Source organism: Streptomyces sp. NPDC000345 (assembly GCF_042898825.1).
GTDB lineage: Bacteria > Actinomycetota > Actinomycetes > Streptomycetales > Streptomycetaceae > Streptomyces.
In genome coordinates this window covers 904,003-1,002,052 of record NZ_JBIAZE010000001.1, presented here as the reverse complement: position 1 = coordinate 1,002,052, position 98,050 = coordinate 904,003, and the positions used below count along the sequence as shown (strand labels likewise).

Annotated in this window: 94 protein-coding genes, 2 rRNA genes and 3 pseudogenes (1 of these 99 cut by a window edge); 67 read left to right on the top strand and 32 right to left on the bottom strand. The window is 71.4% G+C overall.

Annotated elements, in window-relative coordinates:
- The 11 genes from ACFY30_RS04665 to ACFY30_RS04615 form a co-directional block, all read left to right on the top strand.
- Positions 1–2,473, top strand: a 23S ribosomal RNA gene (locus ACFY30_RS04665); it begins 133 nt to the left of the window's first position.
- A gap of 91 nt (positions 2,474–2,564) precedes the next feature.
- Positions 2,565–2,681: ribosomal RNA gene (gene rrf, locus ACFY30_RS04660) — 5S ribosomal RNA — on the top strand.
- A gap of 63 nt (positions 2,682–2,744) precedes the next feature.
- Entirely contained in the window at positions 2,745–3,389 is a 645-nt protein-coding gene (locus tag ACFY30_RS04655) for an HAD family hydrolase (protein ID WP_390843660.1), read from the top strand.
- A 78-nt stretch (positions 3,390–3,467) separates the two neighbouring features.
- Positions 3,468–4,265 (top strand): VC0807 family protein, encoded by a 798-nt coding sequence (locus ACFY30_RS04650; RefSeq protein WP_390843659.1) that lies wholly within the window; start codon positions 3,468–3,470, stop codon positions 4,263–4,265.
- Positions 4,266–4,325: 60 nt separating this feature from the next.
- The gene (locus tag ACFY30_RS04645; protein ID WP_390843658.1) at positions 4,326–5,567 is read left to right on the top strand and encodes an MFS transporter; all 1,242 of its coding nucleotides are present in this window, start codon (positions 4,326–4,328) and stop codon (positions 5,565–5,567) included.
- Positions 5,518–6,690 (top strand): acetoin utilization protein AcuC, encoded by a 1,173-nt coding sequence (locus ACFY30_RS04640; protein WP_390843657.1) that lies wholly within the window; start codon positions 5,518–5,520, stop codon positions 6,688–6,690. Before ACFY30_RS04645 ends, ACFY30_RS04640 begins: the two co-directional genes overlap by 50 nt.
- Before the next feature lie 748 nt (positions 6,691–7,438).
- Positions 7,439–8,263: a phosphatase gene (locus tag ACFY30_RS04635; RefSeq protein ID WP_390843695.1), complete on the top strand. Its 825-nt coding sequence runs from the start codon at positions 7,439–7,441 to the stop codon at positions 8,261–8,263.
- 129 nt (positions 8,264–8,392) lie between these two features.
- A complete protein-coding gene (locus ACFY30_RS04630) occupies positions 8,393–8,605 on the top strand; it encodes a helix-turn-helix domain-containing protein (protein ID WP_004984898.1) in 213 nt (70 codons plus the stop codon).
- A gap of 168 nt (positions 8,606–8,773) precedes the next feature.
- Positions 8,774–8,872, top strand: a complete 99-nt coding sequence (locus ACFY30_RS04625) for a 30S ribosomal protein bS22 (RefSeq protein ID WP_003948845.1) — start codon at positions 8,774–8,776, stop codon at positions 8,870–8,872.
- Positions 8,873–9,186: 314 nt separating this feature from the next.
- On the top strand, positions 9,187–10,260 hold the full coding sequence (locus tag ACFY30_RS04620) for an NAD-dependent epimerase/dehydratase family protein (protein WP_390843656.1): 1,074 nt from the start codon (positions 9,187–9,189) through the stop codon (positions 10,258–10,260).
- 14 nt (positions 10,261–10,274) lie between these two features.
- On the top strand, positions 10,275–11,336 hold the full coding sequence (locus ACFY30_RS04615) for a lysophospholipid acyltransferase family protein (protein WP_390822804.1): 1,062 nt from the start codon (positions 10,275–10,277) through the stop codon (positions 11,334–11,336).
- A 77-nt stretch (positions 11,337–11,413) separates the two neighbouring features.
- Here ACFY30_RS04615 and ACFY30_RS04610 read toward each other — a convergent pair whose 3' ends face one another.
- The 3 genes from ACFY30_RS04610 to ACFY30_RS04600 form a co-directional block, all read right to left on the bottom strand.
- The gene (locus ACFY30_RS04610) at positions 11,414–12,640 is read right to left on the bottom strand and encodes a DUF5667 domain-containing protein (RefSeq protein ID WP_390843655.1); all 1,227 of its coding nucleotides are present in this window, start codon (positions 12,638–12,640) and stop codon (positions 11,414–11,416) included.
- A gap of 246 nt (positions 12,641–12,886) precedes the next feature.
- Positions 12,887–13,672 carry an ECF subfamily RNA polymerase sigma factor, BldN family gene (locus ACFY30_RS04605; protein ID WP_390657917.1) on the bottom strand — a complete coding sequence of 262 codons (786 nt, stop codon included), beginning with the start codon at positions 13,670–13,672 and terminating at the stop codon, positions 12,887–12,889.
- A 316-nt stretch (positions 13,673–13,988) separates the two neighbouring features.
- Complete coding sequence (locus ACFY30_RS04600; protein WP_390657918.1) at positions 13,989–14,918, bottom strand: HAD family hydrolase; 930 nt, start codon at positions 14,916–14,918, stop codon at positions 13,989–13,991.
- Positions 14,919–15,021: 103 nt separating this feature from the next.
- Between ACFY30_RS04600 and ACFY30_RS04595 the strand changes: the two genes are divergently transcribed.
- The 5 genes from ACFY30_RS04595 to ACFY30_RS04575 all read left to right on the top strand — a co-directional run bounded on the left by ACFY30_RS04595 (position 15,022) and on the right by ACFY30_RS04575 (position 20,689).
- Entirely contained in the window at positions 15,022–15,297 is a 276-nt protein-coding gene (locus tag ACFY30_RS04595; RefSeq protein ID WP_390843654.1) for a glutaredoxin family protein, read from the top strand.
- A 247-nt stretch (positions 15,298–15,544) separates the two neighbouring features.
- Positions 15,545–16,315, top strand: coding sequence for a redox-sensing transcriptional repressor Rex (locus ACFY30_RS04590; protein ID WP_390843653.1), 771 nt, complete (start codon positions 15,545–15,547; stop codon positions 16,313–16,315).
- A complete protein-coding gene (locus ACFY30_RS04585; protein WP_390843652.1) occupies positions 16,312–18,009 on the top strand; it encodes a glutamyl-tRNA reductase in 1,698 nt (565 codons plus the stop codon). The genes ACFY30_RS04590 and ACFY30_RS04585 overlap by 4 nt, the downstream gene beginning before the upstream one ends.
- Positions 18,010–18,014: 5 nt before the next feature.
- Complete coding sequence (gene hemC / locus ACFY30_RS04580) at positions 18,015–18,986, top strand: hydroxymethylbilane synthase (protein WP_390843694.1); 972 nt, start codon at positions 18,015–18,017, stop codon at positions 18,984–18,986.
- Entirely contained in the window at positions 18,983–20,689 is a 1,707-nt protein-coding gene (locus ACFY30_RS04575; RefSeq protein WP_390843651.1) for a uroporphyrinogen-III synthase, read from the top strand. Before hemC ends, ACFY30_RS04575 begins: the two co-directional genes overlap by 4 nt.
- A gap of 762 nt (positions 20,690–21,451) precedes the next feature.
- Here the strand turns inward: ACFY30_RS04575 and ACFY30_RS04570 are convergent.
- A complete protein-coding gene (locus tag ACFY30_RS04570; RefSeq protein ID WP_390843650.1) occupies positions 21,452–23,341 on the bottom strand; it encodes a DUF4157 domain-containing protein in 1,890 nt (629 codons plus the stop codon).
- Between the two features lie 373 nt (positions 23,342–23,714).
- On the opposite strand from ACFY30_RS04570, the gene hemB reads away from it, so the two are divergent.
- Positions 23,715–24,707, top strand: a complete 993-nt coding sequence (gene hemB, locus ACFY30_RS04565; RefSeq protein ID WP_390843649.1) for a porphobilinogen synthase — start codon at positions 23,715–23,717, stop codon at positions 24,705–24,707.
- A gap of 366 nt (positions 24,708–25,073) precedes the next feature.
- Positions 25,074–26,306, top strand: a complete 1,233-nt coding sequence (locus ACFY30_RS04560; RefSeq protein WP_390843648.1) for a PLP-dependent aminotransferase family protein — start codon at positions 25,074–25,076, stop codon at positions 26,304–26,306.
- Between the two features lie 86 nt (positions 26,307–26,392).
- Here ACFY30_RS04560 and ACFY30_RS04555 read toward each other — a convergent pair whose 3' ends face one another.
- Together ACFY30_RS04555 and argS are read right to left on the bottom strand one after the other, a co-directional pair.
- A complete protein-coding gene (locus ACFY30_RS04555) occupies positions 26,393–27,178 on the bottom strand; it encodes a DUF4253 domain-containing protein (RefSeq protein ID WP_390843647.1) in 786 nt (261 codons plus the stop codon).
- A 113-nt stretch (positions 27,179–27,291) separates the two neighbouring features.
- On the bottom strand, positions 27,292–29,046 hold the full coding sequence (gene argS, locus ACFY30_RS04550; protein ID WP_390843646.1) for an arginine--tRNA ligase: 1,755 nt from the start codon (positions 29,044–29,046) through the stop codon (positions 27,292–27,294).
- Between the two features lie 167 nt (positions 29,047–29,213).
- Between argS and lysS the strand changes: the two genes are divergently transcribed.
- On the top strand, positions 29,214–30,962 hold the full coding sequence (gene lysS / locus ACFY30_RS04545) for a lysine--tRNA ligase (RefSeq protein WP_390843645.1): 1,749 nt from the start codon (positions 29,214–29,216) through the stop codon (positions 30,960–30,962).
- A gap of 77 nt (positions 30,963–31,039) precedes the next feature.
- Here lysS and ACFY30_RS04540 read toward each other — a convergent pair whose 3' ends face one another.
- From ACFY30_RS04540 to ACFY30_RS04530, 3 genes are all read right to left on the bottom strand, one after another.
- Positions 31,040–32,368 (bottom strand): DUF2637 domain-containing protein, encoded by a 1,329-nt coding sequence (locus ACFY30_RS04540; protein WP_390843644.1) that lies wholly within the window; start codon positions 32,366–32,368, stop codon positions 31,040–31,042.
- A 101-nt stretch (positions 32,369–32,469) separates the two neighbouring features.
- Complete coding sequence (locus tag ACFY30_RS04535; RefSeq protein WP_390843643.1) at positions 32,470–33,414, bottom strand: DUF3558 domain-containing protein; 945 nt, start codon at positions 33,412–33,414, stop codon at positions 32,470–32,472.
- 121 nt (positions 33,415–33,535) lie between these two features.
- Positions 33,536–34,375 (bottom strand): DUF3558 domain-containing protein, encoded by an 840-nt coding sequence (locus ACFY30_RS04530; protein WP_390843641.1) that lies wholly within the window; start codon positions 34,373–34,375, stop codon positions 33,536–33,538.
- Positions 34,376–34,577: 202 nt separating this feature from the next.
- Here ACFY30_RS04530 and ACFY30_RS04525 point away from each other — a divergent pair, with 202 nt between their 5' ends.
- Positions 34,578–35,771 carry an RtcB family protein gene (locus ACFY30_RS04525; protein WP_390657933.1) on the top strand — a complete coding sequence of 398 codons (1,194 nt, stop codon included), beginning with the start codon at positions 34,578–34,580 and terminating at the stop codon, positions 35,769–35,771.
- Between the two features lie 35 nt (positions 35,772–35,806).
- On the opposite strand, the gene ACFY30_RS04520 is transcribed toward ACFY30_RS04525, so the two are convergent.
- Complete coding sequence (locus ACFY30_RS04520) at positions 35,807–37,063, bottom strand: GNAT family N-acetyltransferase (RefSeq protein ID WP_390843639.1); 1,257 nt, start codon at positions 37,061–37,063, stop codon at positions 35,807–35,809.
- A gap of 205 nt (positions 37,064–37,268) precedes the next feature.
- Between ACFY30_RS04520 and ACFY30_RS04515 the strand changes: the two genes are divergently transcribed.
- On the top strand, positions 37,269–37,577 hold the full coding sequence (locus ACFY30_RS04515) for a hypothetical protein (protein WP_390843638.1): 309 nt from the start codon (positions 37,269–37,271) through the stop codon (positions 37,575–37,577).
- Positions 37,578–37,697: 120 nt separating this feature from the next.
- Here ACFY30_RS04515 and ACFY30_RS04510 read toward each other — a convergent pair whose 3' ends face one another.
- Positions 37,698–38,474, bottom strand: a complete 777-nt coding sequence (locus tag ACFY30_RS04510; RefSeq protein ID WP_390843637.1) for an SDR family NAD(P)-dependent oxidoreductase — start codon at positions 38,472–38,474, stop codon at positions 37,698–37,700.
- A 98-nt stretch (positions 38,475–38,572) separates the two neighbouring features.
- Here ACFY30_RS04510 and ACFY30_RS04505 point away from each other — a divergent pair, with 98 nt between their 5' ends.
- A complete protein-coding gene (locus ACFY30_RS04505) occupies positions 38,573–39,022 on the top strand; it encodes an ester cyclase (RefSeq protein ID WP_390843636.1) in 450 nt (149 codons plus the stop codon).
- 27 nt (positions 39,023–39,049) lie between these two features.
- Here ACFY30_RS04505 and ACFY30_RS04500 read toward each other — a convergent pair whose 3' ends face one another.
- Complete coding sequence (locus tag ACFY30_RS04500) at positions 39,050–39,385, bottom strand: YnfA family protein (protein ID WP_390843635.1); 336 nt, start codon at positions 39,383–39,385, stop codon at positions 39,050–39,052.
- 156 nt (positions 39,386–39,541) lie between these two features.
- Between ACFY30_RS04500 and ACFY30_RS04495 the strand changes: the two genes are divergently transcribed.
- The 13 genes and pseudogenes from ACFY30_RS04495 to argG all read left to right on the top strand — a co-directional run bounded on the left by ACFY30_RS04495 (position 39,542) and on the right by argG (position 51,534).
- Positions 39,542–40,012: a hypothetical protein gene (locus ACFY30_RS04495; protein WP_390843634.1), complete on the top strand. Its 471-nt coding sequence runs from the start codon at positions 39,542–39,544 to the stop codon at positions 40,010–40,012.
- A gap of 115 nt (positions 40,013–40,127) precedes the next feature.
- Positions 40,128–40,601 (top strand): MarR family winged helix-turn-helix transcriptional regulator, encoded by a 474-nt coding sequence (locus tag ACFY30_RS04490; protein ID WP_390843633.1) that lies wholly within the window; start codon positions 40,128–40,130, stop codon positions 40,599–40,601.
- Between the two features lie 6 nt (positions 40,602–40,607).
- Positions 40,608–41,615, top strand: coding sequence for a permease (locus ACFY30_RS04485; RefSeq protein WP_390843632.1), 1,008 nt, complete (start codon positions 40,608–40,610; stop codon positions 41,613–41,615).
- Complete coding sequence (locus ACFY30_RS04480; RefSeq protein WP_390843631.1) at positions 41,612–42,397, top strand: TIGR03943 family putative permease subunit; 786 nt, start codon at positions 41,612–41,614, stop codon at positions 42,395–42,397. The genes ACFY30_RS04485 and ACFY30_RS04480 overlap by 4 nt, the downstream gene beginning before the upstream one ends.
- Before the next feature lie 89 nt (positions 42,398–42,486).
- A complete protein-coding gene (locus tag ACFY30_RS04475; protein ID WP_390843630.1) occupies positions 42,487–43,575 on the top strand; it encodes an LLM class flavin-dependent oxidoreductase in 1,089 nt (362 codons plus the stop codon).
- Positions 43,572–44,168 (top strand): FMN reductase, encoded by a 597-nt coding sequence (locus ACFY30_RS04470; protein WP_390843629.1) that lies wholly within the window; start codon positions 43,572–43,574, stop codon positions 44,166–44,168. Before ACFY30_RS04475 ends, ACFY30_RS04470 begins: the two co-directional genes overlap by 4 nt.
- 95 nt (positions 44,169–44,263) lie before the next feature.
- Positions 44,264–44,986: a response regulator transcription factor gene (locus ACFY30_RS04465; protein WP_390843628.1), complete on the top strand. Its 723-nt coding sequence runs from the start codon at positions 44,264–44,266 to the stop codon at positions 44,984–44,986.
- Positions 44,987–46,408 carry an ATP-binding protein gene (locus ACFY30_RS04460; RefSeq protein WP_390843627.1) on the top strand — a complete coding sequence of 474 codons (1,422 nt, stop codon included), beginning with the start codon at positions 44,987–44,989 and terminating at the stop codon, positions 46,406–46,408. It abuts the gene before it with no gap.
- A gap of 62 nt (positions 46,409–46,470) precedes the next feature.
- Positions 46,471–47,755: pseudogene (locus tag ACFY30_RS04455) on the top strand (ArgE/DapE family deacylase).
- A gap of 470 nt (positions 47,756–48,225) precedes the next feature.
- Positions 48,226–48,936, top strand: a complete 711-nt coding sequence (locus tag ACFY30_RS04450; RefSeq protein WP_390843626.1) for a hypothetical protein — start codon at positions 48,226–48,228, stop codon at positions 48,934–48,936.
- Positions 48,937–49,057: 121 nt separating this feature from the next.
- Entirely contained in the window at positions 49,058–49,681 is a 624-nt protein-coding gene (locus ACFY30_RS04445; RefSeq protein ID WP_390843625.1) for a sigma-70 family RNA polymerase sigma factor, read from the top strand.
- Positions 49,682–49,746: 65 nt separating this feature from the next.
- Positions 49,747–49,977: a hypothetical protein gene (locus tag ACFY30_RS04440; protein ID WP_390843624.1), complete on the top strand. Its 231-nt coding sequence runs from the start codon at positions 49,747–49,749 to the stop codon at positions 49,975–49,977.
- A gap of 108 nt (positions 49,978–50,085) precedes the next feature.
- Positions 50,086–51,534, top strand: coding sequence for an argininosuccinate synthase (gene argG, locus ACFY30_RS04435; RefSeq protein ID WP_390843623.1), 1,449 nt, complete (start codon positions 50,086–50,088; stop codon positions 51,532–51,534).
- Between the two features lie 87 nt (positions 51,535–51,621).
- Here argG and ACFY30_RS04430 read toward each other — a convergent pair whose 3' ends face one another.
- The 4 genes and pseudogenes from ACFY30_RS04430 to ACFY30_RS04415 form a co-directional block, all read right to left on the bottom strand.
- Positions 51,622–52,443: an SAM-dependent methyltransferase gene (locus ACFY30_RS04430; RefSeq protein ID WP_390843622.1), complete on the bottom strand. Its 822-nt coding sequence runs from the start codon at positions 52,441–52,443 to the stop codon at positions 51,622–51,624.
- A 237-nt stretch (positions 52,444–52,680) separates the two neighbouring features.
- Complete coding sequence (locus ACFY30_RS04425; RefSeq protein WP_390843621.1) at positions 52,681–53,634, bottom strand: DMT family transporter; 954 nt, start codon at positions 53,632–53,634, stop codon at positions 52,681–52,683.
- Between the two features lie 331 nt (positions 53,635–53,965).
- Positions 53,966–54,436: pseudogene (locus ACFY30_RS04420) on the bottom strand (MFS transporter); the annotation flags it as partial.
- 220 nt (positions 54,437–54,656) lie between these two features.
- Entirely contained in the window at positions 54,657–55,529 is an 873-nt protein-coding gene (locus ACFY30_RS04415; protein WP_390843620.1) for an aldo/keto reductase family oxidoreductase, read from the bottom strand.
- 130 nt (positions 55,530–55,659) lie between these two features.
- Here ACFY30_RS04415 and ACFY30_RS04410 point away from each other — a divergent pair, with 130 nt between their 5' ends.
- Positions 55,660–56,106, top strand: a complete 447-nt coding sequence (locus ACFY30_RS04410; protein WP_390843619.1) for a winged helix-turn-helix transcriptional regulator — start codon at positions 55,660–55,662, stop codon at positions 56,104–56,106.
- A 30-nt stretch (positions 56,107–56,136) separates the two neighbouring features.
- Here ACFY30_RS04410 and ACFY30_RS04405 read toward each other — a convergent pair.
- Positions 56,137–56,289, bottom strand: a pseudogene (locus ACFY30_RS04405) (DUF5131 family protein); the annotation flags it as partial.
- 223 nt (positions 56,290–56,512) lie between these two features.
- On the bottom strand, positions 56,513–57,163 hold the full coding sequence (locus ACFY30_RS04400; RefSeq protein WP_390843618.1) for a hypothetical protein: 651 nt from the start codon (positions 57,161–57,163) through the stop codon (positions 56,513–56,515).
- A 326-nt stretch (positions 57,164–57,489) separates the two neighbouring features.
- On the opposite strand from ACFY30_RS04400, the gene hemL reads away from it, so the two are divergent.
- From hemL to ACFY30_RS04350, 10 genes are all read left to right on the top strand, one after another.
- Complete coding sequence (hemL, locus tag ACFY30_RS04395; RefSeq protein ID WP_390843617.1) at positions 57,490–58,809, top strand: glutamate-1-semialdehyde 2,1-aminomutase; 1,320 nt, start codon at positions 57,490–57,492, stop codon at positions 58,807–58,809.
- Positions 58,806–59,510, top strand: coding sequence for a histidine phosphatase family protein (locus ACFY30_RS04390; protein WP_390843616.1), 705 nt, complete (start codon positions 58,806–58,808; stop codon positions 59,508–59,510). The genes hemL and ACFY30_RS04390 overlap by 4 nt, the downstream gene beginning before the upstream one ends.
- Before the next feature lie 153 nt (positions 59,511–59,663).
- Positions 59,664–60,950 (top strand): hypothetical protein, encoded by a 1,287-nt coding sequence (locus ACFY30_RS04385; protein ID WP_390843615.1) that lies wholly within the window; start codon positions 59,664–59,666, stop codon positions 60,948–60,950.
- A 66-nt stretch (positions 60,951–61,016) separates the two neighbouring features.
- Positions 61,017–61,607 (top strand): TlpA family protein disulfide reductase, encoded by a 591-nt coding sequence (locus ACFY30_RS04380; RefSeq protein WP_390657975.1) that lies wholly within the window; start codon positions 61,017–61,019, stop codon positions 61,605–61,607.
- A gap of 1 nt (position 61,608) precedes the next feature.
- A complete protein-coding gene (locus ACFY30_RS04375) occupies positions 61,609–62,382 on the top strand; it encodes a cytochrome c biogenesis CcdA family protein (RefSeq protein ID WP_390843614.1) in 774 nt (257 codons plus the stop codon).
- Positions 62,383–62,385: 3 nt separating this feature from the next.
- Positions 62,386–64,095 carry a cytochrome c biogenesis protein ResB gene (locus tag ACFY30_RS04370; RefSeq protein WP_390843613.1) on the top strand — a complete coding sequence of 570 codons (1,710 nt, stop codon included), beginning with the start codon at positions 62,386–62,388 and terminating at the stop codon, positions 64,093–64,095.
- Entirely contained in the window at positions 64,092–65,177 is a 1,086-nt protein-coding gene (gene ccsB, locus ACFY30_RS04365) for a c-type cytochrome biogenesis protein CcsB (RefSeq protein ID WP_390843612.1), read from the top strand. The genes ACFY30_RS04370 and ccsB overlap by 4 nt, the downstream gene beginning before the upstream one ends.
- 62 nt (positions 65,178–65,239) lie before the next feature.
- Complete coding sequence (locus ACFY30_RS04360; protein ID WP_390843611.1) at positions 65,240–65,659, top strand: SRPBCC domain-containing protein; 420 nt, start codon at positions 65,240–65,242, stop codon at positions 65,657–65,659.
- Between the two features lie 110 nt (positions 65,660–65,769).
- Positions 65,770–66,375: a DUF6232 family protein gene (locus ACFY30_RS04355; RefSeq protein ID WP_390843610.1), complete on the top strand. Its 606-nt coding sequence runs from the start codon at positions 65,770–65,772 to the stop codon at positions 66,373–66,375.
- On the top strand, positions 66,372–66,719 hold the full coding sequence (locus tag ACFY30_RS04350) for a hypothetical protein (RefSeq protein WP_390843609.1): 348 nt from the start codon (positions 66,372–66,374) through the stop codon (positions 66,717–66,719). The genes ACFY30_RS04355 and ACFY30_RS04350 overlap by 4 nt, the downstream gene beginning before the upstream one ends.
- A gap of 19 nt (positions 66,720–66,738) precedes the next feature.
- On the opposite strand, the gene ACFY30_RS04345 is transcribed toward ACFY30_RS04350, so the two are convergent.
- Together ACFY30_RS04345 and ACFY30_RS04340 are read right to left on the bottom strand one after the other, a co-directional pair.
- Positions 66,739–67,524, bottom strand: a complete 786-nt coding sequence (locus ACFY30_RS04345) for a CDP-alcohol phosphatidyltransferase family protein (protein WP_390843608.1) — start codon at positions 67,522–67,524, stop codon at positions 66,739–66,741.
- Positions 67,525–67,562: 38 nt separating this feature from the next.
- Positions 67,563–68,846 carry a PucR family transcriptional regulator gene (locus tag ACFY30_RS04340; RefSeq protein WP_390843607.1) on the bottom strand — a complete coding sequence of 428 codons (1,284 nt, stop codon included), beginning with the start codon at positions 68,844–68,846 and terminating at the stop codon, positions 67,563–67,565.
- Between the two features lie 123 nt (positions 68,847–68,969).
- Between ACFY30_RS04340 and ACFY30_RS04335 the strand changes: the two genes are divergently transcribed.
- The gene (locus ACFY30_RS04335; RefSeq protein WP_390843606.1) at positions 68,970–69,428 is read left to right on the top strand and encodes a nucleoside deaminase; all 459 of its coding nucleotides are present in this window, start codon (positions 68,970–68,972) and stop codon (positions 69,426–69,428) included.
- Positions 69,421–70,386 carry an isopenicillin N synthase family dioxygenase gene (locus ACFY30_RS04330; RefSeq protein WP_390843605.1) on the top strand — a complete coding sequence of 322 codons (966 nt, stop codon included), beginning with the start codon at positions 69,421–69,423 and terminating at the stop codon, positions 70,384–70,386. The genes ACFY30_RS04335 and ACFY30_RS04330 overlap by 8 nt, the downstream gene beginning before the upstream one ends.
- Here ACFY30_RS04330 and ACFY30_RS04325 read toward each other — a convergent pair.
- Positions 70,373–70,954: a hypothetical protein gene (locus tag ACFY30_RS04325; RefSeq protein WP_390843604.1), complete on the bottom strand. Its 582-nt coding sequence runs from the start codon at positions 70,952–70,954 to the stop codon at positions 70,373–70,375. The two genes, ACFY30_RS04330 and ACFY30_RS04325, sit on opposite strands and share 14 nt — an antisense overlap.
- Before the next feature lie 125 nt (positions 70,955–71,079).
- On the opposite strand from ACFY30_RS04325, the gene ACFY30_RS04320 reads away from it, so the two are divergent.
- Both ACFY30_RS04320 and ACFY30_RS04315 read left to right on the top strand, forming a co-directional pair.
- On the top strand, positions 71,080–71,994 hold the full coding sequence (locus ACFY30_RS04320) for a Scr1 family TA system antitoxin-like transcriptional regulator (RefSeq protein WP_390843603.1): 915 nt from the start codon (positions 71,080–71,082) through the stop codon (positions 71,992–71,994).
- Complete coding sequence (locus ACFY30_RS04315) at positions 71,957–72,079, top strand: DUF397 domain-containing protein (RefSeq protein WP_390843602.1); 123 nt, start codon at positions 71,957–71,959, stop codon at positions 72,077–72,079. The genes ACFY30_RS04320 and ACFY30_RS04315 overlap by 38 nt, the downstream gene beginning before the upstream one ends.
- Positions 72,080–72,151: 72 nt before the next feature.
- Here ACFY30_RS04315 and ACFY30_RS04310 read toward each other — a convergent pair whose 3' ends face one another.
- A complete protein-coding gene (locus ACFY30_RS04310) occupies positions 72,152–73,552 on the bottom strand; it encodes an MFS transporter (RefSeq protein ID WP_390843601.1) in 1,401 nt (466 codons plus the stop codon).
- 95 nt (positions 73,553–73,647) lie between these two features.
- Here ACFY30_RS04310 and ACFY30_RS04305 point away from each other — a divergent pair, with 95 nt between their 5' ends.
- Entirely contained in the window at positions 73,648–74,220 is a 573-nt protein-coding gene (locus tag ACFY30_RS04305; protein ID WP_390843600.1) for a helix-turn-helix domain-containing protein, read from the top strand.
- 31 nt (positions 74,221–74,251) lie between these two features.
- Here the strand turns inward: ACFY30_RS04305 and ACFY30_RS04300 are convergent, their stop codons facing one another.
- Complete coding sequence (locus tag ACFY30_RS04300) at positions 74,252–75,220, bottom strand: zinc-binding alcohol dehydrogenase family protein (RefSeq protein ID WP_390843599.1); 969 nt, start codon at positions 75,218–75,220, stop codon at positions 74,252–74,254.
- 58 nt (positions 75,221–75,278) lie between these two features.
- On the opposite strand from ACFY30_RS04300, the gene ACFY30_RS04295 reads away from it, so the two are divergent.
- Complete coding sequence (locus ACFY30_RS04295; protein ID WP_390843598.1) at positions 75,279–75,647, top strand: ArsR/SmtB family transcription factor; 369 nt, start codon at positions 75,279–75,281, stop codon at positions 75,645–75,647.
- Here ACFY30_RS04295 and ACFY30_RS04290 read toward each other — a convergent pair.
- Both ACFY30_RS04290 and ACFY30_RS04285 read right to left on the bottom strand, forming a co-directional pair.
- Entirely contained in the window at positions 75,637–75,807 is a 171-nt protein-coding gene (locus ACFY30_RS04290) for a hypothetical protein (protein ID WP_390843597.1), read from the bottom strand. The genes ACFY30_RS04295 and ACFY30_RS04290 overlap by 11 nt on opposite strands.
- A gap of 518 nt (positions 75,808–76,325) precedes the next feature.
- Positions 76,326–76,739, bottom strand: coding sequence for a PLD nuclease N-terminal domain-containing protein (locus ACFY30_RS04285; RefSeq protein ID WP_390843596.1), 414 nt, complete (start codon positions 76,737–76,739; stop codon positions 76,326–76,328).
- Positions 76,740–76,827: 88 nt separating this feature from the next.
- On the opposite strand from ACFY30_RS04285, the gene ACFY30_RS04280 reads away from it, so the two are divergent.
- The 10 genes from ACFY30_RS04280 (at position 76,828) to ACFY30_RS04235 (ending at position 84,969) form a co-directional block, all read left to right on the top strand.
- On the top strand, positions 76,828–78,279 hold the full coding sequence (locus tag ACFY30_RS04280; protein ID WP_390843595.1) for a menaquinone biosynthesis decarboxylase: 1,452 nt from the start codon (positions 76,828–76,830) through the stop codon (positions 78,277–78,279).
- Entirely contained in the window at positions 78,276–79,178 is a 903-nt protein-coding gene (gene mqnP, locus ACFY30_RS04275) for a menaquinone biosynthesis prenyltransferase MqnP (protein ID WP_390843594.1), read from the top strand. The genes ACFY30_RS04280 and mqnP overlap by 4 nt, the downstream gene beginning before the upstream one ends.
- Positions 79,179–79,224: 46 nt before the next feature.
- Entirely contained in the window at positions 79,225–79,797 is a 573-nt protein-coding gene (locus tag ACFY30_RS04270) for a Uma2 family endonuclease (protein WP_390657999.1), read from the top strand.
- Between the two features lie 55 nt (positions 79,798–79,852).
- Positions 79,853–80,515, top strand: a complete 663-nt coding sequence (locus ACFY30_RS04265; protein WP_390658484.1) for a UbiX family flavin prenyltransferase — start codon at positions 79,853–79,855, stop codon at positions 80,513–80,515.
- Positions 80,516–80,583: 68 nt separating this feature from the next.
- Positions 80,584–81,039: an Lrp/AsnC family transcriptional regulator gene (locus ACFY30_RS04260; protein WP_390843593.1), complete on the top strand. Its 456-nt coding sequence runs from the start codon at positions 80,584–80,586 to the stop codon at positions 81,037–81,039.
- 88 nt (positions 81,040–81,127) lie between these two features.
- On the top strand, positions 81,128–82,291 hold the full coding sequence (mqnE, locus tag ACFY30_RS04255; protein WP_390843592.1) for an aminofutalosine synthase MqnE: 1,164 nt from the start codon (positions 81,128–81,130) through the stop codon (positions 82,289–82,291).
- Positions 82,292–82,605: 314 nt separating this feature from the next.
- Positions 82,606–83,256, top strand: coding sequence for a UdgX family uracil-DNA binding protein (locus ACFY30_RS04250; RefSeq protein WP_390843591.1), 651 nt, complete (start codon positions 82,606–82,608; stop codon positions 83,254–83,256).
- 54 nt (positions 83,257–83,310) lie between these two features.
- On the top strand, positions 83,311–83,835 hold the full coding sequence (locus tag ACFY30_RS04245; protein WP_390843590.1) for a GNAT family N-acetyltransferase: 525 nt from the start codon (positions 83,311–83,313) through the stop codon (positions 83,833–83,835).
- Positions 83,836–83,923: 88 nt separating this feature from the next.
- The gene (locus ACFY30_RS04240; RefSeq protein WP_390843589.1) at positions 83,924–84,250 is read left to right on the top strand and encodes a DUF4229 domain-containing protein; all 327 of its coding nucleotides are present in this window, start codon (positions 83,924–83,926) and stop codon (positions 84,248–84,250) included.
- Between the two features lie 38 nt (positions 84,251–84,288).
- Positions 84,289–84,969, top strand: a complete 681-nt coding sequence (locus tag ACFY30_RS04235) for a TetR/AcrR family transcriptional regulator (RefSeq protein WP_390843588.1) — start codon at positions 84,289–84,291, stop codon at positions 84,967–84,969.
- A gap of 371 nt (positions 84,970–85,340) precedes the next feature.
- On the opposite strand, the gene ACFY30_RS04230 is transcribed toward ACFY30_RS04235, so the two are convergent.
- Together ACFY30_RS04230 and ACFY30_RS04225 are read right to left on the bottom strand one after the other, a co-directional pair.
- Positions 85,341–86,192, bottom strand: a complete 852-nt coding sequence (locus ACFY30_RS04230) for a MaoC family dehydratase (protein WP_390843587.1) — start codon at positions 86,190–86,192, stop codon at positions 85,341–85,343.
- Entirely contained in the window at positions 86,192–87,496 is a 1,305-nt protein-coding gene (locus ACFY30_RS04225; RefSeq protein ID WP_390843693.1) for a 3-oxoacyl-ACP reductase, read from the bottom strand. The genes ACFY30_RS04230 and ACFY30_RS04225 overlap by 1 nt, the downstream gene beginning before the upstream one ends.
- Positions 87,497–87,598: 102 nt before the next feature.
- On the opposite strand from ACFY30_RS04225, the gene ACFY30_RS04220 reads away from it, so the two are divergent.
- Positions 87,599–88,933: an acetyl-CoA C-acetyltransferase gene (locus tag ACFY30_RS04220; RefSeq protein ID WP_390843586.1), complete on the top strand. Its 1,335-nt coding sequence runs from the start codon at positions 87,599–87,601 to the stop codon at positions 88,931–88,933.
- A gap of 270 nt (positions 88,934–89,203) precedes the next feature.
- On the top strand, positions 89,204–91,117 hold the full coding sequence (locus tag ACFY30_RS04215; protein WP_390843585.1) for an AMP-dependent synthetase/ligase: 1,914 nt from the start codon (positions 89,204–89,206) through the stop codon (positions 91,115–91,117).
- A gap of 57 nt (positions 91,118–91,174) precedes the next feature.
- Here the strand turns inward: ACFY30_RS04215 and ACFY30_RS04210 are convergent, their stop codons facing one another.
- The gene (locus ACFY30_RS04210) at positions 91,175–92,857 is read right to left on the bottom strand and encodes a PE-PGRS family protein (protein ID WP_390843584.1); all 1,683 of its coding nucleotides are present in this window, start codon (positions 92,855–92,857) and stop codon (positions 91,175–91,177) included.
- 259 nt (positions 92,858–93,116) lie between these two features.
- Here ACFY30_RS04210 and ACFY30_RS04205 point away from each other — a divergent pair, with 259 nt between their 5' ends.
- A complete protein-coding gene (locus ACFY30_RS04205; protein ID WP_390843583.1) occupies positions 93,117–93,608 on the top strand; it encodes a peptidylprolyl isomerase in 492 nt (163 codons plus the stop codon).
- A gap of 155 nt (positions 93,609–93,763) precedes the next feature.
- On the opposite strand, the gene ACFY30_RS04200 is transcribed toward ACFY30_RS04205, so the two are convergent.
- From ACFY30_RS04200 to ACFY30_RS04190, 3 genes are read right to left on the bottom strand one after another with little or no spacing between them, the layout of a single operon-like run.
- The gene (locus tag ACFY30_RS04200; protein ID WP_390843582.1) at positions 93,764–94,408 is read right to left on the bottom strand and encodes a class I SAM-dependent methyltransferase; all 645 of its coding nucleotides are present in this window, start codon (positions 94,406–94,408) and stop codon (positions 93,764–93,766) included.
- Positions 94,409–94,450: 42 nt separating this feature from the next.
- The gene (locus tag ACFY30_RS04195) at positions 94,451–94,765 is read right to left on the bottom strand and encodes an AzlD domain-containing protein (RefSeq protein ID WP_390658012.1); all 315 of its coding nucleotides are present in this window, start codon (positions 94,763–94,765) and stop codon (positions 94,451–94,453) included.
- Positions 94,762–95,469 carry an AzlC family ABC transporter permease gene (locus tag ACFY30_RS04190; RefSeq protein ID WP_390843581.1) on the bottom strand — a complete coding sequence of 236 codons (708 nt, stop codon included), beginning with the start codon at positions 95,467–95,469 and terminating at the stop codon, positions 94,762–94,764. Before ACFY30_RS04190 ends, ACFY30_RS04195 begins: the two co-directional genes overlap by 4 nt.
- A 68-nt stretch (positions 95,470–95,537) precedes the next feature.
- Here ACFY30_RS04190 and ACFY30_RS04185 point away from each other — a divergent pair, with 68 nt between their 5' ends.
- The gene (locus ACFY30_RS04185) at positions 95,538–96,110 is read left to right on the top strand and encodes a helix-turn-helix domain-containing protein (RefSeq protein ID WP_390843580.1); all 573 of its coding nucleotides are present in this window, start codon (positions 95,538–95,540) and stop codon (positions 96,108–96,110) included.
- Between the two features lie 132 nt (positions 96,111–96,242).
- Here the strand turns inward: ACFY30_RS04185 and ACFY30_RS04180 are convergent, their stop codons facing one another.
- The gene (locus ACFY30_RS04180) at positions 96,243–96,446 is read right to left on the bottom strand and encodes a cold-shock protein (RefSeq protein WP_004984723.1); all 204 of its coding nucleotides are present in this window, start codon (positions 96,444–96,446) and stop codon (positions 96,243–96,245) included.
- A gap of 285 nt (positions 96,447–96,731) precedes the next feature.
- Between ACFY30_RS04180 and ACFY30_RS04175 the strand changes: the two genes are divergently transcribed.
- The gene (locus tag ACFY30_RS04175) at positions 96,732–97,580 is read left to right on the top strand and encodes a menaquinone biosynthetic enzyme MqnA/MqnD family protein (protein WP_390843579.1); all 849 of its coding nucleotides are present in this window, start codon (positions 96,732–96,734) and stop codon (positions 97,578–97,580) included.
- Positions 97,581–98,050 lie beyond the last annotated feature (470 nt).

Below are 98,050 nucleotides of genomic sequence, written 5' to 3'. Positions count from 1 at the left end.
CTCGTGACTGCGTGCCTTTTGAAGAATGAGCCTGCGAGTTTGCGGTGTGTTGCGAGGTTAACCCGTGTGGGGAAGCCGTAGCGAAAGCGAGTCCGAATAGGGCGTTTCAGTAGCACGCTCAAGACCCGAAGCGGAGTGATCTAGCCATGGGCAGGTTGAAGCGGAGGTAAGACTTCGTGGAGGACCGAACCCACCAGGGTTGAAAACCTGGGGGATGACCTGTGGTTAGGGGTGAAAGGCCAATCAAACTCCGTGATAGCTGGTTCTCCCCGAAATGCATTTAGGTGCAGCGTCGTGTGTTTCTTGCCGGAGGTAGAGCACTGGATAGGCGATGGGCCCTACCGGGTTACTGACCTTAGCCAAACTCCGAATGCCGGTAAGTGAGAGCGCGGCAGTGAGACTGTGGGGGATAAGCTCCATGGTCGAGAGGGAAACAGCCCAGAGCATCGACTAAGGCCCCTAAGCGTACGCTAAGTGGGAAAGGATGTGGAGTCGCAGAGACAACCAGGAGGTTGGCTTAGAAGCAGCCACCCTTGAAAGAGTGCGTAATAGCTCACTGGTCTAGTGATTCCGCGCCGACAATGTAGCGGGGCTCAAGCGTACCGCCGAAGTCGTGTCATTGCAGCATGTACTCCCAACGGAGGCTGTGATGGGTAGGGGAGCGTCGTGTGCCGGGTGAAGCCGCGCCGGAAGGCAGTGGTGGACGGTTCACGAGTGAGAATGCAGGCATGAGTAGCGATTCACACGTGAGAAACGTGTGCGCCGATTGACTAAGGGTTCCTGGGTCAAGCTGATCTGCCCAGGGTAAGTCGGGACCTAAGGCGAGGCCGACAGGCGTAGTCGATGGATAACCGGTTGATATTCCGGTACCCGCTGTGAAGCGTCAAACATCGAACCAGGCGATGCTAAGTCCGTGAAGCCGCCCCGGAGCCTTCGGGCAAAGGGGAGTGGTGGAGCCGACGGACCAGACTTGCAGTAGGTGAGTGATGGGGTGACGCAGGAAGGTAGTCCAGCCCGGGCGGTGGTTGTCCCGGGGTAAGGGTGTAGGCCGTGCGATAGGCAAATCCGTCGCACATCAAGGCTGAGACCTGATGCCGAGCCGATTGTGGTGAAGTGGATGATCCTATGCTGTCGAGAAAAGCCTCTAGCGAGTTTCATGGCGGCCCGTACCCTAAACCGACTCAGGTGGTCAGGTAGAGAATACCGAGGCGTTCGGGTGAACTATGGTTAAGGAACTCGGCAAAATGCCCCCGTAACTTCGGGAGAAGGGGGGCCACATCCGGTGAGAGCACTTGCTGCTCGAGCTGGGGGTGGCCGCAGAGACCAGCGAGAAGCGACTGTTTACTAAAAACACAGGTCCGTGCGAAGCCGTAAGGCGATGTATACGGACTGACGCCTGCCCGGTGCTGGAACGTTAAGGGGACCGGTTAGCTCACTTTCGGGTGGGCGAAGCTGAGAACTTAAGCGCCAGTAAACGGCGGTGGTAACTATAACCATCCTAAGGTAGCGAAATTCCTTGTCGGGTAAGTTCCGACCTGCACGAATGGCGTAACGACTTCTCGACTGTCTCAACCATAGGCCCGGTGAAATTGCACTACGAGTAAAGATGCTCGTTTCGCGCAGCAGGACGGAAAGACCCCGGGACCTTTACTACAGTTTGATATTGGTGTTCGGTTCGGCTTGTGTAGGATAGGTGGGAGACTGTGAAGCTTGGACGCCAGTTCAGGTGGAGTCGTCGTTGAAATACCACTCTGGTCGTGCTGGATGTCTAACCTGGGTCCGTGATCCGGATCAGGGACAGTGTCTGATGGGTAGTTTAACTGGGGCGGTTGCCTCCTAAAGAGTAACGGAGGCGCCCAAAGGTTCCCTCAGCCTGGTTGGCAATCAGGTGTTGAGTGTAAGTGCACAAGGGAGCTTGACTGTGAGACCGACGGGTCGAGCAGGGACGAAAGTCGGGACTAGTGATCCGGCGGTGGCTTGTGGAAGCGCCGTCGCTCAACGGATAAAAGGTACCCCGGGGATAACAGGCTGATCTTCCCCAAGAGTCCATATCGACGGGATGGTTTGGCACCTCGATGTCGGCTCGTCGCATCCTGGGGCTGGAGTCGGTCCCAAGGGTTGGGCTGTTCGCCCATTAAAGCGGTACGCGAGCTGGGTTTAGAACGTCGTGAGACAGTTCGGTCCCTATCCGCTGCGCGCGCAGGAATATTGAGAAGGGCTGTCCCTAGTACGAGAGGACCGGGACGGACGAACCTCTGGTGTGCCAGTTGTTCTGCCAAGGGCATGGCTGGTTGGCTACGTTCGGGAGGGATAACCGCTGAAAGCATCTAAGCGGGAAGCCTGCTTCGAGATGAGTATTCCCACCCACTTGATGGGGTAAGGCTCCCAGTAGACGACTGGGTTGATAGGCCGGATCTGGAAGCACGGTAACGTGTGGAGGTGACCGGTACTAATAGGCCGAGGGCTTGTCCTCAGTTGCTCGCGTCCACTGTGTTGGTTCTGAAACCACGAACAGCCCCATGCCCATGGTCACGGGTGTGGTGCGGCTGACAGTTTCATAGTGTTTCGGTGGTCATAGCGTGAGGGAAACGCCCGGTTACATTCCGAACCCGGAAGCTAAGCCTTACAGCGCCGATGGTACTGCAGGGGGGACCCTGTGGGAGAGTAGGACACCGCCGAACAATCATTCCGGGAGACCCCCGCACCGTATGGTGCGGGGGTTTTCTGCGTTTAGGGTTAATTGCATGCGCTACGACCTGGTGATCTTCGACAACGACGGGGTGCTCGTGGACAGCGAGCCCATCTCCAACCGGCTGCTGGCCGCCTATCTCACCGAGTTGGGCCATCCCACCTCCTACGAGGACTCCATACGGGACTACATGGGGTCGGCCATGCACCGCGTGCATGACCTGGTCGAGGCGCGGACGGGGGAGCGGCTGCCGGCCGAGTTCGACGACGTGTTCCACCGGCGGGTGTTCGCGGCCTTCGAGCAGGACCTGGAGGCAGTGGCCGGCGTCGTGGGCGTACTCGAGAAGCTGGCTGCGGACGACGTGCCGTACTGCGTGGCGTCCTCGGGAAGTCATGAGCGGATCCGGGTGGGGCATCGCACGACGGGGCTGGACCGGTGGTTCGACGAGGAGCGCATCTTCAGTTCGCAGGACGTGGGGAGGGGGAAGCCGGCGCCGGATCTGTTCCTGTACGCCGCCGAGCGGATGGGGGTCGCGCCGGGGCGGTGCGTCGTCGTGGAGGACTCCCCGCTGGGCGTGCAGGCCGCCGTCGCGGCCGGGATGGACGTGCTGGGCTTCACGGCCATGACGCCGGCGGACAGGCTCGGCGGTGCGACTCAACTGTTCTCCGACATGGGTGAGTTGGTGGACCTGCTGGCCTGACGGGCCTGACATTTGTCATGCGAAGCTGCTTACGATCGTTTCTACTGGCGGACCCCTGCCGGCGGCGAAGCTTGGGGCATGACGACGAACCAGCACGAGACGCAGCACAACAAGAAGAACGCCTTCGCCCCGCTCGTCGTGGACGTGGCGGTGCCGCTCGGGTCGTACTACGTCTTCAAGGACGCGTTCGGGATGAGCACCTTCGCGGCGCTCGCCTGGAGCAGCGTGGTGCCGGCCGCGCGGACCCTGTGGAGCCTGGTCAGGGAGCGCAGGGCCAACGGGCTCGCCGGGCTCATCCTCGTGGTGAACGTCGTCGGACTGCTGCTGAGCTTCGTGTCCGGTGACCCGCGGTTGATGCTCGCCAAGGACGGCGGGGTCAGCAGCGTGGTCGCGATAGGGATCCTGGTCTCCGTGGCGCTGGGGAAGCCGATGATGACCGCGGGGCTCAAGCCGTTCCTCGTGAAGGGCGACGCGGCCAGGGAGGCCGCCTGGGAGCGGCTGATGTCCGGCCGGGCGAAGGATTCCACGGCCTTTCTGCGGGCCGAGCGGGCCTTCTCCGTCGTGTGGGGTGCGGTGCTGCTCGCGGAGTGCGTCCTGCGGGTCGTGGGGGCGTACACGGTGCCGGTGGACACGATGGTGTGGCTGGGGTCCGTGGTGATGGTGGTGGCGATCGGGGCCGGGCTCGTCGTCAGCGGCGGGCTCGCCGCCGAGCCGATGGGGCGGATGATCTCGGCCGAGGTCGAGGTCGAGGTCGAGGTCGCAGTCGCGGTCGAGGTCGCGGCCGAAGTCGCTCGGGGCAGGACGCTGGACGCCGCGCGGGTGGGGGCCGAGGGGCGGAGCGCGGTCGCTCTGGCCGCCGCCGGACGGCAAAGCTGAGGGAAATTCATCTTTGGCTGGATCTACCCACGAGTACGCCGGGGCCCTACGCTCGCCGCCATGACAGAAGTGCTGCGGCGCGGTAGGGCCTCGTTGGCGTTCAGCTTCTTCGCGCAGGGCGCCGCGTTCGCCCTGCTCGTGACCCGGATTCCGGCGATCCAGGACCGGTACGGCGTCTCGGACGCGCTGCTGCCCGCCTTCCTCGCCGCCGTGCCCGTCCTCGCCGGGCTCGGGAGCGTGACGACCGAGCAGCTGGTGAAGCGGATACCGGCCAGCGGGCTGCTGCGCTGGTCCCAGCCGGTGGTGCTGCTGGCGCTGCTCGGGGTGGGCGCGGGGGACTCGACGGCGCTGCTGGGGCTCGCCCTGGCCGTCTTCGGGCTCGCCGTGGGGGCGCTGGACGCCTCGATGAACATGCTCGGGGTGAGTCTGCAGCGGACGTACGGGCGCAGCATCATGCTGAGCTTCCATGCCGCGTACAGCCTGGGTGGGATCGTGGGCGCCTCGCTGGCGTGGGCGGGGGCGCACTGGCATCTCGCGCTGTGGGTGTCGTATCTGCCCGTGGTGGCGGTGCTGCTGCCGGCGGCGCTGGTGGGGAGCCGGTGGTACGTCGACGGGGAGGGTGCGGGAGGCCGGGAGCGGGACGGCGGCGGATCCGAGGTGGCGGAGAAGCGAGGGGGCGGCGGCGGGCTTGTCTTCAGGATGCTCCTGCCGCTGTGTCTCGTGATGTGCTTCGCCTACATCGGGGACTCGACCGTCTCCAACTGGAGCGCGAAGTATCTGCAGGACGTGCTGGGGAGTTCGGAGCAGTTGGCGACGGTGCCGTACAACGTGTACATGGTGACCACGCTGGTCGGGCGGACCATCGGGGATCACGGGGTGCGGCGGTTCGGGGCCGCGGCGGTGGTGCGGCTGGGGGCGCTGGTGGCGGCGGTGGGGTTCGCGGTGGTGGCGGCGGCGCCGGGCGCCTGGGCGGGGATGGGTGGGTTCACTCTGGTGGGGCTGGGGCTGTGCGTGCTGGTGCCGCAGACCTTCGCCGCGGCGGGGCGGTTGTTTCCGGGTGACTCGGACGCGGCCATCGCTCGGCTCAACGTCTTCAACTACGTCGGGTTCCTGGTGGGGTCGCCGTTGGTGGGGGCGTTGGGGGACGCGTGGAGCTATCGGGGGGCGATGGTGGTGCCGATGGTGTTGGTGCTGGTGACGTTGGTGTACGCCAGGTCGTTCGCCGCTCAACCGGACCGATACGGTGGCGGGCATGAGCGGCCGCGCACAGCTGATGTGGGACGAGGCAGTAACGGGCTATGACTTCGGTCCGGAGCATCCGATGGATCCGGTCCGGCTGGAGCTGACCCGGAGGCTGGTGGGTGCCCTGGGACTCGACCGGGAGGTGGAGGTCGTAGGGGCCAAGCCGGCCGGGGAGTCGACGTTGCGGCTCGTGCACCGGGAGGACTACGTCGAGGCCGTGAAGGCGGCTTCGGCGGATCCGGCGGCGGCGGACGCGGGGTACGGGCTGGGGACCATGGACGATCCCGCGTTCGTGGGGATGCACGAGGTGTCGTCGGTCATCGCCGGGTTGTCCGTGGGGGCCGCGGAGGCGGTGTGGCGGGGGGACGCGCTGCACGCGGTGAACTTCGCGGGTGGGCTGCATCATGCGATGCCCGGGGGTGCGTCGGGGTTCTGCATCTACAACGACGCGTCGTTGGCGATTGCCCGGCTGCTGGAGCTGGGGGCCGAGCGGGTCGCCTATGTGGATGTGGACGTGCATCACGGGGACGGGGTGCAGGCCGCGTTCTGGGAGGACCCGCGGGTGCTGACGATCTCGTTGCACGAGCATCCTCGTACGTTGTTCCCGCAGACGGGGTGGCCGGAGGAGACCGGGGCGGGGGCGGGGGAGGGGGCGTCGGTGAACGTGGCGCTGCCGGCGGGGACCGGGGACGCGGGGTGGCTGCGGGCGTTCCACGCCGTGGTGCCGGAGCTGATCGCTGATTTCCGGCCGGATGTGCTGGTGACCCAGCATGGGGCCGATACGCATTTCGAGGATCCGCTGGCTCATCTCGCGGTGTCGTTGGATGCGCAGCGGGCGGTGCAGGTGGCGTGTCACGACCTGGCGCACGAGTACGCCGGGGGGAAGTGGATCGCGTTGGGTGGGGGTGGATACGCGGTGGTGGATGTGGTGCCGCGGTCCTGGGCGCATCTGGTGGGGATCGTGGCGGGGAAGGCGGTGGCGCCGGAGACGGTGATTCCGGAGAGCTGGCGGCAGGATGTGTTCGCTCGGACGCGGCAGTTGGCGCCGGTGCGGATGACGGATGGGCGGTGGCCGGTGGAGTGGGCCGGGTGGGAGGCGGGGTACGACCCTGCGGATCGGCTGGATCAGGCTGTGCTGGCTACTCGGCGGGCGGTGTTTCCGTTGCGGGGGTTGTTGGCGTAGGTGGGGGTTTTTCCCACCCGCCCGCCCGACTCGGTTACTTGAGGAGTGACCCTCGTTCGGGGCTCCGCCCCGGGCCCCGGCGGGGCTTCGCCCCCGCACCCCAGCGGGGACTGCGTCCCCTGCACCCCGGCGGGGACTGCGTCCCCTGCACCCCTGGCGGGGTTTGCCCACCCGCCCGCCCGTCTCGGTTGGTTGAGGAGTGACCCTCGTTCGGGGCTCCGCCCCGGGCCCCGGCGGGGCTTCGCCCCCGCACCCCCGCGGGGACTGCGTCCCCTGCACCCCGGCGGGGACTGCGTCCCCTACACCCTGGCGGGTTTTCCCACCCCACCGACCCACCGACCCGCCCGTCTCGGTTGCTGAGGAGTGGCCCTCGTTCGGGGCTCCGCCCCGCACCCCTCGCGGGGACTGCGCCCCCCGCACCCCAGTGGGGCTCCGCCCCGCACCCCAGTGGGGCTCCGCCCCGCACCCCAGTGGGGCTCCGCCCCGCACCCCGGCGGGGACTGCGCCCCCCGCACCCCAGTGGGGCTCCGCCCCGCACCCCGGCGGGGACTGCGCCCCCCGCACCCCAGTGGGGCTCCGCCCCGCACCCCAGCGGGGACTGCGTCCCCTGCACCCCTCGCGGGGACTGCGCCCCCCGCACCCCGGCGGGGGGCTCCGCCCCCGCACCCCTCTCGGGGCTCCGCCCCCTTACGCCAACCGTGCGCACTTCCGTCGTTCCCGGGGCCGGGGGGTTCGGGGGTGGGTCAGGATCGGGGGTGTGGTGAGTGATGGTGGGATCGGGGCTTATCTCGTGGGGGCGGGGTTGGCGGGGGTGGTGGGGACTTCTCGGGAGGTGAGTCTGCGGAGGTATCGGGCGTTCGCTGCTCGGGATCCTCGGGTTTTGATCGGGATTGATCCCGAAGGGGTCTGGGGGGAGCGGGAGTTGGTGGCGTTGATGGCCGATAGATGTGGGGTTTCGGCCGATCCTCGGTGTGTTTCCGGGCAGGATGTGATTGATCCCGGGCGGACCGTCGCCGCGCTCGATGCCTTTGCCGAGCGGGTGGGGGCGGTTGCCCAGCGTGGCGGGGCGGTGTTGTTCGGGACCGGGCATCCGCAGCGGCTCCTCGGGTTCTACGCCGGGCTTGCGGACGCTTTGTCGGCGGTGGGATGTACTGTCCTCACCCTCGCGCAGGGTCGCTGTGTCGACATAACGACCCGGTTCGGTCTACGCACGGCCGGTCTCGACTACGTACGGGGGGTCGGGGTCGTCCGGGAGGGGGCCGGTGAGCGCGCCGGTTGTGCGACCCCCCTGCACAGTCACTCGCCGCTGCCGGTTCGGGTGGCGCTGGGGGCGGCCGCCGAGGAGGGCCGGCCGCTGCCGGATCTTGTGATCGGCGATCATGGCTGGGTCTGCGGGGCAGGTCAGCTGGGGTTCGAGGCCATCGGGCTGGCCGACACCGACGACCCCGCGGTGTTCGTGGGCGAGGCCGAGGGGGCCGTGTCCGTCGCCGTTCCACTTGATGACGGCGTGCGGTCCGATTACTACCTGCCGCTGACCCGCTACGTACTCAATCGAGCGTGTCTGTCACAGTAGGCCTGCGATGGGTGCACCTCTTCCCCACTCGCATCACCCGCCCCTACATTGGGGAGTGAGCACGCAACGACGAAGAGTCACCGGAAGGGGAAGCCGGTGGCCGTCGAGTGCGGAAGGTTCAGGTGTGTCATGGCTGCAGCTGGCGAAAGGCCTCTGAACGAGGTTCAGTTCCTTACCGTGGCGGAAGTCGCCTCGGTGATGCGAGTGTCGAAGATGACCGTGTACCGCCTGGTGCACAGCGGTCATCTGCCCGCGATCCGGGTGGGGCGGTCCTTCCGCGTCCCCGAGCAAGCGGTGCACGAGTACCTCCGCGAGAGTTATGTGGGGGTGGAAACCGCCTGACACGGCGATGACGGAGGGGTTCGGCAACAGCGTCACAGGGCACCTCGGAACCCCTCCGGAGCCCTCGATTACGACCTCGGCGCTCGGGGCGGGTAGGCTGGCCCCTCGTAGGTCGTATGGGCCCATGGCGCCCAAACACCGAGTGATGAGAAGTGAGCGAGGGTAGTCGTGGGCTCTGTTATCAAGAAGCGGCGCAAGCGGATGGCCAAGAAGAAGCACCGCAAGCTGCTCAAGCGCACGCGCGTTCAGCGTCGTAACAAGAAGTAAGGCCAGTCCTTACGGGAAGCGGGGACGCGTCCCCGCTTCGCTCGACGTGAGCCGCGGAAGCGTGGTGTGGCCCCCCAGCCGGTTCTGCCGGCGGGGGGCCACACGCATGTCCGGGCGGCGTGCGGTGGGCTGAATTCCGCGCGTATGTCTGGACGAGCGCCCGGCTGATCTGGTCGTATGACCGATCTCCGCCGTCACGTCGGGCATCGGGTGGTCATCACAGCGCAACATCGACCCGATAGGTTGGCCCGCAGACGGGGAACGCGGCAGGGTACGAGCAGTGCATCAGTGCGGACGAGAGGAAGGCGCTGGTCTTGGGGAAGGTCGTGCTCGTGACCGGAGTGGCCCGTCAGCTGGGGGGCCGGTTCGTCCGACGGATTCTGCGTGACCCGGACGTCGAGCGCGTCGTCGGGGTGGACGCCGTACGGCCCGAGCACCATCTGGGCGGTGCCGAGTTCGTCCAGGCCGACATCCGCCAGCCCACCATCGCGCGCGTGCTGGCGGAGACCGGCGCCGACACGGTCGTACACCTGGACGTGACGGGTACCGCGCTGGCCAGCGGCAGCCGGACCATGGTCAAGGAGACCAACGTCATCGGGACCATGCAGCTGCTCGGCGCCTGTCAGAAGTCGCCCAGTGTGAAGCGGCTGGTCGTCAAGTCCTCCACCAACGTGTACGGGTCCGCGCCTCGCGATCCCGCCGTCTTCACCGAGACCACCGCCGCCAAGTCGCTGCCGAGCGGCGGCTTCGCCAAGGACACCGTCGAGGTCGAGGGATACGTGCGGGGATTCGCCCGGCGACGGCCCGACGTCGCCGTGTGCGTGCTGCGGTTCGCGAACATCCTCGGGCCCACCGCGGAGACCCCGCTCGCCTCGTACTTCGCGCTGCCCGTGCTGCCCACCGTGCTCGGGTACGACCCCCGGCTGCAGTTCGTGCACGAGGACGACGTGATCGAGGTGCTGCGGATCGCCTCGCACGAGCCGGAGCGGGGCACGCTCAACAGCGGCACCTTCAACATCGCCGGGGACGGTGTGCTGCTGCTGTCGCAGTGCTCGCGGCGGCTCGGACGGCCCACCGTGCCGCTGCTGCTGCCGGCCGTCACCTGGGCGGGGTCGCTGGTGCGGACGCTGGGGATGACGGACTTCTCGCCCGAGCAGATCCGGCTGCTGACCCATGGGCGGGTCGTGTCGACGACGCAGATGCGGGAGACGCTCGGGTTCACCCCGAAGTACACGACCGCCGAGGCGTTCGCGGACTTCGCGCGCAGCCAGCGGCCGGGGCTGCTGCCGCCGGAGGCCGTCGCGGAGGCCGTCGACCGGATCGCCGCGCTGCCCCTCGCCCGGAGCGGCCCCTTCGCGGCCCACCCCCCGACGCCGAGCGCCAACTGAGGAGCGCATCAACGATGGCGGACGCCAAGGTCATTCCGTTCGACGACGACCGGACCCGCGGGAGCGCCGCAGCGCGGTCGCCGCGGCGACGGAGCGGGGGGAGCCGGCGCAACAACGGCGAGCCCGCGCCGGTCCGTGAGATCGGCGAGGCGGGTGAGATCGGCGAGGTCCAGCCCCTGCCCACCAGGGCGATCGGGCAGGATGATGTTCCTGTGACCACGGATGCGCGGGACGAGGGGGGCCTGGAGCGGCGTATCGCGGGCGGGCTGTCCTTCCTGCGCCGCCGGCTCACGGGTGACTACGAGGTCGACGACTTCGGCTACGACGAGGAGCTCACCGACCAGGTCCTGATGTCGCTGCTGCGGCCGGTGTACGAGAAGTACTTCCGGGTCGAGGTGAAGGGCGTCGAGAACATCCCGGCCGAGGGCGGGGCGCTGATCGTCGCGAACCACTCCGGGACGCTGCCGCTGGACGGCCTGATGATGCAGGTCGCCGTGCACGACCACCATCCCGCGGGCCGTCATCTGCGGTTGCTCGCCGCCGACCTGGTCTTCGTGCTGCCGGTCGTGAACGAGCTGGCGCGCAAGCTCGGGCACACCCTCGCCTGCGCGGAGGACGCCGAACGGCTGCTCGGGGCGGGGGAACTGGTCGGGGTGATGCCGGAGGGCTTCAAGGGCATCGGGAAGCCCTTCAGCGAGCGCTACAAGCTCCAGCGGTTCGGCCGGGGCGGCTTCGTCTCCACGGCGCTGCGCCGGGGCGCCCCGATCGTTCCCTGCTCGATCGTCGGGGCGGAGGAGATCTATCCGATGATCGGCAACGCGAAGACGCTCGCCCGGGTGCTCGGCTTCCCGTACTTCCCGTTGACGCCGACCTTTCCCTGGCTGGGTCCGCTGGGGGCGATCCCGCTGCCGACCAAGTGGACGATCCAGTTCGGCGAGCCGATCCCGACGGACAGCTATCCGCCGGAGGCGGCGGAGGACCCGATGCTGATGTTCAACCTCACGGACCAGGTCCGCGAGCAGATCCAGCACACCCTCTACAAGCTGCTGGTGCAGCGGCGCTCGGTGTTCTTCTGACCCGGGCGGCAGGGGTTCGGGTACGGCGATGGGGGCGCCCCTCCTGAGAGGGGCGCCCCCATCGCCGTACCGCTGTGTCAGTCCGCTTCCTCGCTGTCGATGCCCAGGCCGGGCAGGAGGCCGGGGAGGAGGGGCGGGATGGTGACGTCGGGGTCGGTGGGCGGGGAGCTGGTGGAGGGGGACGTGGTGCCGGTGCCCTCCGGCTGGTCCAGGAGACCGCCCGTGCTGCCGCCCAGGAGGCCGTCGTCCGTGCTGCCGGAGCCGGACGACCTGCTGGGGCTGCTGCCCGTGCCGCCGCTCTGGGAGGGGTCGTCGGCGCTGGGGGGCGTCGGGTGGCCCGGTCCCGTCGAGGCGCCCGGGGAGGACGGGCCGGAGCCCTGTCTGCCGCTGCCGCCCTGGGCGGGGGGCCTGGGGAGCAGGGACTGCAGCGGGGCGACCTCTTCGTCTATGGCGTCGAAGACCGAGGAGACCTGCCGGCTCACGTCGCCCAGCTGGACGGGGAGCTTCTCGCGCAGGGCGCCCCAGGCGTCGCGGTGCGAGCGGGAGAAGGCTTCCAGGGCCTGGATCGGGCCCAGGGAGTCCGGGTCGCGCTCGTACGCCTCGTGCAGCAGGCGGTGGCCCTCGGAGGCGTCGTGCTGCACGCCGCTCAGCGCGCGGCGGATCTCGCCCAGGGACTCGTGGTCGAGATGGCCGCCGCGGCCGCGCTCCATGAGGCGGCGGGCCTCGCTGAGCCGGGTGGACGCCTGGTCGAGGTACGTCCGCCCGCGGTCGTCGTCGCCCTCGGCCAGGTAGTTGAGCTTGAAGTCCTCGATGCCGCGCTTGAGCCCGTAGAGCCCGTCACCGGGGAGGGCGTCGGAACTCGCGGCCGCTACTCCGCCGAAGGCCCCCGCTGCGACGCTCACGCTCAGGCCGCCCGCGGTGAGGCCCTTCGCGAGCCGGCCGCGGGGCCGGAGCTTTCCCAGGGGACCTGCCCGGTGTGTCCCTCTGGCCCGGTGGGATCGCTGCTCCGGTACCGGAGTGTCCGCTGCCTCGCCTCCCGCGGTGCCCGCCTGCAGCATGGCCTCCATCGCGGCCACCAACTGGGCCCGCTGGACGACCTTGACCTCGGGATCGAGCTCCGGTTTGGGCAGCTCGGCGAGACTCGTCGCGAGGGCCAGGAGATGGCCCTGCTCGGTCTGGTCCGCAGCGGCCGGTGCCGGCGGTGATCCTTCGGTCTGCTCGGCCGCCGTGTCCTGGTCGGACTGCTCCTCCAGGGCCTGGGCGAAGGCGTTCGCCCGCCGGTGCGCCGATACGTTCGCGATCACTGGCGGCACCTCCTCTCGTCATGACGGTCGACTCCCCGGGGGTCTCGAGGGTTGCACGTCCCGTTCCGCTTTCCCCCGATCGAGTGATCGGGGTGAATCGGGACGTGACCACAGGGAGCCTGTATCCCGCTCAACGACGGGCGCGGCACTTGGGTTACGGACGGAGGATGATCGGATCGGGAAGGCAACGGACTTTCACTGACCGTGAGTTGGGGATTGCCGACAGTCGTGCGGGGACCGGGTGGGTCAGCGGGCGTCGTCCGGGAGGAGGCGGGCCAGGGTGCGGACGGCGCGGTACTGGAGGGTCTTGATCGCCCCCTCGTTCTTGCCCATCACCCGTGCGGTCTCGGCGACGGACAGGCCCTGAAGGAAGCGGAGGGTCACGCACTCCTGCTGCTGGGGGTTGAGCCGGCGTACGGCGTCCAGCAGCGCGGCGTTGGAGAGGGACTCCAGGACGGAGTCCTCGGGGGAGCGCTCGACCTCGTTGGCGTCGAGCATCTCGCCGGTGGTGACCTCGAGGCGGAAGCGGCTCGACTTGAAGTGGTCGGCGACCAGGTTGCGGGCGATGGTGACGAGCCAGGCGCCGAAGTCGCGGCCCTGCCAGGTGAAGGTGCCGATGCGCCGCAGGGCGCGCAGGAACGTCTCACTGGTGAGGTCCTCGGCGGTCGCCTTGCCGCCCACGCGGTAGTAGATGTAGCGGTAGACGGTGTCGCTGTACTGGTCGTACAGCCGCCCGAAGGCGTCGGCCTCGCCGGCCTGCGCGCGCTCGACGAGGTCCATCATCCGGGCGCTGTCGCTGTCGGCGGCCGGCCGGCGGGCCGCGGTGGTGGCGCCGCCGGACGAGCGTCCCCTTCTGCCGACCGCGGCGCTGCCTTCCGCCAGTGCGTAGCACGGGCCCGCCGGAGCGGGGGTGGCGAAGGCGGGGACGGCGTACGCGGTGGGGACGAAGCCGCGCAACAGGTACTGGACCGTAGCGACCGTTGCGCGCAGCGTAGCCAGGCCCGAGGTGTCAACCCCGACGTGTGGGTACACGGGACTCCCAGAGGCAGAGCTTCCATCACGTGCAGTGCGGGACCTTTCACCCGTCGTAGCGACAGGGGGGTACCGGATTGCGTCTGAGGAGAATAACGCTTCGTGCAGGCGCTGCTACACCGAGTTGCTCAAAACTTCGATTACGTCGCGTCTGTGCCCGATTGACGCCCGATCAAGTTGCGCAGAGTGAGCGATTGTTGATCGGAAAGGTTCGAGTTTCCGGTCGGTCCGGGGCGTGTTGTGGCTGTGCGCGGACAACGACGAATAAAGGACGGCCGTAAGGGGTACGACCGTCCTTTGTGCGTGGGTTGACAGGTCACCTGCGCCGGCGATGCAGGGCGATGGCCGCGGCCGTGCCGCCCGCCACCGCGCCGACCCCCGCCGCGGCCGGGATGCCCACCTTCGCCGCCTTGCGGCCCGTGCGGTAGTCGCGCAGACGCCAGTCGAGGCTCGCGGCGTGCTTGCGCAGCTTGCTGTCGGGGTTGATGGCGTAGGGGTGGCCGACGAGGGAGAGCATCGGGATGTCGTTGTGGGAGTCGCTGTAGGCGGCGCAGCGGGAGAGGTCCAGGCCCTCCGCGGCGGCCAGGGCGCGCACCGCCTCCGCCTTGGCGGGCCCGTGCAGCGGCTCGCCGACGAGCTTGCCCGTGTAGACGCCGTCGACGGACTCCGCGACCGTGCCGAGCGCGCCGGTCAGGCCGAGGCGGCGGGCGATCACCTGGGCGATCTCCACCGGGGCGGCTGTGACCAACCACACCTTCTGGCCCGCGTCCAGGTGGGCCTGGGCGAGGGCCCGGGTGCCCGGCCAGATGCGCTCGGCCATGTACTCGTCGTAGATCTCCTCGCCGATCGACTGCAGCTCGGCGACGCGATGGCCCTTCACGATGGACAGCGCCGAGTCGCGGGCGTCCTGCATGTGTTCGGGGTCCTCGAGGCCGGCCATCCGGAACCACGCCTGCTGCCAGGCGAACCGGACCAGGTCGCGGGTCTCGAAGAATTTGCGTTTGTACAGGCCACGGCCGAAGTGGAACAGGGAGGCGCCCTGCATCACGGTGTTGTCCAGGTCGAAGAAGGCGGCGGCCAGCGCGTCGCCGTGCACCGGGAACTGCGGTTCGGCTCCTATGTCCGCAGCCGTGTGCTGATCTTCCTGTGTGGACTTGCGGGCGGCCTCAGCCGAGGCTTCGCCAGCCAACACGCTCCGCGCCGTGGCGGAGCGCCTACGGGGGGTGAGCCATCCGAGAGCGGCCATGGCGTGAGCATAGCCATTTTGTTCGGTGGTTCCGGAGCGGTGAGGTTCGGACGGTGTGAACTCTCCACGACCTCACCGTTGAAGAGGCGCGAGAATGGCCCGTATGAGTCCCCTCTTTCGACGGAAGGGGCCGGCCCCGCAGGACCGGCTCGTCACGCTCATCGGGAAACCCGACTGCCATCTGTGCGAGGACGCCGAGGCGGTCGTCGCGAAGGTCTGCGATGAACTCGGCGTGCCCTGGGAGCAGAAGGACATCACCCGGGACAGCGAGCTCCACGACGCGTACTGGGAGCAGATCCCCGTCGTCCTGGTGGACGGCAGGCAGCACACCTTCTGGCGGGTGGACGAGGAGCGCCTCCGCAAGGAACTGACCGGCTAGTACAAGACACGCCGGGTGTCGCTTAGGATCGATGGCGGTTTGGTCTCGGGGGGCGGGATTCACGAGGAGTGTGTCGGTTTTGCCCCCAGGGACGACCCCCGGAACGACGCGCGTGACCCCGGTCACGTTGGCCGGGCAAATCGGACACCATCTTTGTGCACGCGTTCACAAAGACATAGCCTGCTGTCGACGGGGCGGTCCGGTTACGTGTGGCCGCCTTCAGCCCCGCTCTACCCGCAGGAGCACCGTGGCAACTGGCCGAACTCACCGACCGGCGACCCGTAGCCGAGGGATTCCCGAGGCCACCGTCGCCAGGCTTCCGCTGTACCTCCGCGCGCTGACCGCACTGTCGGAGCGCTCGGTCCCCACGGTCTCCTCCGAGGAACTGGCCGCGGCGGCGGGGGTCAACTCCGCCAAGCTGCGCAAGGACTTCTCCTACCTGGGTTCCTACGGAACGCGCGGTGTCGGCTACGACGTCGAGTATCTCGTCTACCAGATCTCCCGTGAGCTGGGGCTCACCCAGGACTGGCCGGTCGTGATCGTCGGTATCGGAAACCTCGGCGCCGCCCTGGCCAACTACGGCGGGTTCGCCTCCCGTGGCTTCCGGGTCGCCGCGCTCATCGACGCCGATCCCGCGATGGCCGGAAAGCCCGTCGCCGGCATCCCCGTCCAGCACACCGACGACCTCGAGAAGATCATCACGGACAACGGCGTGTCGATCGGCGTCATCGCCACTCCCGCCGGTGCCGCCCAGCAGGTCTGCGACCGGCTCGTGGCCGCCGGGGTCACCTCCATCCTGAACTTCGCGCCGACCGTGCTGTCCGTCCCGGACGGCGTCGACGTGCGCAAGGTCGACCTCTCCATCGAGCTGCAGATCCTCGCCTTCCACGAGCAGCGCAAGGCCGGCGAGGAGGCCGCGCTGCCCGACGGCGCCGGGCCCGCCCCCGCGAGCCGCGAGGCCTCACGGGAGACCGACCAGGGACCCGACGGGGACGTACCCGCCGTGATGCCGGCATGAGTCTCCTCGTCGTCGGACTGAGCCACCGCAGCGCACCGGTCAGCGTCCTGGAGCGGGCCTCCCTCTCCGCGGACGCGCAGCTCAAGCTGCTCCAGGACACGGTCGCCGCCGAACCGGCCGCCGAGGCCGCCGTCCTCGCCACCTGCAACCGCATCGAGCTCTACGCCGACGTGGACAAGTTCCACGCGGGCGTCGCCGAGCTGTCCACGCTGCTCGCCCAGCACAGCGGCGTCGGCCTGGAGGAGCTCACCCCCTACCTCTACGTGCACTACGAGGACCGTGCCGTCCACCACCTGTTCTCGGTGGCCTGCGGCCTGGACTCGATGGTCGTCGGCGAGGGCCAGATCCTCGGCCAGCTCAAGGACTCCCTCGCCAGGGCGCAGGAGCTGCACACCGCCGGCCGGCTGATGAACGACCTGTTCCAGCAGGGCCTGCGGGTCGGCAAGCGCGCCCACTCCGAGACCGGCATCGACCGCGCCGGGCAGTCCCTGGTCACCTTCGGCCTGGAGCAGTTGGCGGCGGGCGGGGACGTGCAGGACTGGGCGCGGGGCAGGAAGGCGCTGGTCATCGGGGCGGGTTCGATGTCCTCGCTGGCCGCCGCGACCCTCGCGCGCGCCGGTGTCGCCGAGGTCGTCGTCGCCAACCGCACCTTCGACCGCGCCGAGCGGCTCGCCCGGATACTGACCGAGGACGAGGGCACGGACGTGGTGGCCCGCGCGGTCCCGATCGAATCGGTGCCGGCCGAGCTGACACGTGCCGACGTCGCCGTCTCCTGTACGGGGGCGACGGGACTCGTCCTCACCGCGGAGGCCGTCGCCGCGGCGGTCGAGGACCGCACGGGCGCGCCCGCCGCCGTCACCGGGTCCGAGGACGCCGTACGACCGCTGCCGCCGACCTCCGTCGGGACCGAGGACGGATGTCCGCTGGACCTGGCCGCCGTGCAGCAGCCCGGCTTCTCCGTCATGGGGGAGGCCGCCGTGGCCGGCATGGACGCGGCCACGCTGGAACAGCACGCCGCCTGGGTCGACAACGCCACGGTGGACCGCCGTACGGCCGGCCGGCGCAGCCCCGAGGCCGACGCCGAGCTGATCACCGCGCTCGCCGCGACCGCCGCCACCGTCGGCCGCATCCCCGAGCGCCGCAGGCCCGAGCCGGTCGCCCCGCCCGTACGCCCCGAGCCGGTGCTGTTCCTGCTGGACCTCGCCATGCCCCGGGACATCGACGCGGCCGCGCACCGGCTGGCCGGGGTGCGGCTGGTCGACATCGAGTCGCTGGCGGAGGCCTCGGCCGAGGCGCCGATGGCCGCCGACGTGGACCAGGTGCGGCGGATCGTCTCCGACGAGGTCGCCGCGTTCGGTGCCGCCCAGCGAGCCGCGCACATCACGCCGACCGTGGTCGCGCTGCGCACGATGGCCGCCGACGTGGTCGCCGGTGAGATCGCGCGCCTCGAAGGGCGGCTGCCCGGACTCGACGACAAGCACCGCGCCGAGATCACGCAGACCGTCAAGCGCGTCGTCGACAAGCTGCTGCACGCGCCGACCGTCAGGGTCAAGCAGCTCGCGGCCGAGCCCGGCGGCGCCGGATACGCGGACGCGTTGCGCACCCTGTTCGACCTCGACCAGGACGCGGTGGCCGCCGTGTCCCGGGCCGAGGACAGCACCGAGAAGAACGCAGAGAACCGAGGGCCGGCATGAGCGGCATGAGTATAAGGGCACTGAGACTGGGGACACGGCGGAGCAAGCTCGCCATGGCCCAGTCCGGGCAGGTCGCGGAAGCCGTCAGCCGGGCGACCGGACGGCCCGTCGAACTCGTCGAGATCACCACTTACGGCGATGTCTCCCGCGAGCACCTCGCGCAGATCGGCGGCACCGGTGTGTTCGTCACGGCCCTGCGGGACGCGCTGCTCCGGGGTGAGGTCGACTTCGCGGTTCACTCGCTGAAGGACCTGCCGACCACGCAGCCCGAGGACCTGGTCCTGGCCGCCATACCGGTGCGCGAGGACCCGCGCGACGTGATCGTCGCCAGGGACGCGCTGAAGTTCACCGACCTCCCGCGCGGGGCACGCATCGGCACCGGTTCGCCGCGCCGCATGGCCCAGCTCAACGCGTACGCGCGCGGCCACGGACTCGACATCGAGACGGTGCCGATACGGGGCAACGTCGACACCCGGATCGGGTTCGTGCACGGCGGCGAGCTGGACGCGGTGGTGCTGGCCGCGGCCGGACTGAACCGCATCGGCCGCATCGACGAGGTCACCGACTTCCTGTCGGTGGACACGGTTCTGCCCGCTCCCGGCCAGGGAGCACTGGCGATCGAGTGCAGGGCGGGGCACACCGCCGAGGATGCAGCGCTCGTCGCCGGGCTCGGCGCGCTCGACGACCCGTTCACGCGGGTCGCCGTGACCGCCGAAAGGTCCCTGCTCGCCGCCCTGGAGGCCGGTTGCAGTGCCCCTGTGGGCGCGCTGGCCGACCTTCTGGCCGACGGGCAGATTGTCAAGGAAATGCGCCTGCGGGGCGTCGTCGGCACCACCGACGGCACCCGCATGGTGCAGTTGTCCACCACCGGTCCCGTGCCCGAGACGCACGACCGGGCAATGGCGCTCGGTCGCGAACTCGCCGCCGAGATGCTCGCCCAGGGCGCGGCCGGTCTGATGGGGGAGCGAGCACTGTGAGCCCCACCGCCCTTCCTGCCGTCGGTCCTGAGCACGGGCACGTCACCTTCCTGGGTGCCGGACCCGGGGATCCGGGACTGCTGACTCTGCGCGCCGTGGAGGCGCTGGCGAACGCGGACGTCCTCGTCGCCGAGCACGAGGTGCTCGACGTCGTACGGACGCACGCGCGGCCCGGCGTGTCCGTCGTGACCGCGGAAACAGGTCCTTCGTCGGACCCGCTTCCGGGCACGGGCACACCTCATCCCACGCTTGTCGACGGCACGTCAACAACCGTTGAGGTACCCGTTGTGCGGGATGCCTCACATCTTGTCATGGAGGCCGCGCGGGGCGGCAGGCGGGTCGTCCGTGCGGTGTCCGGGGACCCGGGACTTGATACGTACGCGGCGGAGGAAATGCTCGCGTGCGCTGCCGCCGGGGTGCCGTTCGAGGTGGTCCCGGGTGTCGCGGCCGCCGTCGGCGTCCCCGCGTACGCCGGTGTGCCGCTGCGGGACGCGCAGGGCGCGGACGTCCGGTTCGTGGACGCGCGCACGGCCTCGGACCGCTGCTGGACCGAGGTGGGCGCCTCCGACGGGACCGTGGTCGTGTCGACGACGCTCGACTCGGTCGCGGCGGCCGCCGGTGAGCTGGTGTCGGCGGGCCGCAAGCCCGATACGCCGATGACCGTCACGGTGGCCGGTACGACGACCCGTCAGCGGACCTGGACGGCGACGCTCGGCACGATCGCGCAGACGCTGAAGCAGGCGAAGGTGCTGCCCTCGCCGGAGGGCGGCCGCCCGGTGATAGCCGTGGTCGGCGAGCGCTCCGCACCGGCCCAGCGCGACCAGCTCGCGTGGTTCGAGTCCAAGCCGCTGTTCGGCTGGAAGGTCCTCGTGCCGCGTACGAAGGAGCAGGCGGCGTCGCTCTCCGACCAGCTGCGCTCGTACGGGGCCGTGCCGCACGAGGTGCCGACGATCGCCGTGGAACCGCCGCGCACGCCCCAGCAGATGGAGCGGGCAGTCAAGGGGCTCGTGACGGGCCGCTACGAGTGGATCGCCTTCACCTCCGTCAACGCCGTCAAGGCCGTGCGGGAGAAGTTCGAGGAGTACGGGCTCGACGCCCGTGCCTTCGCGGGCATCAAGGTCGCCGCGGTGGGCGAGCAGACCGCCAAGGCGCTGATCGCGTTCGGTGTGAAGCCGGACCTGGTGCCGAGCGGCGAGCAGTCCGCGGCGGGTCTGCTGGAGGACTGGCCGCCCTACGACCCGGTGTTCGACCCGATCGACCGCGTCTTCCTGCCGCGCGCCGACATCGCCACGGAGACCCTGGTCGCCGGGCTGATCGAGCTGGGCTGGGAGGTCGACGACGTCACGGCCTACCGGACCGTGCGGGCCTCGCCGCCGCCGGCGGAGACCCGGGAGGCGATCAAGGGCGGTGGCTTCGACGCCGTGCTCTTCACGTCGTCCTCCACCGTGCGGAACCTGGTGGGCATCGCCGGTAAGCCGCACAACGTGACGGTCATCGCGTGCATCGGTCCGGCGACCGCCAAGACCGCCGAGGAGCACGGGCTCCGGGTGGACGTCATGGCGCCCGAGCCGTCCGTGCACAAGCTGGCCGAGGCACTGGCCGACTTCGGGCTGCGGCGGCGGGCCGCGGCGCTGGAGGCCGGGGACCCGGTGACCCGGCCGAGCGAGCGGCGGCCCGGGTCGCGGCGGCGGCGGGCGACGTAGTCGCCGCTCCCGCGGGCCGTGCCGCGGACATCCTGTGCGCCCAGACACGGAAGGACGTCACCGTCGACTGGAAGGTGAAGGAGCAGGCCCGGGACAAGCTCATGGCCCGGGTCCTCCGCCTGCCGACGCACGGATCAGCCCCCTTCCTGTGATGTGCATGCCGCTTCCGCAGCTCCCCCGCCACCCACGGCTCCCGAACGACTTGAGGCATCCGGTCGGCGGGCCGTACCGCAGGCTCTGCCCGCGGGAGGAGCTCCTGGGGACGGGCGGCATGACAGGGCCATCGCCCTCCTCGCGAGTCTGCGCCGCACGGACGACCGTCTCACCCTCTCCCACCGTGACGTGCGGGCGCTCGCACCTGCCGTCACCGCATGGTTCGACGGCGGTGCCCCGGCCGCCGTCGTCCACCGCGCCCTGACCTCGAATCTCCCCGACGACATGCGACACCCGGCGGGTGTGGTCGGCTACCGCCTTCGCGAACTGCTGCCCGCGCCTCTCCCAGCGATCTCCCCACCCCGGGTCGTACCGGGAGACAAGCATGTCGTCCGCCGTCCTGATCCCTTCCAGACCTGCGACGGCTGCGAACGTGCCTTCCGTGCCCCGCATGCCGGTCGGTGCCGGGACTGCCGCTCCGGATCCGAGCCGTCGGCGGCAGTCGGCCCACTTCACGCGGCTTGACCCGCCTGCAGTGGGGCAGGGGTCGCCCGGCATGCGGGACGGCGGACCGTCGCCGCCCCTGTGAGCGCCTCCGGGGATTTTCCTTCAGATGCCCACGGCCGTCCTGATCGCGCGCTTCACGGTCGCCTGGAGGACCACGAACTCGGACTCGGTGATCGTGCCGCGCGTGGCGTCCATGATCTGGCGGTGGACGGGGGTCCGCGTGCCGTTGATGTTCCCGACCGGGACCAGGGAGATCGCGTAACTGATCCAGTCGGCCTGGAGCCGGTCGGGGAGGCCGAGGGCCGAGGCCGGCTGGACCTGTTCCCCGGGGGCGTGCACCACGGAGGCGGTGACGTCCAGCCTGATGTCGTAGCCCCGGGCCCTCACCTGGGGGATCAGCTCCCGAAGGCCGGTTTCCATGGCCAGCTGCTCGGTGTTCACGGCGTTGGTGCCGATGACGAGGTTGGCGGGAATGCTCGGACCGCCGTCCCCGTCGCCGATCAGATGGCACCACTCGTACTTGGCGAGCTGTCCCACGCCGCCACCGTTGCCCGGCCCCATCCACTGGTGGGCCTGGGTTCCGGCCATGGCGGCGGCGGTGCCGCGCTGGCCGTCGCGGCGGTCGACCTGCGGCCTCGACGAGACCCCGGAGGCGAACCTCGTGGTCTGGCCGAGCGCGTCGAAGTTCTGCGCGGACAGGAAGCGGCGGTCGTTGTTGAGGAACTTCGGGTCGTGCCGTCCGGCGGGGACGTAGTGCACGACGGGCTGGGTGGCCTCGAACGGCAGCAGCGTGAGGTTCTGGGCCCCGGCCTGCGCCGCGTCCACATAACTGTCCGCGTCGAGCCCGAAGCGCTGCATCGCCTCGTCCGGGGTCAGCCCGGCGGCCGGATTGACGCCCCACCGGTCGCCGAAGGCGTAGGTGCGGCCACCGGACCGGCCGCCCGACCCGCGCAGTGTTCTGCGCGTGATGCGGAACGGGGCGTCGGTGTCGATCAGGACCCGGTTGCCGCTGACGTCGTGCGGGTCGTTGATCAGTTCGATCGTGTAGAGGAAGAACGACGACTGGTACTGGGCGGTCCACTGTGTGTGCAGCGCCCCGCCCCGGCGTCCCGCGGCTCGCCGCGGCAGGGTGAAGGAGCTCTGCACCCGCAGCACGTCGACGTCGGTCGCGGCGGCCGGAAGCAGCCGCGCGTGCGTCGGCTCGGGGGGCATTTCCCCGTCGTCGCCGAACGTCTCCGCGGGGACCCAGAACCCCGTCAGAAAGCTGAGCTGGTCCACCTGGTCGTTCTGGGTCTGCGCGTCCGCCGGCGTCGTCACGGTCCGCTGGATCACCCCGCCCTCGGAGGCTCGCGAAGGTTCCGGCGCCCCGTCGGACGAGCGCTGCACGGGGGCGGCGCTCATCACGCGCGTGGCGTTGGCCTCCGCCTCTCGCTCGTACCGGTCGGAGGGGTCGGAGACCTTCAGGCCCGAGCCGTTGTCGGTGCCCGCCACGGGGCCCTGGCGTTGCTGGATGACGTGGGTGAGTTCGTGGGCGAGGGTGTGTTTGTCGGCACCGCCGTCGCCGATGACGACGTGGCTGCCGCTGGTGTAGGCGCGGGCGCCGACCTCGGCGGCGGACGCCCTGGCGGCCGCGTCGGTGTGGATGCGGACGTCGGAGAAGTCGGCGCCGAGCCGGGCCTCCATGTCGGTGCGGGTGGCGTCGTCCATGGGCTGCCCCGGCGTGCGCAGGACGTCGTGGACGGCGGACCGCTGCACGGAGGGGGCCGCCTGTCCGGTCTCCTCGTGACCGCAGCCCGCGCCGTGCTGGTGCGGCTCGGGCTGAGCCCTGGGGCGGGCGGCCTGGCGGAGCAACTGGACGACGGCGGCGTTCCCGGCCGTGGACTGCAGGGCGGCCAGGCCGTGCAACGGTGAGGCCGGGGCCGGCGCGGGCTTGCCGGCAGGACCGCGGTCGCTGCCGGATCCGTGGCTTCTGGCGTTCTCGCGATCGCGCATGGTGATCTCTCTCGTGGTGCGGGAGTCGTCGACGTCTTCTGCATACGCACAGACCACCGCCGGTACCAGGTACGGAAGGGCAGCATGGACCGGCCGAACGGGCAGGACGCGATGCGCTCTCTTGACGGCGGTTCGGACGGAGCGCCGCCCGGTGCTGCGCTCCGCCCGGTCGACTTCCGTACCGGAAGAGGGAGTTGCCTGAGGGCACCAGGCCGTCCGTGGTGATGCCGGCGGTCGCGGCCTTCGTGATCCGGGTCAGGCCCCGCCCCGGGAGCCGCTGGGGTCCTGACGCCCCGATCGTCCGGCGCCGCGGGGCCGGCGGGCCGACTCGGCGTCGGCAAAGGCAGGTCCGGGACGGGCGTAGCGTGGACGCATGACGAAGTACGGATCCTTCCCCGGTACGCGTCCGCGGCGGCTGCGCACCACCCCCGTCATGCGGCGCATGGTCGCCGAGACCCGGCTGCATCCGGCCGACTTCATCCTGCCCGCGTTCGTGCGGGAGGGCGTGAGCGAGCCGGTGCCGATCCAGGCGATGCCCGGGGTCGTGCAGCACACCCGGGACAGTCTGAAGAAGGCCGCGCTGGAGGCCGTGGAGGCCGGGGTCTCCGGGATCATGCTCTTCGGTGTGCCGGAGGAGTCGAAGAAGGACGCGCTCGGGACGCCGGGCACGGACCCGGACGGGATTCTCCAGGTCGCCATCCGGGACGTGCGTGCCGAGGTCGGGGACGACCTGCTCGTCATGTCCGACCTGTGCCTGGACGAGACGACCGATCACGGGCACTGCGGGGTGCTGGACGAGCAGGGTCGCGTCGACAACGACGCGACCCTGGAGCGGTACGCCGAGATGGCCCAGGTGCAGGCCGACGCCGGGGCGCACGTGGTGGGGCCCAGCGGGATGATGGACGGTCAGATCGGGGTCGTCCGGGACGCCCTCGACCAGATCGGGCGGGAGGATGTCGCGATCCTCGCCTACACCGCCAAGTATTCGTCCGCGTTCTACGGGCCGTTCCGGGAGGCCGTCGGGTCCTCGCTGCAGGGCGACCGCAAGACGTATCAGCAGGACCCGGCCAACGTCCGTGAGTCGATGCGTGAGCTGGCGCTCGACCTGGAGGAGGGCGCCGACATGGTGATGGTCAAGCCGGCCGGTCCCTACCTCGACATCCTGGCGCGGGTCGCGGACGCGGTGGACGTGCCGGTCGCCGCGTACCAGATCTCCGGTGAGTACTCGATGGTCGAGGCCGCCGCCGAGAAGGGCTGGGTGGACCGCGACCGGGCGATCTTCGAGACGCTGACGGGCATCAAGCGGGCCGGGGCGCGGAACATCCTCACCTACTGGGCGACCGAGGCGGCGCTGAAGCTCCGGTAGTCCCGGTGGTCCCGGTGGTCCCGGTGGTCCCCGCGGTGCCCGACGGGCCCTCGTCGCGCAGGCCCTGGCCGTCCCGGCAGGCGGTGAGCGCGAGGGCGGCGGCGGCCGTGAGCGCGGCGGCCAGGAGACGGACGCGGGCGGAGCGGGCGGGAGTGGGGCGTGTGGACATGCGGCAAGCCTGGGCCGAACCGCCTCCGGGCTTCCACGCCCGCCGCCCAAGTCGGGACGCCGGTCCGGTCCCAACCCGTCCGACCTGCGGAAAAGCCGCGTCCTTGGGACGGGATGTGGGACGCAGGCGCCCGGCCTCGCCGGTCCGTATGCCGAAAAGGCGAGTGTAGGCGCCATCCACATCCCTAGGGTGCGGGCATGACTCTCGCATCCGACACCGTTCCCGCGTCAGCGTCAGCGTCCGTGTCCGTTGCCGCGCCGCCCCCGCTCGCCGCCCGGGCCCGGGTGACCGGGGGCTCCCCCGTGCGGGACATCCTCGCCGTCACCGCACGCCCCGAGATGATCAACTTCGCGGGCGGGCTGCCCGCGCCGGAACTGTTCGACGGGGAGGGTGTGGCGGAGGCCTTCCGGCATGTCCTGGAGGAGACCCCGGCGCAGGCCCTGCAGTACGCCACGACGGAGGGCGAGCCGGCGCTGCGGGAGCGGCTCGCGGCGCGGACGTCGGTGCGCGGCCTGGCGACCACCGCCGACGACCTCCTCGTCACCACCGGCTCCCAGCAGGCCCTGTCCCTGCTGGCGACGGCCCTCCTCGACCCCGGCGACACCGTCCTCGTCGAGGCGCCCTGCTATCTCGCGGCCCTCCAGGTCTTCGGGCTGGCGGGAGCGCGGATCGTGGCCGTCCCGGGAGACGCCGACGGGCCCGACCCCGACGCCCTGGCGGAGCTGGTGGCGCGGGAGCGGCCCAAGCTGCTCTACACCGTCCCCACCTTCCAGAACCCCACCGGCCGCACCCTGCCCGCGAGCCGCCGCGCCGCGATCGCCTGCGTCGCCGCCCGCCACGGCCTGTGGATCGTCGAGGACGACCCCTACGGCGAACTCCGCTACGACGGTGAGCGCGTCCCCTGGATCGCGGCCCACCCCGGCGCCCTCGACCGCACGGTCCTGCTCGGCTCCTTCTCCAAGGTGATGGCCCCCGGCCTGCGGCTGGGCTGGCTGCGGGCTCCCGCCGAGCTGCTCCGCGCCTGTGTCGTCGCCAAGCAGGCGGCCGACCTGCACACCCCGACGGTCAACCAGCTCGCCGCGGCACGGTATCTGGCCGTGAACGACCTCGACGCGCATGTGGCGAGGGTGGCGGCCGTGTACCGCGAGCGGCGGGACGCCATGGTGGCGGGACTGGGGGAGGTCCTGCCGGAGGGGTCGGTGTGGAACCGGCCGGAGGGCGGCATGTTCCTCTGGGTCCGGCTGCCGGAGTCGTACGACACCACGGCCCTGCTGCCCCAGGTGGTGCGGCAGGACGTGGCGTACGTCCCCGGCGCGCCCTTCTACGCCGGTGAGGCCGACCGCTCGACGCTGCGGCTGTGCTTCGTGACGCAGACGCCGGAGGAGATCGGGGAGGGGCTGCGGAGGCTGGGCCGGGGGCTGAGGGGATAGCCGGGGCAGCCCGGGGCAGCCCGGGGCAGTCCGGGGCAGTCCGGGGCAGCAGGGGGCGGCCGGGGCCGGCCGGAGGCGGCCGGGGTTCAGTCCCACCAGAAGGACCACAGGTGCTCCCCGAGGAGCTGCTGGGCGTAGGCCTCCGGTGAACCCGGCCCCTGCGTGATGTTGTCCGGGCAGAACGCGAAGTGTTCGGCGGCCACTGCCCGTGCCTCCTCCGGGGTGGCGGGCGGGGCCGCGACGGAGAGCACGAGGACGTCGAAGCCGAGTCCGACGACGCGTATGCCGAAGCGGTCCTCCCAGGAGCGGAGGACGGCGCACAGCCGGGCGGTGTCGTTCTCGTAGCCGGCGGGGCCCGTCCAGCCGATGGCGGCGGGCACATCCGCGCTCCGCCGGGCCGGCACCAGGGCGAGATGGGGCGTCCTGAACCACGAACGGCCCTCGGCCGCGAGGGAGTCGGCCACCTGCGCGGCGCGCGTGTCCGGATCGGACACCAGGGTGAGGCCCCGGGCCGGGCCCGGCCACTCCTCACCCTCCGCCGCGACCTCCTCCCAGTACTCCGCGAGGATCTCCTCCGGATCGTGGTCGCCGGGGTAGGACGGCTCGCCCGGCAGCAGCTCCCACTCCTGCGGGCCGCCCTGCGCCCCGCCCAGGTCGACGAGCACCGGCAGAAGACCCGCACGCGCCGAACGGGCGCCGAGCGCGGACCAGTTGCCCGGGGCAGCCGGCCGTTCGGCATGCCACAGCAACGGCTCGTGCCACGGCCCCTCTTCCGTCGCGTCGATCAGTCTCCCCGGCGGGAGTTGAAGCCCGAGGGAACGGCCGCTCGGGTCGGACGCCAGCTTGGGCAGCGGGTTGGGAAGAGTCGCCATGCCGGTGACTGTAAGGGCAGGCACTGACAGCGGGGCCGCGCTGAAGCGACGAAGAGGGGGGAGGGAAGCCATCGGGCTTCCCTCCCCCCTCCTTGTCGTCCGTCGTCCGTCCCTCAGAGCTTCTCGGGCGTCCGGATGCCCAGCAGGGCCATGCCCCGGTGCAGCGTGCGGGCTGTGACGTCGCACAGGAAGAGGCGGTTCTCCACCTGCTCAGGCGTCTCGGCCTTCAGCACCGGGCACTTGTCGTAGAAGGCCGTGTAGAGGGAGGCCAACTGGTACAAGTACGCCGCCAGCTTGTGCGGGGCGTACTCCGCCGCCGCCTCGAAGACCGTGTCGCCGAACGCGTCCAGGTGCAGGCCCAGCGCCCGCTCCGCCGCGTGCAGTTCCAGGTCCGGGTGCGCGGCCGGCCGTACGTCACCCGCCTTGCGCAGGATCGACTGGATACGGGCGTACGCGTACTGGAGGTAGACGGACGTGTCGCCGTTCAGCGAGACCATCTGGTCCAGGTCGAACTTGTAGTCCCGGTTCGGGGACGTCGACAGGTCCGCGTACTTCACGGCGCCGATGCCGACCTGGGCGGCCCGCTGCAGGATCTCGTCCTCCGTGAGGTCCTGCGCCTTCTCCCGGACGACCTCCGCGGCCCGCTGCACCGCCTCGTCCAGCAGGTCCTCCAGCCGTACGGTCTCGCCCTCACGCGTCTTGAACGGCTTGCCGTCCGCGCCCAGCACCGTGCCGTAGCCCATGTTGTGCGCGGTGACGTCGTCGGTGAGCCAGCCCGCCCGCCGTGCCGTCTCGAAGACCATCTTGAAGTGCAGCGACTGCCGCACGTCCACCACGTAGATCAGCGAGGTGGCGTGCAGGTCGGTGACCCGGTTGCGGATCGCGGTGAGGTCGGAGGCCGCGTAGCCGAAGCCGCCGTCGGCCTTCTGCACGATCAGCGGGACCGGCTGGTCGTCCTTGCCCCGGATGTCGTCGAAGAACACGACGAGCGCGCCCTCCGAGCGGACCGCGACCCCCATCTCCTCCAGCAGGCGGGCCGTCTCGGGCATGCCGTCGTTGTACGCCGACTCGCCGACGATCTCCTCGTCGCGGATCTCCATGTCGAGCTTCTCGAAGACCGAGTAGAAGTAGACCTTCGACTCGTCCACGAACCGCTGCCAGAAGTCGAGGGTCTCCTTGTCGCCGGACTGCAGGGCGACGACCCTCTTGCGCGCCCGCTCCTTGAAGTCCGCGTCCGCGTCGAAGACCGCCCGCGAGGCCTTGTAGACCCGGTTCAGGTTCGACATGGCCTGCTCGCCGTCGGTGTCGGTCTCCGCGGACAGCGCGTCCGGGTTCTCGATCAGGTACTGGATGAGCATGCCGAACTGGGTGCCCCAGTCGCCGATGTGGTGCCGGCCGATCGTCTTCTCGCCGGTGAAGTCGAGCATGCCGCGCAGGGCGTCGCCGATCACCGCCGAGCGCAGGTGGCCGACGTGCATCTCCTTGGCCACGTTCGGCTGGGCGTAGTCGATGACCGTGATGCCCGGGTCCGCCTTGGCCGGGACACCCAGGCGGTCCGTGTCCGCGTACCGCGCGGCCAGGTTCCGGGTGATCGCCGCGTCGGTGACCGTGATGTTCAGGAAGCCGGGGCCCGAGACCTCGATCTCCTTGATCACGTCACCGGCCACCACGTTCGCCACGACCTGCGTCGCCAGCTCCCGCGGGTTCGCCTTCGCCTTCTTGGCCAGGGCCAGGATGCCGTTGGCCTGGAAGTCGGCCCGGTCGCTTCGTCGCAGCAGCGGGTCCGCGGCGGTCTCCGGCAGGGCGGCCGAGACGGCGGACGTCAGGTGCTGTTCGACGGAGTGGCTGAGGGACGTGACCGGGGCCATAGGAGTGGGTGCCGTTCTCCTCGTGGGATGGATAGACAGGCCCAGTATCCCATGGGGGGTAAAGCCGTTTTCTCGCGCGCGTACCCGTCTGGGAGTATGGAGGGGCCCTCCGAGGGCTTCCAGCACCGACATCAACACATCGACAGCAACATCGAGATCAAGAGGACGTGCCGATCGTGGCTCAGAGCACCGAGACCACCGACTGGGTCTCCCGTTTCGCGGACGAGGTCATCGAGGAGTCGGAGCGTCGGGCCCCCGGCAAACCTGTCGTCGTCGCGTCCGGGCTCTCGCCCTCCGGCCCCATCCACCTGGGCAACCTGCGCGAGGTCATGACCCCCCACCTCGTCGCCGACGAGATCCGCCGCCGCGGGTACCAGGTCCGCCACCTGATCTCCTGGGACGACTACGACCGCTACCGCAAGGTCCCGCTCGGCATCACCGGGGTCGACGGGACCTGGGCCGAGCACATCGGCAAGCCGCTGACCTCCGTACCGGCCCCCGAGGGCTCGGCGCACCCGAACTGGGCCGAGCACTTCAAGGCCGCGATGACCGAGTCGCTGGCCGAGCTGGGCGTGGAGTTCGACGGCATCAGCCAGACCGCGCAGTACACCTCCGGCGTGTACCGCGACCAGATCCTGCACGCCGTGGCGCACCGCGCCGAGATCGACGCGATCCTCGACCAGTACCGGACCAAGAAGGCCCCGGCCAAGCCCCAGCAGCAGAAGCCCGTCGACGAGGCCGAGCTGGAGGCCGCCGAGGGGTCGGGCGCGGCGAGCGAGGACGACGGCAGCTCCGGCGCCGGGTCCGTCGGCTACTTCCCGTACAAGCCCTACTGCGGCAACTGCGAGAAGGACCTCACCACCGTCACCTCCTACGACGACGACACCACCGAGCTGACCTACGCCTGCACCGCGTGCGGCTTCTCGGAGACCGTCCGGCTGAACGAGTTCAACCGCGGCAAGCTCGTCTGGAAGGTCGACTGGCCGATGCGGTGGGCCTACGAGGGCGTCGTCTTCGAGCCCAGCGGCGTCGACCACTCCTCCCCCGGCTCCAGCTTCCAGGTCGGCGGGCAGATCGTCGGGATCTTCGGCGGGAAGCAGCCCATCGGGCCGATGTACGCGTTCGTGGGCATCAGCGGCATGGCCAAGATGTCCTCGTCGCGCGGCGGTGTGCCCACGCCGGCCGACGCGCTGAAGATCATGGAGCCGCAGCTGCTGCGCTGGCTCTACGCCCGCCGGCGGCCCAACCAGTCCTTCAAGATCGCCTTCGACCAGGAGATCCAGCGGCTCTACGACGAGTGGGACAAGCTGGACGCCAAGGTCGCCGACGGCTCGGCGCTGCCGGCCGACGTCGCCGCGCACTCGCGTGCGGTGCGCACGGCCACCGGTGAGCTGCCGCGGACCGGGCGCCCGCTGCCGTACCGGACACTGGCCTCCGTCGCCGACATCACCGCCGGCCACCAGGACCAGGCACTGCGCATCCTGAGCGAGCTCGACCCCGAGAACCCGCTCGGCTCGCTGGACGAGGCCCGGCCGCGCTACGACAAGGCCGAAGCCTGGATCAACACCCACGTTCCCGCCGACCAGCGGACCATCGTGCGCCAGGAGCCGGACGCCGAGCTGCTGAAGTCCCTCGACGAGGCCTCCCAGCAGTCGCTGCGGCTGCTCCTCGACGGACTCGCCGACCACTGGTCGCTCGACGGCCTGACCCACCTCGTGTACGGCGTTCCGAAGGTGCAGGCCGGGTTCTCCGCCGACGCGACGCCCAAGGAGCTGCCGCCGGAGATCAAGACCGCCCAGCGGACGTTCTTCGCGCTGCTCTACCACCTGCTCGTCGGGCGCGACACCGGTCCGCGTCTGCCCACGCTGCTGCTGGCGGTGGGGCAGGAGCGGGTCCGGGCCCTGCTCGGGGAGTAGGGCGCAGCCGGCGACACAGGCGCCCACCGCACAGGACAGGCCCCCTCGGAGACGAGGGGGCCTGTCCGTTTCCCGCCCTACGCGATGTGGTCCTCCTCCAGTTCCGCCGAGTGGCGGAGCTGGAAGCGTTCCGCGAGGGTCTTCAGCGCGCTGGGGGTCAGCGTGGTGCCGAAGGTCGCCTCGATGTTGTCGCCCAGGACACGGGGCGTCGGGTAGCTGCCGTCTATCGACCTGACGAAGACCTGGTAGTACGCGTCCTCGTCCGGCTCGGGGGTGCCGCCGCCCTCACCGAGCTCGCGGGTGCGGTTCGGGCCCACCGGGATGGGGAAGGTGCCGGTCTCCTCCGGGGCGGGTTCCAGGCCGGGGGGCGGGGGCTCTTCCTCGTACTGCTCCCGGTACGCGTCGGCCTGCTGCTGCTCCTCGTACCACTGGGCGTACTGCTCCGAGGGGTCGTAGGTGGGGTCGTAGCCGCCCTGGTACGCGATGTTGTTCGGGTCCGCCGCGTGGAACCAGGGGCTCTCGTCGGCGACCGGCCGGTCGGCCGGGTACCCGGGGTGCTGGGGGCCGCCGGGGTTCTGGCGCTGCTCGCCGAGGGCTGCCGCGCTCTGAGGGCCGGGTGCCGCCCCGGCGGCGCGACTGCCCGCGGCGGCGGCGTCGAGCCCGGCGGCTGCCGCGGCCGGGTCGGCGGGGAGGGGCGCCGCGGTCAGTTCCTGGTGGTGGGGGGCCGGGGGGAGCAGGGCCGGTTCTATGCCCGCCGCCGCCAGGCCCGCGGGGGCCGTTTCCGCCAGGGGGACGCCGTAGCGGGCCAGGCGCAGGGGCATCAGGGACTCCACCGGGGCCTTGCGGCGCCAGGCGCGGCCGAAGCGGGAGCGGAGCCTCGCCTGGTAGACGAGACGTTCCTGCTCCAGCTTGATCACCTGGTCGTAGGAGCGGAGCTCCCAGAGCTTCATACGGCGCCAGAGGAGGAAGGTGGGGACGGGGGAGAGCAGCCAGCGGGTGATCCGGACGCCCTCCATGTGCTTGTCGGCCGTGATGTCCGCGATGCGGCCGATCGCGTGGCGGGCCGCCTCGACGGAGACGACGAACAGGACCGGGATCACCGCGTGCATGCCCGTGCCCAGCGGGTCCGGCCAGGCGGCCGCGCCGTTGAAGGCGATCGTGGCCGCCGTGAGCAGCCAGGCCGTCTGGCGGAGCAGCGGGAACGGGATCCGGATCCAGGTCAGGAGCAGATCCAGGGCGAGCAGGACGCAGATGCCCGCGTCGATGCCGATCGGGAACACGTAGGAGAAGTTCCCGAATCCTTTCTTCAGAGCCAACTCGCGCACGGCCGCGTACGAGCCGGCGAAGCCGATGCCGGCGATGATCACGGCGCCGGTCACGACCACGCCGATGAGAACGCGGTGCATCCGAGTCAGCTGGATTGGCGCGGCCACCTACTTCCCTCCCCTTGCGTGTTGTTGCGCGAGACAGGGTGGCACATGTGTGCGGCGCACGTGTTGCCGGATCGTCAGCGCTTCGAGGAGGAGGCCTTGGACGCGGGTGTGGTCGTCGTCTTCGAGGGGGTCTTGGAGGCGCTCGCCCGGGGGGACGGCGAGGCGGACTTCGACGCCGACCCGGAGGGGGACGGGCTGGTCGACGTCGTACCCGAACTGCCGTTGCCGCCTTCGCCGTTGGCGGACTTCACCGCGGCCACGACCTCCTTGGCGGCCTTCTTCGCGGCCTCCGTCAGGGTGTCGGCGCTCGGGGTCTTCTCGCCGGCCAGACCGGCGCCGTTGTAGTCGAGGGTGACGACCACGTTCTCGACGCGGGCCACGACCGTCTGCTGCTTGAAGGCGCCTTCCTTCTTCTTCAGGTCGTAACGGACCACCGTCGCCTGGTCGCCGGTCCCGGTGACCGTCTCCGTCCTGGCGCTCTTCGCGCCCGTCACGGCCTGGGCGGCTTTGACCTGCTTCGCGTAGTACGTCTCCGCCTGGGTCTCGGCGTCACCGCTCGCGGTGTCCGACTCGAAGCGCAGCAGGGAGACGTTGAGCCAGCGGAACTGGGAGCCCTTCACGCCGTTGTTGTCCAGGCTGGACCAGGAGCAGCTGGTGCGGGCGGCGACGTCGCTGGAGGCGCCCTCCTTGCCGGAGGACGTGCCCTTGGGGACCAGCTCGGTCAGCGTCTTCTTCGACAGCACCTTGCAGGCGCCGGGCAGCGTCGCGTACGCGGCCGCCTGGACGGTGGGCGTGGAGCTCGCGGCGACCTCGCCGGTGCCACCGGTGGTGCCCTGCGCGTTGTCGGCGGAGCCGGCGCCCGAGTCCGAGCCGGAGTCCGAGGAGCAGGCCGCGGCGAACAGCATCACCGGCACCGCGAGCGCGGCGGCCAGGACGCGGTTGAGGCCTCCCACCCGGGTGGCGCGCTGGTCAAACTGGTCGTCTCGCTGGGCTCGTCGCTGCATGGTTCCTTCACTCATGACGCTCGTGGTTCCTGCGGTCGGATCGGGTCCGAGGGGCCACGGTACGCGGTGAGACAGCTGTGCGGTTCCGCTTCACCGGCTTTGCGGGCCTGCCGCGCGCGGACACCGAAGGCCGTTGTCAGGCCAGGGAGTCGGCCAGCCGGGAGGCCAGTTTCCGGGCCTTGTCCTGCATTTCCTCGCTGTCCGGGACCGTTCCGACGGTGGTCGGCTGCTCTTCGTACTCGATGGTCACGATGACGTTGGACGTGCGGAACGCCACAGTCACCGTGCGCTGTTTCACCGTCGAACCCGAGCTGCTGAGCGCGTCGTCGACGAACGCCTCGTCGCCGAGGTCGTCCAGGAGACGGGGCTGGAGATCGGTGGGCGTGGCGGAGGGCGAGGAGGTGGCCGGGGCGGAGCCGGACGGGGTCGCGGAGGCCGTGGGGCTCGCGCCGGCGGAACCGGACGCGCTCGCGGATGCCGAGGCGCCCGAAGAGGCGGTCTCCGAGGCGGTGTCGGAGGGTGTGGGCTCCGGCAGGTCGGCCGCGGTGACCTTCCTGGCGAACAGCTCCTCCGCCTGGTTGTCGTCGCTGACGGAGTTGTCGTAGGAGACGACGCGTTCGAAGTCGACGAAGAGATGGTCGGTGGCGTCCGCCGACTGCACCTTCCAACGGCAGCCCACCTTGCGGTCGGTGTCGTACGTCAGGGTCGCCTCGCCCTCGTAGGCGGTCTCGCGCTGCTGCTCGTCGGCGATCTCCTTGACGCCGGGCAGGAGGGATTCGAGGGTGGACTCGCCGACGGCGCTGCAGGCCTCGGGCAGGGTCGTGTACTTGCCGGGCTGCGCGGTGGCCGTCACCGTGCCGGCCTCGCCGGGGTTGGAGTCGTCCGTCGAACCGCCGTCGTCCGAGCCGCCGGTGCAGCCGGCCAGCAGCGCCGCGAGAAGCGCGGCGACGCCGGTTACGTAGGCCTTCCGCTGCACGGTCGGCTCCTCTCGACGGTCGCGTGGTGATCGTGGTCCAGTGTCCCCGCTGGTTATTCGCTTGCCGGGCGGGGGCGGCACCGGCAGACAATGTGTATCGCACGCAACACCGTGAACGCCGGTCCGTTGTCCCATTCGTTGACCTTGGCGCCGGTTTTGCGACTTGGGACTTCTGTTGTGATACCGGGGGAATGAGAGCGATATGTCGTACGTGGAAATGCCGGGCGCGAAGGTGCCGATCCGGATGTGGACCGACCCGGCGACGGTGGAGGACGTGGCGCTGCAGCAGCTGCGCAACGTCGCCACCCTGCCGTGGATCAAGGGCCTGGCCGTGATGCCGGACGTCCACTACGGCAAGGGTGCGACGGTCGGTTCGGTCATCGCGATGCGGGGGGCCGTGTGTCCCGCGGCGGTCGGGGTCGACATCGGCTGCGGAATGTCCGCCGTCAAGACCTCTCTGACGGCGAACGACCTGCCGGGGGATCTGTCGCGGCTGCGCTCGAAGATCGAGCAGGCGATTCCGGTGGGGCGGGGGATGCATGAGGACCCCGTCGACCCGGGACGGTTCCACGGGTTCGCGGCGGGGGGCTGGGACGACTTCTGGGGACGGTTCGACGGGATCGCCGACGCGGTCAAGTTCCGTCAGGAGCGGGCGACCAAGCAGATGGGAACGCTCGGATCCGGCAACCACTTTGTCGAGGTGTGCACGGATACGGCCGGTTCTGTGTGGCTGATGCTGCACTCCGGTTCCCGGAACATCGGCAAGGAACTCGCCGAGTTCCACATCGGCGTGGCCCAGAAGCTCCCGCACAACCAGGGTCTGGTCGACCGCGACCTCGCCGTCTTCATCGCGGACACCCCGCAGATGGCGGCGTACCGGAACGACCTGTTCTGGGCGCAGGAGTACGCGAAGTACAACCGCACGCTCATGATGGCGCTCCTGAAGGATGTCGTCGCCAAGGAGTTCCGGAAGGCGAAGCCGGCCTTCGAGCCGGAGATCAGCGCGCACCACAACTACGTCGCGGAGGAGCGCTACGACGGGATGGACCTGCTGGTCACCCGCAAGGGCGCGATCCGCGCGGGATCCGGCGAGTACGGGATCATCCCCGGTTCCATGGGCACGGGTTCGTACATCGTGAAGGGTCTCGGGAACGAGAAGGCCTTCAACTCGGCGTCCCACGGCGCCGGTCGGCGCATGAGCCGCAACGCGGCCAAGCGCCGCTTCTCGACGAAGGACCTGGAGGAGCAGACCCGGGGGGTGGAGTGCCGCAAGGACTCCGGCGTCGTGGACGAGATCCCGGGTGCCTACAAGCCGATCGAGCAGGTCATCGACCAGCAGCGGGACCTGGTGGAGGTCGTGGCGAAGCTGAAGCAGGTCGTGTGCGTGAAGGGCTGAGCCGGCCGGGGGAGGGCACGGGTCCTCCCCCCGCCTCACACCAGCCGTTTCTCCAGCAGGGTCACCGCGTACGGGCTGCCCGAGCCGCCGTCCTTCGCCCGCTGTTCGCCTGTGACCCGGTAGCCCGCCGACTCGTAGTAGTCGCGCAGGCGGGGGTTGGAGGACAGGCAGTCCAGGCGGGCGTAGCGGCGGCCCGCTGCGGCGATGCGGGACTCGGCCCGGGCCAGCATCTCGCGGCCCGTGCCCGGGGGAGCCGTGTGCGCGGTGGTCATCAGGCGGTGGATGTAGCCGGCGTCGGGCGGGCGGGGGCCCCACGCGGCCGGGTCGTCCCACCAGAGTTCCCAGGCGCCGACCGGTGTGCCGTTCGCGTACGCGAGCCAGACCTCGCCGTCCCTCATGCGGTCGCGGAAGTGGGTCTCGTCCTTCTCGCCCGGCTGCCATTGCCTGATGCCCCGGGCCAGTTGCCACAGCGCCGCCGAGTCCCGCAGGCGGACCAGGAGGGCGGCGTCCCGGGTGGTCGCCCTGCGGTGGGTGAGCGGGGGCCAGGTGGCGGGGACCGGTTCCAGGAGACGGTCGCGCAGGGCGGTGGACAGCGCGGTCGCGTTCAGGCCCAGGGCGGCCGTGACGTATCCCTCCACCGAGCCGTAGCGCCCGCGCAGGGCCCGCAGGAACAGGCGCATCACCGACTCGGGGGCGCGGGCGAAGGCCGGCCAGGCGGGGGAGCGGCCCTCGTGCCGCGCGCGCCACTCCGCGAGCAGGGCCGGGGTCGCCAGTTCCGTCAGACTGAAGTCCTCGATGATCGTCTCGTCCGGGACGTCGAGGAGGGCCAGGATCAGGGCGGCCAGTTCACCGGTGCGGTCCTTGCCCGAGGCGCAGTGGAAGACCAGCGGCGCCTCCGCTTCCGCCACCAGCCGCAGTGCCGCCGCGATCTCCTTCGTACCGTCCTGCGCCACCTCCATGAAGCGGTCCGAGAGGTAGGGGCCCGGGTCGACGTCCGGGGTCAGCGCCGCCTGGTCGTAGGGGCGGTGTTCGATGCTCAGATGGTGGTAGGCGAAGGAGGCGTCCGCCGGGACGCGGCCTCTCCCCTCGATCTCCCAGGGATGGCGGAGGTCGATCACCGTGCCCACGCCCAGGGACAGGAAGCGGGCCCAGTCGTCCGTGTCCTCGGTCAGCTTGCCCAGGGAGTCCGCGCGGAACAGCCGGCCGGGACGCACGCGGTGGCCGTCCCGGGTGCGGTAGCCGCCCAGGTCGCGGAAGTTGTGCAGCCGGTCGAACGGTATGTGTCTGTCCACGTCGTGACCTTACGCAGCCGGACCGGAACCGCGGCGGGGCGGCGCGCTGTCTTCGGGGGAGCCGGATCGGCTCGTCGACACGGGGGTGTCCCATGACGCGGATACGCACGTCGGTGCGGGCGGCGGGGGTCGTGCTCGTCGTGGGGGTCTGCTCGCCGGGTGTGCGCAGGAGTACGACGACGAGCGGGGGAAGGGGGACGCCCCGGTGCGGGGGAAGACGGGGGACGACACCCCGGCCGAGGTGTTCAACATGCCCGACGGGTTCGGCAATCTGGCCACGAAGTGTGTCGGGCACGGATTCCGGGCGTCGGTGGCGGGGCGGGCGGGGGAGGACTCGGCCGCCGAGGTCCACGACTTCCCGGACGGGTTCGGGAACCTCGCCACCAAGTGTGTGGGGAAGGGCAGGCGGGCGTACGCGACGACGAAGTCCGTGCGGCAGGAGGACGAGGACGACGTGATCGTCATTCCGGCCGACGCGGTGATCGTCGACGACCCGCGGTGTCAGGCGCCGTGAGCGGTCACTTCGCGTGCCGCACCGCGTAGATCATCACGAACGCCACGATGTGGATGCCGAACAGGAAGTAGCCGAGCCACCACCACATCTGGCGTTCGTCGTGCGGTTCTCTGGGCGTCATCACAGCTCCCGGTGGACCTTGGTGTTGGACGCCTGGGCGCGGGGGCGCAGCACCAGGAGATCGACGTTGACGTGGCTGGGGCGGGTCACCGCCCAGGTGATCGTGTCGGCCACGTCGTCGGCGGTGAGGGGTTCGGCGACGCCCTCGTAGACCTTGGCCGCCTTGTCCTGGTCGCCGCCGAAGCGGGTCAGCGCGAACTCGTCGGTCCTGACCATGCCGGGCGCGATCTCGATGACACGGACCGGCTGTCCGACGATCTCCAGGCGGAGGGTCTCGGCGAGGACGTGGGCGCCGTGCTTGGCGGCGACGTAGCCCGCGCCGCCCTCGTACGTGCCGTGGCCGGCCGTGGAGGAGACGACCACGATCGTGCCGTCGCCGCTCGCCACCAGCCTGGGCAGCAGGGCCTGGGTGACGTGCAGGGTGCCGAGGACGTTCGTCTCGTACATCGTGCGCCAGTGGTCCGGGTCGCCGGTGGCCACCGGGTCGGCACCGAGGGCGCCGCCCGCGTTGTTCACGAGCACGCCGATCGTCCGGAAGGCCGTGGCGAACTCGTCGACGGCGGCGCGGTCCGTGACGTCCAGCTGGTACGCCGTCGCCGAGCCGCCGGCCGCGACGATCTCCTCGGCCAGGGCCTCGATGCGGTCCTTGCGGCGCGCGGTGAGGACGACGCGGTAGCCGGCCGCGGCGAGCCGCCGGGCCGTGGCGGCGCCGATTCCGCTGCTCGCACCGGTCACGACGGCGATGCGGGAGGCGGCGGACGGTGCGGCGGTGGCCATGGACTGCTCCTCGGGCGGGGTGGACGGCGTCGAGAGGTCGTCCGGCCAGGATAAGTGGGAAAATCCAAGTGGGTGATCCTCTGTCCGGGAGGTGGATCATGGGACAGGCTCGAGAGGTCATGGACCGGCTCACCGAGGCGCTGACCGGGAAGCCGGATCTGGAGGTCATCGGCGAGCTCTTCGCGGAGGACGCCGTCGCCGTCACTCCCGACGGCGGCGAGCTGCACGGCCGGGACAGCATCGTCGAGTACTGGCGTCAGATGACGGACGCGGTGCCCGAGGGCTCGTTCGAGTCGCTGCACGCGTACGAGATCGGCAACACGGCCATCGACGAGGGTTTCTTCGGCGGCCGCAATTCGGGGCCGATCCACATGCCCGACGGGGAGTCGCTGCCCGCGACGCAGAAGGACGTCAGGATCCGCGGTGTGGACCTCGCCACCGTGGGCGAGGACGGCCGGATCGTCGACTACCGGCTCTACTTCGACGAGCTGGACTTCCTGGGGCAGCTGGGGCTGCTGCCCGAGGAGGAGTCCGGGGAACCGTCCTGAGAACGGTTCGGGGAGCCGGGCGCACCGTCATTCGCCTCGCGGGGCCCACATGATCACCGCCATGCCCGCGAGGCAGATCAGCACGCCCGCGATGTCCCAGCGGTCGGGCCGGTAGCCGTCGGCGACCACGCCCCACAGGACCGAACCGGCGACGAAGATCCCGCCGTACGCGGCGAGGACGCGGCCGAAGTGGGCGTCGGGCTGGAAGGTGGCGACGAAGCCGTACGCGCCGAGGGCCAGGACTCCGCCGGTGGCCCAGAGCCACCCGCGGTGTTCCCGTACGCCCTGCCAGACCAGCCAGGCGCCGCCGATCTCGAACAGGGCGGCGAGGACGAACAGGGCGGCGGAGCGCAGGACCGGCATGCCGACAGCTTCACATGCGGCCCTCCGCCACCTGTCGGACGGTGCCTGTCACCTGTTGGACGGCGCCTCGCCGTCCGTTCCACGGGGGAGGGATCGACTGTGCGCGGGCCGCCGGGTCCGCGTCCGGACGCCGAGGGCCGAGGAGCGGGTGGTGGCATGCGCAGGATGCGGGGGTTCGCCGTGTGGGGGGCCGTGGCGGTGCTGGGTGCGGCCTGGCCGGCCCGGGCGGCGGGTGACGCGCCCGAGGCCGATCTCTCGTACCACGGCGTCGCGGTGCTGCACGACGGGCGGCTCGACGTTCGGCTGACCCCGCGCAACCACGGTCCGGCGGACGTCGCCGACGCGACCGTACGGCTGCGCTGGTCGGTGCCGCCGGCGGCGCGGGCGCCGCGGCTGCCCGGCGGGTGTGCTCGGACGGGGGAGCGGTCGGTGGTGTGCCGTACGGGCGCGCTGCCCGCCGACGGGCCGGGGGAGCGGATGGAGGCGGGGGTGTGGCTGCGGGGGCGGCCGGCGGAGGTGACGCTGGAGATCGACACGGTGTGGGCGGACGGGGCGGTGGACCGCAACCGGGCCAACGACCGGCAGCAGGTGCTGGTGCTGGACACCGGGGACGCCTACTCCTTCTGAGGTGCGACGTCCGGAGGCATGACCTCTGAGGTGTGGCGTGCGAAGTGTGACTTCGGAGGTCCGTGACGTCCGTGAGTACGATCTCGGCACACGGCGCTGACGAAGGGGTTGGGCGATGTCCGGGAACGTGCGGTCGAGGCTGCTGGACGAACTGTCCGCCGTCTCCCGCCGGTACGTGGCGTCGTACGCCCTGTTCAACCAGGCGCTCGCCGACCGGCTCGGGCTGCATCCGACCGATCTGCAGTGTCTGAACCTGCTCGCGCTGGAGCGGGAGCCGGTGACGGCGGGCCGGGTGGCCGAGCTGACGGGGCTGACCACCGGGTCGGCGACGCGGCTGGTGGACCGGCTGGAGAAGGCGGGGTACGTCGTGCGGGAGCGGGACACGGGTGACCGCCGGCGGGTGCTGGTGGCGACGGTGCCGGAGCGGATCGCCGAGTTCGGGCGGATGTGGGAGCGGCTGGGCGGGGACCGCTCGCCCCTGTTCGAGGACCTGGCGGACGCCGAGCTCGCCGTGATCGTGCGGCACATGCGGCGGACGGTGGAGTTCCACGGGGAGCGGATCGCGCTGCTGCGGGAAGGCCGGGTCTAGGGGTACATGCAGGACGTCGACATACGGGTGGATACGGCGGAGCCGGCCGCGCCGCGCGGGCTGCCGAGCCGGTGGCCCCTGGTGCTGCTGGGCGCCGCGGTGCTGCCGGGGGCGCTGCTGGTGGTCGTCGGGCGGTCGCTGGACGAGCCGGCCGTGCAGGCCTGGCGGACGGTGTGGCTGGCGGTGACCGTGCAGGCGCTGCCGTTCCTGTTGCTGGGTACGGCGTTGTCGGGCGCGATCAACGCGTTCGTGCCGGCGCGGGTGTTCGAGCGGCTGCTGCCGAAGCGGGCGGCGCTCGCGGTGCCGGTCGCGGGGATGGCGGGGGTGGTGCTGCCGGGGTGCGAGTGCGCGTCGGTGCCGGTGGCGAACAGTCTGATCGGGCGGGGTGTCACTCCGGCCGCCGCGTTCGCCTTCCTGCTGTCCGCGCCCGCCGTGAACCCGGTGGTGCTGACGGCGACGGCCGTGGCGTTTCCGGGCAGCCCCGAGATGGTGCTGGCCCGGCTGCTGGCGTCGCTGGTGACGGCCGCGGTGATGGGCTGGCTGTGGCTCTGGCTGGGCCGGGAGGAGTGGCTGCGGCCGGTCGTACGGCACACCGGGCACCGGCCGGGGGCGGCCCGCTGGACGGAGTTCCGGCGAGGCTTCCAGCACGACTTCCTGCACGCCGGGGGGTTCCTGGTGGTGGGGGCGATGGCGGCGGCGACGTTCAATGTGGCGGTGCCGCGGTCGGTGCTGGAGGCGTTCTCCGGTTCGCCGTGGCTGTCGGTGCTGTTCCTTGCGGCGCTGGCGATCCTGCTGGCGGTGTGCAGTGAGGCGGACGCGTTCGTGGCGGCCTCGCTCAGCGGGTTCTCGCCGGTGGCGCGGCTGGCGTTCATGGTGGTGGGGCCGATGGTCGACCTGAAGCTGATCGCGTTGCAGGCGGGGACGTTCGGGCGGGCCTTCGCGGTCCGGTTCTCCTCGGCGACGGTCGTCGTCGCGGTGGTGTGCAGCGCGGTCGTGGGAGGGGTGCTGCTGTGAAGCGGTTCGCGCAGGTGGGGCTGCTCGTGCTCGCCGGGCTGGGGTTGTTGCACACCTCGCTGTTCACGGAGGAGTACCTGCGGTTCGTGAAGGAGGGGATGCGGCCGCTGCTGATCGCCTCCGGGGTGCTGCTGCTGGGGATGGGCCTGGCGGAGGCGTGGGCCGCACGGCGGCCGGACCTCGACGCGGAGCGGGAGCACGCGGACGGGGACGCGGACGGGCACGAGCCTGCCGACGGGCACGGGCACGCGGACGGGCACGGGCACGACCACTCCCGTGTGCCGCGCGTCGCCTGGCTGCTCTTCCTGCCCGTGCTGAGCCTGCTGTTCTACGCTCCGCCCGCCCTCGGTTCGTACACCGCTTCCCGCGAGCCCGCGAAGGCCGTCGCCGTGGAGGACGACGGCTTCGACCCGCTGCCCTCGACCTCGCCGCTGCCGATCACGCTCACCGAGTTCACCCAGCGGGTGCAGCAGGACCGCAGCCGGGCCATCGGGGAACGCCCGGTGCGGATGACCGGGTTCGTCACGCCCGCCGACGGGAACAGCTGGTACCTCACACGGATCATGGTCAACTGCTGCGCCGCGGACGCCACGACGCTGAAGGTGCGGGTGTACGGGGCGGCCGCGCCGAAGGCCGACACCTGGGTGACGGTCACCGGCGTCTGGCACGCGGGCGGGACGCTGGGCACCTCGTCGGCGGCGGTGGCGCTGGACGTGCGGGGCGTGGAGAAGGTCGGCAAGCCGAGCAACAGCTACATGGACGCGCTGCCCCTCACGTCCTGACCGCACCTTCCGACCACGGGAATAGCCACGGGCGGGCCACCGTTCTCCGGGTATAGTTGAACCATAAACAACTTGGAGGGTGAGCGACCATGCAGTTCGGGATCTTCAGCGTCGGCGACGTCACGCCGGACCCGACGACCGGCCGGACGCCGACCGAGCGCGAGCGCATCAAGGCCATGGTCGCCATCGCGCTGAAGGCCGAGGAGGTCGGCCTCGACGTCTTCGCGACCGGCGAGCACCACAACCCGCCGTTCGTGCCGTCGTCCCCGACCACCATGCTCGGCTACGTCGCCGCGCGGACGGAGAGGCTGATCCTCTCCACCTCCACCACGCTGATCACCACGAACGACCCGGTGAAGATCGCCGAGGACTTCGCGATGCTCCAGCACCTGGCCGACGGCCGCGTGGACCTGATGACGGGGCGCGGCAACACCGGTCCCGTCTATCCCTGGTTCGGGCAGGACATCCGGCAGGGCATCAACCTCGCCATCGAGAACTACGCCCTGCTGCGCCGGCTGTGGCGGGAGGACGTCGTCGACTGGGAGGGGAAGTTCCGGACCGCGCTCCAGGGCTTCACGTCCACGCCGAGGCCGCTGGACGGCGTCCCGCCGTTCGTGTGGCACGGGTCCATCCGGTCCCCGGAGATCGCCGAGCAGGCCGCCTTCTACGGCGACGGCTTCTTCCACAACAACATCTTCTGGCCGGCCGACCACACCAAGCGGATGGTCGAGCTGTACCGGGCGCGGTACGCGCACTACGGGCACGGCACCCCGGAGCAGGCGATCGTCGGACTCGGCGGCCAGGTGTTCATGCGGCGGAACTCGCAGGACGCGGTGCGTGAGTTCCGGCCGTACTTCGACAACGCGCCGGTCTACGGGCACGGGCCGTCGCTGGAGGACTTCACCGACCAGACCCCGCTGACCGTGGGCACGCCCGAGCAGGTCATCGAGAAGACGCTGTCCTTCCGCGAGTACGCCGGCGACTACCAGCGCCAGTTGTTCCTCGTGGACCACGCGGGGCTGCCGCTGAAGACCGTGCTGGAGCAGATCGACATGCTCGGCGAGGAGGTCGTTCCGGTGCTGCGCGAGGAGTTCGCGAAGGGCCGTCCGGCGGACGTGCCGGAGGCGCCGACCCATGCCTCCCTGCTCGCCGACGCGCAGAAGGAGGTCGTGGCATGAGGCTCGTCGTCGTCTCGGCGGGGCTGAGCGTTCCGTCGTCCACCCGGCTGCTGGCCGACCGGCTGGCCGGAGCGGTGGAGCGCCGGGCGTCCGTCGACGTCCAGGTCGTGGAGCTGCGCGACCTGGCCGTCGAGATCGCCCACCACTTCACCAACGGGTTCCCCGGGCGGAAGCTGGCGGACGCGCTCGACGCGGTCGCCGCCGCCGACGGACTGATCGTCGTCACCCCTGTGTTCTCGGCGTCGTACAGCGGGCTGTTCAAGTCGTTCTTCGACGTGCTGGACCAGGACGCGCTGACCGGCAAGCCGGTGCTGATCGCGGCGGCCGGCGGTTCCGCCCGGCACTCGCTGGTGCTCGAACACGCGCTGCGGCCGCTCTTCGCGTACCTGCGGGCCGTCGTCGTCCCGACCGCCGTCTACGCCGCCTCGGAGGACTGGGGCGCGGAGGGCCTGCCCGAGCGGATCGAACGGGCGGCGGAGGAGCTGGCGGCCCTGATGACGGGACTGCCGGCGGCCCGTCCGGCGAAGCCGGTGAAGGACGCCTTCGGGGTCGTGCCGTTCGCCGAGCAGATGGCGGCGATCTCCGGCCGGTGACGTCGTGGGCGCCGGACGGTGAGAGCCCAGTAAGAAGGGTGATCGTAGGACCTTCCTCACGGCCGAACCGCCGGAGGCCTTGGCAGACTGGACCGGTGCCTCCCACCCTGCTGCTCGCCGAAGACGACCGCGCCATCCGCCACGCCCTGGAACGCGCCCTGGCCCTGGAGGGCTACCAGGTCACCGCGGTCGCCGACGGGGTGGAGGCGCTGGCGCACGCCCACAAGTCGCCGCCGGACGTGCTCGTCCTCGACGTGATGATGCCCGGGATCGACGGTCTGCAGGTCTGCCGGGTGCTGCGCGCCGAGGGCGACCGCACGCCGATCCTGATGCTGACCGCACTGGTGGAGACCGCCGACCGGATCGCCGGCCTGGACGCGGGTGCGGACGACTACGTCGTCAAGCCGTTCGACGTGGAGGAGGTCTTCGCCCGGCTGCGGGCGCTGCTGCGCCGGACCAGCCCGGGCGTCGTCCCCGCCGCGGCCGAGGCGGCCGCCCCGAAGCAGACGGTGTCCGAGCGGTACCTGGAGGCGGCCGGACTGCGGATGGACCCGCAGGCGCGGCGGGCCTGGCGCGGCGAACGGGAGCTGGAGCTGACCCGCACCGAGTTCGAGCTGCTGGAACTGCTCGTGCGCAACGCCGGGATCGTCCTCGACCACTCCACGATCTACGACCGCATCTGGGGCTACGACTTCGGGCCGGGCTCCAAGAACCTCGCCGTCTACGTCGGCTATCTGCGCCGCAAGCTCGACCAGCCCGGCGCCTCGCCGCTGATCCACACCGTGCGCGGCGTCGGTTACGTGCTCCGGGAGGACTGAGTGCGCTCCGGCCGGCTGCGGCTGTCGGTGGTCCGGCCGCGGCCCAAGCTGGTGTCGCTGCGGACCACGTTCGCGGTGTCCTTCGCCGCCGTCACCGCCGCCGTCACGGTGCTCGTGGGCGTGCTGTCGTACTCGGCGGCCGCGCGGCTGGTGCGGGTCGACCAGGAGTCGGTGTTCGACGAGGTCGTACAGGACCTGCGGGACGAGGTGCGCGGGCACGCGATGGCACCGGAGGACTTCTTCTCGGCGGCGCCGGGCCATGACATCGTCCGGCCCGCGCGCACGAACGTGCAGGTGCTGGGCGCGGACGGCACGGTCGTGGACAGCGGGAGCCCCCGGCTGCCGGTGGTGACCGCGGACCGGAAGGTCGCGGCGGCCGCGGCGGCCGGCGGGATGGCCGAGCACAAGGACGTGGACGTCGGCAGCGACGTCTACCGGGTGGCGACCGTCGCGCTCGGCGGCGGGCGGGGCGCGGTGCAGGTGGCGCAGGAGTTCAGCGACACCGAGGACCTGCTGCGGGCGCTCCAGCAGCGCACGCTGCTCCTGATGACCGCGGTCGTGCTGGCCGCGGGCCTGTTCGGCTGGTGGCTGGCCCGGCGCATCACCCACCGCCTGGTCATCCTCACCACGGCCGCCGAGGACGTCGCCCGCACCCGCCGCCTCGGCGTGCAGGTGCCGGTCACCGGGCACGACGAGGTGGGCCGGCTCGGCCGCGCCTTCGACCGCATGCTGGGCCGGCTCGCCCAGTCGGAGGAGGACCAGCGCCGCCTGGTGCAGGACGCCGGGCACGAGCTGCGGACGCCGCTGACGTCGTTGCGCACGAACATCTCGCTGCTGCGCCGGATCGACGAGCTGCCCCCGTCGATGCGGGACGAACTGGTGGCGGACCTGACCCAGGAGGCCCGCGAGCTGACCGACCTGGTCAACGAGCTCGTCGACCTCGCGGCCGGCCAGTCCGACACCGAGCCCCCGCGGAGACTGGACCTCGCCGACATCGCCGAGGAGGTCGCGGGCCTCGCCCGGCGCCGCACCGGCCGACAGGTCCTGGTCCGGGCCAGCGGCGACACCACGACGCACGGGCGGCCGGGCATGCTGCAGCGGGCGGTGTCCAACCTCGTCGAGAACGCGACCAAGTTCGACCGCGAGGGCGGGGAGCCCGTCGAGATCACCGTCACCGGGCCCGCCCGGCCGGGCACGGTCCGCGTGGAGGTCCTCGACCGCGGGCCCGGTGTCGCCGAGGCCGACCTGACGCGGGTCTTCGACCGCTTCTACCGCGCCGCCGACGCCCGCTCCCTGCCGGGCTCCGGCCTCGGCCTGTCGATCGTGCGGGAGGTGGCCCTCGCCCACGGCGGCGCGCCGTTCGCCCACCGGCGGGCGGGCGGCGGCTCGGTAATCGGGTTCACGGTCGGCGGGGGCTTGTGACGGAGGCGGCCGGCGTACGACGCTCCCCTCGTCGGGGACGGTGAGCGAGGGGAGCCTGCGGGGTGCTGAGTGATCAGGAGGCGGCCGCGCTGGCGGCGGTCGACGAGACGGACGCCGTACGGACGCTGCTGGAGCTGATCGCGATACCGAGCGTCACCGGGAGCGCCGCCGAGTCGGAGCTGCAGCACCGCCTCGCCGGGCGGCTCGAACGGCTCGGGCTCGACGTCGATCTCTGGTCCATGGATCTGCCCGCGCTGCTCGCCCGTCCGGACTTCCCCGGCATGGAGGTGCCGCGCGAGGAGGCCTGGGGGCTGGTGGGGCACACCGCCGACGGCGGTGACGGGCCGACGCTGGTCCTCCAGGGGCATGTGGACGTCGTACCGCCCGGGGACCCGGCCGCGTGGGACGGCGATCCGTTCGTGCCGAGGGTGACCGGTGACCTCGTGCACGGGCGCGGGGCGTGCGACATGAAGGCCGGGCTGGTGGCGCAGCTGGCCGCGCTGGCGGCGATCCGGGCGGCCGGGGTGCGGCTGCGCGGGCGGGTCGCCGTGCTCCCCCAGAGGGGGGACCCCCATCGTCGTCGGGGAGGAGGACGGCGGGATCGGCGCCTTCGGCACCCTGCGGCGGGGGCACGGCGGCGACGCGTGCGTGATCGCCGAGCCGACCGCCGGGACGCTGATCACCGCGAACGCGGGCGCGCTGACCTTCCGGATCACCGTGCCCGGCAGGGCCGCCCATGCCGCCTCGCGGGAGGCGGGGGTGAGCGCGATCGACGCCTATCTGCCCCTGCACCGGGCGCTGGCCCGGCTGGAGGCCGGCCGCAACCGCGACCCCGATCCGCTCCTCGCCGAGTACCCGATCCCGTACTCCCTCTCCGTGGGCGCCCTGCGCTCCGGCGACTGGGCGAGCAGCGTGCCGGACCTGCTGGTGGCGGAGGGGCGGCTCGGGGTGCGGCTCGGAGAGCGCCCGGAGGAGGCGCGGGCGGCGCTGGAGCGGTGCGTGGCCGAGGTGTGCGCGGCGGACGCCTGGCTGAGGGAGCACCCGGCGGCGGTGGCCTGGCCGGGCGGGCGGTTCGCGAGCGGGCGGCTGGCCGCGGGGCATCCGCTGCGGGACACGGTGGCCGCCGCCCACGCCGACGCGACCGGCGGCGTACGGCCCCGGGAGCGCGGCGCGACGTACGGCAGCGACCTGCGGCTGTACACCGGGGCGGGCATCGCGGCGCTGCAGTCCGGGCCGGGGGACATCGCCGTGGCGCACAGCCCGCGTGAGCATGTGTCGGTGCGGGAGGTGGTGGACGTGGCGCGGGCGCTGGTGCTGACCGTGCTGCGGACGGTCGGGGTGAAGTGAGCCCGGCCCGGCTGCTGTCGTTCGCCGTGGTGTTACGGCACGCGCGGTTCCGGCGGGTGTGGTGCGGGCAGGTGGCGAGTGCCGTCGGGGACGGGGTGACGCTGGTCGCGCTGCCCGGGGCGGTGCTCGCCGCGCACTCGAAGACCGGCCTCGGGCTGGTGCTCGGCGCCCAGAGCCTCGCGCTGGTGGGGGCCGCGCTGCTGGGCGGGGTGCAACGGGGCCGTGCTGTGGGTGGGCCTCGCCGCGATGACGGTGACGACGGTCGTGCCGCTGTTCCAGCGCGGGGTGCGGGCCTTCGCCGACGTACCGCCGCCGGGGCCGTACGAGAGCGCGGTCTGAACGCGGTGCCGGACCGGGAACCCCGGGGCCCGCGTTTGCCTCCTCTCGGGTGCCGGCGGGGCTGAGCGCGCGTGCTCGGGTTCGCGTACCTCCCGGTGACGGTCCCTGGACGGATGCGAGGATGAGGCGCCATGACGGCCGGGTGGTGTTCTCGTACGCTGCGTGCCGCGATGTTCGCGGCCGTCTGCGTGCTGCTCGCCGCCCTGGGGCACGTGCTGATGTCCGGCGTCCACGTGCCCGCGTGGGCCCTGGCCGCCGGGGCTGCCGTGACCGGCGCTGCGGGCTGGTGCCTGACGGGCCGTGAGCGGGGGCCGGTGACGGTCGTGACGGTCGTGGTGGCCGCGCAGACGGCACTGCACACGGCGTTCGAGTACGCCCAGTCCGCCGCCCCGGGCCGGGGTTCGTCGGGCCGTGGGTCCGGCGACCCCATGGCTGCCATGAGCGGCATGCACGGCATGAGCGGCGGGGCCGGCATGGGCGGCATGGGCGGCATGGACATGAGCCGTATGGGCCACTTCGGGCACGCGGGCCAGCCGGGCCACACCGCTCCCGTGGACTTCCTGGGCGCCGGCTCCTCGTCGTCCGGGATGCTCGCCGCCCACCTGCTGGCCGCCCTGCTGTGCGGGCTGTGGCTGGCCCACGGCGAGAAGGCCGTGTTCCGCGTCCTGCGGGCGGCGGCCGGCCGGCTGGCGGCGCCGTTGCGGCTGCTGCTCGCCCTGCCCGCCCCGTCGCGGCGCCCGCGCGTGCGCCCCCGCCGCCGCCGTTCGGAACGGGCGCCGAGGCTTCTTCTCGTCCACGCGATCACCTCTCGGGGTCCGCCCCTGGGGACCGCTGCCGTCTGACGGCAGCCGGTGACCCGGGCCGCCCCTGTGCGCCCCGGGCCTCGGCCGTACGTGCGCGCAGGCGTCGTAGGGCCCCCTCCCCGTTCCCGGACCCGCCGGGCCGCGAGCCCGCGTGAACCGGATGACCGAGAAGGACACCCAGGTGATCACCTCTGCTCCGAAGCCATGCCCCGACGAGTCGATCACGGCGTGGGCGCTGGCCGCCCGCACCGGTGACGCGGCCGCCGTCGAGCGGTTCGTCCGCGCGCTGCACCGGGACGTACTGCGGTACGTCGCCCATCTGTGCGCCGATCCCCAGGCTGTGGACGACCTCGCCCAGGACACGTTCCTGCGGGCGCTCGGCAGCCTGCACCGTTTCGAGGGCCGTTCCTCGGCGCGCTCCTGGCTGCTGTCCATCGCCCGCCGGGCGGTGACCGACAGCTACCGGTACGCCTCCGCCCGGCCCCGCGTGGCCGACGTGCCGGACTGGCAGCTCGCCGTCGAGTCGGCCCAGCCGCGCGGGCTGCCCGGCTTCGACGACGGGATCGTGCTGCTCGACCTGCTGGCCGCGCTGCCGGACGAACGGCGGGAGGCGTTCGTCCTCACCCAGCTGCTGGGGCTGCCCTACGCGCAGGCGGCGGAGGTCGGCGACTGCCCCGTCGGCACCGTCCGCTCCCGGGTGTCCAGGGCCCGCGCGGCGCTGCTGGACCTGCTGGACGAGACGCGATCCGATCCGAGCGGAGCGTCGAGCCGGCCCGGTGAGTGAGGAAGGAGTGGAGGAGCTGGGGAATTCCCGTGGCGAGCCTGGCATGAACCTGATCAACTGACCGCATGCTCGGACTTCTTCTCCGCCTCCTCCCGTTCTGGGTGCGCGAACCGCTGCTCATCGTCTTCGGCGCCGTCTTCGCCGGCTTCCTCTTCTGGGTCGCCGTCGTCCGGGACGGCGGGTGGGCCGCGGCCGGTATCGGTGCCGCGGCCCTGCTGTTCACCGCCGTCCGTGTCCACGCCGTGCGCGCGGCATGGAGGGATCGCAGGTCGCTCAGCGGGGCGGGCGAGGCCTGAGCGCGGCGCGCTCCGCGACCGGCGCGGGCCGTCGGCCCGCGGTGTGACCTGCACCACAGGGGTGAGGGCGACTTTGCATGGTCATGCGTCATCATGCATAATCTTCCTATGTCCAAGGTCCTCACCTCTCTTCCGGTCGGCGAGCGCGTCGGCATCGCCTTCTCGGGCGGACTCGACACGTCGGTCGCCGTCGCGTGGATGCGCGACAAGGGCGCCGTCCCGTGCACCTACACCGCTGACATCGGCCAGTACGACGAGCCCGACATCGCCTCGGTGCCCGGCCGCGCGAAGACCTATGGTGCCGAGGTCGCGCGCCTGGTCGACTGCCGGGCGGCGCTGGTCGAGGAGGGCCTGGCCGCACTCGCCTGCGGCGCGTTCCACATCCGCTCGGGCGGCCGGGCGTACTTCAACACCACCCCGCTGGGCCGTGCCGTCACCGGCACCCTGCTGGTGCGGGCGATGCTCGAGGACGACGTCCAGATCTGGGGCGACGGCTCGACCTTCAAGGGCAACGACATCGAGCGGTTCTACCGCTACGGTCTGCTCGCCAACCCGCACCTGCGGATCTACAAGCCCTGGCTGGACGCGGACTTCGTGACCGAGCTCGGCGGCCGCAAGGAGATGTCCGAGTGGCTCGTCGCCCACGGACTGCCCTACCGGGACAGCACCGAGAAGGCGTACTCCACGGACGCCAACATCTGGGGTGCCACGCACGAGGCGAAGACGCTGGAGCACCTGGACACCGGCGTCGAGACCGTCGAACCCATCATGGGCGTGCGGTTCTGGGACCCGTCGGTCGAGATCGCCGCCGAGGACGTGACGATCGGCTTCGACCAGGGCCGCCCGGTCACCATCAACGGCAAGGAGTTCGGCTCCGCCGTCGAGCTGGTGATGGAGGCCAACGCCATCGGCGGCCGGCACGGGCTCGGGATGTCCGACCAGATCGAGAACCGGATCATCGAGGCCAAGAGCCGCGGCATCTACGAGGCCCCCGGCATGGCCCTGCTGCACGCCGCCTACGAGCGCCTGGTCAACGCGATCCACAACGAGGACACCGTCGCCCAGTACCACAACGAGGGCCGTCGCCTCGGCCGGCTGATGTACGAGGGCCGCTGGCTGGACCCGCAGGCGCTGATGGTGCGCGAGTCCCTGCAGCGCTGGGTCGGCGCCGCCGTCACCGGTGAGGTCACCCTCCGCCTGCGGCGCGGCGAGGACTACTCGATCCTCGACACCACGGGCCCGGCCTTCAGCTACCACCCGGACAAGCTCTCCATGGAGCGCACCGAGGACTCGGCGTTCGGCCCGGTGGACCGGATCGGCCAGCTCACCATGCGCAACCTCGACATCGCCGACTCGCGCTCCAAGCTGGAGCAGTACGTCGGGCTCGGCCTGATCGGCACCACGGCGGCCCCCGCCCTCGGTGCCGCCCAGGCGGTCGCCACCGGCCTGATCGGGGCCCTCCCGGAGGGCGGCGCCGAAGCCATCGCCTCCCGCGGCGAGGTCTCCGAGGAGGACGCGCTGCTGGACCGCGCGGCGATGGAGTCCGGTACGGACTGACCGTCCCGGCTCCGGCACCGCACAGCACGAACGGAGGCCGGTCCGGCGCCCAGGGCGCCGGACCGGCCTCTTCCGTCGTCCGGTTGGTCAGCCGTTCTTGCGGGCCACACCGCCGTAGATGCCGATGGGCGTCGCGCCGGGCTCGGGGGCCTCGTCGGGGCGCCAGTCCGGGACCAGGACCAGGCCCGGGTCGACCAGTTCGAGGTCGCCGAAGAAGTCCAGGACCCGGCCGCGGCCGCGGGGGTTCATGGTGGCGGTGGCGTTGTTGTAGACCTTCACGGCGTCCTCGCGCTCGGTGTCGTGGATGTCGACGGTCGCGTGGGACAGGACGAGGTAGGAGCCGGCCGGCAGCGCGTCGAGGAGGGTGGCGACGATGCCGTCCGGGTCCTCGGCCTCGGTGACGAAGTGCAGGATGGCCACCAGCAGCAGCGCCACCGGCTGGTCGAAGTCGATGACCTTGCGCACCTCGGGGTGGGCGAGGATGGCCCGCGGGTCGCGCAGGTCGGCCAGGACGACGGCCGTGTTGGTGTCGTCGTCGTCCAGCAGGGTCCGGGAATGGGCGCTGACGATCGGGTCGTTGTCGACGTAGGCGACCCGGGTCTCGGGGGCGACGGCCCGCGCTATCTGGTGCACGTTGGGCTCGGTCGGCAGCCCCGTGCCGATGTCCAGGATCTGCCGGACACCGCCCTCCGCGACGACGTGCCGGACGGCGCGGTGCATGAAGCGCCGGTTGGCCCGGACGGCCTCCCGCACCTCCGGAGCGGCCTTGATGAACTGCTCGGCGGCTTCCTGGTCGACCTCGTAGTTGTCCTTCCCGCCGAGGAAGTAGTCGTACATCCGGGCCGGATGGGGCTTGCTCGTGTCGATCTTCAACACTGGGCCGCCGTCGCCGCCGTGGGGAGAGGTCATGCTGCCTGGCTCCGTCCTGGACTCTAGTCCCGCCCCCGAACGAACCATGGGGCGAACCATGGTGAGTGTCTGTCAGATCATCGCCATTTTGCCGGACGGCTGCTCGTGGGGGGAAACCCCCTGGCGGGTGGGGTCCGACCAGGCACTTCTCCGCCGGCGGCCCGGCTCGCCCGCCACCGCGGGCCGGCGCCCTCGTCCACGACGGCGAACGACCGCCCTCGGCCTGAGAACCGGCGGCTACCGCCCCCGGCGGCCGGGGACGGTCAGCAGGACCAGACCCAGTGCGAGGACGGCCAGCCCGCACCAGGATGCGGCCGGCAGGCGTTCCCCGAGGACCGTGACGCCCAGGACCGCCGCCACGGCGGGCTCGGCCAGGGTGAGCGACGTGGCCACCGACGCCGGGGTACGGCGCAGTCCGTGTCCGAAGAGCCGGTAGGCCAGGCAGACGGTGAACAGGGCGAGGTACACCGTCACCGCGGCGCCGTCGGCGGTGGCGAGCCAGCGCATGTCGACGAACAGGAAGAGCGGCAGGACGAGCAGCCCCGCCGCGCCGAACAGCACGCCCATCACCGCGTCGGAGGGGTGTTCACGCAGGATGAGCCTGCCGCCGATCAACGAGTAGACGGCGTACGACAGTCCGCCGCAGGCGGCGAGGACGACGCCCGTCAGGTCCATGGGCGTGGCGGATCCGGTGAGTTCGGGACCGAGCACCAGGAGGGCGCACCCCAGCACGGCGGCCGCGGTGGCAGCGGTCCAGCGTGCCGTCGGCCGGGTCCGGCCGGTGAGCCAGGCCAGCAGTCCGGCGAAGACCGGCGCGCTGCCCAGCGCGATCACGGTGGCCACCGCCACACCGGTGCGGGCCACCGCCGGATAGAAGGTGACCGGATACCCGGCGACCGCGGGCGCGCCGAGGACGAGCAGCCACCGCTCGCCACGCGTGCAGGCCGCGGGCAGCGAGCGGGCGCCGCGGGAGGTGAGGAACAGCAGGAGGCCGCCGAGGGTGAGACCGGCACAGCCGATCGCCGCCGCCGGTGCGACGGCCGGTGCCAGGCTGCCGGCGGTTCCGGTGGTCCCCCACAGGAGGGCCGAGGCGAGGATGGGCGCGGGGCCGCCGAGGAGACCGGTACGGGGAGGGCGCGGGCCGGCGGCGGCCGGGCGCTCGGGGGTCACAGGGGTCGTGCGGTTCGGCACGGTCGGGTTTCCTTCGTGGTCGCTGACGTCCGGGACGGGATCCGGAACGGGCGCACGACAGACACCCCTGACCACCCTGCGGGGTCGGCCGGGGCCGGAGAAACCGTCGGTGTCGCCGCCCGCTCAGACGCAGAGCGGCGGCAGCACGACGTGCCAGTACGTACTCACCGGGCGATGGTAACCGGGCCGGCCCGCGGCGCACGCCGGGCCCGGGACTCGGGCGTCACAGGAGTCGCAGGGGCGGGGTCGGGGAACCCCGCAGCAAGCACGCCCAAGCCCACCGGGCCGCCGTGACAGGCAGGGTGGACACCTGGGCATGCCCACCCTGCCCCGGCAGCACCCGGGCCGCAGCGCCTGAACGGATGGCCTTGGCGAACATCATCAGCAGCGCCATCGGCATGAGCGCCAGGGTGGAGCGAAGGCCGGACCAGCCGAGCACTGCCTGGAAGTACGGGAAGAGGACCACGAAGATCCCTGCCTGCACGCCGAAGACCGTCAAGAGCGACACGGAACCGCTCGCGAGACCTCGTTCGCGGAACAGGCGGACGTCGAGGAGCGGAGCGTTCCCGCGCAGCTCCCAGGCCACGAATCCGACAGCGGCGGTGATGCCGACGAGGAGGCTCAGTAGCGTCGCGGGCGTGGTCCAGCCTCGCTCGGGGCCCTCGTGGAGGAAGAAGACGAGCCCGGCTGCCGCGACCACGGACGACAGCGAACCGACTGCGTGTCTTGACGCCTCGCGCGAGTTCGGGATGGATCGCAGCGCCATGACGACGGCGACGACGACGAGCACGACCGGCAGGACTATGGAAATCCCCGCGGGACTGCTGGAGACGTCGATACCGGGGCCACGGAGCATCAGCGTGTGCAGTAGATCGGCTCTTCACAATCCAGGCTTCGCAACCGCAGCGGCGGCACCACTGATCGGACTCGACGACCCGGCACACCCGGTCATCGACGCGGGGTCAGCCGGCACCGCCGGTGGACTCAAGTTCCGGCTTGTGGGCCGTTCAGCTACGAGGGATTCAGCGGCCGATGTCGTCCAGCTCGGTCAAGTCCTCATGAGAGAGGGAGAGTCCCGCGCCGGCGATGTTCTCGCGCAGGTGCGCTGTCGATGACGTGCCGGGGATGAGCAGGATGTTCGCTGATCGCTGCAGCAGCCAGGCCAGTGCGACGGACATCTGTGTCGCCTTCAATCGAGCGGCGACCGCCGAGAGCGCCGATGACTGAAGCGGGGTAAAGCCCCCGAGGGGGAAGAAGGGCACGTACGCGACGCCGTCGGCGGCGAGCCGGTCGATGAGCTTGTCGTCGTGGCGGTGGGCGAGGTTGTACATGTTCTGCACGCACACGATCGGCGCGATGCTCTGTGCCTCGGTGACCTGCTCCTCGGTGGCGTTGCTGACCCCGAGGTGGCGGATCAGGCCCTGCTGCTGGAGTTCCACGAGCGTCTCGAACGCCTCAGCGAGCGAGCCGGGCTGGGGACCTTCGGCGTTGCCGAGCCGGAGGTTGACCAGGTCGAGTTCGTCGAGCCGGAGGGACTTGAGGTTGTCGTGGACCTGGCGGCGCAGATCTTCGGGTCGCCGGGCCGTGGGCCAGCCACCCTGTTCGTCGCGGGTCGCGCCCACCTTGGTCACGATGTGCAGCGACTCGGGATAGGGGTGCAGCGCCTCGCGGATCAACTCATTGGTGACGCGCGGCCCGTAGGCGTTGCTGGTGTCGATGTGGGTGATACCGAGGCCGACCGCTTCACGCAGAACGGCCAGGGCACCCTCGCGATCGGTGGGCGGCCCCATGACCCACGGGCCGGCCAGTTGCATGGCGCCGTAGCCGAACCGGGTGACGGTCAGGTCACCCAGAGTCCAGGTGCCGCCGGGAAGAGAGAGGGAAGGTGTGCTCATCCTGTTGCCTTTCGTCGTGCGCTTGGGGTGGCGCCTGCTGCCTCCCTGCATCAGCATTGGAGAGAAACTTCCTGTCGGGAAGTAGGCACCTTGGAGTGCGTAACCCACCCATCGGTGAGAGGCGCGATCAGTGACGACGACGAAGGCGGCCCAGAAGAGGGCTCAGGCCAAGGTGGAGTACAACGCGTTCCTGGCCGGGTGCCCCAGCCGGCAGCTGCTCGACCGAATCTCGGACAAGTGGGTCGTCCTGATCCTGTGTGCGCTGGGCGGCGACCACAGTCCTGGCCAGCCCGGTGCAGCACACGCAGACCCTCCGAAAGCGATGCGTTACTCCGAGATCTCTCGTCTTCTGGCCGGGGTCAGCCAGAAGATGCTGACCCAGACGCTACGGTCGCTGGAGCGCGATGGTCTGCTCACCCGTACCGTGACGCCAACCGTCCCTGTCACCGTCTCCTACGAGCTGACCGACCTCGGCCTCTCGCTCCACCACATGACGCGCGGGCTCAGAAACTGGGCGCAGACACACATGGCCGAGGTCCTCGCAAACCGCGAGAACTCCGACGCTCGCACCTCCTGACGACTCACATCCAACCAGGTCCAGCGGCCGGTGAGCCGGGCCGCTCTCGCCGCCGACGGTCACCCGGCCGATCCCCGACAGCTCCAGGGACGGCACCGGCCCCACCCATGGCTCCCGTGACAAGAACCGGACGGCAGCCGGGATCTCCCGCAGCTCACGAACACTTTGCGCGGCCGACGCCACCGCAGCGGCTCGGGCAAGGCGCCCTCGTGATCTTTGACACCGTCGCCCCGGGCATCACGGAAGCCGGGGAGGAAGGCAACGGCGACCTCCCGCCGGCCAGGGCACATCAGTGCCCCGGCGAAAGCCATGCGCCCTCAATGTGCCCTGGCCGCCTGACGGCCCCTCTCCGGCACGGAAAAGAGCGAGGCCCGAAGACCCCGCTCGCGACCGATGAAGCCCCAGGTCAGGGCCACACAAGGCAGTACGGCTGATGCCCCGCCTCATGCAGCCGGTGGCTGAAGTCCTGCCATTCGTGCAGCAGCTGGTACACGTTGAACGCGTCGCGCGGCCCGCCCCGGTCCGGGACCGTGGACCAGATGAAGGCCGCCGCGCCCACCGCTTCCTCGCCGATGTCGCGGAGGGGGTCCACGACGGTCATGGGGAGCTTCACGACCGCGTAGTCGGGGTGCAGGACGACCAGTTCGAGCGGGGGCACCTTGTGCAGGGGGACGCCTTCGATGCCGGTCAGGACCATCGCGGCCATCGTCTCCGGCTTGATCTTGGTGAACATGCCGTTCATGCCGAGCTCGTCGCCGCCGAGTTCCTCGGGGCGCATCGAGATCGGGACGCGGGCCGCCGTCGCACCGTCCGGCGCGCCGAAGTACTTGTACGTCACCCCCACCCGACCACCATTCCTGCTCTCCGCCCGGAGGCGATCGACCCTGCGGTCGACTCGCCGGTCGGCCCGCTCGGGCTCGTTCGGTACACCCTGGTTCATGCCCTGGCTCTGCCGTGCTTCGCTGGCTTCCTCCGCGTCGCGCCGGTGCCTTCCCCGCCGGGCACGTCGAGGACCCAGGTCGTCAGTCCCCTCGCCCAGTCCGCCACCGCGATGCATATCTCCACCCGACTGCTTTTCTAGGACGCGTGGCCCCGGCCGCGCAACCCGATCATCGTGTCAGTGACCTCCCCCACGGCCGCCCGCCGAAACGTGCGTTGAAACACCTGTCCGCAGGATCTTCGCAGCCACTGGACACCCGGTCGTTGTGAGCTACGTCTATCAGGCTCAGTCCGTCTCAGTTTCGCAGATGACGGACGGCGGGGGAGGAGCCGACGGGGGGCGGCACCGGTCGTCCGGTGCCCGCCGTCCGCACTGGCCTACCCTGGGGAGTCACTGGCAACCGGAGTCCAGCAAGTCGGAGAAGGTCGGAGAAGCCGCAGGTCATGACCGAACTGCCCTATTCATACGATGCGCCTGTCTCGCAGGCACTGTTCGACCGAGCGGCCGCCGTCACGCCGGGCGGTGTGAACTCGCCGGTCCGTGCCTTCCGCGCCGTGGGCGGGACACCCCGCTTCATGGTGTCCGGTAGGGGTCCGTACCTGACCGACGCCGACGGGCGGGAATACGTCGACCTCGTCTGCTCCTGGGGACCCATGATCCTCGGGCACTCCCACCCCGAGGTCATCGCGGCCGTCCAGGAGGCCGTCGCCCGCGGTACCTCCTTCGGTACGCCCGGTGAGGGCGAGGTGGCGCTCGCCGAGGAGATCGTGGCGCGTGTCGAGCCCGTCGAGCAGGTGCGGCTGGTCTCCAGCGGGACCGAGGCGACCATGTCGGCGATCCGGCTCGCCCGCGGCTTCACCCGGCGCACCAAGGTGATCAAGTTCGCCGGGTGCTACCACGGCCACGTCGACTCGCTGCTCGCGGCGGCCGGGTCCGGCGTCGCCACCTTCGCGCTGCCGGACACGCCGGGTGTCACGGGCGCGCAGGCCGGCGACACGATCGTCCTGCCGTACAACGACCTGGAGGCGGTGCACGAGGCCTTCCACCGGCACCCCGGTGAGATCGCCTGTGTGATCACCGAGGCGTCCCCGGGGAACATGGGCGTCGTACCGCCGCTGCCCGGGTTCAACCAGGGGCTGAAGGACGCGTGCGCGCAGAACGGCGCCCTGTACATCTCCGACGAGGTCATGACCGGCTTCCGGACCAGCCGCGCCGGGTGGTACGGGATCGACGGGGTCAGGCCCGACCTGATGACCTTCGGCAAGGTCATGGGCGGCGGCTTCCCCGCGGCCGCCTTCGGCGGGCGGGCCGACGTCATGGCGCACCTCGCCCCGGCCGGGCCCGTCTACCAGGCCGGCACCCTCTCCGGGAACCCGGTCGCCACCGCCGCCGGCCTCGCCCAGCTCCGCCTCCTCGACGACGCCGCGTACGCCAAGGTCGACGCGGTGTCCGAGCAGATCCAGGCGCTGGTCTCCGGGGCGCTGGCCAAGGAGGGCGTCGCGCACACCCTGCAGAGCGCCTCCAACATGTTCTCCGTCTTCTTCACGGACCGCCCGGTCCGCACCTACGAGGACGCCAAGGCGCAGGAGTCCTTCCGCTTCACCGCCTTCTTCCACTCGCTGCTGGCGAACGGCGTCTATCTGCCGCCGTCGTCCTTCGAGTCCTGGTTCGTGTCCACGGCCCACGACGACCGGGCCATCCAGCGGATCGCCGACGCCCTCCCGGCGGCGGCCCGAGCGGCTGCGGAGGCCACAGCAGCATGACCACGCCCGAGAGCAACAGCAACGGCTCCCAGGACATCACCGTCGTCCACCTCATGCGGCACGGCGAGGTCGAGAACCCGGACGGGATCCTCTACGGCCGTCTCGGCGGCTACCACCTCTCCGCGCTCGGCCGGCAGATGGCCGACCGGGTCGCCGAGCACCTCGCCTCCCGCGACGTGACGCATGTCGTGGCCTCGCCGCTGGAGCGGGCTCAGGAGACGGCGACCCCGATCGCCAAGGCGCACGGCCTCGACCTCGCCACCGACTCGCGGCTCATCGAGGCCGGCAACGTCTTCCAGGGGAAGACCTTCGGGGTCGGGGACGGGGCGCTGCGCCGGCCCGAGAACTGGAAGCACCTCGTCAACCCGTTCCGGCCGTCCTGGGGCGAGCCGTACGTCGACCAGGTCGTCCGGATGAAGGGGGCGCTCGACGCCGCCAAGGACGCGGCCCGCGGGCACGAGGCCGTGCTCGTCAGCCACCAGTTGCCGATCTGGATCGTGCGGTCCTACGTCGAGCGGCGCCGGCTGTGGCACGACCCGCGCAAGCGGCAGTGCACGCTCGCCTCGCTGACGACCTTCACCTACCAGGGCGACAAGATCGTCTCGGTCGGCTACAGCGAGCCGGCCATCGACCTCGTACCGGTCCACCTCCGCGCCGGTGCCAGGCCGGTGCAGGGACAGGGCAAGGCGTTCGGGGCGTAAGTCTCTTTTCGGCCGGAACCTTTCGGGATGTAAGCCCTTTCTGGTTGCCTCTGCTCCGTTCTGTTACGGAATCGGGAAGTACCAGCGGAACCTCCTCGTTCGTCACGTGCTCTGAATGGGTGACCACCAGGGAACGTGACGAACGGGGTTGCCATGCGCGCCATCACCCGACGGGGAGCACTCGGACTCGGTGCCGGGGCCGCCGCCGCTGCCGGACTCGCGGGGTGCGGCGGCCTCACCGACTCGGACGGGCCGGGCACGCCCGGCGGTTCCGGCCGGTCCGGCAAGAAGGGCTCCGGCAGCCCCAAGCCCTCCGCGCGCCCCCTCGGCGACGGCTCCACGTCCTTCACCGGCAAGCAGCCCCACCAGCCCGCGAAGCCCGAACCGCTGGAGCCGGGCCAGGAGCCGCCGCAGTTCGTCGTCTTCTCCTGGGACGGGGCCGGCGAGGTCGGCAACGGCCTCTTCCCGCGCTTCCTGGACCTCGCCAAGGAGCACGGCGCGTCCATGACCTTCTTCCTCTCCGGGCTCTATCTGCTGCCCGAGTCGAAGAAGCGGCTCTACGACCCCCCGAACAACCCGCGCGGCGCCTCCGACATCGGGTACCTCACCGACGAGCACGTGCGGATGACGCTCACCAACGTGCGCCGGGCCTGGCTGGAGGGGCACGAGATAGGCACCCACTTCAACGGGCACTTCTGCGGCGGGAACGGCAGCGTCGGCAACTGGACCCCGCGGCAGTGGCGCAGCGAGATCGACCAGGCGAAGGGGTTCGTCAAGGAGTGGCGGACCAACACCGGCTGGACGGACCTGCCCGCCCTCCCCTTCGACTACGAGAAGGAACTCGTCGGCGGCCGTACCCCCTGCCTCCTCGGCCAGGACAACCTGCTGCCCACCGCCCGCGCCCTCGGCTGGCGCTACGACGCCTCCTCGCCGGGCGGGCGTCAGACGTGGCCGCAGAAGAAGCAGGGGCTCTGGGACCTGCCGTTGCAGCAGATACCTTTCCCCGGACGCTCGTTCGAGGTCCTCTCCATGGACTACAACATGCTCGCCAACCAGTCGGTCAACTCGACCAACGCCCCGAGCCACAACTACCCGGGCTGGCGGCAGCAGTCCGCCCAGGCGTACATATCAGGATTCAAGCGGGCATACGAGACGAACCGCGCGCCCTTCTTCGTCGGCAACCACTTCGAGCAGTGGAACGGCGGCATCTACATGGACGCCGTCGAGGAGTCGTTCAAGCACATCGCGCGGGAGAAGGAGAAGGGCGCGGACGTCCGCCTGGTCTCCTTCCGGCAGTTCGTGGACTGGATGGACGTGCAGAAGCCGGAGGTGCTGGCCAAGCTGCGCACCCTGGAGGTCGGACAGCAGCCGGCCGGGGGCTGGAAGGAGTTCCTCAAGGACACCGCAGGCTCCCCCAGCCCCTCCGGAACCGCCGCCTGAAATGCGGTTTTCCACCCGCGCGGGGGGTGCGCAAGATCCCCAGAACGGGCATGCGAAACTTTTCACATGAGTGCCAGCCGCACCCCCGTGTCCGTTGCCGTCGCCGCTGCCGCCGCGACGCTGCTGCTGTCCGCCTGCACCTCCGGAGGCACCTCCGGCGGAGGCGGTGACACGAACTTCGTGATGGGCAAGGACGGCATCTCCACCGCCGGGAAGGGGGAGCGGGACGCGGCGCCCGACCTGTCCGGCAAGACCATCGACGGCAAGCAGCTCGATGTCGCCGACTACAAGGGCAAGGTCGTCGTCCTCAACATCTGGGGCTCCTGGTGCGCCCCCTGCCGGGCCGAGGCGCCCAACTTCCAGAAGGTCTACGACGACCTCGGCGCCGACGGCGTGCAGTTCGTCGGCATCAACACCCGCGACACCAGCAGCAAGAACGCCGTCGCCTTCGACAAGCAGTACGGCATCACCTACCCCAGCCTGTACGACCCGACGGGCAAGCTGCTGCTCCGCTTCGACAAGGGCACCCTCAACCCGCAGGCCATCCCCTCCACCCTGGTCATCGACCGCGAGGGCAGGATCGCCGCCCGCTCGCTGGCCGCGCTCAGCGAGGAGAAGCTGCGCAAGATGATCACCCCGGTCCTCGCGGAGAAGTGACGTGAGCGCAGTCACCACGCTCGCCGCGGCGACCGACCCCAACCAGACGGTGATGAACGGGGCCCTGCTGCTGGCCCTGCCCATCGCCCTCCTCGGCGGCCTGGTCTCCTTCTTCTCCCCGTGCGTCCTGCCGCTCGTCCCCGGCTATCTCTCGTACGTCACCGGAGTCGCGGGCACCGATCTGGCCGAGGCCCGGCGCGGGCGGATGGTCGCCGGCGCCTCCCTCTTCGTACTCGGCTTCACCGCGGTGTTCGTCTCCAGCGGTGCCCTGTTCGGCTACTTCGGCGACAACCTGCAGGAACACAAGGCCGTCCTGTCCAAGGTGCTCGGCGTCCTCATGATCGTCATGGGTGTCTTCTTCATGGGCCTGATGCCCTGGATGAGCCAGCGGGAGTTCCGCTTCCACCGGAAGCCCGTCGCCGGCCTGATCGGCGCCCCGCTGCTGGGCGCGCTGTTCGGCATCGGCTGGGCGCCGTGCATCGGCCCGACCCTGACCTCGGTGATCGCGCTCTCCTACAACGAGGCGAGCGCCGGCCGCGGTGCCATACTGACCGTCGCCTACTGCCTCGGTCTCGGCGTGCCCTTCGTGCTCGCCGCGGTCGCCTTCCGCAAGGCGCTCGGCGCCTTCGGCTGGGTCAAGCGCCACTACACGTGGGTGATGCGGATCGGCGGCACGATGATGATCGTGACCGGTCTGCTGCTGCTGACCGGTGCGTGGGACCGAATCGTGCAGGACCTTCAGTCCTGGTCCGCCGGCTTCACCGTGGGGATCTGATCCATGAGCAAGAGCACAGTCAGCGAGACGCCCGCCGCTCCCGAGGAGCCGGACCTCGGCGCCGCGGGCTCCCAGCTGTCCACCGCGCCCGTGGAGACCCTGGCCAACGTCCCCGCCCTCGGTGTCATCGGCTGGGCCCGCTGGTTCTGGCGCCAGCTCACCTCCATGCGCGTCGCCCTGCTGCTCCTGCTGCTGCTGGCGCTCGGCGCGATCCCCGGCTCGCTGATCCCGCAGACCGGCAACGACGCAACGAAGGTCGCCGACTTCCAGCAGCGGCACACCACTCTCGCGCCGGTCTACGACAAGCTCGGCCTCTTCAACGTCTACAGCTCGGTGTGGTTCTCCGCGATCTACATCCTGCTGTTCGTCTCCCTCATCGGCTGCATCGTGCCCCGCACCTGGCAGTTCGTGGGCCAGCTGCGCGGCCGCCCGCCGGGGGCCCCCAAGCGGCTGACCCGGCTGCCCGCCTACACGACCTGGCGCACCGGGGCCGAGCCGGAGCAGGTCCGCGAGGCCGCGCTCGCCCTGCTCAAGAAGCGCCGCTTCCGCGCGCACCTCGCCGGGGACGCCGTCGCCGCCGAGAAGGGCTACCTCCGCGAGGTCGGCAACCTCGTCTTCCACATGGCCCTGATCGTGATGCTGGTCGCCTTCGCCTGGGGCCAGCTCTACAAGTCCGAGGGCAACAAACTGGTCGTCGAGGGCGACGGCTTCTCCAACGTGCTGCCCTCCTACGACGACTTCAAGTCCGGCAACCTCTTCGGCGTCGACGCCCTGACACCGTTCAGCTTCGACCTGAAGAAGTTCACCGGGACGTACGAGGAGAGCGGCCCCAACAAGGGCACTCCGCGCACCTACCAGGCCGCCCTCACCTACAGCGTCGGCGCCTACGGCAAGGAGAAGAAGACCGTCGTCAAGGTCAACCACCCGCTGGAGATCGACGACTCGAAGGTCTACCTCACCGCCCACGGCTACGCCCCCGTGATCACCGTCCGCGACGGCAAGGGCGACGTCGTCTTCCACGACGCCGTACCGCTGCTCCCGCTGGACGCCAACGTCACCTCCTCCGGCGTGATCAAGGTCTACGACGGTTACAGGAACGCCAAGGGCGTGAGCGAGCAGCTCGGCATCAAGGCCACGTTCCTGCCGACGTACACCGAGGGCAACGAGGTGGGCTCCACGTTCCCCGCGCTGCGCAACCCGGTGCTGAACCTGGAGCCCTACCACGGCGATCTCGGCGTCAACTCGGGCATCCCGCAGAGCGTGTACCAGCTCGACACGTCCCACATGAAAGGGTTCAAGGACTCCAAGGACCTCCAGCTGCGCGGGAACCTCAGGCCAGGCGAGACCCTCACGCTCCCGGACGGTGCCGGTTCGATCACCTACGAGAGCACCAGGCAGTGGGCCAACTTCCAGGTCACCCAGCAGCCCGCGAGCGGCTGGGCGCTGACCGGCGCACTCGCCGCGATCTTCGGTCTGGCCGGCTCCCTGTTCATCCAGCGCCGCCGGGTGTGGGTGCGCGCGGTGAAGGGTGCCGACGGGGTGACCGTCGTCGAGATGGCCGGGCTCGGCCGCAGCGAGTCCGCCAAGGTGCCCGAGGAGCTCGGCTACCTCGCCGGGATCCTGTACGACCAGGCTCCCGGGGCCCCCGGCCCCGGGAACGACCCCGATTCCCCCGACCCTCACGTCGTACCTTCCGAAGGGCCTGAGAAGTGACTCTCGCCGCCGCGACCAACGAACACCTCGCGAGTATCAGCAACACGCTGATCTACTCCGCGATGGCCGTCTACACCCTGGCCTTCTTCGCGTACATCGCGGAGTGGCTCTTCGGCAGCCGCAGCAAGGTCGGCCGTACCGCCGCCGCGCTGACCGCCGGTGCGAAGGCGAAGGCCGCGGGCGGCCCGGCCGTCACCGTCAAGAAGAACGGCGGCACCGCCGTACTGGAGCGCCCGCAGGTCGTCGTCCGCTCCACGTCCGGCACCCGGGACGTGCCCGACGGGCCGGGCGCGCACGGCGGGGACGTGCAGGGCGACATGTACGGCCGGATCGCCGTGTCCCTCACGGTGCTCGCGTTCCTGGTCGAGCTGGGCGGCGTGATCGCCCGCGCGGCGTCGGTGGAGCGGGCGCCCTGGGGCAACATGTACGAGTTCAACATCACCTTCTCCACGGTGGCCGTCGGCGTGTACCTCGGCCTGCTGGCGCTGAAGAAGAACGTGCGCTGGCTCGGCCTGTTCCTGATCACCACGGTCCTGCTCGACCTGGGCCTCGCGGTCACGGTCCTCTACACGGCGAGCGACCAGCTGGTCCCGGCGCTGCACTCGTACTGGCTGTACATCCACGTCTCCACCGCGATCTTCTGCGGCGCGGTGTTCTACGTCGGCGCGGTCGCCACGATGCTGTACCTGTTCAAGGACTCCTACGAGAACAAGCTCGCGAACGGCGGCACGCCCGGCAGGTTCGCCAACTCCGTCCTGGACCGGCTGCCGTCCTCCGCCTCGCTCGACAAGTTCTCCTACCGCGTCAACGCGGCCGTCTTCCCGCTGTGGACGTTCACGATCATCGCGGGCGCGATCTGGGCGGGTGACGCCTGGGGCCGCTACTGGGGCTGGGACCCGAAGGAGACCTGGTCCTTCATCACCTGGGTCGCGTACGCCGGCTACCTGCACGCCCGCGCCACGGCCGGCTGGAAGGGCCGCAAGGCCGCCTACCTGGCCCTGATCGCCTTCGCCTGCTGGCTGTTCAACTACTACGGCGTGAACATCTTCGTCAGCGGCAAGCACTCGTACGCGGGCGTCTGAGCACCCCGGGGCCGGCGGCCCCAAGGGGTGCGGATTCCGGGGGCCGGGGTCAGGCTGGTGTCATGAGGGGTTCTGTCGAGCAGGGCACCAGCCAGACCCATGGCAGGACGCGCATTCTGCACTTTCTGGTGCGGCTTCCGGTGTCGATGGAGGCGGTCTGGCCGGCGCTGGCCACCCCGGAGGGGCTGGGGGAGTGGTGGACGGCCGTCGACGTGCTCGAACCGCGGCTCGGCGGGACGGTGGCGCTGCGCGGGCTGGGGGCGGGGCAGGTCACCGCGTGGGACGTGGACCGGGTCGCCGAGTACACGGTGGAGGGCGGCCGGATCCGTTTCCATCTGGAGCGGGACGGCCAGGACGGGGCGGCGCTGCGCTTCACGCACGAGTTCCAGGAGGAGCGGGAGCGGACCGGCGGCGGGACCGAGCCCGACTGGCGGGCTCGATTCGAACGCCTGGTCGAACTGCTGGAGAGTCCCCCGCGCTGAGCCGCCGCACCCCCGCGGTATCGACTTGCCCCAGAGGCGTGTGCCGTAGTTAATGGTGCTCGAAGAGTGACGGGAATCACCCACAACTCACTCAACTCATGGGGGACTTGATGACAACACCGGAACCGCCGGGGCACTTCGACGTCCCGCCCCCGCCCCCCGGGCCGCCGACGCACTTACCGGGACTCGAACTGCGGGTCAGCAAGCGGCTGCTGTGGGTCGGCGGGGCCTGCTACCCGCTGCAGAACGTCGCGCGGGTGTACACGCTCACGATCCATCCGCGACGCAAGGAGGCCGTGCTGCGCTTCCTGAGGATCCTCCTGATCACCGGGGCTGTGGCCCTCACCCTCACCGTGCTCAGCGGTATCACCATGGTCGCGGACCGGGACACCGGCAGCGGTCTGATGACGTTCGTGTGGCTGGGCTCGGCCGGTGTGGTGGTCTACGCCCTGATCGAGATGCTCCAGGTCCTCGGCGCACAGTCGCACCACGTGCTGGCCGTCGAGACCTCCGGTCCCTCCCAGGCCGTGGTCACCAGCCGCGACCCGCACCACCTGAACCAGCTCGTCGCCCGGATCGCGCACGCGATCGAGAACCCCGAGACGGAGTTCCAGGTGCGGGTGGAGAGCATCACCATCAGCCCGAAGAACTACTACTTCGGCGACAACGTCAACATGTACGGCGGCAGCGGCAACGTGGGGATGGCGAGCGCGTGAGCACCAACAACTACTACGGCGACAACGTGAACATGCACGGCGGCAGCGGCAACGTCGGCATGATCAAGAACCAGGGCGCCGCCCCCGCCGCCGCCTCGCCCGAGCTGGCGGCGGCGGTCCAGGAACTGGTGGCGCTGCTCAGGGAGTTGCGCCCGCAGATCCCGGCGGCCAGCGCCCAGGCCCTCGACGACTCCCTGCCCGCCCTCACCGCGGACGCCACGACGCCCGTGCAGGAACGTCACCGCGCCCTGCTGGCCGTCGCCGGCATCGCGGCCACGATCGGCGCCGTGGGGCAGCCGGTCGTCGAGGCGGTGAACCGGATCCTGGCGCTGCTGGGCGCGTGACCGGCGCGCCCGCGGGCCGTCACCGCAGCCGGGACGACGACAGGATCGACAGCAGGTGGGCCGGGACCATCAGCCAGGTGATCACGGCGATGGCGGCCAGTGCCCAGCGGGTCGGCTCGATGCCCCCGGTCGCCGCGTCGGCGAACGCGACGGCCAGGAGGACCAGGGAGGCCTCGATGCCGTTGGTCACCCGGTGGATCTTGAAGGCGGCGGCGAGCCGGCGCACCGAGGCCACGCCCTGCGAGCGCGGCGCGGCGGCCTCGTCGTCGGCGACGGCCAGCCCGCGCCGGGCCCGGGCCACGTCCACCAGGTCGGTGGAGGCCTTCAGCAGGACGACCCCGAGAGCGGTCGCGAGGCCGAGGGACACCCAGCCGTTGAAACCGTGCCACCCCCCGAGCCCGGACTCGGCGGCCCGGAAGCCGAAGCCGATCATCAGCGCCGCGTCCGCGAGGTAGGCGCCGAGCCGGTCGACGTAGATGCCGGTCGCGCTGTTCTGCCCCTTCCAGCGGGCGACCTCGCCGTCCACGCAGTCGAACAGCAGGAACAGCTGCATGAAGAGGGCGGCGAGGACGGCACCGGCGAGCCCCGGTATCAGCAGGGCGGCCCCGGACAGCACTCCGCACACCACCATCGTCCAGGTGAGCTGGTCCGGCGTGACCGGGGTGCGCACCAGCTGGCGGGTGAAGCGCAGCGAGACGCGGCGCATGTACAGCCGCCCCGCCCAGTGTTCGCCGTTGCGGCTCGCCAGCTTGGCCCGCGGCTGGCAGACCTCCCGCAGCTCCTCCAGCACCGGAGCAGCAACCATGACCGTTCCTCCCACGAGCCCACGATGATCGGGCCAGGTTACAGAGCGCTCAAGACGCCGAAACGGCGGGGCTGTTGCGGCATGCCGGCCTCCGCCGCCCCCGTCCCGCGCACCACCCGGTGCGCACAGGCCGCCGCCAGCAGTTCGCCCAGCAGGTCCGGGTCGCCGATCTCCAGGCCGAGGAGGGACTCGATGCGCTCCAGCCGCTGGTAGAGGGACTGCCGGCCGATGTGGAGGAGGGCGGCCGTGCGGGTGGGGGAGCAGCCGTTGCGGAGGTGGACCTCCAGGGTGCGGACCAGGTCGCTCGGGTGCGCGGCCTCCCACTCCAGAAGGGGGCCCAGGGCGTGCTGGACCATCCGGGCGAGCCGCTCCCGGTTGGCGTCCACCCCGCCCCGGGTCAGCTCCCGCTCCAGGGCGAAGGCGCGGGAGGAGGTCACCAGCGGGCCGTCGGGCGCGGCCGGCTCGGCGGGCGGGACGGTCAGCGCCAGTTCCAGGGTCGTACGGGCCGCGCGCAGGGTCTCGCTCCAGCGCAGCCAGCCGCCGCCGGCCGCGACCGCGTGGCCCACGGCGACGGTGAGCCCCGGCTCGGCCGCCGTACGGAACACCTCCTGGACGGCGCGCACGGGGTCCCCGGAGCGACCGCCGGGCAGCGCGAGCAGGGCGAGCACGTCCCCGGGGAACGCGGCCCGCAGCACGCCCCCGCCTCCCAGCAGGCGTACGGCCCGGTCGACCGCGCCCGTCTCGCGCGCGCCGTGCACGGAGACGCCGATCAGCCGCGCCCCCGGCCCCGGCTGGAACCCCGCGAGAGCCGCCCGCGCCTCCACCTCCGGCTGGTTCAGGGCGGCCCGGTCGGCGAGGTCCGCCAGCAGGGCCGCCGTGTGGTCCTCACCCCGGGGCCGGGCCACGGAACGCCCCGACAGCCCCCGGGCCACGATCGCCCGGTTGGCGGCCTCGGTGATCCGTACGAAGGGCACGACCCGGTGCAGGGCCAGCAGCGGCAGCCCGAGCCTGCGGGCCTCGTCGATCACCTCGTCCGGCATACGCGGCAGGGACCGCCCCACCTCCACCGCGAGCCCGGCCGCACCCCGCGCGGACAGCTCCCGCACATACCGGCGCCGCACCTCGTCGCCGGCGTCCGTGAGCCCGAAACCGTTGGTCAGCAGCAGCTCCCCGCCGTCGAGGAAGTTGGCGCCCTCGTACACCTCGCTGGAGTGGACCCAGCGCACCGGGCGGTCGAGGCCGCCGGCCCCGGCGAGCAGCTCGGGCTCACCGGCCCGGACCGGGTCGAGGGCCAGGACTTCGCGGAGGGTGAGTGCGGGCACGGGGACCTCCAGGGCGCTGACGGTTCCACGGATGGTTCCGCTGACAGAACGTCCGGCTGCGGGCTGCCCGGAGAGTACTTTCCGCACGTTGCCCTGGTGTTTCCGGCACAGCAGAGTGAAGTCATGGACCTTATGGATCAGGCAACGGCCCATGCGTGGCTCGCCACCGCCGTGGCCGAGGCGCGCAGCGGTCTCGCCGAGGGCGGCATCCCGATCGGCGCCGCGCTGTACGGCCCGGACGGCACCCTGCTCGGCCGCGGCCACAACCGGCGCGTCCAGGACGACGACCCCTCCATGCACGCGGAGACGGCCGCCTTCCGCGCGGCGGGCCGGCAGCGCTCGTACCGCGGCACGACGATGGTGACGACCCTCTCCCCGTGCTGGTACTGCTCCGGCCTGGTCCGCCAGTTCGGCATCTCCCGGGTGATCGTCGGCGAGGCGGCCACCTTCCACGGCGGGCACGACTGGCTCGCCGAGCACGGCGTGGAGATCGTGCTGCTCGACGACCCCGAGTGCGCCGGGATGATGCGCGACTTCATCAGGAACCGTCCGGCACTGTGGAACGAGGACATCGGTGAGTGATCGACGCATTCCCACGATCGACCTGCGCCCCTGGCTGACCGGCGACGCCGCCGCCCGCGCGGCCGTCGCCCGTACCGTCGACGAGGCCCTCCAGACCGCCGGATTCCTGCTGGTCACCGGGCACGGCGTCGATCCCGCCCTCCGGTCCGCGATCCGGCAGGCCGCCCGCGCCTTCTTCGTCCTCCCCGACGAGGTCAAGCAGCCCTACGGCGCCAGGGTCGGCGGCCGCGGCTGGCTCGGCCCCGGCGCGGAGGCCAACGGCTACGCGGAGGGCACCGAGACCCCGCCCGACCTCAAGGAGTCGCTCACCTTCGCCACCCACGAGCCCTTCGACGACCCGGTGACCGACGCGGAGTGGTACGCGCCCAACGTCTGGCCCGCGGAGGTGCCGGAGCTGCGGGGACTCTGCGAGGAGTACCTGGAGAGGATGGCCGGGCTGGAGAAGCAGCTCCTGTCGCTGCTGGGAGAGGCCCTCGGTCTCGAACGGGACTTCTTCTCCCGGCACATGGACCACCCGACCTACGGCTTCAACATCAACTGGTATCCGGGCACGGAGGTCGTGGGGCAGCCGGAACCGGGCCAGTTCCGGATCGGCCCGCACACCGACTTCGGGACGGTCACGATCCTCGACCGGCAGGCCGGCAAGGGCGGGCTCCAGGTCTGGACGGACGAGGGCGGCTGGGAGGACGCGCCCTTCGACCCCGACGCCTTCACCATCAACATCGGCGATCTGATGGCCCGTTGGACGGGAGACCGGTGGCGGTCCGGCCGGCACCGGGTGCTCCCGCCGCCGGCCGACGAGCCCGCCGAGGAGCTGATGTCGCTCGTCTACTTCGGCGAGTGCACCCCGGGGACGCTCGTGGAGTCCGTGCCCGCGCCGGTCGGCCGGGTGGCGTACGAGCCGGTCGACTCGCACGTCTACCTGCGCGAGAAGCTGGACTCGATCACCGTGGGGTGAAGACCGCGTAGTCCGCGACGGTACGGCGGTAGCGGGGGTGGCCCGTCTCCCGGGTGTGGGCGCGCTGCCACTCCTCCACCTCCGCGAGGGCACGCCGGGCGCCGGAGCCGGCCCGGCAGTCCGTGCACGACGTCTCGTACTCCGCCTCGGCCGAGGCGTCCGGGACGACCGTGTACTCCTTCAGGCCCAGGAAGGCCGCGTGGTACCGGCGCTGGTGGCGGCGGAGCAGCACGTTCGCGTCGGTCTCCGCGCTGGCGTCGCGGCGGGCGCGGGCCGCGTCGCGCAGACCGGCCAGGTCGGTGCAGGCGGCGCAGTCGCGGACCGGCGAGGGGGGCTCCTGCGGCCACGGGCACGAGCGGGAGTTGGCGGCGCGGACGCCCGCGCTGAGGCGTTCACCGGGGGTGGCCGGGCGGATCAGCTCCGGGCACGCCTCCCACTCCCGGCCGCCGCCGAGGGGGCGCAGCAGGGCGTACGGGCCGGCCTTGCCCTGGTACTCGCCCACCTTGTCCGAGCCGGGGTCGTAGACGACCGTTCCCGTTTCGAACTGGTTCTCGGTGTGTTCGGTCATGCCCCGTCCGTTCCCTCTCCGTACCGACTTGGTGACTCTGGGTGTGTCGAGCGTGACGTACGGGCACTCTGCGTATCAATGCTCGACGTGTGCCAAGGGCGCTTGTCACGGAGGGGGGCGGACCGGTGACCACCAACGCCGTGCTGTTCGGTGAGCTGTTGCGGCACTTCCGCGAGGGGGCGCTGCTGACGCAGGAGGCGCTGGCCCAGGCGATTCCCTGCGACCGGTCGCTGGTGGCGCGGGTGGAGATGGGGACCCGGGTACCGCAGGAGCCGTTCGCGAAGAAGTGCGACGAGGTGCTGCGCACGGGCGGGGCGTTGGGGCGGTTGTGGGGGCGGGTGGACTGGTACGGCCAGGTGGAGCATCCGGACTGGTTCAAGCAGCGGGCGGAGATGGACGCGGAGGCCGTCTCCCTGCGGGAGTACCAGGAGCGCGTGATGCCGGGCATGTTGCAGACGCCGGAGTACGCGCATGCTCTGTTCTCGCGTGTCACCAGCGGCAACGAGGTCGACGAGCGCGTGCGAGCCAGGCTGAGCCGACAGCAACGATTCCTGGCCGATGACGGTCCGTTGTACGTCGTCGTCCTGGACGAGAGCTGTCTGCGTCACGTGGTGGGAGGCCCTGAAGTCATGCGGGACCAGTGTGCCTACCTGCTGAGCGTCGCCCGGCGTCCGAACATCCGGATCCAGGTGGCTCCGGCGCACTTCCCGGAACTCCTGCGCCCCAACGTCTCGATGTCGCTGATCGAGCTGCCCGACGGGCGCCGATGGGTGTACTCGGAGTCGGTGGATCGTGGTCATTTCAACGACGATCCGGCCGCTTTCGCGGGCCACAGCCGCGCCTATGATGTGCTGAGGGCGGACGCTCTGTCAGCCCGCGAGTCCGCCGTTCTGATCGGCGACGCGATGGAAGGGTACGGGCGGCATGGACAAGCACGAACTCGGCGCGGCGACCTGGATCAAGAGCAGCTTCAGCGGCGAGAACGGCGGCAACTGCCTCGAAGTGGCCCCCGAATTCACCTCCGCCGTCCCCGTCCGTGACAGCAAGACCCCCGATGGCCCCGTCCTCCTCCTCACCCGTGAGGCCTGGGCCGCCTTCGTCGACGGGGTGCGGCGCTCCGCCTAGCGTTTCAGGGGCTCAGGGACCGCCAGATGCGGTCCGGTGCCGGCGAGGCGTTCAGCACCGGGCGCGGCCGGCCTAGGGGGTGGCGGCCGTTCCGGGCCGTGCGGCGCGGGCGGCGACGAGGAGGAACAGTCCGCAGGCCGTCACCAGCAGCCATCCCGGACGGGAGGCGACGGCGAGGCCGGCCGGGCCGGCGCCCGCGACCAGGCCCCCGGCGGTGGCGATGCCGACCGCCGCGCCGACCTGGCGAGCGGTGGAGGTGACCGCCCCCGCCACGCCGGCCCGGGACGGCGGCAGACCGCTGACCGCCGTGTTGGTGAGGGGGGCGTTGGCGAAGCCGAAGCCGACGCCGATCAGCAGATGGGCGAGGAGGATCAGCGGCACGGCCGTGTCCGGGCCCAGGTCCACCAGGCACAGACCGCCGGCCGCGGTGAACCCGCCCGCGAGGATCAGCGGGAGCCGTGGCCCGTGGCGTCCCACCAGGGCGCCGGACCAGGGCGCGCACAGCGTGGCCCCGAACGCCATGGGCAGGGTCGTGAGGCCGGTCGCGAGCGGTGTCCAGCCGCGGGTGTGCTGGAAGTAGAGGGTGTTGAGCAACAGGGCCACGTTCAGCGCGACGAACACCGCCATGGCGCCGAGCACCGCCGTCGCGAACGGGGGCCGGCGGAAGAGGCCGAGGTCCATCAGGGGCTGTTCGCCGTGCCGTTCGGCCAGGACGAACCCGGCCGTCGCCGCCGCGATCAGGGCGTAGACGGTGAGGGCCGCGGGCGAGGCCCAGCCGACGCGGGGTCCTTCGATGAGAACGCCCACGGCCAGGCACAGAAGGAGGGTGAGGAGCGCCTGGCCCGGCAGATCGAGGCGCCGGGGGCGCGCCGCGCGGGACTCCGGCACGACCACGGCGACCAGAACGAGGGCGGCGGCGACCACCGGCGCGTTGATCCAGAAGACCGAGCGCCAGCCGAACGCGGCGATGAGGGACCCGCCGGTGACCGGGCCCGCCGCCATGCTGAGCCCGAAGACCGACGCCCACACGCCGATCGCCCGGGCCCGCTCCCTCGGGTCGGGCATCGCGTTCACCACGATGGCCAGGGCCACCGGACTCAGCATCGAGGCCCCGATCCCCTGGACGGCCCGGGCGGCGACGAGTACGCCGAGCGACGGGGCGAGGGCGCACGCGAGGGACGCCAGGCCGAAGACGAGCAGCCCGCACCGGAAGACCCGGCGGCGGCCGAAGCGGTCCGCGAGAGCGCCGGAGACGATGAGGAGACTGGCCAGGACCACGGTGTAGGCGTCGACGACCCATTCCAGACCGCGGGTACCCACCCCGAGACCCCGGCCGATCTCGGGCAGGCCCACATTGACGATGGTGGTGTCCACCCCCACCAGGAACATGCTGAGCGCGCAGACGGCCAGCACCGTCCAGCGGCGGCGCGCGCTCAGCGGGGAGGGCGGAGCGGCCGGGGATGTCGTGAGCACGGGAGGCCCCCTTCGGTACGGGATCGCTGCCGCCCAGGCTCGGGCCGGGGGAGAGTCCGGGCCCAGGAGAATTGCGAAGACCGCAAAATGGCCGTATGGACGCCGAACTCGCGGAACTCCTCGACAGCATCGGGCCACGGCTGCGCGCCCTGCGGCGCGACCGCGGTCTCACGCTCGAAGCCCTCGCGGCGGACACCGGGATCTCGGTGAGCACGCTGTCGCGTCTCGAGTCGGGTCTGCGGCGCCCCACGCTCGACCTCCTGATCCCGCTCGCCCGGGCCCACCGGGTCGCGCTGGACCAGCTGGTGGCGGCTCCGGCCACCGGTGATCCGCGGGTCCATCTCCGGCCGCGGAGCCGGGAGCGCGGGAGCGTCCTGGTGCCGCTGACGCAGTACCCGGGCCGGGTCCAGGTCTTCAAGCAGGTGCTCGCGCACCGCGAACCGCGGCTGGTGACCCACGCCGGCTACGAATGGCTCTACGTGCTCGCCGGTGAACTCCGCCTCGTCCTCGGGGAGCGGGAGGTCACGCTCCGGCCGGGCGAGGTGGCCGAGTTCGACACCGCCGAACCGCACTGGTTCGGTCCCGCCGGCGCCGAAGCGGTGGAGATCCTGCACCTGTTCGGACCCCACGGCGACCAGGCGGTCCCCAGGACGCCCGCCCGGCCCTGAGGGACACCCGCCCGGCCCTGAAGGCCGGCCGCTACACCTTGAGCAGCAGCTTCCCCGTGCTGGTGCGGGCGCCCATCAGGCGGTGGGCCTCCGCCGCGTCCTCCAGGGGGAACTCTGCGGTGACGGGGACGGACACCGTTCCGTCGCCGGCCTTCGCGAAGGCCCGCTCCGCCAGCGCCCGCAGCCGGTCCGGGGCGGTCCGCGACAGGGTGAGGATGGAGAAGGCGCCGACCGAGAGACCGTGCGGAGCCAGGTCCGGCTGCCCCACGCCCCACGGCTCGGCCCCGCTCGCGTTGCCGAAGGAGACCAGACGGCCGAAGACCGCGAGGGAGGCCAGGGAGCCCTTGAGGGTCTCGCCGCCGACCGGGTCCAGGGCCAGGTCCACCCCGCGCTCGCCGGTCGCCGCCCGCACCGCCTTCTCGAAGTCGCCGACGAACACGTCGTCGTAGCCGTACCCGCGGGCGTACTCGGCCTTGGCCGCCGACGACACCACGCCGTACACCGCGCCCGCGCCCGCGGCCCTGGCCAGCTGCCCCACCACCGTGCCGACTCCGCCGGCCGCGCTCTGCACCAGGACGGTCTCGCCCGGCTGGAGCCGGCCCACCGCGTGCAGGAGGCCGTACGCCGTCGGCAGCACCGTGGGGAGGGCCGCCGCCGTGCGCAGGCCGACGCCCTCCGGCAGCGGGAAGACCGTCGCCGCCTCCGCCACCGCGACCTCCGCGTAGCCCCCCGCGCCGGTGAACGCGGCCACCTCCTGGCCGACGGACAGACCGTCCACGCCGGCGCCGACCGCCCGGACCCGTCCGGAGACCTCCAGGCCGGGCCGGAAGGGCAGGGCCGGCACGCGGTAACCGGAGCCGCGGGCGAGGAGGTCGGCGAAGTTCACCCCGGCGTAGGCCACGTCGATGCCGACCTGCCCGGGGCCCGGTTCGGGGACCGGCACCTCCGAGGGGCGCAGGACCTCCGGACCGCCGTACTCCCGGATCTCGACCGCGCGCATGGCACACCTCACCCTTGGCTCGACAACTGTTCAATGAAAAGCGAACACTCGCGAGTGTATGGTTTTCATCGAACAGTCGGCAAGCCGCACCCCCGAGGAGGACCGCGTGGCGAACACCGGTCATCGGGTCGCCCCCGAGCACACCCACCCCGACGACGTCCCGGTGCCCACCGCGCTCGCCGCGCTCGCCGACCCGGTACGGATCACCCTCGTCCGCGAACTGGCCGGCTCGCCCGAGTGGACCCGTTCCTGCGGCAGCTTCGACGTCCCCGTCGGCAAGGCCGCCCTCAGCCACCACTTCGCCGTCCTGCGCGCCGCGGGCCTCGTCGAACAACGCGACGAGGGCCCCCGCCGCGTCAACCGCCTGCGCCGCCAGGAGTTCGACACCCGCTTCCCGGGCCTGCTGGACCTGGTCCTCAGGGACTGACCGGGCGGACCCGCCCCCGCAGCGCCGCGTACACCCCCGCGGCCACCACGAACCCCACCAGGGGGGTGATGTCGCCGAACGACGGCCAGTGGGCGGGCACGTAGCCGACGTACTTCTCCTGGTGGGAGAAGAGGGGGACGGAGACGGCGACGCCGGTCAACAGGGCCGCGACGCCCGGCCGGTTGGTGAAGGAACGGTCGGACAGGCGGGCGGAGAGTTCCTCGTCCGAGGCCGTGCGGCCCGGACGCCGGGGCGGCCTACGAGGCGTTCCTGCTCGTCATCGCGTACTGGGTGGCCCCGTGGCTGGGGGTCGTCCTGACGGAGCGCCTGCTCCGGTCGCCGCCGAGGCCGCGCCGACGACGGCGACGAGGGCGACCGAGACGAAGAGGCCGACCGCCGGGTAGAGCACCGTGCGGAACTTGTCCGCGGTGCCTCGGCGCGGTCTCGGCGAACGCCCTCAACGTGTACATCAGCACCAGGTCGCCGAGCCGGCCGGGGAGATGGCCGGTGAAGGCGGCCGTCGGGGTGGCGTCCTGCGGGGCCGCGATCAGTCGTCATGCGAGGTGAGTGTCCGGTTCCCACCCCTTGCGGCCCAGAGGCGCATTGTCCGCTTCGGGAGCCTCGGCGGCGTACAACCTGTAGGGCTCCGGACCCTCCCCGAACCGGCCTTCCCCGGGCTCAGCCCTCCCTGGGGTCCTCGCCGGACTCACGGCGCTTGAGCTCCTCCTCGCGGCGGCGCAGGTCGGCCTCCCAGTCCTTCAGGAGCCGCTCGTCGTCCTTCGCCTTCTCGCCCTCGCCGCCCTTCCCGCCCTGCTCGTCCTTGAGGGACTTGAGGAACTCCGGGTTGTCGTCGGGCGCGACCCACGTGCGGCCCGGGGCGCCGGCCGCGGCCCCGCCCGCCGGGGCGCGCCGTACCTTGCCCGCCACCAGCCAGGCCACCGGACCGACCAGCACCTCGCCGAAGAGCAGGATGATGAGCACCCACACCACCTTCGGCAGTCCCCGCACCTCTTCCTCGGGGGTGTTCAGGCAGTCGATGAACGCATAGATCCACAGCGCCAGGACCAGCAGGAACGGCAGATACCTGAGCATGGTGGCGGGTTCTCCCAGAAGACGGCGACAGGGCGTGGGGCCGCCCCGGTGACGGGGTCAGGGTAGCCGGTGGCCGATACTGGGACACATGGCTTACGACGATCTTCGTTCCCTGCTCAGGGCACTGGAGCGTGAAGGCGACCTCAAGCGCGTCAAGGCGGAGGTCGATCCGTATCTGGAGGTCGGGGAGATCGTCGACCGGGTCCAGAAGTCCGGTGGTCCCGCGCTGCTCTTCGAGAACGTGAAGGGGTCGAGCATGCCCCTCGCGATGAACGTGTTCGGCACCGACCGACGGCTCCTCAAGGCGCTCGGCCTGAAGTCGTACGGCGAGATCAGCGAGAAGATCGGCGGACTGCTGCGGCCCGAACTGCCGCACGGGTTCGTGGGCGTGCGCGAGGCGTTCGGGAAACTCGGCGCGATGACGCACGTACCGCCGAAGAAGGTGAAGGACGCGCCGGTGCAGGAAGTCGTCCTGCACGGCGACGAGGTGGACCTGGAGCAGCTGCCCGCCCTCTTCACCTGGCCGCAGGACGGCGGCTCCTTCTTCAACCTCGGTCTGACGCACACCAAGGACCCGGAGAGCGGGATCCGCAACCTCGGGCTGTACCGCCTCCAGCGCCACGACAAGCGCACGATCGGCATGCACTGGCAGATCCACAAGGACAGCCGCAACCACTACCAGGTGGCGGCCCGGCGCGGTGAGCGCCTCCCGGTGGCGATCGCCTTCGGCTGCCCGCCCGCCGTCACCTACGCCTCCACCGCGCCGCTCCCCGGCGACATCGACGAGTACCTGTTCGCCGGGTTCCTCGCGGGCAGGCGGATCGAGATGGTCGACTGCAAGACCGTCCCGCTCCAGGTCCCGGCGCAGGCGGAGGTGGTCCTGGAGGGCTGGCTGGAACCCGGCGAGATGCTGCCGGAGGGCCCCTTCGGCGACCACACCGGCTTCTACACCCCGCAGGAGCCCTTCCCCGCCCTGACGATCGACTGCGTGACGATGCGCCGTCGCCCCCTGCTCCAGTCGATCGTGGTGGGCCGCCCCCCGACGGAGGACGGACCGCTGGGCCGCGCGACGGAACGCTTCTTCCTCCCGCTGCTGAAGATCATCGTCCCGGACATCGTGGACTACCACCTCCCCGAGGCGGGCGGCTTCCACAACTGCGCGATCGTCTCGATCGACAAGAAGTACCCCAAGCACGCGCAGAAGGTCATGCACGCCGTCTGGGGCGCCCACATGATGTCCCTGACCAAGCTGATCGTGGTCGTCGACTCCGACTGCGACGTCCACGACCTGCACGAGGTCGCCTGGCGGGCCCTCGGCAACACGGACTACGCCCGTGACCTCACGGTCGTCGAAGGCCCCGTCGACCACCTCGACCACGCTTCCTACCAGCAGTTCTGGGGCGGCAAGGCGGGCATCGACGCGACGAAGAAGTGGCCCGAGGAGGGCTACACCCGCGACGGCGGCTGGCCGGACATGGTGCTGCCGGACCCGGAGACGGCGGCGAAGGTCGACCGCCGGTGGAAGGAGTACGGGCTGTGAGCTCCGCTTCCGCAGCGCTTCCGCAGCCGGGACGCACCAGGGCCTTCCTCCGCCTGGTGATGATCGAGCACTCGGTCTTCGCGCTGCCCTTCGCCTACATCGCCTCCCTCACGGCGATGTTCCAGCTGGACAAGAACATCCACTGGGGCCGGCTGCTCCTGGTCACCGTCTGCATGGTGGGCCTGCGCACCTTCGCGATGGCGGTCAACCGGATCATCGACCGGGAGATCGACGCCCGCAACCCGCGCACGGCCCAGCGCGAGCTGGTCACGGGCGCGGTGTCCGTCCGGCACGCCTGGACGGGCGCGCTGATCGCGGTCGCGGTCTTCCTCGGCTCGGCGGCGATGCTCAACCCCCTGTGCCTGGCGCTGGCGCCGGTGGCGGTCGTCCCCATGGTCGTCTACCCCTACGGCAAACGCTTCACGAACTTCCCCCAGGCCATCCTGGGCCTGGCCCAGGCGATGGGCCCGATCGGCGGCTGGCTGGCGATCACCGGGGAGTGGTCCTGGGACGCGGTCGTCCTCGGTCTCGCCGTCGGCATCTGGATCGGCGGCTTCGACCTCATCTACGCCTGCCAGGACGTCGAGACCGACCGCGAGACCGGCGTCATGTCGGTCCCGGCCCGCTTCGGCATCCCGGCGGCGGTCCGGGCCGCCCGCGTCTGCCACGCCGTCACCACGGCCCTCTTCGTCTGGTACGCCCTGCTGACCGGCGCGGGCGCGTTCTTCTGGCTGGGCCTGCTGATCGTCGCGGGCGCCTTCGTCTACGAGCACTCGATCGTGCGCCCCCACGACCTGTCCCGCCTGAACAGGGCGTTCTTCTCCGTCAACGGCTTCATCGGGATTGCCCTGTTCGGGTGTGCTCTGCTCGACCTCCTGGTTCGAGGTCTCACCGTCTGAATAGCGTGCGGCCTACCATCGAGGGCAGGACCCCAGGGAGGCCACCGTGACCGTCTCGGACCTTGACCGCCTGCACTCGCAGCTCAGCCGGTTCGAGGACATGTTCCCCGGCTATCGCATGGAGATTGTCGAGGGCAACATCATGATGAGTCCGGTCAAGCCCCACCACGCCAAGACCATCCGCTTGGTGTGGAACGACCTCGAGGCCCTGCTGGGTCCCGAGTGGGACTTCGTCAGCGATGTGGCCTTTCCCTTCGACGACGACAACGAGTTCTGCCCCGACCTGGCGGTCATCCCTGCCCCTGAGGCTGCCAAGAACAAGGGCGCCTATCCGCCCGATCTCATCGAGCTGGTTGTCGAAGTCGTCTCCCAGGGCAGCGTCCGCCGTGACTACGAGGTCAAGCCCCGCTGGTACGCCTCCCGGGGAATCGCCAACTACCTGATCTTCGACCCGCTCCAGGGGCACGTCGTGACGATGTGGAACCCCGGCTCCGACGGCTACCTCGGCCGCGACACGATCGCCTACGGTCCCGAGCTGACCGTCGACTCCCCGCTCGGCAAGCTCGCGATCCCGACCGCTCACCTCCCCGTCGATCCGAAGGCTCCCGGCCGGTCCTGAAGACCTCCCCGCTCACCGGTACGCTCAAGGTGTGAACGCAGGAGAAACGCAGCGCGTGCCTTGGATCGTGGGGGTGTCCGGGGCGTCCGGTACGCCGTATGCCGCCGCTGTGCTGCGGGCGCTGCTCGCCGGGGGCGAGAGCGTCGACCTGGTGGTCAGCCGGGCCTCACGGCTCACCCTGCTCGACGAGACCGGGATCTCCTTCCGGGACGCGCACTGGCGGGACGACCTGCGTGAATGGCTCGCGCGCGGAGCCGACGGGAAGCCGGACGCCTTCGACGCGGACGTCAGCGGCGACCGGGTGCGGTACTGGGGCGCCGGGGACCTGGCCGCGGGCCCGTCCTCCGGGTCGTACCCCGTGAAGGGGATGCTGATCGTCCCGGCCTCCACCGCCTGCGTCGCCGGTGTCGCCCTCGGTCTGTCGAAGGACCTGCTCCAGCGGGCCGCGAGCGTGACGCTCAAGGAGCGGCGGCGGCTGGTCGTCGCCGTGCGCGAGACCCCGCTGAACGGACAGACGCTCCGGCATCTCGTCGCGCTCGACGACGCCGGCGCGAGCGTCGTGCCCGCCTCGCCCGCCTTCTACGCGGGCGCCACCCACATCCAGGACCTGGTCGACTTCGTCGCCGGACGGGTGCTCGACGCGGCGGGGGTCGCGCACGGGCTCTACCGCCGGTGGGAGGGCGAACTGGGCGGCGCGAACGGAACCAGGGCCACGTGAGCGTCATCTGAGCACGTCGCAGTACCTCTCATCTCTTCGGGAACTTTGATCGGAAGGCTTCGATTCGCATGGACGCGGTGGACAGGCAGCTCATCCAGGCCCTGAGGGAGAACGGCCGGGCCTCCTACGCGGAGCTGGGACGCCTCGTCGGCCTGTCGGGACCCAGCGTCACCGACCGCATCAACCGGCTGGAGGCGGCCGGAGTCATCACCGGCTACCGCGCCACGGTGAACGCCGCCTCACTCGGCCTCGGCGTCACCGCCCTCATCGGCATCTCCCTCTCCGACGCCGCCGACCACGAGGACGTGGCGGACCGGATGAAGGACTTCAGCGAGATCGAGGACTGCTGGTTCATCGCCGGCGACGACTCGTTCATGCTCAAGGTGCGGGCGAACGACGTGGACGGCCTGGAGAGGATCATCCGGCGGCTCAGCGGGACCAAGGGCGTCTCCCGGACCCGTACCACCATCGTGCTCTCCACCAAGTGGGAGAACCGGGTGGGGGAGCTTCCCGAGGAGGTCTAGGCCCGTTTTGGGGCTGTATGGGGGTGCCGCCCGGCCGGAGGGCGGGGGGTACGGTGGGGCGAAGTCGTCGGAGAAAGGTGTGACCCCCATGGACGTCGGGCTCAAGCGCGAGCTGGAGCAGAAGGTCAGGGCCGGAGAGCGGCTGACCCGCGAGGACGGCATCGCGCTGTACGAGTCGGACGACCTGGCGTGGCTGGGCGGCCTGGCACACGAGGTGCGGACGCGGAAGAACGGTGACGTCGTCCACTTCAACGTCAACCGGCACCTCAACATGACCAACGTGTGCACGGCCTCCTGCGCGTACTGCTCCTTCCAGCGCAAGCCGGGGGAGAAGGACGCGTACACCATGCGCATCGAGGAGGCCGTCAAGCTCGCCAAGGCGATGGAGAGCGAGAACCTCACCGAGCTGCACATCGTCAACGGCCTGCACCCGAACCTGCCGTGGCGCTACTACCCGCGGTCGCTGCGCGAGCTGAAGGCGGCACTCCCGAACGTGTCCCTGAAGGCCTTCACGGCGACGGAGATCCACCACTTCGAGACGATCTCGGGTCTGTCGGCCTCGGAGATCCTGGACGAGCTCATCGACGCCGGTCTGGAGTCGCTGACCGGCGGCGGCGCCGAGATCTTCGACTGGGAGGTCCGGCAGCACATCGTGGACCACCGCACCCACTGGGAGGACTGGTCCCGCATCCACCGGCTGGCGCACGAGAAGGGGCTCAAGACGCCCTGCACCATGCTCTACGGCCACATCGAGGAGCCCCGCCACCGCGTCGACCACGTCCTGCGGCTGCGTGAGCTGCAGGACGAGACGGGCGGCTTCCAGGTCTTCATCCCGCTGCGCTACCAGCACGACTTCGTGGACATGAAGGACGGCAAGGTCCGCAACCGTCTGCAGGCCCGGACCCAGATGGCCACCGGCGCGGAGGCCCTGAAGACCTTCGCGGTCTCCCGCCTGCTCTTCGACAACGTCCCGCACGTCAAGGTCTTCTGGGTCATGCACGGCGTCCAGACCGCCCAGCTCGCCCTCCAGCACGGCGCCGACGACATGGACGGCTCGGTCGTCGAGTACAAGATCACTCACGACGCCGACAACTACGGCACCCCCAACAAGCTGACCCGCGAGGACCTTCTCGACCTCATCCGCGACGCCGGCTTCCGCCCGGTGGAGCGCAACACGCGGTACGAGATCATCCGGGAGTACGACGGCCCGGACCCGGCCCGCAGGGAGTCGCCGCAGCCGATGCGGGTGTGACGAGGGGCCCCGGCGGGTTGTGACGGTGCGTGACGCCGGTGTGGCGGCGGGCCGGGGCGGGTTGTGTCGGCCGGGCGACGCGGGCCGTGAGTGGGCCGCAAGGGGGCCGGGGGCGGGTCGCGCGGATGCTCGTGTCGGCCGGCGGTGGCGCCGCTGACCGTGTTGGTTCGCGGTGGCATGGCGGCCCGCGTCGGCGGGCTGCGCTACCGCTGCTCACTTCGGCCCGCAGGGGCATGGCTGCCCGTGCCGGCCCGTTTCGGCCCGTGGTGAGTGGTGTGACGTGGGTCCGCGCCTCCGTGGGGTACCCGGGCTCCATGGTGGCCACCCGGGCGCCCGAGGACGCCTACACCGCGGAACCGTTCGTTCCCGATCACGGCGGACTGACCGCCCTGCGCAGGGCGGCGGCCGGCTGCCGGGGCTGTCCCCTGCACCGGGACGCCACGCGGACGGTGTTCGGCGCGGGGCCGGCGGACGCCCGTGTGATGCTCGTCGGTGAGCAGCCCGGCGACCAGGAGGACCGGCAGGGCAAGCCGTTCGTGGGCCCCGCCGGGAAACTGCTCGACCGGGCGCTCGCGGAGGCTGGCATCGACCCCGGCGAGGCGTACGTCACCAACGCCGTCAAGCACTTCAAGTTCACGCGGGCCGAGCCGCGCAAGCGCCGGATCCACAAGGCGCCCACCCTGCGGGAGGCGGCGGCGTGCGGGCCGTGGCTCGCCGCCGAGCTGGCGGTCGTCGAGCCCGAGCTCATCGTGGTGCTGGGGGCCACGGCCGGGAAGGCGCTGCTGGGGTCGTCGTTCCGGGTGACCGAGGTGCGCGGGACCGTCCTGGAGAAGGAGATCCACGGGCGCCGCGAGCGGCTCGTGCCGACCGTCCACCCGTCGTCCGTCCTGCGCGCCGACGACCGCGAGGCCGCCTACCGGGGCCTGGTCGCGGATCTGGAGGTGGCGGCGCGGGTCCTGGCGTAGGGGCCGGGGGAAAAGCGGCGGCGCGCACCCGCCTGTAATGGCTACGATCCCTGCATGTCCCTTACCTTCACACTCGACCCCGCCGTCACCCCCGCCCTGCGGGACGGCGTCCTCGACCTGTGGACGGACGTCTCCAACGCCGGGGGAGCCGTCGGCTTCGTCGCGCCCGTGACACGCGACGAGATCAGGCCCGAGTTGGTCAGGCACCTCGCGGCGATGGCCGAGGGCCGTCACCGGCTGCTCGTCGGACACGACGAGGCGGGGGAGGTCGCCGCGACCGCCTTCTTCTCCTTCAACGCGCACCGGCTGCAGCAGCACTGGGCCTGGCTCTACACGGTGATGGTGCACCCCCGGCACCAGGGGCAGGGGTACGGCCGGGAGCTGCTGGCGGCGGCCGCCGACGCGGCCCGCGGCTTCACCGGCATCGACGCGATCCGGCTCTCCTGCCGGGGCGGACTCGGTCTGGAACGCTTCTACGGCTCCTGCGGCTACAAGGAGGTCGGCCGGATCCCCGGCGCCATCCGCGTCGCCCCGGGCGACGACCGCGACGACGTCATCCTGCTGCTGCCGCTGACGTGAGGCGGGCCGCGGGGGCGGCTGCAGGATCGGGAGCCCGCCGTGCTTCACTGGACGACGGCCCCTTTTGGAAACGGAAGAGTGGATTGACATGCTCCGCTACACACTGATGCGCCTCGGCGTCTTCGCCGGCTGCCTCGTGGTCGTCTGGGGCCTGGTCTACTCGGGTGTGCTGCCGCGCGGCCTGGGCGACTCCAACGGCATGTGGGTCGTCCTGCTCGCGCTGGTGGTCTCCGCGCCGATCAGCTTCGTCGTCCTGCGCAAGGAGCGCGACCGCGCCTCGGCGAACGTCGTACGGCGGGTGGACCGGATGAAGGCCAACCTGGACGCCAACCGCTCCCAGGAGGACGAGGTGGTCGACTCCGCCGAGGCGCAGGGACGGTCCGCCGAGGGCCGGGCCCAGAGCCAGGCATCCTGACGGAGTTCACTTCCGCCCGGTCCAACTAGGCTTGCCCCATGGGTGCCGTGAAGACCAAGCGGATGCCGCGTGCGGTCCGTGAGCAGCAGATGCTGGACGCCGCCGTGGAGATCTTCGGGCAGCGGGGGTACATGGCCGCGTCCATGGACGAGATCGCCGAACTGGCGGGCGTGTCCAAGCCGTTGGTGTATCTGTACCTGAACTCCAAGGAAGACCTCTTCACCGCGTGTATCCGGCGCGAGGCGAGAGCGCTGGTGGACGCGGTGCGTTCCGGCGTCCGTACCGACCTGCCGGCCGACCGCAGGCTGTGGGACGGCCTGCTGGCGTTCTTCGCGCACACCGCGGCCCACCCGCACGCCTGGTCCGTCGTGCACCTCCAGGCCCGCACGCACGGCGAGACGTTCGCCGCCGAGGCCGCCGCGATGCGCGAGGAGATCGTCGCGTTCGTCACCCATCTGATCGCCGTCGCGGCCCGCGAGGCTCCCTCCCACTCCCGAACGTGTACGAGCGGCGGGACCCCCCTCGACCCCGACCTCCCCGAGCGCGAGGTCGCCGGCCTCGCCGAGGCCCTCGTCGGCGCCGCCGAGTCCCTCGCCGTCTGGGCCAACGCCACCGACGGCGTCACGGCCCGCCAGTCGGCGGCGACCCTGATGAACTTCGCCTGGGCAGGCCTGGGCAACCTGATGGAGGGCCACAGCTGGACCCCGCCGGAGTCCTGAGCCCGCCCGCCGACCCGCGCGGGGGGCCTGGCCGGCGGCCCGCACCTGGAGCTTGAGGCCCCGGCCGCCGTGCCGGGGCCTGGACCTGTCCGACGGCCCGCGCCGGGGTCCTGGGCCCGCCCGCCGGGCCACGCCGGGAGCCTGAGACCAGACCGGCGGCCCGTGCCTGCTGCCTGCGGCGGCGTCGGTCGGCGGTGGGCCGCACCGAGATCGTGCGGCTCGGCCTGCTGCCTGCGGCGGCGTCGGCCGACGGATCGCTTCGTGCGGCGGAGGCGCGGATCGCGTGGCGCGCCCCTCTCCGCCTCGCCGGGCGGAGGCACCGAGCGCCGCTCGCGACCGGTCCTGGTGCTGTCCGGCGGGATCCGGTGCGCCTAGAGCCGGTCCACCCGTCCGGTGACGTGGAGCCGGGACGACGTCTCCCCGGTGCCCCGCAGTTCGAACCGGGTGCCGTCCGAGGCGAAGGTCACCGTGCCCGGCAGCAGCACCGGCGCCCGGAACCGCGCCCGGGCCCGGACGGCCGGCGGGGTGCCGTGGGCGGCGAGGCAGCGGGCGGCGGTCCACATGCCGTGGGCGATGGCCCGGGGGAAGCCGAAGAGGCGGGCGGTGAGCGGGTGGAGGTGGATGGGGTTGCGGTCACCGGAGGCGGCCCCGTAGCGGCGGCCGACGTCGGCGGCGAGCCGCCACTCGTCGAGGAGGGGGAGGGGGACGGGATCCTCCTCCGGTTCCCGCGGCGGGGGAGAGGACGCGGAACCGGTGCGGTGCCGGGCCAGGTAGGTGCTCGTCGACTCCCATACGACGGTGTGGGACTCCCTCAGTTCCGTGACCACGAACGCCTCCGTGCCGCGCCGGTGCGGGGCCAGACGGTCGACCCGCACGGCGAGTTCGTACACCCCGGTGGCCGCGAGCGGCCGGTACCGGGTGATCTCGATCGAGGTGTGGACGAGGCCGAGCAGCGGGAGCGGGAAGTCCCGGCCGCTCATGATGCTCATGGCCAGCGGGAAGCCCAGCACGTGCGGGTACGTCAGCGGCAGGGCGTCGTCGCCGGTGGGGAAGCCGCAGACCCGCTCGTAGGCCGCGAGCCGGGCCAGGTCGACCCGCAGCCCGGGCAGGACGAGCCGTTCGCCGGTGAAGCCGGCGGCGGCCCGCGGCCGTTTGAAGGGGGAGCACAGTGCCCCGCGGGCGAGCAGCGGGCCGAGGGCGGGCGGGGAGGCGAGGGTGGTCATCACGCCCCCAGCAGGCTCTGGCCGCACACCCGCACGACCTGCCCGTTGACCGCCCCGGACGCCGGATGCGCGAGCCAGGCGGTGGTCTCGGCGACGTCGGCCGGCAGCCCGCCCTGGGCGAGGGAGTTCATCCGGCGCCCCGCCTCACGGATGAACAGCGGCACGGCGGCCGTCATCCGCGTCTCGATGAAGCCGGGCGCGACCGCGTTCACCGTGACCCCGTGTGCGGCGAGCGCGCGCGGGGCGAGGGCGCGGACCAGACCGGCCACGCCCGCCTTGCTCGCGCCGTAGTTCGTCTGCCCCGCGTTGCCCGCGAGCCCGGCGATGGAGGCGGTCGCCACGATCCGGCCGCCCGGCCGCAGGGTGCCCTTGGCGAGCAGCGCGTCGGTGGTGCGCAGCACACTCGCGAGGTTCACGTCGAGCACGGAACTCCAGCGGTCGGCGGGCATGTTGACCAGCCGCCGGTCCCGGGTGATCCCCGCGTTGTGGATCAGCACGTCCAGCCCGTCGGAGAGTTCGGCGGCGATCCGCTCGCCCGCGTCGGCGGCCGTGATGTCGAGCGCGAGGGCCCGCCCGCCCAGCCGTTCGGCGACCCGGCGGGCGTCCGCCTCGGCCTGCGGCACGTCCAGGACGACGACCTGGGCGCCGTCCCTGGCCAGGGTCTCGGCGACCGCCTCGCCGATGCCGCGCGCCCCGCCGGTGACCAGGGCGGTGCGGCCGGTGAGGGGGCGGTCCCGGTCGCCGGGTTCGCCGGGCTGTCCGGCGCCCACCTCGATCACCTGGCCGCTGACGTAGGCGGACTTGGGGGAGAGCAGGAAGCGCAGGGTCGACTCGGCGGCGGCCGCGTCGGTGAGCCGTACGAGATTCACGGTCCGCCCGCGCCCGATCTCCTTGCCGAGCGAGCGGGTGAACCCCTCCAGGGCCTGCTGCACGGCCGCCCGGTGGTGGTCGTCGTCGGCGTCCAGGGGCGAGCCCAGCAGCACGATCCGGCCGCTTGTCGCGACCGACCGCACGACGGGGTGCAGGGCGGCGTGCACCTCGGCGAGGGTGTCGACGTCACGGACGCCGGTCGCGTCGAGGACGACGGCGGCGAGGCCGGCGGTGCCGAGGGGAAGTCCCGTGCGGGCGAGGACCGGCGCGAGGCCGAGGGTGGACGTACCGGCCGTAAGGTGAAGCAAGGTGCCTGTGAGAGAGGGCTGTTCGGGTGACCAGCGGCTGAGTGCCGCCGGTTGCGGAAGGCCGAGCCGTCGGGTGAGGAAGCGTCCGGGTGCGGTGGCGGTGAAACCCAGATAGCGGTCGGCCATGTTCGTCTCGTCTCCCACGGGCTCGGCGCCAATGAAAAATTGCTTACTCCGGAGTAAGGTTACCGGGGGTAAGTCTAGGTCAAGGGTGAGGAGCAGGTCGAGATGAGTACCTCGGAGCCGTCGAAGGTGACCTACCTGAGAGGCGCGCGCAAGCCCGCCCTGGAACCCCCGCGCACCCGTCGCGTCGCGGTCGTCGGCGGCAGCCGGGTCCCCTTCGCCCGCTCCGACGGCCCGTACGCCACCGCCTCCAACCAGGACATGCTGACCGCGGCGGTGAACGGGCTCGCGACGCGCTACGGGCTCGACGTGCCCGGAGTCGTCGGCGAGGTGGTCGCGGGCGCCGTCCTCAAGCACAGCCGCGACTTCAACCTCACCCGCGAGACCGTCCTCGGCTCGAAACTCGACCCGCGGACCCCCGCCTACGACATCCAGCAGGCCTGCGGAACCGGGCTCCAGGCGATCATCGCCGCCGCCAACAAGATCGCCCTCGGCCAGACCGAGTCGGCGATCGCCGGCGGCGCCGACACCGCGAGCGACGCCCCGCTCGGCGTCAACGACCGGCTGCGCCGCATCCTGCTGGAGGCCCGCCGCGCCAAGTCGGCCGGCGCCCGCCTCATGGCCCTCGCACAGATCCGCCCCGGCCATCTCCTCCCCGACATCCCGCGCAACGCCGAGCCGCGCACCGGCCTGTCCATGGGCGAGCACGCGGCGGTCACCGCCCGCGCCTGGGGCATCGAGCGCGAGGCCCAGGACGAGCTGGCGGCGACCAGCCACCAGCGGCTGGCGGCCGCGTACGAGCGGGGCTTCTTCACGGACCTGGTCGTCCCCTTCCGCGACCTCGCCCGCGACCAGAACCTGCGACCGGACTCCACGGTGGAGAAACTGGCCGCGCTGAAGCCGGTGTTCGGCACCGACGGCCCCGACCCCACCATGACGGCGGGCAATTCGACGCCCCTGACGGACGGCGCCGCGGTCGTCCTCCTGGCCTCCGAGGAGTGGGCCGAGACCCGGGGCCTGGAACCGCTGGCGTACCTGACCGCGTACGAGACGGCCGCCGTCGACTTCGTCCACGGCGATGTCGCGGGCGGCGAGGACGGGCTGCTGATGGCCCCCGCGTACGCCGTCCCGCGCATGCTGGAGCGCACCGGTCTCGGCATCGAGGACTTCGACCTGGTGGAGGTCCACGAGGCGTTCGCCTCCCAGGTGCTGGCCACGCTGGCGGCCTGGGAGAAGCAGGGGCTGGCGCCGGTCGACCGGGACAGGCTGAACGTGGCCGGGTCGTCCCTGGCGACCGGGCACCCGTTCGCCGCCACCGGCGCGCGGATCGTCGCCACGCTGGCGAAACTGCTCGCCGAACGCGGCGGATCCGGACGGGGTCTGATCTCGATCTGCGCGGCGGGCGGCCAGGGGGTGACGGCCGTGCTGGAACGGGTCTGACGACAGCACCGGAACGTGCGTGAGGGGGGCCGGATCCCCCTGCGACCAGGGGAAACTGAGCGGCCCTCACATCATCCACGAGGTTGCACAGCCCCGACCCCGGATCATCCCCGAACACGCACAAGCCCCCCACGCCAACGCCGTACGATCCCCTACCTAACCGGTGGTAACCCCTTTCTTCAGGGCCATCCCGGTGAACGCCTCCACCGTCGAGGCACGTACGTCATGCAGCAAGCAGTTCTTTCGCGCTGCACGCCCAGGGAGCCGCCCGTGTCCACGCCCCACCCCACCTCCGCCGACTTCGACGACGCTCCCCCCACCCTGGTGGAACCGGAGACCCGGCGGCTGGACGGCGTCGTACGGGAGGCGTCCGTACCCGCGTTCGCCCAGCCGGTCACCCACGGCTCGCTCGCCGACCTGCCCTACGACAACGCCTCCGCCGCCCCCCGGGCGGTGGCCCTCAGCCGCAAGGAACCGGACGGCACCTGGACGGACATCACGGCGGAACGCTTCGCCGCCCAGGTGCACGCCGTGGCCAAGGGGCTGATCGCGGAGGGGCTGATGCCGGGCGACCGGATCGCCATCATGGCCCGCACGACGTACGAGTGGACGCTGCTGGACTTCGCCGCCTGGGCGGCCGGCCTGGTCACCGTCCCGGTCTACCCCACCTCCTCCGTCTTCCAGACCCGCTGGATCCTCCAGGACTCCGGCGCCGTCGCCCTCGTCACCGAGTCGGTGGCGCAGGCCGCCGCCCTCGGCCCCGAACTGGACCGGCTGCCCGACCTGCGGCACCTGTGGGTGATGGAGAAGAGCCATGTGGAACGGCTCGCGGAGGCGGGCGGGCATGTGCCCGACGGGGAAGTGGCCGTCCGCCGCGGGGTGCTGGGGCCCGACACCCTCGCCACCCTCATCTACACCTCCGGCACCACCGGCCGCCCCAAGGGCTGTGCGCTCACCCACGGCAACTTCTTCGCCGAGGTCGACAACGCGATCGAACTCCTCTACCCCGTCTTCAAGTCGAAGGACGAGGAGCTCTCCGTCCTCCTCTTCCTCCCCATGTCCCACGTCTTCGGCCGGATGGTGGCCATCGCCTGCCTCCGGGCCAGGGTCCGGCTCGGGCACGCGCCCAGCCTGAAGGCCGAGGACCTGCTCCCGGACCTGGCCGCCTTCAGACCCACCTGTCTGCTGGCCATCCCCTACATGCTGGAGAAGATCTTCAACACGGCCCGCGCGAAGGCCGAGGCAGGCGGCCGCCTGTCGACCTTCGACCGGGCCGTGTCCGTGGCCCGCCGCTACGGCGAGGGCATCGAGGCACAGAAGACCGGCACCGGCTCCGGCCCCGGCGCCACCCTCCGCGCCGCCCGCACCTTCTACGACCCGCTGGTCTACCGCCGGCTCCGCAACGCGATGGGCGGCCGCGTCCGCCACGCCATCTGCGGCGGCTCCCCGCTGGGCCGCCGCCTGTCCGCCTTCTACCTCGGCGCGGGCATCGAGATCTACGAGGGTTACGGCCTGACCGAGACCACGGGAGCCTCCACGGTGACGCCCCCGCTCAAACCCCGCCTGGGCACGGTGGGCTGGCCGCTCCCCGGCACGAAGATCCGCATAGCCGCCGACGGCGAGATCCTGATCGCCGGCGGTCATGTGCTGCGCGGCTACTGGGACCCGGCGGCGGGCGGAGTCGTCCCCGCCGCCCCCGACGGCTGGCTGCCGACCGGCGACATCGGCGAACTCGACGACGAGGGCTACCTCACGATCACCGGCCGCAAGAAGGAACTGATCATCACGGCGGGCGGCAAGAGCGTCGCCCCCGCGCCCCTGGAGAACTGGCTGCGTTCCCACCCCCTGATCTCCCAGGCGATGGTCCTCGGCGACGGCCGCCCCTACGTCTCCGCCCTCCTCACCCTCGACCCCGACGGCCTCACCCACTGGCGCACCATGAACGGCAAACACCCCGTCCCGGCGGAGCTGCTGATCGGCGACGAGGAGCTGAACGCCGTACTCCAGCGCGCGGTCGACGAAGCCAACAAACTGGTGTCGAGACCGGAGTCCATCCGCCGCTTCGCCGTCCTGCCGTCCGACTTCACCGAGACGGAAGGCCACCTGACACCGTCGATGAAACTCCGCAGAGAGGCCATCCTGCGCGACTTCGCGGACCAGGTGGAGGGGCTCTACCCCCGATAGCCCGCTCACAGGGAGGGGCTCGGCCGCGACGACGACCAGATCCCACCACAGGACCGCTCACCGGGCCCGTGGACCGACCAACTCCCCGTACAGCTTGCGCTTTTCCTCTGTGTCCTTCGCCGATTCCAGTCTGGCCAGCCAGTCGCGTCGGATCTGTTCGAGGAAGGTGTGCCAGTTCTCGCCGCCCGTCTTTCCCAGGTCCACCAGGCGCTGGTTGGCCTTCATGCTGCCGGTGCCGATCTTGTCCTGCTTGTGGCCGTGCAGGACGGACTCGGGGTTGGCGGTCGCCTCCGTGGAGCGGATGCCGTGGTGGTAGCCGACGGGGCTGGCGGCGTGGGGGGCGATCGTCTCGATGCCGACCAGGAGGGAGCCGTCCTTGTCCGCCGTCGGTGCGGCGAAGACCAGGAGCATGTGGCCGTAGGAGCCGTTGGGGAGGACCACGTCGCCGTTCCAGTCCCTCGTCCCGAAGCCGCCGCCCGCGAGGTTGGCCGCCAGCATCAGCGGGGTCGCCACGCCGGGGAGGAACGTCGAGGCCATGTTCGTCAGGGACGCCCCGACGCCGCCCTTCTCCTCGAAACGGCCGGGCTCGCCGTCCCTGTTCCTGCCGATGGAGGAGCGGTGGGTGGCGAAACCCCGGTGCACCGCCTGTTCGTGGGGGACGCCGTTCCGGGTCGCGCCGAGGAAGTCGAGCAGCTGGTGCGGGCTCTCCCCGTCGCGCAGGGCCGGTACGCGGATGTTGACGCGGCCGCCGTGCGCCAGCGCCCGGACGACATCGCCCTCCCGGTAGTCGACGTGGCCGTCCTTCCGGGCGTACTGCAGACCGTGCCGCAGCACCAGCAGGACGTTGGTGAGGATGGTCCGCGCGAAGGCGTCCTTCGCCTTCATGTCCTCCGTCGCGTGGCCGGCGGCCGACTCGTGCCGCTGGTCGTCGCGCACACCCTCCGGGAACAGCGTGTCGACGGCCGTCTCCCGGATCTGCTCGTCCCGTTCGGCCTCCAGCGCCTGCCGTTCGGGATGGTCGGGCGGCAGCCCCTGGGCCCGCATGAACCGGCCCAGGGTGTACGCCGGATTGTTCGGGACCGGGTCGCCCCGGCCCGGCCGCTGCGTCCGGAAGGCGATCGTCGCGGCGAGGACGCGCCGCCCCGGGCTGAGCCGCAGCCAGTCGGAGTAGTCGGCGCGCTCCTGCGAGCCCTTCGTGCCCGCGGCGATCCGCTCGCCCTCCGCCCTGGTGCCGATGCCCACACTGTTCAGCCAGGCCGGACGCCGCTCCGACAGGATCTCGATGTCCCGGAGTTCCTCCGGCCGGAAGATCTCCCCGAGGACCAGCCGCCGCTCCAGCACCCACCGCAACCGGTGCTGGTCCGGCAGCCAGTCCTCGGGCCACTTCTTGTGCGGCTCCCAGAAGTTGAACTTCCGCTTCTTCTGGATCGCGTGCTCTTCCAGGGACGCCGACAGCCGGACGATCACCGCGTCGGGATCGGTGGACACCCGCAGGGCCGCCTCGTCGGCGGGAGGCGCGCCCGCGCCCGCCGGAGCGCCCGCCTCCGTCTCCTCCCGCAGCATCCGCTGGACCGCCGCCGTCACGGCCCGGTTCCCGGCCGCGCGCTGGAGCGCCAGCAGGCCGGCGGGACCGTCCCCGTTCCTTCCGGCTCCCGAGGTGCCGCGCGCCGCCGGCACGGTACGCGCCGGAACCCCCGGCCGCCTCTGCTCGCCGTCGCCGTGCTGCCGCTGTGCGTGCATCCCCCGAGGCTGTCCGCCACCCCGCCCCGCCTGAAGGGCCGCCGGGACACCCCCCGGGGCAGAGCCATTGCCCCGGCGTTCACCCGCCGTTCTCGCGACGACCGGCCCGCACGCCCTCCTTCGCGACCGCTTCACCGGCGTCCCCCGCACACCCGCGGTGCCGGGCGGGGGCCCGGCGCGGGGCTGCTCACGCCCCCCTGCGCGCGTACCGGCCGTGCCGATTACCGGAACCCGGCCCAAGCGAGGAATCATGGGGCCCATGAGCGAGAACGTTTACTTCGACATCACCATCAACGACGAGCCCGCGGGGCGCATCGTCTTCAAGCTGTACGACGACGTCGTGCCCAAGACCGCCCGCAACTTCCGTGAGCTGGCCACCGGCCAGCACGGCTTCGGCTACAAGGGCTCGTCCTTCCACCGCGTCATCCCGGACTTCATGCTCCAGGGCGGCGACTTCACCCGGGGCGACGGCACCGGCGGCAAGAGCATCTACGGCGAGAAGTTCGAGGACGAGAACTTCCAGCTCAAGCACACCAAGCCGGGTCTGCTCAGCATGGCCAACGCCGGCCGGAACACCAACGGTTCCCAGTTCTTCATCACCACCATCGTGACCTCCTGGCTGGACGGCAAGCACGTGGTGTTCGGCGAGGTCGTCGAGGGCATGGACGTCGTCAAGACGATCGAGGGCCTCGGCAGCCAGTCCGGCCGCACCTCGGCCAAGGTCACCATCGCGGACAGCGGCACCGTCTGAGACGGCTGAGCCGTCCGGACGGCACCGCGGCGGGCGGACGCCCCCTCCCGGGCCCCGCCCGCCGCGCAGCCGCCCCGCCGCGGCGACACCGCTCGTGATCACCGGATGCAGCGCATGCGGCGCATCCGGCAGCGGTCAGCAGCCGTCAGCAGCGGTCAGCGTTTCCGCATGATCAGGAACGCGTGCGGGGTCGACTCGCCGAGGCCGGGTTCCGCCTCCCGCACGGTGCGGGACAGCGGGGTGAAGCCGGCCACCGTCAGCAGTTCGGTCATCCGCTCCGGGCGGCGGCGTTCGAAGTCGAGGGTGACCGGGTGGCCCCAGGGGCGGTCGTAGTGGCGGGGCTCGTCGCCGACCTGGAAGCCCAGGAGGAGAGGGCCGCCGGGGGCCAGCACGCGGTGGAACTCCGCGAAGAGCGCCGGCAGCTCGTCCACGGGGGTGTGGATGGAGGAGTACCAGGAGACGACCCCCGACAGACCGCCGTCGGGAAAGCCGAGCTCCAGCATCGAGCCCTGTTCGAAGCGGATCCCCGGGTTCTCCCGCCGCGCGATCGCAAGGAACGACTCCGACAGGTCGAGGCCGGACATCTCCAGCCCGAGCGAGGCGAGGAATCCCGTCGTCCGGCCGGGCCCGCACCCGAGGTCGGCCACCCGGCCTCCCGCGCCGACCAGCTCGGCGTACGCGGTGAGGACGGCCCGCTCCAGCGGCCTCGCCGCGAGCTCGTCGCGGTAGCGCTCGGCGTAGTCCTCGGCGATGGCGTCGTAGAAGGTGCGGGTGGCGGTGAGGAAGTCGGAGGTGGTCATGGGCCGGGACCCTAACCACCCCCACTGACAGCGGCGGCGTTTCTACGCCACGCCCACCGCCCGCAGCACCCCCGCCGTCGCCGCCGCCCCCAGCACCACCACCGCGAAGGGCGCCCGCCTCCACGCCAGTACCGCTCCCACCAGCACCCCGGCCGGACGCGCCCACCCGGCGAAGCCCCCGCCCTCGGTCAGCGCGCCGGTGGCCAGCAGGGAGACGAGCAGGACGACCGCTCCGGCCGAGAGCAGTTCCTGGACACGGGCGGGTAGTTCCACCCGTCCGTGCAGCGCCGGGCCGACCAGCCGGAAGGCGTACGTGCCCACCGCCAGCGTCAGGATCAGCACGACCGTCGCACTCATCGGGCGGCCTCCGTACGGCCGTACAGCAGGAGCCCGGCGAGGGCGAGCAGGACCGGTACCCCGGCCGGCGCGAACGGGGTGGCCGCCAGGGCGAGGAGCGTGCCGAGGGCCGCGGGACGGCGCAGCCGCACGTCCTTGCGGAGGGCGGGAAGGACCAGGGCGGCGAGTACGGCGGGGAAGGCGGCGTCGAGGCCGTACGCGGCCGGGTCGCCGAGGGCGGTTCCGGCGAGCGCGCCGGTGACCACGCCCGCGTTCCACACGGCGAACAGACCGAGGCCGAAGACCCAGAAGGCGGTACGACGCCGTGCCGGGTCCGGCTGGGCGAGGGCGAAGGCGACCGTTTCGTCGGTCACCAGATGGGCGCCCAGCAGCCGGGCCGCGCGACCGGGGCCGAGGAGGCCGGCGACCGCGAGGCTGAATGCGGCCGTACGGGTGTTGAGGAGCAGGCCGGTGGCCGCCGCGGCGAGCGGTCCGCCGCCGGCCAGCAGCACGCCGACGGCGCTGAACTGGGCCGAGCCCGCGTAGACCGTCAGGGACATCACCACCGGTACCCAGACGGGCAGTCCGCCGGCCACGGAGATCGCGCCGAAGGAGACGCCGATCACCCCGCTCGCCACCCAGACGAGTGAGCTGTCGCGGACAAGTGGCCCAACGCTGCCGGTCGGGGCGGGCGCCGGACGGGGTGTTCGGTGAGGCGAACGCATGTTCTCTACAATGAACACAACGGCCCTTGTTCGTCAAGACGAACGAACGTACCGATGGAGCGAACGACATGTCCGACGCCGTGCCCCCGCCCCCCCGTCTGCCCCTGGACTGGATCGCCGCCTCCCTGCGGCGTGAGCGCACCCGCGCCGGGCTGTCCCTCTCCGAGCTGGCCAAACGCGCCGGCATCGCGAAGTCCACGCTCTCCCAGCTGGAGGCGGCGAGCGGCAATCCGAGCATGGAGACGATCTGGGCGCTGGGCGTGGCCCTGGGGGTGCCGTTCAGCGCGCTGGTCGAGCCGCCGGTGCCCGCCGTGCGGGTGATCCGGGCGGGGGAGGGGCCCACCGTCGCCTCGGAGCAGGCGCCGTACGTGGCGACGCTGCTGTCGGCCAGTCCGCCGGGCGCCCGCCGGGACATCTACCACCTGCGGGCCGAGCCGGGCGCCGCCCGGGTGTCGGAGCCGCACATCCCGGGCACGGTCGAGCATCTGATCGTGAGCACGGGGAGGGTGAAGGCGGGGCCCGTGGGGGAGCCGGTCGAGCTGGAGCCGGGGGACTACCTGACCTACCGGGGCGATGTGCCGCACGCGTACGAGGCGCTGGTGGCCGGGACGAGCTTCGTGCTGGTGATGCAGCACGTCTGAGACGACGGCGATTCACGGAGAATTCACCGGGAAAGCGGGGGCCGGGTCCGGGGAAAGGCAGGAGCCCCGTGCCGGGAAGGCACGGGGCTCCTTGGGTACTGCTTTCAGACTGCGATCACAGGGGGGAGATCGTCACACGGGGGTGACGTTCTCCGCCTGCGGACCCTTCGGGCCCTGCGTCACATCGAAGGAGACCTGCTGGTTCTCCTCGAGGGAACGGAAACCCGTGGCGTTGATCGCGGAGTAGTGGACGAAGACGTCGGGGCCGCCGCCTTCCTGGGCGATGAAGCCAAAGCCCTTTTCGGCGTTGAACCACTTCACGGTTCCGGTAGCCATAAGCCCTCCTTGGGCCCAAAGGGTTGCCCTGCTCCAGAACCTGCAAGTGTGAAAGCAGTGCCGCACAATGCATACGTCTGAAAATGTCAAGAGCCCGCGGTTACATGCTCCGCAGGCTCTGTACTGCAAGGGAAACCAAACTGCAACTTGCGGCGAGCCTAGCACGCGGGCAGCCGAAAGCAATAGAGGTCAAGATCACGTCACCCGGATGTTTGAACATCCGGTGAAGGGGTTGACCCGGGGGTCGGAGTTCGAAGCGTACTCCACCGGGTCTAGTCTCGCGATGTGGACAATTCTCGCACCCGGCCGCGCGTCGGCCACATCCAGTTCCTGAACTGCCTGCCCCTGTACTGGGGGCTCGCGAGAACGGGCACGCTCCTCGACTTCGAGCTCACCAAGGACACCCCGGAGAAGCTCAGCGAGCAGCTGGTGCGGGGAGACCTCGACATCGGACCCGTCACCCTGGTCGAGTTCCTCAGGAACGCCGACGACCTGGTGGCCTTCCCCGACATCGCGGTCGGCTGCGACGGCCCGGTCATGTCCTGCGTGATCGTCTCGAAGGTCCCGCTGGAGGAGCTGGACGGCGCCCGCGTCGCCCTCGGGTCCACCTCGCGCACCTCCGTACGCCTGGCCCAGCTGCTGCTGGCGGACCGTTTCGGCGTCCGGCCCGACTACTACACCTGCCCGCCCGACCTCAGCCTGATGATGCAGGAGGCGGAGGCGGCCGTGCTCATCGGCGACGCGGCGCTGCGGGCCAACCTGCTCGACGGACCGCGCTTCGGGCTCCAGGTGCACGACCTGGGCGCGCTCTGGAAGGAGTGGACCGGGCTGCCGTTCGTCTTCGCGGTCTGGGCGGCCCGCCGGGACTACCTGGAACGGCAGCCGGTCATCACCCGCGAGGTCCACCGGGCATTCCTCGCCTCCCGCAACCTCTCCCTGGAGGAGGTCGGCAAGGTCGCCGAGCAGGCGGCCCGCTGGGAGGCCTTCGACGAGCGGGTCCTGGAGCGGTACTTCACCACCCTCGACTTCCGCTTCGGGGCACCTCAGCTCAGCGCGGTCGCGGAGTTCGCCCGCCGGGTCGGCCCGACGACCGGCTTCCCGGCCGACGTCCGGGTGGAGCTCCTCCAGCCCTGAGCACCCGCCGTCCCGGCCGAGCCGCCATCCGGCCCACCCGCCCGGGTCTCCCCGGGGGCCCGCCGTGCAAGCTGCGCCCGCCGCGTGACGTCCGGCACGCACGCCGGGAGCACGCTCCCCCATGCTCGGCTCCGCTCGCGCGGGAAGGGTCCACGGCGCGGCGCGGTCGCCCCCCGGCCCGCCCGGGCCATCTCGGGGCCCGCCGTGCAAGCTGCGCCCGCCGCGTGACGTCCGGCACGCACGCCGGGAGCACGCTCCCCCATGCTCGGCTCCGCTCGCGCGGGAAAGGCCCACGGCGCGGCGCGGTCGCCCCGCGGGCGACGACGTCCCTTGCGCAACAGGCCCTGGACGTCCTCGTGTCCGCTCCGTCCACCCCGGCGGCGCCCGTTCGCCGGGATCGGTGCCAGCATTGCCTCGCGGGTCGTCGAGTGCGGCGACGCATCGCTCGTACGATCCCGTGCGGACGCGGG

What these genes read in the sequence shown, in the direction of transcription:
- ACFY30_RS04525 (WP_390657933.1), top strand. Translation starts at nt 34,578, where the DNA reads ATGTCGTACGTGGAAATGCCGGGCGCGAAGGTGCCGATCCGGATGTGG.
- ACFY30_RS04185 (WP_390843580.1), top strand. Translation starts at nt 95,538, where the DNA reads ATGTCCGACGCCGTGCCCCCGCCCCCCCGTCTGCCCCTGGACTGGATC.
- ACFY30_RS04500 (WP_390843635.1), bottom strand. Translation starts at nt 39,385, where the DNA reads ATGCCGGTCCTGCGCTCCGCCGCCCTGTTCGTCCTCGCCGCCCTGTTC.
- ACFY30_RS04245 (WP_390843590.1), top strand. Translation starts at nt 83,311, where the DNA reads ATGTCCCTTACCTTCACACTCGACCCCGCCGTCACCCCCGCCCTGCGG.
- ACFY30_RS04225 (WP_390843693.1), bottom strand. Translation starts at nt 87,496, where the DNA reads ATGGCCGACCGCTATCTGGGTTTCACCGCCACCGCACCCGGACGCTTC.
- ACFY30_RS04510 (WP_390843637.1), bottom strand. Translation starts at nt 38,474, where the DNA reads ATGGCCACCGCCGCACCGTCCGCCGCCTCCCGCATCGCCGTCGTGACC.
- ACFY30_RS04380 (WP_390657975.1), top strand. Translation starts at nt 61,017, where the DNA reads ATGAGTGCCAGCCGCACCCCCGTGTCCGTTGCCGTCGCCGCTGCCGCC.
- ACFY30_RS04485 (WP_390843632.1), top strand. Translation starts at nt 40,608, where the DNA reads ATGCAGGACGTCGACATACGGGTGGATACGGCGGAGCCGGCCGCGCCG.
- ACFY30_RS04445 (WP_390843625.1), top strand. Translation starts at nt 49,058, where the DNA reads ATGACCGAGAAGGACACCCAGGTGATCACCTCTGCTCCGAAGCCATGC.
- hemC (WP_390843694.1), top strand. Translation starts at nt 18,015, where the DNA reads ATGAGTATAAGGGCACTGAGACTGGGGACACGGCGGAGCAAGCTCGCC.
- hemB (WP_390843649.1), top strand. Translation starts at nt 23,715, where the DNA reads ATGACGAAGTACGGATCCTTCCCCGGTACGCGTCCGCGGCGGCTGCGC.
- ACFY30_RS04325 (WP_390843604.1), bottom strand. Translation starts at nt 70,954, where the DNA reads ATGACCGAACACACCGAGAACCAGTTCGAAACGGGAACGGTCGTCTAC.
- ACFY30_RS04585 (WP_390843652.1), top strand. Translation starts at nt 16,312, where the DNA reads ATGAGTCTCCTCGTCGTCGGACTGAGCCACCGCAGCGCACCGGTCAGC.
- ACFY30_RS04490 (WP_390843633.1), top strand. Translation starts at nt 40,128, where the DNA reads ATGTCCGGGAACGTGCGGTCGAGGCTGCTGGACGAACTGTCCGCCGTC.
- hemL (WP_390843617.1), top strand. Translation starts at nt 57,490, where the DNA reads ATGACCGAACTGCCCTATTCATACGATGCGCCTGTCTCGCAGGCACTG.
- ACFY30_RS04570 (WP_390843650.1), bottom strand. Translation starts at nt 23,341, where the DNA reads ATGCGCGATCGCGAGAACGCCAGAAGCCACGGATCCGGCAGCGACCGC.
- ACFY30_RS04335 (WP_390843606.1), top strand. Translation starts at nt 68,970, where the DNA reads ATGGACCTTATGGATCAGGCAACGGCCCATGCGTGGCTCGCCACCGCC.
- ACFY30_RS04645 (WP_390843658.1), top strand. Translation starts at nt 4,326, where the DNA reads ATGACAGAAGTGCTGCGGCGCGGTAGGGCCTCGTTGGCGTTCAGCTTC.
- ACFY30_RS04450 (WP_390843626.1), top strand. Translation starts at nt 48,226, where the DNA reads ATGACGGCCGGGTGGTGTTCTCGTACGCTGCGTGCCGCGATGTTCGCG.
- ACFY30_RS04345 (WP_390843608.1), bottom strand. Translation starts at nt 67,524, where the DNA reads ATGGTTGCTGCTCCGGTGCTGGAGGAGCTGCGGGAGGTCTGCCAGCCG.
- ACFY30_RS04650 (WP_390843659.1), top strand. Translation starts at nt 3,468, where the DNA reads ATGACGACGAACCAGCACGAGACGCAGCACAACAAGAAGAACGCCTTC.
- ACFY30_RS04260 (WP_390843593.1), top strand. Translation starts at nt 80,584, where the DNA reads ATGGACGCGGTGGACAGGCAGCTCATCCAGGCCCTGAGGGAGAACGGC.
- ACFY30_RS04440 (WP_390843624.1), top strand. Translation starts at nt 49,747, where the DNA reads ATGCTCGGACTTCTTCTCCGCCTCCTCCCGTTCTGGGTGCGCGAACCG.
- ACFY30_RS04360 (WP_390843611.1), top strand. Translation starts at nt 65,240, where the DNA reads ATGAGGGGTTCTGTCGAGCAGGGCACCAGCCAGACCCATGGCAGGACG.
- ACFY30_RS04495 (WP_390843634.1), top strand. Translation starts at nt 39,542, where the DNA reads ATGCGCAGGATGCGGGGGTTCGCCGTGTGGGGGGCCGTGGCGGTGCTG.
- ACFY30_RS04235 (WP_390843588.1), top strand. Translation starts at nt 84,289, where the DNA reads ATGGGTGCCGTGAAGACCAAGCGGATGCCGCGTGCGGTCCGTGAGCAG.
- argS (WP_390843646.1), bottom strand. Translation starts at nt 29,046, where the DNA reads ATGGCCCCGGTCACGTCCCTCAGCCACTCCGTCGAACAGCACCTGACG.
- argG (WP_390843623.1), top strand. Translation starts at nt 50,086, where the DNA reads ATGTCCAAGGTCCTCACCTCTCTTCCGGTCGGCGAGCGCGTCGGCATC.
- ACFY30_RS04220 (WP_390843586.1), top strand. Translation starts at nt 87,599, where the DNA reads ATGAGTACCTCGGAGCCGTCGAAGGTGACCTACCTGAGAGGCGCGCGC.
- ACFY30_RS04305 (WP_390843600.1), top strand. Translation starts at nt 73,648, where the DNA reads ATGGACGCCGAACTCGCGGAACTCCTCGACAGCATCGGGCCACGGCTG.
- ACFY30_RS04505 (WP_390843636.1), top strand. Translation starts at nt 38,573, where the DNA reads ATGGGACAGGCTCGAGAGGTCATGGACCGGCTCACCGAGGCGCTGACC.
- ACFY30_RS04295 (WP_390843598.1), top strand. Translation starts at nt 75,279, where the DNA reads ATGGTTTTCATCGAACAGTCGGCAAGCCGCACCCCCGAGGAGGACCGC.
- ACFY30_RS04535 (WP_390843643.1), bottom strand. Translation starts at nt 33,414, where the DNA reads ATGAGTGAAGGAACCATGCAGCGACGAGCCCAGCGAGACGACCAGTTT.
- ACFY30_RS04630 (WP_004984898.1), top strand. Translation starts at nt 8,393, where the DNA reads ATGGCTGCAGCTGGCGAAAGGCCTCTGAACGAGGTTCAGTTCCTTACC.
- ACFY30_RS04230 (WP_390843587.1), bottom strand. Translation starts at nt 86,192, where the DNA reads ATGACCACCCTCGCCTCCCCGCCCGCCCTCGGCCCGCTGCTCGCCCGC.
- ACFY30_RS04190 (WP_390843581.1), bottom strand. Translation starts at nt 95,469, where the DNA reads ATGCGTTCGCCTCACCGAACACCCCGTCCGGCGCCCGCCCCGACCGGC.
- ACFY30_RS04475 (WP_390843630.1), top strand. Translation starts at nt 42,487, where the DNA reads ATGCAGTTCGGGATCTTCAGCGTCGGCGACGTCACGCCGGACCCGACG.
- ACFY30_RS04370 (WP_390843613.1), top strand. Translation starts at nt 62,386, where the DNA reads ATGAGCAAGAGCACAGTCAGCGAGACGCCCGCCGCTCCCGAGGAGCCG.
- ACFY30_RS04600 (WP_390657918.1), bottom strand. Translation starts at nt 14,918, where the DNA reads ATGGCCGCTCTCGGATGGCTCACCCCCCGTAGGCGCTCCGCCACGGCG.
- ACFY30_RS04200 (WP_390843582.1), bottom strand. Translation starts at nt 94,408, where the DNA reads ATGACCACCTCCGACTTCCTCACCGCCACCCGCACCTTCTACGACGCC.
- ACFY30_RS04655 (WP_390843660.1), top strand. Translation starts at nt 2,745, where the DNA reads ATGCGCTACGACCTGGTGATCTTCGACAACGACGGGGTGCTCGTGGAC.
- ACFY30_RS04385 (WP_390843615.1), top strand. Translation starts at nt 59,664, where the DNA reads ATGCGCGCCATCACCCGACGGGGAGCACTCGGACTCGGTGCCGGGGCC.
- ACFY30_RS04195 (WP_390658012.1), bottom strand. Translation starts at nt 94,765, where the DNA reads ATGAGTGCGACGGTCGTGCTGATCCTGACGCTGGCGGTGGGCACGTAC.
- ACFY30_RS04415 (WP_390843620.1), bottom strand. Translation starts at nt 55,529, where the DNA reads ATGAGCACACCTTCCCTCTCTCTTCCCGGCGGCACCTGGACTCTGGGT.
- ACFY30_RS04300 (WP_390843599.1), bottom strand. Translation starts at nt 75,220, where the DNA reads ATGCGCGCGGTCGAGATCCGGGAGTACGGCGGTCCGGAGGTCCTGCGC.
- ACFY30_RS04555 (WP_390843647.1), bottom strand. Translation starts at nt 27,178, where the DNA reads ATGGCGACTCTTCCCAACCCGCTGCCCAAGCTGGCGTCCGACCCGAGC.
- ACFY30_RS04400 (WP_390843618.1), bottom strand. Translation starts at nt 57,163, where the DNA reads ATGCATCGCGGTGGCGGACTGGGCGAGGGGACTGACGACCTGGGTCCT.
- ACFY30_RS04285 (WP_390843596.1), bottom strand. Translation starts at nt 76,739, where the DNA reads ATGCTCAGGTATCTGCCGTTCCTGCTGGTCCTGGCGCTGTGGATCTAT.
- ACFY30_RS04470 (WP_390843629.1), top strand. Translation starts at nt 43,572, where the DNA reads ATGAGGCTCGTCGTCGTCTCGGCGGGGCTGAGCGTTCCGTCGTCCACC.
- ACFY30_RS04250 (WP_390843591.1), top strand. Translation starts at nt 82,606, where the DNA reads ATGGTGGCCACCCGGGCGCCCGAGGACGCCTACACCGCGGAACCGTTC.
- ACFY30_RS04390 (WP_390843616.1), top strand. Translation starts at nt 58,806, where the DNA reads ATGACCACGCCCGAGAGCAACAGCAACGGCTCCCAGGACATCACCGTC.
- ACFY30_RS04280 (WP_390843595.1), top strand. Translation starts at nt 76,828, where the DNA reads ATGGCTTACGACGATCTTCGTTCCCTGCTCAGGGCACTGGAGCGTGAA.
- ACFY30_RS04640 (WP_390843657.1), top strand. Translation starts at nt 5,518, where the DNA reads ATGAGCGGCCGCGCACAGCTGATGTGGGACGAGGCAGTAACGGGCTAT.
- mqnE (WP_390843592.1), top strand. Translation starts at nt 81,128, where the DNA reads ATGGACGTCGGGCTCAAGCGCGAGCTGGAGCAGAAGGTCAGGGCCGGA.
- ACFY30_RS04240 (WP_390843589.1), top strand. Translation starts at nt 83,924, where the DNA reads ATGCTCCGCTACACACTGATGCGCCTCGGCGTCTTCGCCGGCTGCCTC.
- ACFY30_RS04355 (WP_390843610.1), top strand. Translation starts at nt 65,770, where the DNA reads ATGACAACACCGGAACCGCCGGGGCACTTCGACGTCCCGCCCCCGCCC.
- ACFY30_RS04180 (WP_004984723.1), bottom strand. Translation starts at nt 96,446, where the DNA reads ATGGCTACCGGAACCGTGAAGTGGTTCAACGCCGAAAAGGGCTTTGGC.
- ACFY30_RS04205 (WP_390843583.1), top strand. Translation starts at nt 93,117, where the DNA reads ATGAGCGAGAACGTTTACTTCGACATCACCATCAACGACGAGCCCGCG.
- ACFY30_RS04430 (WP_390843622.1), bottom strand. Translation starts at nt 52,443, where the DNA reads ATGACCTCTCCCCACGGCGGCGACGGCGGCCCAGTGTTGAAGATCGAC.
- ACFY30_RS04595 (WP_390843654.1), top strand. Translation starts at nt 15,022, where the DNA reads ATGAGTCCCCTCTTTCGACGGAAGGGGCCGGCCCCGCAGGACCGGCTC.
- ACFY30_RS04615 (WP_390822804.1), top strand. Translation starts at nt 10,275, where the DNA reads ATGGCGGACGCCAAGGTCATTCCGTTCGACGACGACCGGACCCGCGGG.
- ACFY30_RS04560 (WP_390843648.1), top strand. Translation starts at nt 25,074, where the DNA reads ATGACTCTCGCATCCGACACCGTTCCCGCGTCAGCGTCAGCGTCCGTG.
- ACFY30_RS04540 (WP_390843644.1), bottom strand. Translation starts at nt 32,368, where the DNA reads ATGCACCGCGTTCTCATCGGCGTGGTCGTGACCGGCGCCGTGATCATC.
- ACFY30_RS04210 (WP_390843584.1), bottom strand. Translation starts at nt 92,857, where the DNA reads ATGCACGCACAGCGGCAGCACGGCGACGGCGAGCAGAGGCGGCCGGGG.